The 115,343-nt window shown below is 45.0% G+C and carries 99 protein-coding genes, 1 pseudogene and 15 riboswitches (2 of these 115 cut by a window edge); of the genes and pseudogenes, 93 read left to right on the plus strand and 7 right to left on the minus strand.

Annotation, left to right across the window (positions count from 1 at the left end; translation table 11 throughout):
- Positions 1-714, minus strand: partial view of an FAD-dependent oxidoreductase gene (locus SALPA_RS25420; protein ID WP_145100648.1) — the 5' portion only. The gene continues 666 nt to the left of window position 1, outside the view; 714 of the gene's 1,380 nt are visible here — the first part of the coding sequence; it begins with the start codon at positions 712-714; its stop codon lies beyond the left edge, outside the window.
- A gap of 150 nt (positions 715-864) precedes the next feature.
- Positions 865-1,001: riboswitch (cyclic di-AMP (ydaO/yuaA leader) on the plus strand.
- A 4-nt stretch (positions 1,002-1,005) separates the two neighbouring features.
- On the opposite strand from SALPA_RS25420, the gene SALPA_RS32460 reads away from it, so the two are divergent.
- Entirely contained in the window at positions 1,006-1,644 is a 639-nt protein-coding gene (locus tag SALPA_RS32460; protein ID WP_145100651.1) for a peptidoglycan-binding protein, read from the plus strand.
- 154 nt (positions 1,645-1,798) lie between these two features.
- Complete coding sequence (guaB, locus tag SALPA_RS25430) at positions 1,799-3,253, plus strand: IMP dehydrogenase (protein WP_145100654.1); 1,455 nt, start codon at positions 1,799-1,801, stop codon at positions 3,251-3,253.
- Positions 3,254-3,313: 60 nt separating this feature from the next.
- Here the strand turns inward: guaB and SALPA_RS25435 are convergent, their stop codons facing one another.
- Positions 3,314-4,276: a polysaccharide deacetylase family protein gene (locus SALPA_RS25435; RefSeq protein WP_255451355.1), complete on the minus strand. Its 963-nt coding sequence runs from the start codon at positions 4,274-4,276 to the stop codon at positions 3,314-3,316.
- A 129-nt stretch (positions 4,277-4,405) separates the two neighbouring features.
- Here SALPA_RS25435 and SALPA_RS25440 point away from each other — a divergent pair, with 129 nt between their 5' ends.
- The 24 genes from SALPA_RS25440 (at position 4,406) to SALPA_RS25555 (ending at position 27,249) form a co-directional block, all read left to right on the plus strand.
- Entirely contained in the window at positions 4,406-6,394 is a 1,989-nt protein-coding gene (locus tag SALPA_RS25440; RefSeq protein ID WP_145100657.1) for a transglycosylase domain-containing protein, read from the plus strand.
- A 106-nt stretch (positions 6,395-6,500) separates the two neighbouring features.
- Positions 6,501-7,181 carry a WecB/TagA/CpsF family glycosyltransferase gene (locus SALPA_RS25445; protein WP_370516744.1) on the plus strand — a complete coding sequence of 227 codons (681 nt, stop codon included), beginning with the start codon at positions 6,501-6,503 and terminating at the stop codon, positions 7,179-7,181.
- A gap of 90 nt (positions 7,182-7,271) precedes the next feature.
- Positions 7,272-7,913, plus strand: coding sequence for a phosphatidylserine decarboxylase family protein (locus SALPA_RS25450; RefSeq protein ID WP_021170515.1), 642 nt, complete (start codon positions 7,272-7,274; stop codon positions 7,911-7,913).
- Positions 7,910-8,587, plus strand: a complete 678-nt coding sequence (pssA, locus tag SALPA_RS25455) for a CDP-diacylglycerol--serine O-phosphatidyltransferase (RefSeq protein WP_145100660.1) — start codon at positions 7,910-7,912, stop codon at positions 8,585-8,587. The genes SALPA_RS25450 and pssA overlap by 4 nt, the downstream gene beginning before the upstream one ends.
- 154 nt (positions 8,588-8,741) lie before the next feature.
- A complete protein-coding gene (locus SALPA_RS25460) occupies positions 8,742-10,025 on the plus strand; it encodes a glycosyltransferase family 2 protein (protein ID WP_145100663.1) in 1,284 nt (427 codons plus the stop codon).
- A gap of 111 nt (positions 10,026-10,136) precedes the next feature.
- Entirely contained in the window at positions 10,137-10,514 is a 378-nt protein-coding gene (gene queD, locus SALPA_RS25465) for a 6-carboxytetrahydropterin synthase QueD (protein ID WP_145100666.1), read from the plus strand.
- Between the two features lie 35 nt (positions 10,515-10,549).
- Entirely contained in the window at positions 10,550-11,308 is a 759-nt protein-coding gene (gene surE / locus SALPA_RS25470) for a 5'/3'-nucleotidase SurE (protein WP_145100668.1), read from the plus strand.
- Positions 11,309-11,383: 75 nt separating this feature from the next.
- Positions 11,384-11,800 carry a TIGR04086 family membrane protein gene (locus SALPA_RS25475; protein WP_145100673.1) on the plus strand — a complete coding sequence of 139 codons (417 nt, stop codon included), beginning with the start codon at positions 11,384-11,386 and terminating at the stop codon, positions 11,798-11,800.
- A 314-nt stretch (positions 11,801-12,114) separates the two neighbouring features.
- The gene (gene ppaX / locus SALPA_RS25480; protein WP_145100676.1) at positions 12,115-12,762 is read left to right on the plus strand and encodes a pyrophosphatase PpaX; all 648 of its coding nucleotides are present in this window, start codon (positions 12,115-12,117) and stop codon (positions 12,760-12,762) included.
- Positions 12,763-12,777: 15 nt separating this feature from the next.
- Positions 12,778-13,569, plus strand: coding sequence for an S-methyl-5'-thioadenosine phosphorylase (mtnP, locus tag SALPA_RS25485; RefSeq protein WP_145100679.1), 792 nt, complete (start codon positions 12,778-12,780; stop codon positions 13,567-13,569).
- A gap of 15 nt (positions 13,570-13,584) precedes the next feature.
- On the plus strand, positions 13,585-14,628 hold the full coding sequence (gene mtnA, locus SALPA_RS25490; protein ID WP_145100683.1) for an S-methyl-5-thioribose-1-phosphate isomerase: 1,044 nt from the start codon (positions 13,585-13,587) through the stop codon (positions 14,626-14,628).
- Between the two features lie 17 nt (positions 14,629-14,645).
- Complete coding sequence (locus SALPA_RS25495) at positions 14,646-15,887, plus strand: adenosylhomocysteinase (RefSeq protein ID WP_145100686.1); 1,242 nt, start codon at positions 14,646-14,648, stop codon at positions 15,885-15,887.
- A gap of 26 nt (positions 15,888-15,913) precedes the next feature.
- Positions 15,914-17,203 (plus strand): amidohydrolase, encoded by a 1,290-nt coding sequence (locus SALPA_RS25500; protein ID WP_145100689.1) that lies wholly within the window; start codon positions 15,914-15,916, stop codon positions 17,201-17,203.
- A gap of 112 nt (positions 17,204-17,315) precedes the next feature.
- Entirely contained in the window at positions 17,316-18,485 is a 1,170-nt protein-coding gene (locus tag SALPA_RS25505) for an aminotransferase class I/II-fold pyridoxal phosphate-dependent enzyme (RefSeq protein WP_145100692.1), read from the plus strand.
- Between the two features lie 12 nt (positions 18,486-18,497).
- A complete protein-coding gene (locus SALPA_RS25510; RefSeq protein ID WP_145100695.1) occupies positions 18,498-18,845 on the plus strand; it encodes an ASCH domain-containing protein in 348 nt (115 codons plus the stop codon).
- Positions 18,846-18,884: 39 nt separating this feature from the next.
- Complete coding sequence (gene pduL / locus SALPA_RS25515) at positions 18,885-19,457, plus strand: phosphate propanoyltransferase (RefSeq protein WP_145100698.1); 573 nt, start codon at positions 18,885-18,887, stop codon at positions 19,455-19,457.
- A 233-nt stretch (positions 19,458-19,690) separates the two neighbouring features.
- A complete protein-coding gene (locus SALPA_RS25520) occupies positions 19,691-20,407 on the plus strand; it encodes a cyclopropane-fatty-acyl-phospholipid synthase family protein (protein WP_145100701.1) in 717 nt (238 codons plus the stop codon).
- 110 nt (positions 20,408-20,517) lie between these two features.
- Complete coding sequence (locus SALPA_RS25525) at positions 20,518-21,435, plus strand: patatin-like phospholipase family protein (RefSeq protein ID WP_145102289.1); 918 nt, start codon at positions 20,518-20,520, stop codon at positions 21,433-21,435.
- A gap of 40 nt (positions 21,436-21,475) precedes the next feature.
- Positions 21,476-22,489 (plus strand): hypothetical protein, encoded by a 1,014-nt coding sequence (locus SALPA_RS25530; RefSeq protein WP_145100703.1) that lies wholly within the window; start codon positions 21,476-21,478, stop codon positions 22,487-22,489.
- A gap of 80 nt (positions 22,490-22,569) precedes the next feature.
- A complete protein-coding gene (locus tag SALPA_RS25535) occupies positions 22,570-23,181 on the plus strand; it encodes a viroplasmin family protein (protein WP_145100706.1) in 612 nt (203 codons plus the stop codon).
- A gap of 6 nt (positions 23,182-23,187) precedes the next feature.
- Positions 23,188-23,691, plus strand: a complete 504-nt coding sequence (locus SALPA_RS25540; RefSeq protein WP_145100709.1) for a GNAT family N-acetyltransferase — start codon at positions 23,188-23,190, stop codon at positions 23,689-23,691.
- Positions 23,692-23,734: 43 nt separating this feature from the next.
- Complete coding sequence (locus SALPA_RS25545) at positions 23,735-24,481, plus strand: Fic family protein (RefSeq protein ID WP_145100711.1); 747 nt, start codon at positions 23,735-23,737, stop codon at positions 24,479-24,481.
- 213 nt (positions 24,482-24,694) lie between these two features.
- Positions 24,695-25,660, plus strand: coding sequence for a glycosyltransferase family 2 protein (locus tag SALPA_RS25550; protein ID WP_145100714.1), 966 nt, complete (start codon positions 24,695-24,697; stop codon positions 25,658-25,660).
- Positions 25,657-27,249: a glycosyltransferase family 39 protein gene (locus SALPA_RS25555; protein WP_255451356.1), complete on the plus strand. Its 1,593-nt coding sequence runs from the start codon at positions 25,657-25,659 to the stop codon at positions 27,247-27,249. The genes SALPA_RS25550 and SALPA_RS25555 overlap by 4 nt, the downstream gene beginning before the upstream one ends.
- 91 nt (positions 27,250-27,340) lie before the next feature.
- Here SALPA_RS25555 and SALPA_RS25560 read toward each other — a convergent pair whose 3' ends face one another.
- Both SALPA_RS25560 and SALPA_RS25565 read right to left on the minus strand, forming a co-directional pair.
- Positions 27,341-28,072, minus strand: a complete 732-nt coding sequence (locus tag SALPA_RS25560; RefSeq protein WP_145100717.1) for a polysaccharide deacetylase family protein — start codon at positions 28,070-28,072, stop codon at positions 27,341-27,343.
- A gap of 78 nt (positions 28,073-28,150) precedes the next feature.
- Positions 28,151-28,828, minus strand: coding sequence for an N-acetylmuramoyl-L-alanine amidase (locus SALPA_RS25565; protein ID WP_145100720.1), 678 nt, complete (start codon positions 28,826-28,828; stop codon positions 28,151-28,153).
- A 176-nt stretch (positions 28,829-29,004) separates the two neighbouring features.
- On the opposite strand from SALPA_RS25565, the gene SALPA_RS25570 reads away from it, so the two are divergent.
- The 37 genes from SALPA_RS25570 to SALPA_RS25745 all read left to right on the plus strand — a co-directional run bounded on the left by SALPA_RS25570 (position 29,005) and on the right by SALPA_RS25745 (position 79,409).
- Positions 29,005-30,426, plus strand: a complete 1,422-nt coding sequence (locus tag SALPA_RS25570; protein WP_222428117.1) for a PIG-L deacetylase family protein — start codon at positions 29,005-29,007, stop codon at positions 30,424-30,426.
- A gap of 58 nt (positions 30,427-30,484) precedes the next feature.
- Positions 30,485-30,666: riboswitch (cobalamin riboswitch) on the plus strand.
- A 464-nt stretch (positions 30,667-31,130) separates the two neighbouring features.
- Entirely contained in the window at positions 31,131-32,081 is a 951-nt protein-coding gene (locus SALPA_RS25575; RefSeq protein ID WP_255451357.1) for a sirohydrochlorin cobaltochelatase, read from the plus strand.
- Positions 32,082-32,105: 24 nt separating this feature from the next.
- Positions 32,106-32,287, plus strand: a riboswitch (cobalamin riboswitch).
- Positions 32,288-32,605: 318 nt separating this feature from the next.
- Positions 32,606-34,249 (plus strand): hypothetical protein, encoded by a 1,644-nt coding sequence (locus SALPA_RS25580; RefSeq protein WP_145100725.1) that lies wholly within the window; start codon positions 32,606-32,608, stop codon positions 34,247-34,249.
- 4 nt (positions 34,250-34,253) lie between these two features.
- Positions 34,254-35,978, plus strand: a complete 1,725-nt coding sequence (locus SALPA_RS25585; RefSeq protein WP_145100728.1) for an ABC transporter ATP-binding protein — start codon at positions 34,254-34,256, stop codon at positions 35,976-35,978.
- Positions 35,926-36,813, plus strand: coding sequence for an energy-coupling factor transporter transmembrane protein EcfT (locus SALPA_RS25590; RefSeq protein ID WP_145100731.1), 888 nt, complete (start codon positions 35,926-35,928; stop codon positions 36,811-36,813). Before SALPA_RS25585 ends, SALPA_RS25590 begins: the two co-directional genes overlap by 53 nt.
- A gap of 4 nt (positions 36,814-36,817) precedes the next feature.
- Positions 36,818-38,242 (plus strand): PQQ-binding-like beta-propeller repeat protein, encoded by a 1,425-nt coding sequence (locus SALPA_RS25595; RefSeq protein WP_145100735.1) that lies wholly within the window; start codon positions 36,818-36,820, stop codon positions 38,240-38,242.
- 104 nt (positions 38,243-38,346) lie between these two features.
- Positions 38,347-38,547, plus strand: a complete 201-nt coding sequence (locus SALPA_RS25600) for a hypothetical protein (protein WP_145100738.1) — start codon at positions 38,347-38,349, stop codon at positions 38,545-38,547.
- A 79-nt stretch (positions 38,548-38,626) separates the two neighbouring features.
- Positions 38,627-39,625 carry a sugar phosphate isomerase/epimerase gene (locus tag SALPA_RS25605; RefSeq protein WP_145100741.1) on the plus strand — a complete coding sequence of 333 codons (999 nt, stop codon included), beginning with the start codon at positions 38,627-38,629 and terminating at the stop codon, positions 39,623-39,625.
- A 118-nt stretch (positions 39,626-39,743) separates the two neighbouring features.
- Positions 39,744-43,460, plus strand: coding sequence for a cobaltochelatase subunit CobN (gene cobN, locus SALPA_RS25610; RefSeq protein WP_145100745.1), 3,717 nt, complete (start codon positions 39,744-39,746; stop codon positions 43,458-43,460).
- 14 nt (positions 43,461-43,474) lie between these two features.
- Positions 43,475-44,545, plus strand: a complete 1,071-nt coding sequence (locus SALPA_RS25615; RefSeq protein WP_222428118.1) for a radical SAM/SPASM domain-containing protein — start codon at positions 43,475-43,477, stop codon at positions 44,543-44,545.
- Entirely contained in the window at positions 44,514-45,287 is a 774-nt protein-coding gene (locus SALPA_RS25620; protein ID WP_145100751.1) for a carbon-nitrogen hydrolase family protein, read from the plus strand. The genes SALPA_RS25615 and SALPA_RS25620 overlap by 32 nt, the downstream gene beginning before the upstream one ends.
- 47 nt (positions 45,288-45,334) lie before the next feature.
- On the plus strand, positions 45,335-46,435 hold the full coding sequence (locus SALPA_RS25625) for an adenosylcobinamide amidohydrolase (protein WP_145100754.1): 1,101 nt from the start codon (positions 45,335-45,337) through the stop codon (positions 46,433-46,435).
- Positions 46,436-46,540: 105 nt separating this feature from the next.
- Positions 46,541-47,353 carry a hypothetical protein gene (locus SALPA_RS25630; protein WP_145100757.1) on the plus strand — a complete coding sequence of 271 codons (813 nt, stop codon included), beginning with the start codon at positions 46,541-46,543 and terminating at the stop codon, positions 47,351-47,353.
- A 114-nt stretch (positions 47,354-47,467) separates the two neighbouring features.
- Positions 47,468-47,650: riboswitch (cobalamin riboswitch) on the plus strand.
- Positions 47,651-47,770: 120 nt separating this feature from the next.
- Complete coding sequence (locus tag SALPA_RS25635) at positions 47,771-48,292, plus strand: hypothetical protein (protein WP_145100760.1); 522 nt, start codon at positions 47,771-47,773, stop codon at positions 48,290-48,292.
- Positions 48,293-48,477: 185 nt separating this feature from the next.
- Positions 48,478-49,176, plus strand: a complete 699-nt coding sequence (locus SALPA_RS25640) for a hypothetical protein (RefSeq protein ID WP_145100761.1) — start codon at positions 48,478-48,480, stop codon at positions 49,174-49,176.
- A 158-nt stretch (positions 49,177-49,334) separates the two neighbouring features.
- A riboswitch (cobalamin riboswitch) is annotated at positions 49,335-49,516 on the plus strand.
- 135 nt (positions 49,517-49,651) lie between these two features.
- Positions 49,652-49,834, plus strand: a riboswitch (cobalamin riboswitch).
- 166 nt (positions 49,835-50,000) lie between these two features.
- On the plus strand, positions 50,001-52,868 hold the full coding sequence (locus SALPA_RS25645) for a TonB-dependent receptor (RefSeq protein ID WP_255451358.1): 2,868 nt from the start codon (positions 50,001-50,003) through the stop codon (positions 52,866-52,868).
- Positions 52,869-52,981: 113 nt separating this feature from the next.
- Positions 52,982-54,232: a hypothetical protein gene (locus SALPA_RS25650; protein ID WP_145100764.1), complete on the plus strand. Its 1,251-nt coding sequence runs from the start codon at positions 52,982-52,984 to the stop codon at positions 54,230-54,232.
- 207 nt (positions 54,233-54,439) lie between these two features.
- Positions 54,440-54,514, plus strand: coding sequence for a putative holin-like toxin (locus tag SALPA_RS33350; protein WP_222428203.1), 75 nt, complete (start codon positions 54,440-54,442; stop codon positions 54,512-54,514).
- Between the two features lie 200 nt (positions 54,515-54,714).
- Positions 54,715-55,611 (plus strand): C1 family peptidase, encoded by an 897-nt coding sequence (locus SALPA_RS25655; protein WP_145100767.1) that lies wholly within the window; start codon positions 54,715-54,717, stop codon positions 55,609-55,611.
- 27 nt (positions 55,612-55,638) lie between these two features.
- A complete protein-coding gene (locus SALPA_RS25660) occupies positions 55,639-56,760 on the plus strand; it encodes a hypothetical protein (RefSeq protein ID WP_145100769.1) in 1,122 nt (373 codons plus the stop codon).
- A 99-nt stretch (positions 56,761-56,859) separates the two neighbouring features.
- Positions 56,860-57,396, plus strand: coding sequence for an N-acetylmuramoyl-L-alanine amidase (locus SALPA_RS25665; RefSeq protein WP_145100772.1), 537 nt, complete (start codon positions 56,860-56,862; stop codon positions 57,394-57,396).
- An 83-nt stretch (positions 57,397-57,479) separates the two neighbouring features.
- Positions 57,480-57,662: riboswitch (cobalamin riboswitch) on the plus strand.
- Positions 57,663-57,845: 183 nt separating this feature from the next.
- Complete coding sequence (locus tag SALPA_RS25670) at positions 57,846-58,805, plus strand: hypothetical protein (RefSeq protein WP_145100775.1); 960 nt, start codon at positions 57,846-57,848, stop codon at positions 58,803-58,805.
- An 87-nt stretch (positions 58,806-58,892) separates the two neighbouring features.
- Positions 58,893-59,075, plus strand: a riboswitch (cobalamin riboswitch).
- A gap of 286 nt (positions 59,076-59,361) precedes the next feature.
- Positions 59,362-60,681: a putative porin gene (locus tag SALPA_RS25675; protein WP_145100779.1), complete on the plus strand. Its 1,320-nt coding sequence runs from the start codon at positions 59,362-59,364 to the stop codon at positions 60,679-60,681.
- A gap of 107 nt (positions 60,682-60,788) precedes the next feature.
- The gene (gene nikB / locus SALPA_RS25680) at positions 60,789-61,730 is read left to right on the plus strand and encodes a nickel ABC transporter permease (RefSeq protein WP_145100782.1); all 942 of its coding nucleotides are present in this window, start codon (positions 60,789-60,791) and stop codon (positions 61,728-61,730) included.
- Positions 61,731-62,552 carry a nickel transporter permease gene (gene nikC / locus SALPA_RS25685; RefSeq protein ID WP_370516723.1) on the plus strand — a complete coding sequence of 274 codons (822 nt, stop codon included), beginning with the start codon at positions 61,731-61,733 and terminating at the stop codon, positions 62,550-62,552.
- Between the two features lie 70 nt (positions 62,553-62,622).
- Entirely contained in the window at positions 62,623-64,149 is a 1,527-nt protein-coding gene (locus SALPA_RS25690; RefSeq protein WP_255451359.1) for an ABC transporter substrate-binding protein, read from the plus strand.
- 22 nt (positions 64,150-64,171) lie between these two features.
- On the plus strand, positions 64,172-64,960 hold the full coding sequence (locus tag SALPA_RS25695; protein WP_145100788.1) for an ABC transporter ATP-binding protein: 789 nt from the start codon (positions 64,172-64,174) through the stop codon (positions 64,958-64,960).
- Entirely contained in the window at positions 64,950-65,909 is a 960-nt protein-coding gene (locus tag SALPA_RS25700) for an ABC transporter ATP-binding protein (protein WP_145100791.1), read from the plus strand. Before SALPA_RS25695 ends, SALPA_RS25700 begins: the two co-directional genes overlap by 11 nt.
- Before the next feature lie 352 nt (positions 65,910-66,261).
- A complete protein-coding gene (locus SALPA_RS25705) occupies positions 66,262-67,095 on the plus strand; it encodes a class I SAM-dependent methyltransferase (protein WP_145100794.1) in 834 nt (277 codons plus the stop codon).
- A gap of 198 nt (positions 67,096-67,293) precedes the next feature.
- Positions 67,294-67,476: riboswitch (cobalamin riboswitch) on the plus strand.
- 172 nt (positions 67,477-67,648) lie between these two features.
- Positions 67,649-67,833: riboswitch (cobalamin riboswitch) on the plus strand.
- A 151-nt stretch (positions 67,834-67,984) separates the two neighbouring features.
- Positions 67,985-69,013, plus strand: a complete 1,029-nt coding sequence (locus SALPA_RS25710) for an ATP-binding protein (protein WP_145100796.1) — start codon at positions 67,985-67,987, stop codon at positions 69,011-69,013.
- A 21-nt stretch (positions 69,014-69,034) separates the two neighbouring features.
- Positions 69,035-70,942 (plus strand): VWA domain-containing protein, encoded by a 1,908-nt coding sequence (locus SALPA_RS25715; protein WP_255451360.1) that lies wholly within the window; start codon positions 69,035-69,037, stop codon positions 70,940-70,942.
- A complete protein-coding gene (locus tag SALPA_RS25720; protein ID WP_145100802.1) occupies positions 70,942-71,730 on the plus strand; it encodes an energy transducer TonB in 789 nt (262 codons plus the stop codon). The genes SALPA_RS25715 and SALPA_RS25720 overlap by 1 nt, the downstream gene beginning before the upstream one ends.
- Positions 71,731-71,842: 112 nt before the next feature.
- Positions 71,843-73,798 carry a TonB-dependent siderophore receptor gene (locus SALPA_RS25725; RefSeq protein WP_145100804.1) on the plus strand — a complete coding sequence of 652 codons (1,956 nt, stop codon included), beginning with the start codon at positions 71,843-71,845 and terminating at the stop codon, positions 73,796-73,798.
- A gap of 102 nt (positions 73,799-73,900) precedes the next feature.
- Positions 73,901-74,740 carry an ABC transporter ATP-binding protein gene (locus tag SALPA_RS25730; protein WP_145100807.1) on the plus strand — a complete coding sequence of 280 codons (840 nt, stop codon included), beginning with the start codon at positions 73,901-73,903 and terminating at the stop codon, positions 74,738-74,740.
- Positions 74,740-75,480, plus strand: a complete 741-nt coding sequence (locus SALPA_RS25735) for an ABC transporter permease (RefSeq protein WP_145100810.1) — start codon at positions 74,740-74,742, stop codon at positions 75,478-75,480. The genes SALPA_RS25730 and SALPA_RS25735 overlap by 1 nt, the downstream gene beginning before the upstream one ends.
- Before the next feature lie 74 nt (positions 75,481-75,554).
- Entirely contained in the window at positions 75,555-77,567 is a 2,013-nt protein-coding gene (locus SALPA_RS25740; protein ID WP_186451230.1) for a TonB-dependent siderophore receptor, read from the plus strand.
- A gap of 540 nt (positions 77,568-78,107) precedes the next feature.
- A complete protein-coding gene (locus SALPA_RS25745) occupies positions 78,108-79,409 on the plus strand; it encodes an MATE family efflux transporter (RefSeq protein ID WP_255451457.1) in 1,302 nt (433 codons plus the stop codon).
- A gap of 86 nt (positions 79,410-79,495) precedes the next feature.
- Here the strand turns inward: SALPA_RS25745 and SALPA_RS25750 are convergent, their stop codons facing one another.
- Positions 79,496-80,875 carry a VWA domain-containing protein gene (locus tag SALPA_RS25750; RefSeq protein WP_145100819.1) on the minus strand — a complete coding sequence of 460 codons (1,380 nt, stop codon included), beginning with the start codon at positions 80,873-80,875 and terminating at the stop codon, positions 79,496-79,498.
- Positions 80,856-81,752: a MoxR family ATPase gene (locus tag SALPA_RS25755; RefSeq protein WP_222428120.1), complete on the minus strand. Its 897-nt coding sequence runs from the start codon at positions 81,750-81,752 to the stop codon at positions 80,856-80,858. The genes SALPA_RS25750 and SALPA_RS25755 overlap by 20 nt, the downstream gene beginning before the upstream one ends.
- Before the next feature lie 346 nt (positions 81,753-82,098).
- On the opposite strand from SALPA_RS25755, the gene SALPA_RS25760 reads away from it, so the two are divergent.
- From SALPA_RS25760 to SALPA_RS25820, 14 genes and pseudogenes are all read left to right on the plus strand, one after another.
- Positions 82,099-82,566, plus strand: coding sequence for an efflux RND transporter permease subunit (locus SALPA_RS25760; RefSeq protein WP_145100821.1), 468 nt, complete (start codon positions 82,099-82,101; stop codon positions 82,564-82,566).
- A gap of 435 nt (positions 82,567-83,001) precedes the next feature.
- The gene (locus SALPA_RS30615) at positions 83,002-83,157 is read left to right on the plus strand and encodes a hypothetical protein (RefSeq protein WP_222428121.1); all 156 of its coding nucleotides are present in this window, start codon (positions 83,002-83,004) and stop codon (positions 83,155-83,157) included.
- The gene (locus SALPA_RS25770) at positions 83,132-83,332 is read left to right on the plus strand and encodes a MotA/TolQ/ExbB proton channel family protein (RefSeq protein WP_145100824.1); all 201 of its coding nucleotides are present in this window, start codon (positions 83,132-83,134) and stop codon (positions 83,330-83,332) included. Before SALPA_RS30615 ends, SALPA_RS25770 begins: the two co-directional genes overlap by 26 nt.
- Positions 83,319-83,730: pseudogene (locus SALPA_RS25775) on the plus strand (ExbD/TolR family protein). Before SALPA_RS25770 ends, SALPA_RS25775 begins: the two are co-directional and overlap by 14 nt.
- 5 nt (positions 83,731-83,735) lie before the next feature.
- Complete coding sequence (locus SALPA_RS25780; protein ID WP_145100827.1) at positions 83,736-84,419, plus strand: energy transducer TonB; 684 nt, start codon at positions 83,736-83,738, stop codon at positions 84,417-84,419.
- A 65-nt stretch (positions 84,420-84,484) separates the two neighbouring features.
- A complete protein-coding gene (locus SALPA_RS25785; RefSeq protein ID WP_255451361.1) occupies positions 84,485-85,471 on the plus strand; it encodes a helix-turn-helix transcriptional regulator in 987 nt (328 codons plus the stop codon).
- Between the two features lie 314 nt (positions 85,472-85,785).
- A complete protein-coding gene (locus SALPA_RS25790) occupies positions 85,786-86,517 on the plus strand; it encodes an energy-coupling factor transporter transmembrane component T (RefSeq protein ID WP_145100833.1) in 732 nt (243 codons plus the stop codon).
- Between the two features lie 28 nt (positions 86,518-86,545).
- The gene (locus SALPA_RS25795) at positions 86,546-87,973 is read left to right on the plus strand and encodes an ABC transporter ATP-binding protein (RefSeq protein ID WP_255451362.1); all 1,428 of its coding nucleotides are present in this window, start codon (positions 86,546-86,548) and stop codon (positions 87,971-87,973) included.
- 48 nt (positions 87,974-88,021) lie between these two features.
- A complete protein-coding gene (locus SALPA_RS25800; RefSeq protein WP_255451363.1) occupies positions 88,022-88,597 on the plus strand; it encodes an MptD family putative ECF transporter S component in 576 nt (191 codons plus the stop codon).
- 63 nt (positions 88,598-88,660) lie between these two features.
- Positions 88,661-90,637 (plus strand): TonB-dependent siderophore receptor, encoded by a 1,977-nt coding sequence (locus SALPA_RS25805; protein ID WP_145100842.1) that lies wholly within the window; start codon positions 88,661-88,663, stop codon positions 90,635-90,637.
- A 111-nt stretch (positions 90,638-90,748) separates the two neighbouring features.
- Complete coding sequence (locus tag SALPA_RS25810) at positions 90,749-92,536, plus strand: ABC transporter ATP-binding protein (RefSeq protein WP_145100845.1); 1,788 nt, start codon at positions 90,749-90,751, stop codon at positions 92,534-92,536.
- Position 92,537: 1 nt separating this feature from the next.
- Positions 92,538-94,283, plus strand: coding sequence for an ABC transporter ATP-binding protein (locus SALPA_RS25815; protein ID WP_145100848.1), 1,746 nt, complete (start codon positions 92,538-92,540; stop codon positions 94,281-94,283).
- 281 nt (positions 94,284-94,564) lie between these two features.
- Complete coding sequence (locus SALPA_RS29310; RefSeq protein WP_222428122.1) at positions 94,565-94,738, plus strand: hypothetical protein; 174 nt, start codon at positions 94,565-94,567, stop codon at positions 94,736-94,738.
- 100 nt (positions 94,739-94,838) lie between these two features.
- Entirely contained in the window at positions 94,839-95,255 is a 417-nt protein-coding gene (locus SALPA_RS25820; RefSeq protein WP_255451364.1) for an energy transducer TonB, read from the plus strand.
- Between the two features lie 368 nt (positions 95,256-95,623).
- Here SALPA_RS25820 and SALPA_RS30620 read toward each other — a convergent pair whose 3' ends face one another.
- Positions 95,624-95,791: a hypothetical protein gene (locus tag SALPA_RS30620; protein WP_222428123.1), complete on the minus strand. Its 168-nt coding sequence runs from the start codon at positions 95,789-95,791 to the stop codon at positions 95,624-95,626.
- A 128-nt stretch (positions 95,792-95,919) separates the two neighbouring features.
- A riboswitch (cobalamin riboswitch) is annotated at positions 95,920-96,068 on the plus strand.
- 69 nt (positions 96,069-96,137) lie between these two features.
- Here SALPA_RS30620 and SALPA_RS25825 point away from each other — a divergent pair.
- From SALPA_RS25825 to SALPA_RS25895, 16 genes are all read left to right on the plus strand, one after another.
- Positions 96,138-96,359, plus strand: a complete 222-nt coding sequence (locus tag SALPA_RS25825) for a hypothetical protein (RefSeq protein WP_145100855.1) — start codon at positions 96,138-96,140, stop codon at positions 96,357-96,359.
- 298 nt (positions 96,360-96,657) lie between these two features.
- A riboswitch (cobalamin riboswitch) is annotated at positions 96,658-96,841 on the plus strand.
- Positions 96,842-97,096: 255 nt separating this feature from the next.
- On the plus strand, positions 97,097-99,067 hold the full coding sequence (locus tag SALPA_RS25830) for an ASKHA domain-containing protein (protein ID WP_145100858.1): 1,971 nt from the start codon (positions 97,097-97,099) through the stop codon (positions 99,065-99,067).
- A 113-nt stretch (positions 99,068-99,180) separates the two neighbouring features.
- Positions 99,181-99,576: a sirohydrochlorin cobaltochelatase gene (locus SALPA_RS25835; protein ID WP_145100861.1), complete on the plus strand. Its 396-nt coding sequence runs from the start codon at positions 99,181-99,183 to the stop codon at positions 99,574-99,576.
- A 60-nt stretch (positions 99,577-99,636) separates the two neighbouring features.
- Complete coding sequence (locus SALPA_RS25840) at positions 99,637-100,623, plus strand: hypothetical protein (RefSeq protein ID WP_222428124.1); 987 nt, start codon at positions 99,637-99,639, stop codon at positions 100,621-100,623.
- A 76-nt stretch (positions 100,624-100,699) separates the two neighbouring features.
- Positions 100,700-100,883: riboswitch (cobalamin riboswitch) on the plus strand.
- 378 nt (positions 100,884-101,261) lie between these two features.
- A complete protein-coding gene (locus SALPA_RS25845; RefSeq protein WP_222428125.1) occupies positions 101,262-102,134 on the plus strand; it encodes a hypothetical protein in 873 nt (290 codons plus the stop codon).
- Between the two features lie 32 nt (positions 102,135-102,166).
- The gene (locus SALPA_RS25850) at positions 102,167-103,078 is read left to right on the plus strand and encodes a 4Fe-4S binding protein (protein WP_222428126.1); all 912 of its coding nucleotides are present in this window, start codon (positions 102,167-102,169) and stop codon (positions 103,076-103,078) included.
- Positions 103,071-104,312: a 2-hydroxyacyl-CoA dehydratase subunit D gene (locus tag SALPA_RS25855; protein ID WP_186451232.1), complete on the plus strand. Its 1,242-nt coding sequence runs from the start codon at positions 103,071-103,073 to the stop codon at positions 104,310-104,312. Before SALPA_RS25850 ends, SALPA_RS25855 begins: the two co-directional genes overlap by 8 nt.
- Positions 104,313-104,327: 15 nt before the next feature.
- Entirely contained in the window at positions 104,328-105,095 is a 768-nt protein-coding gene (locus tag SALPA_RS25860) for an acyl-CoA dehydratase activase (RefSeq protein WP_145100877.1), read from the plus strand.
- Positions 105,096-105,269: 174 nt separating this feature from the next.
- Positions 105,270-105,452, plus strand: a riboswitch (cobalamin riboswitch).
- A gap of 292 nt (positions 105,453-105,744) precedes the next feature.
- Entirely contained in the window at positions 105,745-107,634 is a 1,890-nt protein-coding gene (locus SALPA_RS25870; protein WP_145100880.1) for a TonB-dependent siderophore receptor, read from the plus strand.
- A gap of 120 nt (positions 107,635-107,754) precedes the next feature.
- A complete protein-coding gene (locus SALPA_RS25875) occupies positions 107,755-109,008 on the plus strand; it encodes an efflux RND transporter periplasmic adaptor subunit (RefSeq protein ID WP_145100883.1) in 1,254 nt (417 codons plus the stop codon).
- Positions 109,005-110,948, plus strand: a complete 1,944-nt coding sequence (locus SALPA_RS31705) for an efflux RND transporter permease subunit (protein WP_255451365.1) — start codon at positions 109,005-109,007, stop codon at positions 110,946-110,948. The genes SALPA_RS25875 and SALPA_RS31705 overlap by 4 nt, the downstream gene beginning before the upstream one ends.
- Positions 110,905-112,119: an efflux RND transporter permease subunit gene (locus SALPA_RS31710; protein WP_255451366.1), complete on the plus strand. Its 1,215-nt coding sequence runs from the start codon at positions 110,905-110,907 to the stop codon at positions 112,117-112,119. The genes SALPA_RS31705 and SALPA_RS31710 overlap by 44 nt, the downstream gene beginning before the upstream one ends.
- 155 nt (positions 112,120-112,274) lie before the next feature.
- Positions 112,275-112,458: riboswitch (cobalamin riboswitch) on the plus strand.
- A gap of 372 nt (positions 112,459-112,830) precedes the next feature.
- A complete protein-coding gene (locus SALPA_RS30630) occupies positions 112,831-113,013 on the plus strand; it encodes a hypothetical protein (RefSeq protein ID WP_222428127.1) in 183 nt (60 codons plus the stop codon).
- A gap of 76 nt (positions 113,014-113,089) precedes the next feature.
- Positions 113,090-113,623, plus strand: a complete 534-nt coding sequence (gene cobO / locus SALPA_RS25885) for a cob(I)yrinic acid a,c-diamide adenosyltransferase (RefSeq protein ID WP_145100886.1) — start codon at positions 113,090-113,092, stop codon at positions 113,621-113,623.
- A gap of 479 nt (positions 113,624-114,102) precedes the next feature.
- The gene (locus SALPA_RS25890; protein ID WP_222428128.1) at positions 114,103-114,519 is read left to right on the plus strand and encodes a MarR family winged helix-turn-helix transcriptional regulator; all 417 of its coding nucleotides are present in this window, start codon (positions 114,103-114,105) and stop codon (positions 114,517-114,519) included.
- 305 nt (positions 114,520-114,824) lie between these two features.
- On the plus strand, positions 114,825-115,343 hold the 5' end (the start) of the coding sequence (locus SALPA_RS25895) for a (Fe-S)-binding protein (RefSeq protein ID WP_145100891.1). Its footprint extends 1,539 nt past the window's final position; only the first 519 of its 2,058 coding nucleotides appear in the window; the start codon lies at positions 114,825-114,827; its stop codon lies off the right edge, out of view.

A 115,343-nucleotide genomic window follows, 5' to 3' on the forward strand; every position in this document is an offset into this window, starting at 1 on the left:
GCCTTGACCTGGCAGCAAATTAAATCTTTCTTCAATCAGACTTGAAGGCAGGGCAATAGTCTCTTTTACATATAGAGACATGTTTTCCGGTGTTACCCGGGGCACCAGTCCTGAACGTTCCGCCAACAAAGAATTAGCGCCATCTGCCAGAATGATGATATCGGCCAAATACTTACCATCATTTTGCGTTAGTACACCTCCAGCCAGACCATTCTCGTTAAATACGGCTTGCTTTACCGTATGGTTGAAAAGTATTTGCGCGCCAGCTTCCGTTGCTTTGCCAGCCAGCCACTTATAGAGGTTAACACGCTTAACAGAAAATTTGTTGTAAGGTGCGGCGGCAAGCCGGTCGCTCTGAAACCTTGAAGAAAGAACAGAATCCTCAGTCATCAACCAATAGGCTTGATCAGTGATAATTCGTTCACAATGACACTCTTCCCAAAAGTTAGGGAAAAGTTTATGGGTAGGCTCAGCCATAATACTGGCGCCGCCGCAATTTTTGGCCCCGGCATAAGGGCCGCGTTCCAGGACAAGCACGTTAAGACCGTCACGAGCCAGAAAATAAGCCGCTGTTAATCCGGCTGGACCGGCCCCGGCTACAATAACGTCATATTTTTTTTCAGCGATGGCAGTATCCTGATTTTCTGTTTGTAAGCTGCTGATTTTATCTGGTATTTTGTGTGGTCTTTTAGCCTCATACCAATGCTTTAACATATACTCACCCAGCTTTAGTTTACGCTTAATGAGGAATATATATTTAGGGGCGCGCATACCAACGCATTATAAAGAAAATAGCTGTTAATAATCAATATTCTCAGATAATTTGTTAAAACAAGAATTGCATCCTCCCAAACTATCCTGTATCATAACAGCATGCCGAATTTCCTAATGAAATAGGAAAATGGGGGAACCATTTATGGGGTGAATCCGCGATTGCGGTAGGGATTTCCCTTTGTCCCGAACCCGTCAGCTAACCTCGTAGGCATTTAGAAAGGGGTGTTTTATATGAAAAACATCAAAAAAATCATTACAAGTACCATTGTAATGGCAGTTTTAGCAGCTGCCATCTGGACACCGCTGGCTTTTGCTGCGCTTGGCGACCAGACACTTAGCATAGGTATGACAGGACCAGATGTAATTGAACTGCAAACTAAGCTTAGTGATTTGGGGTATAGCAATCTTACCGTTGACGGTGTTTTTGGTGAAGCTACCGAACAGGCGGTAATTAGCTTTCAACAGGCGAAAAACCTTACTGCCGATGGTGTTGTCGGTCAAGATACCTTACAAAGCCTATATGGTGGTCGTATGCCGGAAACATCGCGCGGCACTGCACCAGGACGTTATAAGACCGTGCTGGACATAAAAGCTACCGCCTACGCTGCCGGTCCGCATGATAATGAACAATGGGGCAGTTTAACCTATATGGGAACCCAAGTGCGTCCAGGCGTAATTGCTGTCGATCCCAATGTTATTCCGCTTGGTTCAAGAGTATATATTGAATTTGCCGATGGCAATAGTATGTATGGTGTTGCTGAAGATACAGGCGGCGCAATTAAAGGAAACCGTATCGACATTGCGATGCATTCTGTCGACAAAGCCTATGACTTTGGTGTCCAAAATGTAAAAGTTTATGTCCTTAACTAGCAACACTGCCTGACGGTTTCGTCAGGCAGTGTATTATTTTTTTATTATTTTTTTTGTATCTACATAAAAAGTGGTAGATTTGGCAAGTTTATTTATGTTATTATATTGGGAAATACCTTTTATGATCATGTTGTGTACGAAAGGAGTTCTGTTAATGTTTGACAACAAATTTGGCCCAGAAGGCTTAACATTTGATGATGTATTACTTGTACCTGCCAAATCAGACGTTTTGCCCAGAGAAGTTGAAGTATCTACCTTTTTAACCAAAAACATTAAGCTTAACATTCCTATCATTAGCTCGGGAATGGACACTGTTACCGAGGCTCGAATGGCAATTGCCATGGCACGTGAGGGCGGGGTAGGAGTAATCCATAAAAATATGCCTATTGCTGCTCAGGCCAACGAGATTGACAAGGTCAAACGTTCTGAGCATGGTATCATTGTTGATCCCATTTTTTTATCACCTAATAACTTACTGCAAGATGCCCATGACCTTATGGAAAAATACCATATATCTGGTGTGCCGGTAACTGATAAGGGTAAATTAGTAGGTATCTTAACCAATCGTGACCTTCGTTTTGAAACTGATTTAAGCCGTAAGATTGGTGACTGTATGACGAGAGAGCACCTCATTACTGCACCTGTTGGCACATCACTAACGCAGGCCAAAGAAATTTTGCGTGAACACCGGATTGAGAAATTGCCATTACTTGATACTGACGGTAACTTAAAAGGACTTATTACCATCAAAGATATCGAAAAAGCCCAGAAATATCCTAATTCCGCCAAAGATCCCAAAGGACGTTTGCTAGTAGCTGCCGCCATCGGAGTAGGTTCTGATATGATGGAGCGTGTTGAGGCCGTTGTCGGCGCTAAGGTTGACGTCATTGTTGTTGATACCGCGCATGGTCATTCAACAGGAGTGCTTGAGTGTGTACGGAAAATCAAAAATGCTTTTCCGCATGTGGATCTTATTGCAGGCAATGTTGCCACTGCAGAAGCCACTCGTGCCTTAATCGAAGCAGGTGCAGATGCTGTTAAAGTTGGCATTGGACCAGGTTCTATTTGTACGACCCGGGTAATTGCCGGTATTGGTGTACCTCAGATTACGGCAATTTATAATTGTGCTAAGGCTGCACAGGAGTACAATGTACCGATTATAGCCGATGGTGGTATTAAATACTCAGGTGATGTAGCTAAGGCTATTGCCGCTGGTGCTCAGATTGTAATGGTCGGCAACTTACTTGCCGGTACAGAGGAAAGCCCGGGAGAAACCATTATTTATCAAGGGCGCAGCTATAAAGTATATCGGGGTATGGGCTCACTGGGAGCTATGGCCGAAGGTAGCAAGGATCGTTACTTCCAGGAAAATATGGACAAGCTGGTTCCTGAGGGAATTGAAGGCAGAGTACCTTATAAGGGTTCAGTAGCCGATACGGTATTCCAGCTAATTGGCGGTCTTCGCGCCGGTATGGGGTATTGTGGTGTGCGTAATATCCAGGAACTTATTACTAACACCCAATTTATCCGGATCACCGGTGCTGGTCTGAGAGAAAGCCATCCGCATGATATCAGCATTACAAAAGAAGCACCAAACTATAGTGGCTGATAAGTAAGAACAACAAAAATGCTTTGGACATTTAATTTGTCCAAAGCATTTTTATTTTTCTTACCACGGTGACGGTGTTTCAAAATTAACTACCCGAAACTCAAATTGGCGGTCTTTATAAAATTTAATAATAGCTGGCAGCGCTTTTACCGTTTCAGCATGGCCACGGCCGTCATGCATCAGCAAAATCGCATGGCTCCATAAATTTTTGTTGTCCATTTGGGCAGCGATATTATTTACCAGTTGGCCGGCCTTTGCACTGGAGGCATCGCCTGAACTAATATTCCAGCCAACCTCCGTATAGCCAAGATTTTTTAGGGTTGCCCAGTATTCTTTGGTAAAACTCCCGGCTGACCCGCCAGGTGCCCGGGAAATGCGGGGGCGTACGCCAATACTATTTTTAATAATTTCATCAGTATGACGAAGTTGGGAAAAATAATTGTTAGTTGATTGATACAGTTCACGATAGACATGATTGTAAGAATGATTACCAATAGCATGGCCGTCCTGATAAATTTGGCGTAAAATCGCTGGATATTTTTCAATCTGATTACCTACAACAAAGAAGGTCGCCTTTATGCCCTGGCTTTTCAAAATAGCAAGGACAGCAGGCGTATTTTCCGGCTCAGGTCCATCGTCGAAAGTAAGATATACTACTTTTTGTCCATAGTACGGACTTACCTTAGGAACTTCCAAGACCAATCCCCGTGCTTGTCGCTCTTCCACAGTAAACACATCATAAACCGGTTTTGACGGAATGGCGGGATTATCCGGATTTTCATTCATATAGTAGGCATCTATTGCGTTGTTAGGTATGGTATACTTATTTTCAGGTACAGGTACAAGTTCAGGGTCCGGATCCGGATCTTCCGGACCTTCCGGATCGTTAGGTGGACCGGAAACAGGTATAGGCGAGGCAGAATCAGAGAAAGCAAGTAAAGCTAACGGTGACGATACTAATAGTGTGAGGCAGATGACACTTAACGCACACACTGTCTGAAAGAATTTCGATGTATGTTGCATATAGCGCGCTCCTGATTAAATATTTTTAATAATTATGTCTAATTTTCGTATATTCTCTATAAGACAGGCTATTCCTGCATGTAAAGTAAGAAAGCTTGGGGATACTATTTCTAAGAGGAGTGTATACCTATGAAAAAAAACAGCATTAGAGTTACTATCCTGGCTCTCCTATTTGCAATGTCGGTTAATACGTGTTTTGCTTTTCTAGGATTGCCGGGAACTGACAGTTTAAACGATTTAAATCTAGTAGCTGCTACGCAAGTATTTGATATAAATGGGCAGTTGATTTCTAAACTGTTTGAGGAAAACCGGATAGTAGTAACTATTAATAACATGTCACCTTATATTCAGCAAGCCATTATAGCTAATGAAGATACTCGCTTCTATAATCATTTTGGCATAGATCCGATTGGTATTATTCGTGCTGTCGTGGTCAATATCCGTCAGGGCTCTCTGGTGGAAGGCGGTAGTACTATAACCCAGCAATTGGCAAAAAACAAGTTTCTTACACAGGAACGAACATTTATTCGCAAAGTAAAAGAGGCGGTACTAGCATTAGTTATTGATTATAAATTTTCGAAGCAAGAGATCTTGCAAGCATACTTAAATCAGGTATATTTTGGCGAAGGGGCTTATGGTGTGGAGGCTGCCGCTCAAATGTACTTTGGCAAACATGCTAACGAGTTGACTTTATCTGAAAGTGCTGTGCTGGCAGGACTACCACGCGGACCGAATATCTATTCGCCTTATGTTGATATGAAGGCAGCTATGGAACGCCGGGCAGTAGTGCTGGACAGTATGGTTAAAGAGGGCTATATCACGCAGCAAGAAGCAGCACGCGCCAAAGTTGAGCCGATTACGCTTGCTGGTAAAAAAAAGCGGATAGTCCAGGCTTCTTACTTTCTTGACTATGTAGCTAAGGAATTAGTTGATCGCTATGGTGCAGACCGGGTATATAAAGGTGGGCTCAAGGTGTATACAACGCTTGACATTAGTCAGCAACAAGCAGCCGAGGCTGTGTTAGGGCAAATGCAGGGAGCAGTATTGGCACTTGACTCCAAAACAGGATATATTAAAGCTATGGTTGGTGGGCGTAATTATGAGGAAAGTCAGATCAATAGGGTACTTACTGAAGTTCGCCAACCGGGATCGGCTTTTAAACCATTTTTATATGCAACTGCGATTAATCAGGGACTCACTGCTAACGCTATTATCATTGATGAACCTATTAATATCAATGGCTATTCGCCACTTAACTATGATAAAAAATACCGTGGACCAATAACTATGAAAAAAGCGCTGCGCTGGTCAGTCAATATAGCTGCCGTCAAACTAGGGCAGCAGATCGGCATTGACCAAGTTCTAAACCTTGCGAAAACTATGGGCATCACCACTTTAACACCCGAAGATGATAATCTGGCCTCGGCATTAGGCGGCTTAACTCAGGGGGTCAATTTATGGGGGTTAACGACAGCTTATACAGCCTTTGCCAATAACGGCGTATTATCTAAACCTATGGCAATCGTAAAGGTACTTGATGAAAATGGTCAGGTGCTTGAGGAAGGAAGAATAGAGCAACAGTCGGTGCTTAAACCCGAAACAGCCTACATTTTAACAGATATGCTCAGAGGTGTGCTGCAGGATGGTACTGCCACACCGGCTAATCTTGGCCGTCCCGCTGCCGGCAAAACAGGTACTACAGATAACTATGAGACGGCCTGGTTTATCGGTTATACGCCAGATATTGTAGTAGGCATTTATGTCGGAAATGACAACCGCAAGCCTGTTAGCATTTCTGGTACTGAAGTATCAGCATTATGGGGAAAAATGCTTTCTAAAATAGTAGCCAGTACACCGCCTGCTGATTTTCCCATCCCGCCTAATGTAGTTGTTGGTATTCCTGTTTGTACAAGCACAGGCAAGCTGGCTGGAAGTGGCTGCAAGGAAACGGAGTACAGCGCCTTTATCAAAGGTACTGAGCCAACAGCTCCGCGTGTGAACAACCGTATTAAACAATGGTTGACTCCTGATGAAACTCAGCCGCAACCGCCTGAACAACAGGAACAAAAAAAGCAGCCTTTCTGGAAATGGCCCTGGTCGAGATTGCCGTCATTTTAAACTTGTGGTACAATGTGCTAAGGAATGTAAAACAATTGTAAGGAGTAAATAGTTGTCAGTGGGTATAAAAATAGCCGTCTTAGACGTTTCGATTGATACTGTAACCATGTCTGAAGCAGTAGTTAAACTTGAGCAGTTTATTGCAGAAAAAACGCCGCATTTAGTGGCCACAGCCAATGCCGAAATGGTGATGCTGGCACAAGAAGACAACGAATTGGCTGCTATCCTTGCCAATTCTCATTTAGTAGTTCCAGATGGCGCTGGTGTAGTATGGGCGGTAAGACGTCAAGGAAATACTATTGTAGAGCGGGTAGCTGGCTATGATTTGGCCCAAAACCTGTTATTAGAAGCTTCACAAAAAGGATATCGTGTATTTCTGTTCGGCAGCCGGCCTGACATTGTTGCTAAAGCCAAAACTGTGGCGCTGGCGCGTTACCCCGGATTATGCATAGTCGGGACAAGACATGGATTTTTTACGCCAGAAGATGAACCTGCTATTGTTCAAACCATTACAGCTGCCAAACCGGATATTTTATTGGCAGCTTTAGGGGTTCCCAGACAGGAAAAGTGGCTGGCTAAGAACTTGGAAAAACTGGGCGTCCCTGTATGCATGGGAGTGGGTGGAACCTTTGATGTAATGGCTGGTGCTGTTAAGCGTGCGCCGCTATGGATGCAGCGTACTAGTTTGGAGTGGCTGTTCCGTTTACTTTGTCAGCCTCAGCGCGCTATCAGAATGCTGGCTTTGCCAAAGTTTGCTCTTAAAGTCATGTTAGGGAAAAAAGATTAGACAAAGTAAACTAAGTATATTATACTGATATACTGAACTTGCTTTTTGGTTTGAATACTATGAGGAGGTTTTTGGCAGGGAGGTGGATAGATGGTAAGAAATCCTATAGTAAAGGAAGGATACACATACATCGCAATACTTGGACTGGTTACAATTATTACTGCCTTAAACCTGGGTGCCCCCTGGGCTATTATTCCCGGGATATTGACAGCTTTTGTTACCTTCTTTTTCCGTAATCCCAAACGCAATTTTCCTGATGATGATAATTTAATCTTATCGCCTGCAGATGGTAAAGTAATGGGTATTGCGGAAGTTTACGATGACCAGTTTTTAAATGATAAAGGGTTAAAGGTTACTATTTTTTTGTCAGTATTTGACGTTCATGTTAATCGCAGCCCTGTCAGAGGGGAAATTAAATTTCAACAATATACTTGTGGTAGATTTAAACCGGCTTATAAAGAATCCGCAGCCTGTGAAAACGAACGTCATGCTATCGGCTTAGAAAATGAGAAAATGCGTGTACTAGTCACACAAATTGCCGGAATTTTAGCCCGGAGGATAGTTTCTTGGGTTACATTAGGTACTGTCCTTAAACAGGGCGAACGCTACGGACTTATTAAATTTGGTTCTTGTACTGAACTTATTGTACCACCAACAGTAGAAATTTTAGTAAAAAAGGGGGATAGAGTAATCGGAGGAAAAACAGTAATAGGGAGGGTAATGGAAGAGTGAAAAACGCTATTCCTAATATAGTAACTGCACTCAATCTTGTTTTAGGTGTGTTTGCGATTATATTTACGTTTCAAGGTGAGCTTACCTATGCAGCGTTGTTTGTTGTGTCTGCTATGGTGGCAGATGGTCTGGACGGGCGGGTAGCCCGGTATTTTGGCGTAAGCAGCGATTTTGGTAAAGAACTTGATTCCTTATGTGACTTAGTATCGTTTGGCGTAGCTCCAGCCGTTATGGCCTATGCATATATGCTTAAAGACTTTTCCGGCGGAGCTTTCATAGCCGCTGCGTTTGCGACCTGCGGCGCTTTGCGGTTGGCGAGATTTAATGTTAATACGAGTACAGTAAAAGGATACTTTATGGGCTTGCCAATACCTGCCGGCGGCTGTGTAATTGCGACTTTTGTCATGCTTGATATGAAACCTTCAGGCTGGCTCTTTCCGCTTATGGTAGCTGTTTTTGCCTACTTAATGGTCAGCACTATTCGTTATCCTGATTTTAAAGGTAAAGATGGCGAGCCCATTCGCACAATTCCAGCAATTATCACTGTAGCTATCGGTGTATACATATTATTTCTGACATTCAAGTCTGTTTTATTTGTGCCGTTTTTTGTTTATGCGCTGTTTGGTATCTTAAATACAATTTTTGGCTTATTTGACCACCGTCAGGCCGTGTAAGACGATCCTGTCAGATTTCGCCAGACAGCAAAAAATAAATCATGTACCTCAAAAATCAGCATATGATTTATTATGAAAAGTTTCAGGAAAACCGTGTATAAATCCTGTAAATCATGGTACTCATTAACACAGGATTTTGTAAGGAGAATAATCCATGAATTATATTTTTGATTACATAATGATTCCCATGCAACTCATTATTGTTTTTTTTACTCTGTACTACTTTTTCCTTGCATTTTTTGGGATTTTTAAAAGACATGAAGATAAAATTACTACTCCCAAAAATACCTTTGCCGTTATCGTGGCTGCCCATAATGAAGAACAGGTCATTGGTCAATTAGTAGAAAATTTACATATACTTAATTATCCCAGTGAACTGTACGATATTTACGTCATCGCGGATAACTGCAAAGATAAAACAGCCCAGATTGCAAAAAATGCTGGTGCAATTGTGCACGAACGGTTTAGTCTTGACCAGAAGGGCAAAGGCTATGCTATGGAATGGATGTTTGAAAAACTGTTTACACAGAAAAAGCAGTATGATGCGGTAGTTGTATTTGATGCCGATAATTTAGTGGATACGAATTTCCTTCTGGAAATGAATAATCGCCTGTGCAAAGGAGAAAAGGTCATTCAAGGTTACCTTGACGCCAAAAATCCGAATGATACCTGGATTTCGGCTACCTTTGCCATTTCCTTCTGGGTGGTAAACCACATTTGGCATTTGGCTAAATATAACGTAGGTTTGTCAAGTGTCTTAGGCGGCACTGGTATGTGCATTTCAACAGATATCCTCAAAAAATTTGGTTGGGGTGCCACCTGTCTTACCGAAGATATGGAATTTACGATGAAAGTACTGCTGATTGGCATTCGTACCACCTGGGCGCATGACGCCATAGTTTATGATGAAAAACCACTCACCTTCAAACAATCATGGAAACAGCGTAAGCGCTGGGCCCAGGGCCACTTTGATGTTGCTGGCCGTTTCATTCCCAAACTACTCATAGAAGGAATAAAACGGCGCGATATTAGAATTTTGGATGGCATACTTCATTTGGTTCAACCGTATTTCTTACTATTATCAACATTGTTTGTGCTATTCAGTTATATTGGTTATATTACGCCATTTTATACCAATATTCTTTATATGGTTTTGCCTATTGAAGTGTGGACAATTATTGGCGTTGGTCAATATATTTTTCCAGCGATTATTTTGTTTAAAATTCGTGCTAACTGGAAAACCTGGATTTACTCCATTTTCTACCCGCTTTTTATATACAGTTGGATACCAATAACGTTCGTAGGTTATCTACACCGCCATGAACGCAACTGGAGTCACACTAAACATACCCGCAGCCTTAGTTATCAAGATGTACTTTTAAGTAATTCGACTGAGTTTTCCAAGGAAAACCTTGTAAGTAAGCAAGCTATCAAATAAAAGGTGAGTTAACACTCATCTTTTTTTATATACAATTGAATACTTTGACAGAGTGTTCCAAAGTATATCTATATCCCAATAATAAAATGTATTGTTCAAGGAGGCGTTATTATGTATGAGTTAACTATTCTTGCTGAATTTGAGGCTGCCCATCAATTGCCTGACTATCCGGGTAAGTGCAGTCGTCTGCACGGACATAACTGGAAAGTGGAAGTTACTGTTGCTGGTCATGAACTTAATCATTTAGGCATGGTTATGGATTTTAAAGACCTTAAGGCCGAGGTCGGCAAAGTAATTGACAAGCTTGATCATTATTATCTAAACGATTTGCCGGCATTTAAGGCAATGAATCCGACTGCAGAAAATATAGCAAAATATATCTATGATTCCTTAGCGAAGCAGTCTAGCTTTCAGCAAACAATTAAAATATGCTGTGTCCAGGTATGGGAATCTCCCCGGTCAGCTGTTAAATATTGTCCACAGGGGTAGAGTATGATGAATTACAATGTTGGGGGGGTTGTGCTTTGCATATACTATTGACAAATGACGATGGCATACTTGCACCAGGAATAAAAGCACTCTGGCAAGAATTGTCTCACTTTGCCAGAATTACGGTAGTAGCGCCAGATAGTGAAAAAAGCGCCTCAAGTCAGGCCATTACTGTACATCATCCCATTTGGGTAGATGAACATCCTTTAGATGCTGCCAATATTTGTGCTTGGCGGGTCGGCGGCACACCTACCGACTGTGTTAAAGTCGCTTTAGAATCTCTGTTGGCAGATGATCTACCTGATATTATTGTTTCTGGAATTAATCAGGGCTCAAATATGGGCACCGATGTTTTATATTCAGGTACTGTTAGTGCTGCTATTGAAGGGGCACTACATGGTTTGCCGGCAATCGCGATGTCATTAGACAGTTGGGAGACATTTGATTTCGAACCGGCCGCCAAGACGGCAAGAAAAGTGATTGAAACCATGATTAATCGAAGCTTGCCACCTAATACCCTGCTTAATGTCAATGTTCCGGCTTTACCAGAAAGCCAATTAAAGGGGATAGCTATTACCAAGCTGGGAGTTCGAAACTATGAAAATACGTTTGAACGCCGCCAAGATCCCCGTGGTCGCACCTATTACTGGATGAGTGGTCGTGTTTCAGATACTGAAAATGCTCCAGACAGCGACATAGTTGCTGTCCAAAACGGTAAGATTTCAGTTACACCGATTCACTTCGATTTAACCAACTATGGGATTATGAATGCATTAGGGACTTGGGGCTTATAAACTTATCAGAAGTCCGGTATATTTGGCCGTTATTTGCATAAATTTACAGTAAAAGATTTTGCAGGAGGGAGTATTATGGCCAAAGCTTCCAGACGGACAAAAAACTACCCCCAAGTTCCACGAAATATCAATAGTTCTATGGCTATTTTCAAAGGAGTAACTGTTAGTATTGTTATCTCACTCCTTTGTGCTGTAGGCCTGTCGATAATTAGTCTGATATCTGAAAATGGATTTATCGACAACTATCTTGAATACATAATGGTGGCAGTTACTATGATTAGCATTTTTGTTGGCAGTGTTTATGCAACAAAACAAACAGCTGCGAAGGGTTTACTTATAGGCTGTGCCGTTGGCATTGTATATGTACTATTCTCATTAGGTATCGGAATGGAACTAGGTCAGGAGCAAATATCCTGGCTTATGCTGGGCAATAAGATTGCTGCTGGTAGTTTAGCCGGGGCACTAGGCGGCTTTATTGGCGTAAATTTGTAATTTATGCCAACAGTGCAGGCAGGGATTTTTTTTTTAATCTTGAATAATTACTTACATAGTTTGACTGGAATAATGCAGCGGAGAAGTGGGCAATTTTATGTCCACTTTATAAATTGAAAAATAATATCACAATACTATATTATGCAGTAAAAATGTTTGCAGGCGCAGGTAGGTGATGCATTGACAACGCTTCACCACTAGCGTTTAACTTCCGCTTTTGCCAACACACCACCTACCTGCAAAAGTCTTTAGCACGTTGCATATATAGGGTGGACAAGCTGTTCTTTTTTAGCGGAATATCTAGGAGGATAACATTGAGATTTAAAGGCATTTTATTTGATCTGGACGGTACACTGATCGATACTTCAAATTTGATCATTCGTTCTTTTCAGCACACCTTTATGCAGCATTATGGGCGAGCACTTACTCCGCAGGAAGTATATGCTTTTTTTGGTAAACCCCTCAGAGATGCCATGGAGCATTACGGCCCGGATAAAGTTGATGAACTAATTACAACATATCGTCAGTTCAACCTTACCTACCATGATGAACTGACGACCGGCTTTGCCAGTGTGCCGGAAACTATGCAGAAACTCTATAACAATGGCCTACTTCTGGCGATAGTGACGTCAAAGTCCAAAAGTACTGCTATCCGCGGATTGAAGCTATTTGCTATGGATAAATACTTTTCTGTCGTTATTGGCCATGAAGAATGCCAAAAACATAAGCCACATCCTGAACCAGTGCTGCGGGCGCTGGAGCAAATCAAACTTGCGCCAGCTGAATGTTTGATGGTAGGCGACAGCCCCTTTGACCTGGCCAGTGCACGCGCAGCCGGAGTTAAAACTGCCGCTGTCCGTTGGACGCAAATTGATTGGCACCAGCTGCTTGCCGAGCAACCGGACTATGTGCTTACTACCATTGAAGATTTGCTAACTATCTGCAATATAGAAAACGAATAGGCAGGGTGATAAACTATGGAAATTGCCATCATTGGTGGAACTGGTGTATATGATCCCAAAATCTTAAATAATATTCAGGAACAATGGATTCCTACTCCTTACGGTATTGTACATTGTAAAAGCGGTGAATATGCTGGTAAAGAGGTTGCATTCATCCCGCGCCATGGCAGTAATCATTCGATTCCGCCACACTTAATTAACTACCGGGCCAATATCTGGGCCATAAAAAAACTAGGTGTACAAAATATCATTGCGACAACAGCTGTAGGTTCACTCAATCTGGACATGAAACCAGGCGATTTTGTAGTTATTGACCAATTTCTTGATTTTGTAAAAAACCGGACAACAACCTTTTATGAAGGTGGGGAACGGGGTGTTGTTCATGTTGATGTAACAACACCCTATTGCCCGTCAATCCGTAATGTAATGTTTGAAGCTGCCAAAAAGCTTTCCATTCCCTTTCATCAGCAGGGGACATACGTCTGTACTGACGGCCCTCGTTTTGAGACACCGGCTGAAATTAAGATGTTTGCTAAATTTGGCGGTGATGTTGTTGGCATGACCAATGTACCGGAAGTAGTTTTAGCCAGAGAGGCTGAAATGTGTTATGCCACCGTTTCGATGGTTACCAACTTTGCTGCCGGTATTTCACCGCAGCCGTTAACCCATCATGAAGTCCTGGAAACTATGCAGGCTAATACCGAAAATATTAAACGGCTGATTCTCGCTACTATAGAACGGCTGGCCCCGGAAACTGATTGTACCTGTAAGCATGCTTTAGCCGAATATGGCGGATTTAAACTGTAAGGGAGATACTTACCCATGCGTTCTATTGTTTGGTCAAATAACTGTCTTACCCTATTAAATCAGACCTTGTTGCCGAATAGGCTTGAATATATTGAGTGTCATGACTGGCAGCGGGTAGCAGAAGCCATAAGACGGCTGGAAGTGCGCGGCGCCCCGGCGATTGGAGCGGCAGCAGCTTTCGCTTTGGTGCTGGGTGCCGGCGAGCTTACTGAACTTGCTATGCCTGAGTTTAAGGAAAAAGTAACACAAATTGCCAGTGTACTCCGCCAAACCAGACCAACAGCAGTAAACTTGTTTTGGGCGATTGACCGCATGCTGACTGTTCTTGACCAAATGGCCGAAAATGCCGATAGTAACGCAGCTGTTACTGCGTTAGAACAAGCAGCTATTGCAATTGCTGAAAAAGACAAAACGGTAAATGAGAAAATGGCAGTTCACGGCGCAAGCCTGTTTACTAAGCCCACCGCTGTGCTAACCCATTGCAATGCCGGAGCTCTGGCTACAGTAGCCGTCGGCACCGCCCTGGGGGTCGTCTGTAAAGCATGGGAACAGGGCAATATTACCCAGGTCTTTGCCGATGAAACCCGGCCACTATTACAGGGGGCCAGGCTCACCGCCTGGGAACTAATGCAAGCTGGCATTCCAGTAACTTTAATTACCGACAATATGGCTGGCTGGGTCATGAAAAATAATATGGTTCAGGCTGTTATCGTCGGGGCTGACCGTATTGCGTTAAATGGTGATGTTGCCAATAAGATTGGCACCTACAGTGTAGCCGTACTGGCTAAAGAGCACGGTATTCCATTTTATGTCGCTGCACCGTCATCTACGTTTGACTTCACTATCCATTCTGGCGCTGATATTCCCATAGAAGAGCGGTGTGCAACTGAGGTTACTTCTTTAGGTGGCAATTGTGTAGCACCTAAAGAAGTAAACGTATTTAATCCAGCCTTTGATGTAACCCCCAATAACCTGGTAGCGGCCATTATTACTGAATATGGTATACTACGTACGCCCTATAGCCAGGCCATCAGCCAATTAGTCCAAAAATGCAAGTAACGAAAGGAGATTTCATTATGGAATCAATGATTCGCGATAGTAGCTTAGCGCCGCAAGGCATGGATAGAATTAACTGGGTTAAGGAATTTATGCCTGTTCTTAATACCTTAAATGCAGAATTATCTCAGACAAAGCCACTAGCTGGCAAAAATCTGGTAATTACCATGCACCTGGAGGCTAAAACAGCCTATTTGGCACTAGTACTTAAAAATGCGGGGGCTAATGTGACCGTAACGGGCAGTAACCCTCTTTCTACACAAGATGATGTAGCGGCTGCCCTGGCATCGCAAGGTGTCAAGGTTTTTGCATGGTACAATACTACCGCCGAAGAATACGAAAAGTTTTTACATAAGGCCCTTGATACCAAACCTGATATCATTGTTGACGATGGCGGCGATTTGGTGTCATTACTCCATGGTGACCGCAGTGATATGCTGAAAAATATTCTCGGAGGTTCTGAGGAAACAACAACTGGTGTCCTGCGATTGCGGGCACTAGCTGAAGCCGGCCGTCTGAAATTCCCGATGATTGCGGTAAACGACGCCTATTGCAAGTACTTATTTGACAATCGCTATGGTACCGGTCAGTCTACCTGGGATGGTATTATGCGGACAACAAACCTTACAGTAACTGGCAAGACAGTGGTTGTCGCCGGCTATGGCTGGTGTGGTAAAGGCGTGGCTATGCGCGCTAAGGGTCTGGGAGCCAATGTTATTATTACCGAAATTAATCCTATCAAAGCGATTGAGGCTGTATTTGACGGTTTTAGAGTGCTGCCTATGCAGGAAGCAGCCTCACAGGGCGATATTTTCGTTACCCTGACAGGCTGCAAGGATGTTATCCGCCGTGAACATATGGAAGTCATGAAAGCAGGCGCGATCATGGCAAACGCTGGTCATTTTGATGTTGAAATTAACAAAGAACACTTAACTGCTTTAGCTCAGACCCGGAAAACAGTACGTAAAAATATTGAAGAATTTGCTATGCCTGACGGTCGTAAACTATATCTGCTGGCTGAGGGTCGCCTGGTTAATCTGGCTGCCGGCGATGGCCATCCAACAGAAATCATGGATTTGTCCTTTGCTATGCAAACACTGGCTGTTCTCCATATTGCCGAAAATCACGCAAAATTGGATAATAAGGTATACACGGTGACAACAGAAATGGATAATCGCGTTGCTGCACTAAAATTGAAAGCTATGGGCTTTAGCATTGACAGCCTTAGCTCTGAACAGGAAGACTATCTGCAGAAAGCCTAGTTTTGAAATGTGAAGGGGGCATACAAATGATAACTATGCTGCTTAAAGGCGGCGACGTCCTTTGCCCTGACGGGCAAGTACGCCAATTGGATATTGCCATCAACGGCTCGCTTATTACGCAAGTTGGAACTGTCACAGAGCAAGCTGACAGGATAATCAATTGCCAAAATAAATTAATCGTTCCTGGTTTTGTTAATACCCATACTCATGCAGCTATGACACTCTTTCGAAGCTATGCTGACGATATGATGCTTATGGATTGGCTGCAAACAAAGATTTGGCCGGCTGAAGAGAACCTAACAGCAGACGATGTCTATTGGGGAACGCAGTTAGCCATTGCTGAAATGATTAAATCTGGTACTACTTGCTTTGCGGATATGTACTTTTTTATGCCTGACACCGCCAGGGCAGTAGCCGAAAGCGGTATTCGTGCAGTATTAGCAAGAGGAATGGCTGGCGTAGCCCCAACAGCCAATCAAGCGTTGGCTGAAAGTGAAAACTTCTATAAAGAATGGCATCATGGAGCTGACGGTCGAATCACCGTTATGCTGGGGCCACATGCACCATACACCTGTCCGCCGGAGTATCTAAAAAAAGTAACAGCATTGGCTGCCAAAATGGGAGCGCAAATCCATATCCATTTATCAGAAACGGCCAGTGAAGTGGCTGATTGTCAAAAGCAATACGGTAAATCGCCGATTGCATTAATGCAGGAGTTAGGTGTTTTTGATTACGGTGTATTAGCTGCCCACTGTGTGCATGTATCGAAGGAAGATATTTCTATCATGAAGGATAAGAAGGTAAGAGTGGCCCATAACCCAGGCAGTAATATGAAGTTAGCCAGTGGGGTAGCACCGGTTCCGGATATGCTCCAAGCAGGAATTTGTGTTGGCTTGGGGACTGATGGCGCAGCCAGCAATAATAATCTCGATATGCTGGAAGAATTGCGCTTAGCAGCAATGCTCCATAAAGTTCACCGGTTAGACCCATTGGCGATTCCCGCTCAAACAGCCGTAGACATGGCAACCAGCCAGGGGGCTGAGGCACTGGGATTGGGCAATATAACCGGCAAAATCCAAAGTGCTTACAAAGCAGATATCACTATCTTTGCTATGCAGGAACCGCATTGGTATCCGCGTCATGACCGGTTATCGCTTTTGACGTATGCCGCTAGTGCCCGCGATGTTCATACAGTAATTGTTGATGGTAAGATCCTAATGGATAATCATCAGCTTACCACTATCGACCAAGAACGTTTGCTATCCGAGGTTAGCCGCCGTGGTATGAGCTTAATCAGCAAACCACAAACTAAGTGAAATTATAAACTTTTTTTGGCTACTCAACAGGATTTGTCCTGCTAATATTGAATTAATAACTATTGGAATCATAGTAACTAAGCCTATTATCTGAGGCTAAATGGAGGCAACCATGTTTGAGCAAGCTAAACGTATGCAAGCACTAACTTCTGCTGTTTTTACGCAAGTGGATGATTTGCGCAAAGCCGAAGTTGCTGCCGGCAAAGATGTTATTACTTTAAGTATCGGTAGTCCTGATATGGCACCTGCGCCGCATATTGTGGAAGCATTAAAAAATTCTATCGATTGCTGTTTTAATTATGGCTACACCTTATCAAAAGGAGTTCCCGAGCTGTTAGACGCTATCGCTAAGTGGTATCGTAAATTTGGCGTTGAACTAGATCCGGAAACCGAAATTCATTCGCTTATTGGCTCGCAGGAGGGCTTAGCACATATCGCCCTGTGTCTTGTTAATCCTGGTGATATCGTGCTTGTACCTGATCCCGGCTATCCTATATTCAGCGCTGGTCCACTTGTTGCTGGTGCTGAAATCTACCGTATGCCGCTTACTGCCGCCAATAACTATCTGCCTGATTTGACGGCGATAGAAGAGGATGTACTAAAACGAGCAAAAATTATGATTTTGAATTATCCCAATAATCCGTTGGCTGCTACAGCACCGCGTAGCTTTTTGGAAGAAGTTGTTGCTTTTGCCAAGCGTCATAACATTTTAGTTTGCTACGATTTCGCTTATAGTGACTTGGTATTTGACGGCTATCAACCGGATAGTTTCTTAGCTGTTCCTGGTGCTAAGGATATAGGTATAGAGTTTAATTCGCTGTCAAAAACCTATAATATGGCAGGCTGCCGGATCGGTTATGTTGTAGGTAATGCAAACGTAATTTCAATCTTAGGTCGTCTGAAATCTAATTTTGACTACGGGATTTTCTATCCAATCCAGCAGGCCGCCATAGCAGCGCTTACTGGTCCCCAGGATTGCGTTAGTGAAACAGCGGCTAGCTATCAAAAACGCCGCGATATTATTGTTGATGGCTTCAATGAACTTGGCTGGAAGGTAGACCGTCCCAAAGCATCAATGTATGTTTGGGCTCCAGTACCTACTAAACAATCATCCTTTGATTTTACCGTCTCACTGTTACAACATACCGGAGTTGCTGTTATCCCAGGCAGTGCTTTTGGTAATTACGGTGAAGGTTATGTACGTATAGCACTGGTGCAGTCTGAGAGTCGACTAACAGAAGCCGTATCGCGAATAAAAAACTGGCTAAGTTATAGTGAATAGGAGGATTTTGGGATGAAAGCATTGAATTTTTATTCATCTAACTATCACAGTCAATTAGTCTGCCGCCGTAAAATTTGCACTATACGGCTTGGTGACAAAACTAATAAATACACAGAAGGCGATATTGTATGGGTAACTGTTGGCAAACGCTTTTCCCAAAAGAAAAGAATATTTACCGCGGCTATTGACCGTGTTTTAGTTAAGCCGATAGCCCAATTAACCATAGATGATTTACAAGGTGAAAATCCGGATCTTACCAGCATCGATGATTTAATGGTCTTTTTGCAATCTATTTATGACAAGACCTTAACCTGCAGTGATCTTGTTACTGTAGTGTATTTCTCTGAAGTCATCGAATAGCAGGAAGAATATATATTAATAAAAGGAGTGCATTTTTCTATGTCTAAAGCAATTCCCGTAGGTGTTTCAGCTCGCCATGTACATGTAACCCGTGAACATCTCGCTATCCTATTCGGTGAGGGATATCAGCTCACTGTAAAAAAACCTCTGTCACAGCCTGGTCAATTTGCTTCTGAAGAACAGGTCGATTTGATTACCGAAAAGGGTTCGTTCAAAAAAGTTCGTATTCTTGGACCTGAGCGCCCACAAACGCAAGTCGAGATTTCCCTTACTGATGCTTTAAAACTCGGCATCAAGCCTCCTGTTCGTGATTCTGGCAACTTAAAAGGTTCACCAGGACTTACTATCGTTGGTCCTAAAGGTCAGGTAACAATAGAAGAAGGTGTTATTGCCGCCTGTCGCCATATTCATATGACCAAAGCTGATGCTGCTGAATTAGGCTTAAAAGATAAAGATATTGTAAAAATTGCCTTTGGCGGCGAACGGAGTCTCATATTTGACCAGGTTCTAATCAGAGTGAGCGATAATTATAAACTTGATTGCCACCTTGACACTGATGAAGCTAATGCTGCTAAGATTGGTAATAGTGATACCGTAGAACTTCTAAAATAGAGAAAATTGGAATCACCCCCCATGTCGTGTTTGTTGATACGATATGGGGGGTGATTTTTATTTAATCAATATGGTGGGAAGGATTTTTACTACAAATAGCGAATTTTTACTAATAACAGTCATCGTAGGCGCACATAATTGCAGAACAAATAAGGAAGGCTACAGCTGAATCCATTTCAAAATGCCCATACTCAACCCGCACAAATGAAAAGTATGTATTGGTGGTGTCAAACGTGAGTCATGAAACAATAGGTGATTACAAAACGTACTCCTTGGCTGGTACAGATCAGGAGGTCCAATTTATTACCCAGGTTCTAAAACTCAAACCCGGCGAATCTATTTTGGATTTATATTGTGGTTATGGTCGACATGCGATAGAACTTGCTAAGCAGGGATTTAATATAACAGGCATAGATGGGACCCAAGATTTTTTAGATATTGCTATTCAAAAATCTCAGGAGGCAAATGTCAGTATAACATTTATAAAAAAAGATATGCGGGAACTTGACTATAGTGAAAAATTTGCTGCAGTGATTAATATGTTTGCTGCATTTGGTTATTTTACTGATGAGGAAAACGCTGCGGTAATAAAACTGGTTGCCAAAGCCTTACAGCCAAATGGTTTATTTCTCATTGATTTATTAAATCGAGATTGGATGGTTCGCAACAACTTAAATCGTTACTGGCGGCATCCTAGCGGCGAATGCGTACTTTCCTATAAAGTGGAGCTCGAAAACGGTATTGCTACTATGAAACGGCAGTTAATTAATCAGGTGACAGGCATTAAAACACAGTATGAATTTGTTTTAAGAGCCTATTCACTCCCCGAAATGGCTAATATATTTAGTAACAGCGGTCTTTCTATTCTAGCAACTTATGGTGGCTTTGACGGACGGTTATATAGCTCCGAAACTCCTCGCATGATCATTCTTGCAAAAAAAAATAGCTAGTCTAAACAGAGATCTTCATAAAGTCTCTGTTTTTTTTTTGCACTAATTTATATCATAGTTCGTTGTTCTTTCATAACATAATACGAAGAGGGAATAGCGAGGTGAATGACATGATTGTTACCATTAATAATCATTCGCGTGGCTCTCACCCCAAACTAGGAGTTGCCTTAAGCGGTGGCGGACTGAAAGGAACATCACATATTGGAGTGCTTAAAGCCTTCGCTGATTATAACATACCAATTGACTATATCTCAGGAACCAGTGCCGGAGCAATAGTAGCAACCATGTATGCTTGCGGTTACTCACCACAGCAAATGCAGTCGATCATTCAAAGTATCCATATTCCGGATTTAATCGACTTAAAAGTAACTACTTCAGATCTATTTAAACATGGATTTAAATGGATGCTAAGCGGCAGGTTCCGTTTCTGGTCTGTACTGCCTACAGGACTGCTTAAAGGGGAAAAAATTGAAGCCATTCTGAAAAAATTATGGCAGCAAAGGACTGTTCGCGATACAAAAATACCAGTAGCGATAACTGCTGTTGACTTGAATTCGGCAGATACCGTGTTTTTCACATCTCCGCTATCTCACATGCGAAGTATTCTTAATGCACGATATTATCATAATGCGCTACTTTATGAGGCTGTTAGAGCCAGCATCTCTATACCTGGAGTATTTTTCCCCAAAAAGTATCGGGGGATGACATTGGTAGATGGTGCAGTTAAAAATAATTTGCCTACAGATATATTAAACCATATGGGTGCTGAAAAAATTATTGCTGTTGATTTAGGCTATACTGGTCAGCCAAACTATGAAATCGATTCTGTTGGTGAAATACTGATGCAATGTATTGAGATTATGGGCAGAGAAGTCACTTTAATGAAATCTGAGCAGTTTGCAGATATAATTATTAGACCACAAGTCGCTGATTTAAATCATAAAGATTTTAAACAGACTAATGAGTTTGTAAAACGCGGTTATCAGGCAGCATTTGAAAAAATTAATGAAATTAAGCAATTACTATAATCTGCTCTTACTGTAGGGAAGCACCGAAGGGGGAGAAGATATGAACATAGTGGATATACCTGGAATCTTTTATGAACTAGTAAAAAAGGATAACCTTGCCAATAATATAGTTGGGGTTGGGCAAGGTCATAAATATGTTCGCGGTGAAAATACGAAAAAAGAAACGTTAACAATACTTGTCAAAAAAAAGTATCGTATATCAGAGTTACAGCGTAGCGAGGTAATACCAAAAACAATAGCTAACATAGCAACAGACATAATCGAAGTTGGAGATATTAGACTGCTAAAAGAAAGATTAGATTTTAATCGCCCAGCTCAGCCGGGAATGAGTCTTGGGCATTATAAGATTTCAGCTGGAACGTTCGGGGCAGTTGTTAAAGATAAAAATACCGGCGAACTCCTACTATTATCTAACAATCATGTATTAGCAAATATAACCAACGGCAGCGATGCACGTGCTAGTATTGGCGATCCTATTATTCAACCCGGGATATATGATGGGGGTAACTTAGAGACCAGCACGATTGCACATCTGGCGAAATTTGTGCCACTATATAATGAAATTGCTTTTCCACGCTGTAAAATTGCTCAAACCTTTGAAATGGTGCTTAATAAATGCATTCATCTTTTTCAGCCCAAATATCAAGTTCGGGTATTGCGGGAAAGCGAAAAACTTAATTTTGTAGACTGTGCCGTCGCAGCGCCAATAAATCCAACAGATATTAGTGCAGAGATATTAGAAATTGGTTTGGTAGCTGGCGTAAAAGAAGCAACCTTAGGCATGCCCATAAAAAAAAGCGGCCGGACAACCGGGGTAACTTCCGGCCTGGTAGTGGCAACAAATTTAACTGTAAAAGTCAGTATGAGTAATCAAAAATATGGCATATTTACTGACCAGATATTAGCCGGTCCCATGAGTATGCCTGGTGATAGCGGCTCGTTGGTGCTAACAAATGATAATTATGCCATCGGGCTATTATTTGCCGGCTCAGAACGAGCTACAATGTTCAATAAAATTCAACATGTGCTTGATAAACTTGATATTTGCTTTTAGAATTCAAAATTCATAGTGAATTTACTGATATAACATGATAACATAGCATTAGGTTATATGGTTAAAAACAAGGAGGAACTATGGCACCAAAGAAATTTTATGCGGTAAAAGTGGGCAAACAACCTGGCATATATAAAACATGGGCAGAGTGCCAAAAACAAGTGACCGGATACTCTGGAGCATTGTTTAAGAGCTTCCCTACTGAAGCGGAAGCTAAAGACTATGTAAGCGGCAATGCTCCAGGCACACCGCTAGTAAGTAATCAAGATGAAAGACCGGCAGGTGAGTACTATGATATATATGTTGATGGCAGCTATCACAACAAGCGCTATAGTTGGGGGTTTGCTGTGTTCAATGGCTCGCAGGTAATCCATACAGCCAGTGGCGTAGGTCAGAACGCAGAAGCAGTTGCTATCCACAATATTGCCGGCGAGCTGGAAGCTACTATTGAAGCAATAAAATGGGCTGAAACACAGGATATTGGCTCAATCACAATTCACCATGATTACATAGGTATATCTGAATGGGCTACAGGTAAATGGAAAACCAATAATAAGATTACAGCCGCATATTCTGCCTTTATTCGCCCTTATCTAAGCTGGGTTAGGTTTAATAAGGTCGCCGGACATTCTGGTATTGCTGGTAATGAATTAGCAGACAAGCTTGCGGGAGAGGCATTAAGAAAGCAGTGATTAAGGTTGAAAATAGTTGAGACAGAAAGATTGTATCTGAGGGAACTGCTAATTGATGATAAAAAAGAATTAATGAAAGTCCTTTCTAATCCTGAATCAATGGAATTCTATCCCAATCCGTTTAGTGAAGAAAAGGTAGAAAAGTGGATTCAATGGAATATTGAAAATTATAAAAATTATAACCACGGATTATGGGCTGTAATTTTAAAAGAAGGCGAGGTATTTATTGGAGATTGTGGCATAACAATGCAAAACATTGGCGATGAGACTGTACCAGAGATTGGTTTTCATATTATTAAGGAATATTGTAATCGGGGATTTGCAACAGAAGCTGCTCTTGCCTGTAAGGAATATGCATTTAGAGTTTTACATTATCCGGAAATATTTTCATATACCACAACACGGAATATTCCATCACAAAAAGTTGCTGAGAAGATTGGTATGCAGTTTTATAAATATTTTGAGAAGAACGGTGAAAAACAAATTGTTCAAAGTGCAAGTAAGGATTAGTTCTCACCGAAGAAACGTATATTGGGAACTGGGGGGATTGTAGTTGCTAGAACAAACTTTAAAACAGATAAACCAGAATCAAGAACGTATCAATCAGGCCCGGCCTTTAGACCAAACACGAGTAAAAAATTTAAAAGAGTACTTCAAAATTGGCCTTACATACTCATCAAATGCAATTGAGGGAAATACGCTTACAGAAGCAGAGACTAAAGTAGTTATTGAAGATGGAATAACGATTGGCGGTAAACCGCTTAAAGATCACCTCGAAGCAATTGGCCATGCTAGGGCCTTCGACTATATTTGGTGGTTAGCCCAAAAAATAGATATTACAGAAGCGGATATAAAAGAACTGCACCAAATATGTTTCCAGCCCAAAGATGGTGCCGCTGCTGGTCAATACCGCCAGATAGAGGTAGTAATTACAGGATCACAACATAATGATAAACTGCCCCGTTATCAGGAAGTACCGTCATGTATGCAAGAATTTGTAAAGGCATTGCCAGAAAAAAGAGAAAAGCTGCACCCGGTTGAATATGCCGCTACTATTCATAAGGATTTTATATTCATTCACCCCTTTGAGGATGGAAATGGCCGTACTGCACGTTTGATTATGAATCATGCTCTTCTTTCCAGAGGATATCCACCTGTGATAATTCCAGTTGCATTTAAGCATGAATACAATCAAGCGTTAGAAAATAGTCGAACAAATTACAAAGCTTTTAGTAAATATATTGCAGAACAGGTTCTACAAGCTCAACATGATTACATTCGACTATTACATTTACCATAAATTACTAGATGATATGCTCCCCCTAAAGGTAGACAGGTTAAATTATAAATACCTACTACCGTAAAGGGGAGCATTTTTATGTCAAAAATTAAACTAATACAGCGTCTCAAAACATTTGCGCAGCTTTTCATTTTGTTTTCAGAATCAATTGCTATAATTACTAAGAAATAAGCAGTATTATTATTCGCATATACGATTGTGAGGGAAAATACGATGAAATATATTTCAATTGTTGTGCCTGTATATAATGAGCAGGAAAATGTGTCAGTATTTTATCAAGAAGTTTGTAAGCATATGGAGGCTACCGGTTATCCATTTGAGTTGATTTTTGTTGATGACGGTTCGAGTGATGAAACTACTCTTATTTTAAAGAAACTAACCCAACAAGATACCCGGGTCTGTGCGATTATTTTGGCTCGCAATTTTGGCCATCAAGTAGCATTGACTTGCGGTCTTGATCATGCGCGCGGTGACGCTGTTATTACTATGGATGGCGATATGCAACATCCGCCGGCAATGCTGCCACTTTTAATTAAAAAATGGGAAAATGGTTTTGAGGTTGTTCAGACGATTCGTAAGGATACGCAAGGTGTTTCCTGGTTTAAAGGGTTTACCTCCAGAATGTTTTATCGAACCATTAATGCCATGTCAAATATTGATATGGCTGAAGGTGGATCAGACTTCAGGCTGCTTGATCGAAAAGTAGTAGATACTTTTAAAAATTTTAAAGAAAAGGCAAGGTTTATTAGAGGCATTATTGGTGCCATGGGCTATCGACGGATACAGATCGAATTTGTAGCTCCCCAGCGTTTTGCCGGCAAATCTAAGTTTTCTTTAAAGAAAATGCTGAATTTCGCGCTTGATGGTATTACTGCTTATTCAAAATTACCATTGCGTTTGGCATTTTATATGGGCTTACTATCTGGCCTATTGAGCTTATTTTTAACAGTTGACGTAGTCTATACTAAATTGTTTACTACAGAGGCGGTTCCCGGCTGGGCTACGATTGCGGCCAGTGTGCTGCTGCTAGGCGGACTTCAGCTTGTAGGGCTGGGTATCATCGGTGAATATATTGGCCGGATTTTCGAGGAAGTAAAAGAGCGTCCCTTATATTGGATAAGCGATGAACTAAAAAGCAGTGTAGAAGTAAGAACTAAAAAACAGGAAACGGTAGCATGAGTTACGCTGAGAAAGTGAAGGCTACTAGTTATATGACTAAAAGAAGAGTGTGGCTCAATATAGTATTACTTTTATGTGTTGCCGGCGTCATTACATTCGCTTATTTGGGTAGCTTACCGCTGCTAGACCCTGATGAACCGGTATACGCGGAAACCGCCCGTGAAATGCTGCAATTTCATGATTTTATTTCCCCACGGATATATGGGGAGTTTTGGTATGATAAGCCGCCGATGTACTATTGGCTGGTTGCTGGTGCGTTTGAAATTTTTGGCAAAGGGGAATTTGCAGCCAGATTTCCATCCGCTTTGTTGGCAACAGCGGGAGCTGTATTGGTCTATTTGTCAGGGCGTAAGCTGTTTGGTGAACGTGCGGGCCTATTAGCCGGATTAATATTGGCAACAAGCCTGGAATACTTCTATTTAAGCAAGGCCGCTGTTACCGATGTTACGTTGACTTTTTTTCTGACAGCAGCGTTGCTTGCTTTTTTGCATGGTAAGTATTATCTTTTTTATGGTTGCGCCGCTTTCGCTGTTGTCACCAAGGGACCAATTGGAATCATCTTTTGTGGCGCAATACCAGGATTGTATTTACTAGCTGTTGGGAAATGGCCATTAATTAAACGCATGAAATTGCTGAGTGGAACAATGTTATTTCTTGTTATTGCGTTACCTTGGTATCTATTAATGTACCATTACCATGGAATGGCCTTTATTGAAACATTCCTGGGTTTTCACAACATAACGCGTTTTTTACAACCGGAGCATCCAGCCGGGAGTCTCTGGTATTACTATATTCCTGTTATATTAGTTGGCTTTTTTCCTTGGATAGCATTTATGGTGCAAGCTGTCTATGCTGCACTGAAGGATAAGGGAGCTAATCAGCACCAGCTTGTATTTCTAGTTATCTGGGCGGCAACTGTGTTTGGCTTTTTTACCTTGTCGCAAACAAAATTGGTTTCTTATATTTTACCGATGTATCCGCCGCTGGCGCTGGTGGTGGGGTGGTATTTTGACAAAGCATGGTCTGAAAAGCGATTTTCTGTATTAAAATCGTCAGCCACAATACTAACGGTTGTCGCCCTTATACTCGAAGCCGGACTACTTTATGCAGGTAAAGCGGTAATGTCTGGTTTATATTTTCCGGGTATGGTAACAGCGGTAGTGTTTGCCGTAGCAAATATTTTGGTGTGGTGGTTAAGTGTTCGACAGGATTTCCGTTCGGTATTTGCTGTCAATGTTGTTGCTATGTTGTTTTTTTCGACATATTTGGTGACTCAGTTACTGCCTGTTATAACGCCTGTATTTTCCATGAAGCCCTTTATTGAGGATTTCAATCAGTACTATGACGGGCAAAGTCAAGTATATGTAAAAAAAAGTTTCCGGCCTGGGTTCATGTTTTATAGCGGTATTCCAGGCAAAGAGATAAGCGGAGATGAGGCGCTTACCACATTGCTGGGTGAAAACACAGCTGCTTTCTTTATTGTCAAAGATACAGAGTATCGACAACTACCAGCCGCTTTACAAGATAAAGTCATAGTTCTGGCTACTAATAACGATAAAATCTTATTAGCCCATAAGGGTAACAATTAACTATGTGAAATTGCATGAACTCGTTTAAGCAAAGCAGAAACATCGGGGGTTCAAGTGGAGTTTACTCCACCTGAACCCCCGATGTTTAGCTTTACTGAACGAGTTCACGTTTGTTAAACAAATTTAGAGAAGAACGCGTTTCATTGTATTGCAGCAACTCACTTACAGTCACAAATTCGAACCCACGTTCACGAAGACGATCAATTATAGTACCCAGTGCTTTGGGTGTAGGTATTGGGTACTGCCCATCATGAAGTAGGATAATGCTGCCGGGCTGGACCGCATTCAATACTCTATCAACGACTTTTTCTGCAGGTGGACAACTCCAATCTTTAGGATCAACTGACCAAAGGATCACGGTATAGCCTTTTTGGCGTGCAGCCTCAATTATTTGTTGGTTATATGCTCCCCCAGGGGGTCTAAATAAGTTCGGTTTAGGAGCTATTGATTGAATTACTTCCTCTGCCTTATTGAATTCCTCATCAACCTTTTGCCGGCTTAAGTTAGGTAATGAGGCATGGCTATATGTGTGCACACCTATCTCATGATTGTCAGCTACTTCTTGAGCTACAATACCAGGAAAATCTTTGGCGTTGGTTCCGAGTACAAAAAAAGTAACTTTGACATTTTTTTCTCGAAGAATGGTTAAAATATCTGGTGTTACTTTATTATGAGGCCCATCATCTATTGTAAGGGCTACCACCTTCTGATTAGTGTGGACTCTGGAAATTACCTGGGTGTCATCCGACGTATATTGTTGTGTTAAACCAGCTATAGCTAACGAGAAAGCTAAAAAGTATAAACAAAAATGATGTCTTCTCATTGAATAGTCACCCTTTCTGTTTTTATCTTTTGCGGCGAGTTAAGGCTCCCGCCGATATTTCAGCTATGCTGAATAAGTTCACTGACAATAATTGTAAATCCCTTTAGCGATTGCCTCAGCAAGCTTAAGCTGATATTCCGGGGTCTGCAATAACTCACGTTCGTGCATATTTGTAATAAAGCCTACTTCAATGAGGGCTGCCGGGATTTTGTTACGACGCAACACAAAGTAATCAGCAGTTTTAACAGTATGTTTTGCTTGGGTAACGATACAGAGTTCACTTTGTATCGCTTCAGCCAATGTTTTGCTACTTTCAGATTTCTTATAGTAAAAAACTTCAGCGCCATGCTGTTTAGCATTAGGGACGGCATTGGCATGAATGCTAATAAACAAGTCTGCATCTGATTCTTCAACCATTTCCACTCGCGCTGCTAAATCGCGATGGTAGCGCCCACGAACTTTTTCATTATCGCATTCGGTACTCAATTCAACGTCTGTCTGACGAGACAATACAACTTTGGCACCATACTTGTTTAACATCTCCTTAAGCTGTAGTGCTACAGCCAAATTAATGTCTTTTTCAAGTACGTTTGGTCGATTTGCACCAGGGTCAATTCCGCCGTGACCTGCATCAACAACAATAACTTTGCCTGTTAAAGTATGGGTAGAATTATAGGCATAGATACTGCTTAATAAAAAAATAATAGGTAGTAAAAGTACAATACAATAACGTTTATTAAGACATAAAATCCACATGAAACCACCCCCTATAGGTCAACTATTTTATAGAGTAGCAAATAATATACGTTGCAAATTAAGGTGCCGCATAACATCCTTAGGTATTTAATTTGATGCTAACTATATGCAAGACGAAATGAAAATAGTAACTATTGTTCGAAAGGATTGCTATAATTTTGCGATACATATATTGGTTGAGTGGGATTGTTGCATGCATTGGGCTTTTGTTTTTCGGTATCTATCAAATTTATTTTTACTACCAGGAGAAACCTGAAGTAAGCGTAGCTCTGCCCTCGATTTCACTCATCCCGGATCAGACTAGAATGCTTGTTATAGCGCCTCACTGCGATGATGAAGTTTTAGGTTGTGCGGGGACTATCCAGGAAGTAATAAGAGCGGGCGGACAAGTCATGGTCGTTACAATGACCAATGGCGACGGCTTTACGTTTGCGGTTGAGGAGCAAATTCATCAGATTTTCCTTACCCGGGATGACTACATTCAATCTGGATACGTCCGTCAGAATGAGTTGCTACGAGCCTTACACCGGTTGGGGGTGGATGAAAACCAAATTGCTTTTCTCGGCTACCCTGACAGAGGTCTTCGGGCTCTTTGGACAGAATATTGGGATAAAAACCAGCCTTATAAATCCCGGTATACTGGTAAAGATCACTCCCCGTACAGCAACAGCTATCGGCCTAATACTCCTTATGCCGGAGAAGCCGTAATGGATGACCTGGAAACAATTCTACGTGAGTTTAAGCCTAACGTAATTTTTTTGCCACACCCAGCCGACGAACATCCTGATCATGCAGCGACTTGGAGTTTCATCTCTGCTGTTGTTACCAAAGTCGTCAATAATGGCATATTGTCAAAGCCAAAGTTATATGCATATCTCGTTCATCGTGGCGACTTTCCAATTCCTCATGGGTATAGTCCGGACGCAGCGCTACTGCCGCCAAAGCCGCTTTATAGTTACAGTCGGCAATGGCAGGTTTATGCATTAACTTCAGAACAGGAGTCAATCAAAGAAACTGCGCTTAATGAATATGTGAGCCAATTACGCGTTCCAATTATGTCTAGCCTGCTGCGTAGTTTTATCCGGAGAAATGAATTGTTTGAAGAAGTTGATATTCCTGTTGTTGTATCTCAGACTTCCCATTTAGAACTAGCAGAGATTACTAACTGGGTGAACCAACAACCGCTGCTAGTGTATCCGAAAAGTGTAAGTGCCCTAGGCGCTTTAGCACGTAAAGCAAGGGTAGAAGCACTTGCCTGCGTGGTTCAGGATACATCTTTATGGTTTCGATTTTACATACCGGGTTTCTCAGAGCATCATAAGCAATATCAAGTGCTTATTGTCAGTTTTCAGTTAAATAACGGTACGCTTACTCGTGCTAAAAGAACCTTTTCTTTTAGCACGAATAGTACTGATCAAGAAAATATAAAGCGGTTAAACGACGATGTGATTATTAAAGTTCCATTTGCTGATCAGGAGCTGCCAGATTACTTTCTTATTCAAATATTGACAAAGGACCGCTTTGGGGTAACTATTGATCATACGGCTTGGCAACAGATTCAGATAAAATATGCGGCAAATGCACCAAGCTCACTATAAACTAATTAAGGCTTGACAACGGTTTCCAGGAATGATATCCTATTCACATAGTAAAAAACTAAATATGCACGAGATAGGTGCCTTAAGGGCTTAATAGGGAAGTCCGGTTAAATGCCGGCGCGGTCCCGCCACTGTAACGGGGAGCAAGCTTAAGATATGCCACTGGGATAATAGTCTTGGGAAGGTTTAAGCAAGTAACGATCCGAAGTCAGGAGAACTGCCTATCTGACAATCACCGTTTGTTACCCACGAGGTATGGGGAGGAGATTACAGTAGGCGCTTTTGGCGTTCTGAGTTAATTTACTCCTGGTTTTATACGCCAGGAGTTTTGTATGTACTCTACTGTTTATTACTCTCAACTTTTAGCGGTTGAGAGTTTTAATATTTAATGCCATTTTTCTTTTCTACACTCCTTTTGAACATTGCGCTTTTTTGCGCGGGTCATTTTGACCCTTACTTTTTACAATTCTGCCATGATATAAATAAAACCAAATAACGCAAGCGGTAAGTTTATCTTGGGTACAAGTCAAGACTCCCGCCTCTATAGGCGGCGTTAATTCAGGTGGAGTAGACTCTCCAGCTGAATCCCCAATGTTTCAGCTATGCTGAAACGAGTTCACTTATTATTCACGAAAATATGGAGGTGAATTGAGTTCTCTGTAAATTTCCATTAAATATTTGTACTAAATAAGGAGTGAAGAATTTTGAAAAAAAGCATTTGGATTATGATGACCTTATTTTTGATGACAGTATGTTTTGGGGTCCTTACTATTGGACAAAAAACCTATGCTGCCGAAGCAACAGCAGGGAAAAAAGCAATTTTGGTTGTAAGTTTTGGCACTACTTTTGCTGATACGCGTAAAATTACAACAGAAGCGGTTGAAGACAAAATTAAAGCTGCTTTCCCCGATTATGAAGTTCGCCATGCATTTACCTCTCGTATTATTATTAAACGATTAGCTGATCGTGATGGATTGCACTTTGATACAGAAAAACAGGCACTTGATAAATTGAAAGCCGATGGTTATAAAGAAATTATTATTCAGCCGCTGCATATGGAAGCTGGTGATGAATATGCAAAACTTATGCATGTAGTTGACAATTATAAGAAATCCTTTGATAAAATTTCCGTTGGTCGCCCGCTCCTGTACTACACAGGACAAGAGGGGGAAAAACCGGATGATTATTTGATGGCCATTAAAGCAATGCAAACTCAATTTCCTAAATTAGGAAGAGGTGAAGCAATTGCCCTAATGGGTCATGGCGGCGTAAATCCTTCTAACGCAGCCTATGCAGCCCTTCAAATGAAAATTCAGGATGCGGGTTTAAAAAATGTTTTTGTATTTACAGTAGAGGGTTATCCTACCATTGAAAATGTGATTAAGGAATTAAAAGACAATAAAATTAAAAAAGTTACTTTAATGCCAATTATGTTGGTTGCCGGTGATCATGCAAATAACGATATGGCTGGTGACGATAAAGAATCCTTTAAATCGCAGTTGATCGCCGCTGGATTCAAGGTAGAAACCTATATTCATGGACTCGGTGAAAATGTTGGCATTCAGAATATCTATGTACAGCATGTAAAAGATGCTATTACAGGAGCTTATATCGAAAGAAGCAAAGATCGTCCGGCCATTCCGGTTATTAATTAGACACAACTTTTTTATAAAAGAAAATTAAATATATTTGAGATAGGTGCCTTAAGGGCTTAATAGGGAAGACCGGTTTAATGCCGGCACGGTCCCGCCACTGTAACGGGGAGCAAGCTTAAGATATGCCACTGGGATGTATTTCCTGGGAAGGTTTAAGCAAGCCAAGATCCGAAGTCAGGAGAACTGCCTATCTGACAATCACCGTGTTACCCACGAGGTATGGGGAGGGGATTCAGTAGGCACTTTCAAAGTGTACCTAGCTTAACTCGCTTACTGGTTATTACTCCTGACTTTTCACGGTCAGGAGTTTTAATATTTTAGGCCATTTTTCTTTACGCTCCTTAAGAACTTTGCGCCGTTGGCGCGGGTCATCAATATTGACCCTTTCTTTTTTCAATTCTGCTATGACATAAATAATAGATTTTATACAAGGAGGCTGCTTATACGACGATAAAATAAAAAAATGCATCCCTTAGAAAATACAGGGGCTGCATTTTTTTATCGCTAAAAAAGGGGGAAAGCATTTGCCCAGCAAAAAAACACTGACCGTTTTAGTGACAGTGCTGTTAGTATTGCTGACAATTACTGGTCAGGCCCAGGATGACCTGTCTTTTTCCTGCCAAATTCCCTATTATCTCGGAAAAGTCAGAGATTCTGTGACATCTGGTGCGCAAACAGCAGCGCTGTTTAGTATTGAAAACCGTGATTCAACCGCTAAAACGATAGTCGTGACAATCACCCTGCCAACAGGTTTTAAGCCTGCTGCTTCTCAGGAGAATTGGGAGATAAAAGAGCAAACAGACCATTATGTTCTAACAAGACAGCAACTGCTGGCAGGCGGTTACAGCCAGTGGTATGACCTGCTGTCCTTTCAAGTGGCATCAGAGCTGCCGCCTGGTAAGTATACAGCTGCTGTTACAGCCGGAGAAATTACGCAGCAGGTGCCAATTAACGTAGGTGCGGGAACTGGTGATGCTGCCACGCCTGTGACCATAGCAGGTATTGTTTTACCTTTGGATAAAGACGGCAAAACAGATGACCGTATGGGCCGCAGCGTCTTAGTGCTGCGAGACCGGCAATGGGACTATTACAAAAATGTGTTGTCCGACAAAGGCGCCTCTAATCAGGAAATTGAAGCCATTCATCCGGTAACGCATTTGGGAGTGGATATTGTAAATCCATCCGGAATACAGAAGCTGGCTGTTGTTACCGTTCGTCTGTTGGATGCAGCCAGTCATCAGCCGGTGAACGGCTTGTTTACTCCTGGCGCGACCAGTGAAGATGTAAATGGTGGCGCGCTGGATAGTCAAAAGAATTATTTAGAAGCCTTTACGGCCTTAAATGGTGACTCCTGGCAACGTCTGCAGATACCGGTGTATGCAGATGAGCGTGATTTGACTGGTGGCACTTACATTCTCCAGGCAGAGCTACAAGACGGAATAAAGCCGCCGTTGGTATGTGAAATGCCGTTTACTGTTATAAAAAAAGACAGCAAGGCGCTGGTAGTGGTCAGTATAGCAACGCTTATGGTACTGGCAGGTCTGTTTGTGGTACTTAGTCGTTTGCGGCAAGTGCTGACGGTGTTGAAAACACGCTGGCTGGTAACTATCGCCTTGTTTGGTGCGGCTGCGTTTGCGGTAGTCAATGTACCATCTACCTTGCTAAATGATTTTTTCCACATTCTGTTGGGGCCGTTCGGCTTTTTGCTTACTGGCCTGTTTAGTGGTGTATTTCTCTATATGCTGGTGGTGGCACTGGTTATCTTAATTCCCCGGCCAGGTGTAGTGGCACTTATGACTCTTGTGCGTATGCTCTTAGGCATGCTGGCTTTTGGGCAAATTTCACCCATTAGTTTACTGACCTATGGTATGCATGCGCTATTGCTGGAGCTCTTGATTTACAGCAGCGGGATGTATGATTGGTTGCAAAAACAGGAAGATGAAAGCATACCCTGGGGCAAAATCGTGCTTTTGGCTATTAGCTGCGGCGTGGCTGATACTATTTCTACATATGTAGGGTTGCAGGCGATGGCGTTTTTGTATCGCATGTATTATGCTGCTTGGTATATTGCTTTGGTTTTGCTTGTTAACGGATTTATCTATACAGTTATCGGAGCGGCCTGTGGCACAGCCTTAGGCAAACGATTAGCCAGAGTGGGAGGGGATTGACAGGATGGACAGTATGGTACAGTTTTGTAATGTTTCATTTACCTACAAGCATCGCAGTACTCCCAGTGTAAACAATGTCAGTCTTCAGGTTTTGCCCGGAGACTTCTTGCTGCTGACCGGAGCAACAGGTTGTGGTAAAAGTACGTTGCTAAAGATGATCAATGGCTTGATTCCTCATGAAAGCGGCGGCAAACTGGCAGGAGAAATCTTTGTCGCTGGCCGGTCTACGCGTGATTTTGCTGTGGCTGAGATGAGCCGTACGGTGGGTATGGTATTTCAAAACCCGGATGATCAGATTTTTTCAACTACAGTGTTTGATGAAGCAGCCTTTGTACTGGAAAATATGGGAATGCCATTGGCCAAAATTGAGCCACAGGTCAAGGAAGCGCTGCAACTGGTAGGGCTTTTAGATAAGGCTGAAGCCAGTGTACATGCTTTGTCAGGCGGACAAAAGCAGCGATTAGCAGTGGCGGCTGTACTGGCAGCTGAACCACTGGTATTGGCCCTGGATGAACCCATTAGCCAGCTTGACCCGCAGGGAGCGGTGGAGTTATTGTCGGTCTTAAAACAGCTGAATGCTAATCTGGGAATTACCATTATCATTGTTGAGCACCGGTTGCATGAGGTATTGCCCTTATGTCACAAGGTTGCCATTATGGATGCCGGCAAGCTCATTTGGCAGGGAAAATGTGAGGCGGCCTATGGCCGCCAGGAACTGTTCGCAGCCTATGGCCTCCGGTTGCCGCAACCTGTTACCATCTGTCACCAATTAGGAGTTGCGGTGAGTTCGGCCAAGGTCAGCGAGGCTGTGGCAGCCATTCGGCAATGCTATACTGTTCCTCACTATGAGGTGATAGCGGCTGCGACAGCACCGGGCAGACTGGAGGAGTTGCGGTCAAAGCTACCAGCTGCTACAGTCCGGAGGCTATCTTTTTACTATGATAAGCCGATGAATTTGGTACTCAAAGAGGTTGACCTAACACTTTTTCCTGGGCAATTTGTTGCTCTTATGGGGAGTAATGGGGCGGGTAAGTCCACTTTGCTGCACTTGATTGGCGGTTTATTCAGACCAACAGCAGGATCAATAACGGTATTGGGGCAAGAGCTTACAGCGGTGTCGCCGGCAGTTGGCATGGTTTTACAAAACCCGGATTTCATGCTATTTAATAGCACCGTACGGGAGGAAATTGGTTTTAGCTTACAGCAGCAGCATAAAGGAGATGCTTATGGTTGGACAGGGTATTGCCAGCTGCTGGTAGATAAGCTGGGATTAAGCGGCTTGGAAGAAGATTTTCCGTTAGCATTAAGCCGGGGGCAGCGGCTCAGGGTGGCCATTGCCGCCGTACTGTCCAGCAGGCCGCCTGTCCTGCTCTTGGATGAGCCGACAACAGGCCAGGATATTGGACATATTGAAGATATTGCGTTGCTGCTCAAGGAATATACCAGCCAAGGTGGCAGTATTGTTTTTTGTACCCATGATACGGAAGTGGCAGCACGGTTTGCAGATCGCATTGTCGTTATGCACCAGGGAAAAATTGTGGCTGATGATGCGCCCATTGCCATTTTTCAGCAGCAGGCGATACTGAAGGCCAGCGGACTTAAACCGCCTGCAGTCCTGCTTACCGCCCAGGCTTTGTACAGTGGTACAGCACTTACCGTAGAGGAGGTGGTAGGGTATGTACGACAGACATGTATGGGAAGCTACACCGGGGAAAACCCTGCTTCATAAGATTGATGTCCGTACTAAAATGGTGTTATTACTCCTGCTGGCAGTTGTGGTGCTGATTGTAGACAGCCCGCGTTCGCTATTTCTGCTATTTGGTCTGGCTCTTAGCCTGCATGTTATTGCCCGGTCATCCCCTGGCCGATGGCGCATACTTATGGTCTTTATCCTGCTTGGCATCTGGGGATCAATGACAAGCCAGGCCCTATTTTACAGCAGAGAACCGCGAACCATTATTGCTTGCCTGCTGGCGCCGGCTACACCGGGTATTGGCGCATTGACCGGCGGAGTATATATCTACCGGGAGGGTCTGGAATACGGTGCTGTGCAAGCGCTGCGTTCAGGCACGATGCTAACCCTGGGTTTATTAATTAACTGGACTTCTGACCCGCGGCAACTGCTGCGCAGTTTGTTGTCCTGGAAGCTGCCTTATGAATTAGGTTTTATGGTGCTAACTGGCCTCAGGTTTTTGCCTGTCATCTTTCAAGAGACTGGTATTGTACTGACAGCGCAGCGCCTTAGAGGATTTAACCCCTTTAGAGCACTATCACCCCAGCGCCTGATTCAAACGGCTTTTCAAACATTGTTTCCTATTTTAGCACGGACGCTGCGCCGGGCGGCGACGTTGGCTTCTTCTGTCGAAAGTCGCGGTTTTGGCCGGGAAACACCGCAGGCAGCATTACCAGTATGGTCACACCAGGAACGTTTTTTTTGTCATACCATGCTACTGACTGTGTGTGGTCTAATACTCTTAAAAATCATGGATGCACTGCAATTTAACGGACTTTACTATGTGTCCTCCTGGCGGGGGGTATATGATTTGATGAAAGTGTGGCTGTAAGGTGATGCAAAAGTTTATCACGACAGGGATTACCCTCTTATTTATTGGTACGCTGGGATTACTAGCTGCACATATTTTTGGCATGAACAGCCATATGAGCTTTTCAAGCAAACAAAGTGGTACACAGACCGGCGCTTATGGCAAAGTAATGGAAACTGTCTTAGGACAAATTGAGGTATATAACTACCAGCGAATGGGCTTTAATAAAGGGTTTATCCGCTTTTCCCCTGACAGCAAATTTCTGGCAGTTGGATCGGAAACAGGGGAAGTGTTGCTCTATACTACCAAAGGAAGCCTTGTCTGGCGTAAAAATATGGGCTTAGGAAAGCTGGCGGCGCTGGAGTTTTCGTCAGATGGGCAGTCGGTGCTTGTTGGCGAAACCAGCCAGCAGGGCTGGATATTTAGTTTAAGTGTTAAGGACGGTAGTGAGTTATGGCGCCAATCCAGTGTAAATGAACTGGGTGTCAATATTAAGGAAAAAACCTATCCCGGCATAGTGGCCATCCGGACAGATGCAGCAGGTATGATTTACGCTGTTGCCCAGCGGTATATCAAGCATGCTGATGGGCACAACGAGTATGCTGGCCGTATTTATAAATTTACGCCTGCCGGAGAACAGGTGGGAACTTTCCCTGGCAATCACAATCTGGACTCTTGGGTAAGCTGGATAAGTGTAGCTGCAGCAGGTGATAAGGCTGCCTTTGCTACGGCTAATTTTGATGTGGCGAAATACAAGTATGATCAGAATATCTATTGTCTGGACGGCCAGCTGAAGACCGTGTTGTGGAGTAAGTATATTGACGTAGTATCACCCTATCAGAATGTTACCATGCGCACAAGTACTGATATTACCCCCGATGGGCGGTATATCACCGGTATTGCCAGCGACGGTCGGTGCTTTTTATTTGACAGTGAGCAGGGGCAGGAAGTGTGGCGGCGCAGTATCAGCCAACCGCAAAAAATCGGCGGCGTATATATCAACGCCACCGGTAACTACAGTCAATTGTTGGGTGAATATGCTGTATTTACAACCGGTAATACCTACAACCGCGCCAATTGGCAACTGCCAACCCCGGTAGAACATCCTAATTCCAACAGCTTGTTTGTGTTTGATTTACAAGGCAAGCTAATGAATAACTATAAATTTGGCGGCATGATTGAGGAAATTGCAGCAGGCAATACGTTAGCAGCCTTAGCAATCGGCAGGAATGTACGTTCCAAAGATCCGTCAGTGCATGGTTTGTATATTGTTACAATACCGGAAACCCACCTGGTTGATTACGCAGCGACCAGCGGCGGCCCGTGTGTTGCTGCCGCTATCAGCGCGGATGGACAGTATGCAGCTGGAATAGAAGCGCCCCTGCAATTAGATGATGGCCAGGTTATCGGGGAGTATAAGCTAACCTTGTTGACCCAAAAAAAACTGTGAAATCACATAAGAAACCTGCTTGCAAAAATGGGAATAAGTTCCCGGGCAGAACTGACTAGTAAATAGTGTCACTTTGGACAGAGCAGTTTAGGGGGTGGATTTTTTTGAAACACCAAAAAATTGAACAGCTAACTCAAAAGCTTTTGGATTGCGGCTATTATCCTTATCAGATTAAGCAGATCATCAGCGATGCCATGGAGAGTGATACACCAACTGACACTGGCATTTCGAAAGAACAATTGGTTATTGATGTCCTTGAAAGTTATGTGGAATTTGGAGCCAAGTGCAAAAGGGAAAAAATTTAACTGACAAACTATAACAAACGTATTTTATTCTAAAGAAAATTAGTTACGGCAAAAACTTTTTCGAAAGGAGAAAAAAACTATGCGGCAGTTAATTAGCCTGTCGAACTGGGGCAGCAACCAGGAGTTCAGCTATGCTCAGTTGGACTGGCTGGAACCCTTGCTAATGCGTCGTCAGCTCGCCGGCATCGAAATATACCTTGACAGTTGCGGGAACCCTAAGTTGTTGCCCTCACAATGGATTCAGGGAGCTCACTTCTCAATGGGTGATTCCTGGCTGGCTTTCTGGCGGCAGGACCTGCAGATACTGCTGGCTCAATTCGGCAGCAAAGCGGGAATTAAAACCTACTATGGTGGCTTGACCCGGGACGAATGGCTGGAAGGCTGCCGGCAGCAGATTACCACCGCCCGGGCAGCAGGAGCCAGGTATCTCGTCTTTCCGATCAGCGAGGTTAAGCCCTGGGAAATCTATACGTGGCAGTTTGGCGCCACCGACGACGAAGTTGTTACTGCCGCTATTGAGATCATTAATGAACTGGCACCCCATATCCCGGACAATATGGCGCTCTTGTTTGTAAACCAGTGGTGGCCGGGCCTGAGACTGCTGGATAAGAAAATAGCGGCCAAACTAATTCGCGGGGTAAAACATCCCAATGTTGGTTTCATGCTGGACACGGGACACCTGATGAATACCAACCAAAATCTAAAGACTGAGGTTGAGGGTGTGGATTATATTCTGGCAGTACTGAACAAACTGGGGTCGTATCGGCGGTATATCCGGGGCTTGCACTTAAGTTGCTCGTTATCAGGAGAATATGTACAGCGCCAGCAACAGCAAGGAGACGGGTACAGTCATGGAACACTGGAACGCTTGGCACATCGGCTGCGTATCGACGAACAGCGGTCCTTTCGGGTGCCGGCTGTCAAGCGCATTATCTACGCTGTGAAACCAGAGGTGTTGGTGCATCATTTCCGAATGGAATCAGTAAGTGACTGGGAGCGGAAAATCCGGCGCCAGCAGGAGGCATTGCTCAGTCCGGCCGACCGGCGGCGACAAGGAGTCAGTATCAAAAATAAATAATAAATCTGACTGTTAGCGCGGGCAGGTTCATTATGCAGGATGCGGATAAATTGGCAAAGACTGTGACTGCGATATGAAGAGAGATTAGATGGTGAAAAAAGTGGGGGGAGTGGCAAGCATGGGCCGCATATTGTTTATGTCCAATATTGACCGGCAAATTGTCATGCTCGAAAAAGCCAGACAGCAAGTAATAGCAGAGAAGAATCTTCCTGAGGAAGGCAGTGTCCTTTTTCTGAATGACAGCCTGGTATGGGGAACAGAATGGAAAAAAAGGTTTGCTGCTAGTGATCTTGTGCTCTTTTCCTGGATGGGAATGGGAAGGGATACGCATTTTCTTAAAAAAGCCGTTGCTTTTTTAAGAAAAAATAAAATCACGCACACTATGCTGGCGACCGAAATGCAGCCAGAGGATGCGCTTAGCGGGGTAACGCCGGAGGAACGAAGTATTATCCGCAGCTATTTATCCTATAGCGGGCTGGACAACTACCGCAACCTTTGGTTATGGCTTGCTAACCGCTATTGTCAGCACGCTTGTGCATACCAACCGCCGCGTAAACTAGCGTGGAATGGTATTTTCCATCCGCGGTCTGACAAATTTTTTACAGATGCTAAAGTATACCGGCAGCTATTTTGTAAACCGGAACAGGCTACTATTGGCATCCTTTTTCCCCGGGATGAATGGGTATGGTCAGATTTGACCTACCAGAGCGAGCTTATTATGGCCATCGAAGCCCAAGGGCTTAACGTCATTGCTGTCTTTAGTCATTGGGCGCGTAATACTGAGCTTAATGCGCCAGGGGTTGATGTTGCTGTAACCAACTTTTTTTATAACCAGGGTGTGCCAGCTATTGATGTGTTGATTAATACCTTCAAGTTTTCCCTTACAGTGGGCAGGCCTGTTGATCCCCAATTTCTGCATAAGCTGGGTGTGCCGGTATTGCAGGCGTATGTACTGCTCCGGTCGCGGGAAATGTGGCAGAAGAGCATCGAAGGACTAACGCCGGTAGAAATTTCCTGCAGTGTTGCCATGCCTGAATTTGACGGGACTATTCACGCTGTACCCATAGCCGGGAAAGAGCCAATGCCTGATGGCACAACAAAATATCAGACAATACCGGAGCGAATCAACCGCGTGGCCGCTAAAGCTGCCAAATGGGCCAACCTGCGGCGTAAAGCCAATAGCGAAAAGAAAATTGCTATTATTTTTCATAATTATCCGGCTGCTAACTCGCACATTGGCAGTGCTCAGGGCCTGGACTCACCAGCCAGCATCAGGCTGCTCTTAGAATGCATGGCTGAGCGGGGCTATCAAGTGGATAGCATTCCTCCGGATAGCCGGGCGCTTATGGATAGTTTGCTGTACGCTGCCACCAACGACCGCCGTTTTTTGTCGGAGGCGATGGTGGAACAAGCATCTGGTAAGGTGACAAGTGAGCAGTATCGCCAGTGGTTCGACTTACTTGAACCAGGGACGCAAGCACAGCTCAGTAAGGACTGGGGTGAACCGCCTGGTGCTGTATTTAACTATGCGGGAAAATTAGTAGTACCCGGTATGCTAAACGGCAATATTTTCATTACTGTACAGCCGCCACGCGGCTTTGGTGAAGACCCTGGCAAGCTGTATCATTCACCGGACTGTGCCCCCACCCATCATTATCTGGCGTATTATCACTGGATTCGCGATATCTGGCAGGCTGACGCTGTTGTGCATGTTGGTACCCATGGCACGCTGGAGTGGCTGCCTGGCAAAGGGGCAGGGTTATCGAACACCTGCTATCCGGATTTGGCTATTGGTGATTTACCTAATGTATATCCGTATCTTATTACCATTGTTGGTGAAGGCATACAGGCCAAACGGCGCGGTGCAGCCTGTATGATTGGGCATTTGCCGTCGCCTGTGAGTCAGTCCGGAACTTATGATCAATTGGCAGAGCTGGAAAAGCTGCTGGATGAATACTGTCATTTTGCCCAGAATCAGCCGGAAAATACCGAAGTAGTTGCTAAGCTGATTAAAAAAAAGGTTGTGGAAGCCAATCTGCAGGATGATATGGGCCAGGCAGTGAACGAAGTCTTTGCCGATTATATTCAGCGGCTGCACGGCTATATTACCGATATAAAAAATATGCAAATCCGGGTAGGATTGCATGTTCTTGGCTGTCCGCCCGCAGGCGATACGCTGCTAGAATACTTGTTGGCCTTAACCCGACTGGCTAATGGAGAAACGCCGTCTCTCACGGAAACAATAGCTGCCATCCATGGCTGCGATTACCATGAACTGTTGGCTCAGAGCGGTAAGCTCTTGCCCGACGGCAGCAAAACCTGTGGCGTATTGATTGACGAAATTGGCCAGCAGTGCCGGGACGTCGTTGTCTGGCTGTATGACCATGACTTTGCGCTGGCCGGGGCCGAGTTGGTGGCCGGGTTGCCCTGGGCGGTCGGAACCAGTTCTGAGCTTAAAGAGCAGCTGCGGCAAACGGCACGGTATATTTGCCAGACACTTATTCCTAATTTAAGTAAGACCGAGCAGGAAATCACTAATTTGCTGGCCGCCTTAGAAGACCGGTTTGTTGAACCCGGTCCGGCAGGTGCACCTACCAGCGGCATGGCCGATATTTTGCCGACAGGCCGTAATTTCTATGGAGTTGATCCCCGTATCCTGCCAACTCCGGCTGCCTGGGAGCTGGGTCAGACCTTGGGGGATAGTGTGATTGAGCGCTATATTGCCGACGAAGGCCATTACCCGGAAAACATTGGCATGATTTTCTGGAGCGGCTCCAACATGCGCAGCCATGGGCAGTGTATTGCTGAATTTCTGTATTTCTTAGGTGTGCGTCCAGTATGGCAGCGGGGTAGTCAGCGGGTGGTTGATTTAGCGGTTATTCCACTGGCAGAACTCAAACGGCCACGGATTGACGTGACCGCCCGTATTGGCGGCTTGTTCCGCGACACCATGCCTATGCCGGTAAAATGGTTGGATAAGGCCGTCAGTCTTGTGACTAATCTGGAAGAAAGCAGTGAAGTTAACTATATTCGCAAGCATGTGCTGGCAGATTCAGAGCGGCTAACAGAGCAAGGCATAGCGACGCCTGCTGCCTGGGAACAGGCCTGCTACCGGGTATTTGGCTGCCCGCCAGGCAGCTATGGCGCCGGTGTCAGCCATCTGCTGGAGGAAAAGAATTGGGAGACAATCGACGACCTGGCTAAGGTATATATACGCTGGGGCGCCCATGCTTATGGTGCTAAGAGCAGCGGCGCCTTTGTGCCTGAGTTGTTTAGCCATCGCCTGGCCAGCCTGGATGTTACTGTAAAAAATGAAGATAACCGGGAAGTACATATGCTCAATTCAGATGATTTCAACTCCTACCATGGCGGCATGATTGCTGCTGTCCGCAGCCTAAAAGGCGCGGCGCCGCGCTCGTACTGTGGCGACAGCTCCAACCGCCAGCAAGTCAGGCTGCGGAGTTTGGATGAAGAGTTTAAACGGCTGTTTCGTGGGGAGACGATGAATCCCAAGTATATTGAAGGTATGAAGCAGCACGGTTACAAAGGCGCGTCCGACTTGGCGGCGGTGGTGGCTCATTGCTATGAATGGGATGCCACCAGTGCTGTAATGAAAAACTGGATGTACCAGTGCCTGGCAGAAAAATATGCTATCGACCAGGACATGCGGGAGTGGATGCAGGCTGTCAATCCCTGGGCGCTGCAGCGGATTGCCGAAAAACTCTTAGAGGCCGAGCAGCGCGGCTTGTGGCAGGCCGACGTGAGGACCAAACAAGAATTACAGCAAATCTATCTGGATATTGACGGTGAACTGGAAGAACGGAGTGACAGGTAAGCGTTATGGTAAAAATGTTGATATTGAGTTTGACCGGACAATGCAATTTTGCCTGCAAGTATTGTTATGCTCATGAACATCCGGCAGAAAGCATGAACGCTGCTACTGCCATTGCTGCCGTAGAACTGGCAGCGGCAGCTGGGCAGGCCTTTGTAGTGCAGTTTAGTGGTGGCGAACCGTTACTAAACTTTCCTGTAATGCAGGAGGTTATCCGCTATGTAAGAGAGAACGGTCTGCCTGCCATTATACAGCTGCAGACCAACGCCTCACTCATGACTAAGGAAAGAGCGGCTGCCCTGAAAGCTGGTCAGGTGGGTATTGGGATCAGCCTGGACGGGCGGCCGGATAGTAATGACAGGCAGCGCTGTCTGCCTGATGGCAAGGGAACCTGTTGGCAGATTCTGAATGGCGCAGGTCAATTGGCAGCACAGGGCATTGCTGCAGGGATAACCGCTGTTGTAACCAATGAAAATGCAGCTAAGCTGAGCGGCATTGTGGAAATGGCCTATTACTTGGGTAATATCCGGCGGATTGGGTTTGACCTGTTACGCGCCCAAGGGCGGGGCGGCGAGATGGCGGCGCCTTCATCTGAAGCCGTGTGGCAGGGCGTAAAGGAAGCGCTTCAGACAGCTGAACGCTTGGCTAGACAGACAGGGAAATCTATGCTATTTTCCCAGGTCGAGCGAGTAGCTGCACTGGCTAACAGCCAAATGCAGGGCTTTGCTCACTGCCATGCCATGAACGGCGAAGCTGCCTTTGTTGATGCCCAAGGCAGCTTGTATGCCTGCGCTTCGCTGGCAGGCAATCCGGATTTCTCTTTAGGGCATGTGACAACAGGATTGGATACAGTCAAACAGCGCAAAGTGGCAGCTTTGATTCAAGACGGAATGAGCTTTTGCATGAAATGCCCCTCGTTTTCTTTGTGCGGCGGCGCATGCTTTGCCCGTTGGTATGGAGCCAATTGCGGCAAGCAGGGGTATGCCGCTGAATGTGCGTTAAAACAGGTAGCGATAGAATGGTACTTAGAACATCAGGGACAGGGGAGAATAGGGTATGAAAGTTGCGTTACTGCATGTAGATGTTAGCGGCGGACCAGAGAGCCGCAACCTGGAAATTCTAAGCCAGGGCATCCGGTTAGCGGCGGAAGTGGGCGCCAGCTGGATTGTTACGCCAGAGACAGCGGTGCAAGGATATTTCTTTGCTTGTGAACGAGAGACCACACCTATTGAGGTACCTATTCAGCCATCAATAGCGGTGGAACCGATTCAAAAGCTGGCCGCCGAGAAGCAGGTAACTGTATTTCTCTGCTGTGCCGAGCAGGATGAGGAAAGCAGCAAGCATTATAATAGTTGTCTGGTTATCGGTCCTGATGGCAGCATACTGGGCCGTCACCGGAAAAAACAGGCTCATGGCGGTGTGTCAGAAGGCTGGGCAGATAAAGGCGAACAGCTGGAACCAATTATATGCGGTGACAGGAAGGCAGGCATCTTAATCTGTGCCGATTCCTGGTATGAAGAGAATGCCGTTGCGCTGGCTGACAAAGGTGCCGACATCATTGTCGTGCCTGCTGCCTGGCCGCCCAATGGCTGCGGCGGTCCGCCGGAAAACGCCTGGAAAAAGGCTTCGGCTGTCAGCAAACGGGCACTGTGGGTGTGCAATCAGACAGGCAAGCAGGAACGGCTGGACTTTACTCACGCCCAGAGCGCTGTCGTCGTCGACGGCGAAATGCAACTGGAATATAGTGGTGAGCCTGCCGTACTCTTATTTGAATGGGATTTTAAAAAGCAATGCGCCTGGGTAAATGAATTTGCTGTCTTAACACTGTAAAGAGGGTGGAAATATTGAGCTTTTGGATACATGGGAGGGAACAGGCTTTGAAACTTTGCGTTTTAGCTACCGGTGATTCTGTCTATAGGTATTATAAAAGTATTGTCATTCCGTTTGAGCAACCGCGCAAAGTGAGTAGCACCGCGATTGTCAATGGCGGCTATCGGGAAGATCTGACAGCCGTGTTCAATAATGACTGTAACCCCGGGACGGGGATGGCCTGCACTATGCGGGCGCCCACCTATCAGGAACACATGCGGATCATTACCGAAGAAATCGGCCTTGACCCGGCGACAACCGCCGGAATGGGGACGGCGGCCTCAATGGAAAATGTGGCAATACATACGGAGTGCTATGAAAATTTGACAGTAACCGCTATTGTCACCGGCGGGGTTGAGGTTAATGGCGGTCGTGTTGGCGATCCGGCAGATTATTTTAAACCGATTGCTAAAAGTACACTGGAAAAACCTGGCACCATCAATATTATTCTGGTCATTGACGCTGATTTGCCGCCAGGTATCCTGAACCGGGTGCTGGTTACTTGTACTGAGGCTAAAACGGCTGCTTTGCAGGAGCTTATGGCAGGCAGTAATTATTCGACAGGTCTGGCTACCGGTTCAGGCACCGATCAGACCATTGTCATTGCCAATCCCGCCTCGCCGCTATACTTGGAAAGTGCTGGCAAGCATTCTAAGCTGGGGGAACTGATTGGCAAGGCAGTACTGCCGGCGGTCAAAGAGGCTTTAGGCAAGCAGACCGGTTTGTCGCCACGCCAACAGCACAGTATGTTACGTAGATTCAAACGGTATGGAATATTGGAAGAAAATCTTTGGCAGGCTTATGTCGGCAATACCGGCAAGGTGGTGATTAAACCCAAGTTTCTCGATGTACTGCATCAAATCGACAGCGACAACTACTTAGTGACATATGCCGCTTTATATGTACACCTTTTGGATGAACTCCAGTGGGAACTATTGTCAGGCATCGAAGTGCGGCAGGCTGCTAATGAACTGCTTACGGCAGCCGCCACCAAATACGGTGTGGAAGCGCCGGTGATTATTGGCACTTGTATTGATTCTTGCTTAAAAGCCTGGCAGTCTGTGCTGCTGGCAATTATTAAGAAAAAGTGCAGGGAATTAATAGGATGATTTCTAAGCTTTGTATATATTATTGTTTTTAATTCGTTTAAAAGCATTCATTTAGCTAACAATTTGCTATAATAAAGGAAAAGATTACAAGGGGGATGATGAGCTATGATTGTTCACTTTGTTGCTCGTTTATTAGTATGCATAATTGTGTGTGGGGTATCGCTTACTGTGACAATGCCTGATGTTTGTGCTGAAACCAGAATTTTATCGAAAGATACTAAACTTCATCCGCAGGGATGGGGTGTCGGTGATTCTATTCAATTCAAAAAAAATACTAGCATCAGTTTGAATGAACAAGAGGAAGTTGTTTCTGGGACAATTGACAAGGACACTTTGCTGGCGCCGCGTGGCTGGAATCGGGTGATTAATGACTATTACTATACAACTGTCCATACCGATTTTGGACCTTATTACCACCATTTTTATTACCATCCGTTTTTCAACAACGATTATGCTGTGAGCATTCCGGGTTACGGACACTTGCTTTATAAAGGTGGAACAGAGGTGATTTTTAGTGAACAGGGAGATGTTATTTCTGGGACAATAGCGAATAAGGCTACGGTTCGTTTGGTAGACGAAAAATATGGTTTTGTGACTTTCAAGAGTGATACCATTTTGATGTTTTTCAACTCAGGTGCGGTTTTATCCGGTACTTTGGATGAGGATACATATTTGCGCCCGGTTGGCTGGCAAAAGCTTCTCAAAGGAGATAATTCTGCAGGATTTATTAAATTTAGTAAGGGAAAAACCGTTACGTTCAATGAAAAAGGAGAACTGACTTCCGGAACAGTAAAAGAAGATGTAGTGCTGTTAGCTGAAGATGGAACACACAAAGGTTTTTCTGCAGGCTCAGCTGTTGAGTTTAATGAAATAGGGGCAGCGAAGATAAAGGTTAAATTTGAACAGGGTATGCCTTAATAACTGAGAAGAATAGCTAAATAAAAAAAATGTCGAAATAAGCAGAATGAATTTTCATGACAAGTATAACCATTAGTGCTAGAATTAGATAAAAGAAGGAAATATAAGACAAATATATAGCGTAAAGGTACAGGTGCCCGCAAGGGCTTCATAGAAAAGCCGGTGAAAGACCGGCGCGGTCCCGCCACTGTAATGGGGAGCAATGCCAAGAGATGCCACTGGGATATATAGTCCTGGGAAGGTTTGGCTGCGCAACGATCCAGAGCCAGGAGAACTGCCTGTACAACAATCACCGTAGACCTGCGAGCGATGGGGAGGGGATTTTGATGAACAAGCAGCCTCCTTCGGTCGTCACAGGGGGATGCTTTTATTTTATAAATTAATTCAGCAGGGAGAGGGCTTAAAGGAGCATTTACAATGAAGAATTCAGTACTATTATTACTTTTAGGTTGTTTCTTACTTCCCGGTATTTCTGTACAGGCCGCAGAACCGGCAGATACTTCGCCGTTGGCTTGGGAGCTTAGCGTTTTGCAAAAACCAACCGCAGAAGAAATCGAGCGGCAACGCTGGTCTGGTGTATTTGCCAATGACATTGGTAGTTATTTGTTTGACAATAAATCACTGCACATTGATGAAACAGATAAAAATTTGGTACATGTTCTGGTTAGAACCATTTTTGCCGATTCGAAGATTATCGGCAATTTGAACGAAAAGTATCAGGGAAAACTGAGCGCAGGTGACAAAGTCACCCTCAGCGAAATGCAGATGGTCTTTCAGCTAAAGGGAAAAATGTATGCAGTAACAGAGACCAGGATAGTTAGCGAACAAGGAATTGTAGTGGAAGATACCAAGAAAACTGCCAAATTTGTTGCTGTTACGCCAAATACCTTTGCTGAGTCCATGTACTATATTGTTAAAAGCTATGACCGAAACAAGTGAACTCATTTCAACAAGGCTGAAACATCGGGAATTCAGGTGGAGAGGCTACTCCACCTGAATCGACGCCGCCTGGAACGGAATACGGGGACAGGTGCGCTGTCCCTAAATCCAAACGATGCATATAATCAGATATGCATCGTTTGGTCATTTCATTAAGCTCTTGTGCAAGGTGTAGGGAGGTAGGTATGCCTATGATTAAAGTGCCAAATATTGATTTCGTTCACCTGGATACGGCGACCCCCAGTGAGCGGCAAGCGGCCGATCAAGAAATCGTACAATGGGCCGCAGAGGTGTTAGCGGAAGTGGTAAAAAAACCGAATGGGCTTAGCGAAAAAAAATTAAATCGATATTTGTATGTGATAACAAAATTCAGTCTGTTTTTGCCCAGTGCAGCCAATTCCCTTGATTTTAATCAATATTTTCTTTTTATTTTTTGCTATTCGTTATTTAATGCCATATATGTTGACAGACAACAAGGGCAGGTCATAAAATTTAGCACCGAAGATGTGAATGCCGTATTGATATTGATCTTCAAAAAATATTTTACTAACAATCACAAGCGGGTGCCGAATTATTTTAAGTTAATTCGAAATCTGAATGATACCAAAGCGTTTACCGAACAATTTAGGGAGCAATGCCAGGAAGAACACAAAAAACTGGATTATTATGCGGTAATAGAGTACCTGAACGAGAAAAAACTGGTAGAATTGGTTCCTCCGATACCGTCAATCAAAGTACATCCTAAGATCGTAACAACCATCTTATATGAATTTTGTCATTTAATCCGGCAAAGCAGTCAAAAGGCAGAAATGGAAAAGGAAGTGGCCGCCGGTGAGTGTAGTCTACAGGGAAAGTGCTTTGAACCTGCTGTCAGGCGGCTATAACCTAAGTGAAAGAAACGGCAAAACCCGGCAAGTGATGCCTGTACTATATACGTGTTGGAGAAAAGCAGAAAAAATGTCGAAATAAGCAGAATAAATTTTCGTGACAATCATAGCCATTAGTGCTAAAATTATACAAAAGAAGGAAATATAAGACAAATACATAACCTAAAGGTACAGGTGCCCGTAAGGGCTTCATAGAGAAGCCGGTTAAATACCGGCGCGGTCCCGCCACTGTAATGGGGAGCAAAGCCAAGAAATGCCACTGGGATACAAATCCTGGGAAGGTTTGGCAGCGTAATGATCCAGAGCCAGGAGAACTGCCTGTACAACAATCACCGTTGACCTGCGAAGATGGGGAGGGGATTTAATGAACAAACAGCAGTGACCCCCCTATGACATACCGGGGGGTTATTTTATTTACCGCTTGTCACCAGGTGGGACAAGCAATGACTTACCAACAACAGCATAGCAGATATCACAGGATATCGGAATAGGTGCCCTTCGGGGCTTAATAGGGAAGCCGGTTAAAGGCCGGCACGGTCACGCCACTGTAACGGGGAGCAATCTCGCATAGTTGCCACTGGAGCAATCGCTTTGGGAAGGCGCGGGAAAGCCATGAACCGGAGTCAGGAGAACTGCCTATTTGACAATCACCATTTTACCTGCGAGTGACAGGGAGGGGATTACGTAAGGTTACCGGATAATAATGATCTGGCAGCTTGGCGTAAGCACTCCCAATATGGGAGTTTTTTTATTTGCTATTGCCAGCTTATTATTTTTATCAAGGTGGGCTTCCATATGGTTGAAAGAGGAGAGGTTTTACAGTGAAGCAACGCAAGTTAACGAAAAAAGTCTTGGCAATGAGTATCGCCTGTGCGCTGACGCTCAGCACTGCGCCCCAGCTCCATGGCTTGGTGTATGCGGCAAATGACGAGCAGCCGCAAACGACAAGTGAACCTGTACCGGCAACAGGCAGTGAGCAATTGCAGGAAACAAAGGAAACTGCAACTGCGGCTGACAGTGAACCGGGGCAGGCGTCAAATGAGACTACAAAAACAACTGACAGTGAACAAGTGCAGGCAGCAAGCGGTGTGGTAAGCAGCGACAAGGCAGGGGCTGAGGCCTATGACCTGCCGGCGGTGACGGTAGAAGCGCCGCGGCCGGACTGGGAAAGTAAGCTCTCGCCGGGGACGGTGACCATCATCCGGCCGTCTGATTACCGCGGCGAACAAAAATCCCTGGCCGATCTCTTAAAAACCGTACCGGGCGTCCATGTCCGGGACGTTAACGGCAAAGGCCAATATACCACCGTCAGCGTCCGCGGCTCAACGGCTGCCCAGGTGGGGGTGTTTGTTGACGGGGTGCTGTTTACGCTGGGCGGCGATGCGGCTGCCGACATATCCACCATTCCGGTGAAAAACGTGGAACGTATTGAAGTGTACCGCGGCTATATTCCGGCACGGTTCGGCGGCACCTTCATGGGCGGCGTCATCAACATTGTGACCAAAAGACCGACCAAAGAAGATATCAGTGCCTCCATCGGCAAAAGCTCCTACGGCGGCTACAAGGGCAGCCTGGAAGTCGACGCCCCGCTGGGCAAGGGCAGCCTGATGGTGGGCGTCAACCGGGAGCAGAGCAAAGGCGATTTCCGCTACAAGAACTACGCCAGTTCGTCGGTGGTGGCTGACCTGGATACAGATATGGCGCTGATGGATTCCTCTATGGCAAGCTGGCAGTATTATAAGATAGTTAGTCTGGGGTCCAGCTGGACAGACCTTACTACTGGTTCTACATACTCGGGTTCAGGTGTTCTGACCAATGACCAAGCGGCTTCTTATGCGGCAGATCTTGCCGCCTGGCAGACATGGGCTTATGGGGATGACAACGGGGACGGATTGACCAATCTTTATGAGACGGTCTACAGTAAGTATTACTCAGATTCGTCTTCGGTCAGCGTGACTAAACTGCGCAGTGCCGCCGCCTACTATGGCGTAACCGTTACCAATGAGGAAATCAAAGCCGCGATAGCCGCCGGCGATACCACCTATTACAAGTACTATGCGATGAAAAATGCGACAACAGTAGTTGACTCGGTGGATCCTGCTACGAGTTCAGACTATCAATCCTTTCAAACGCAAAAGGACGCCGATCAGGCCAAAAAGGACCAGCTGGGCGACGGGACGCGCCATCGCAAGTACAACGACTATAAGAACACCGACGCCATCATCAAGTGGCAGGACGACCACTGGACGGCCAAGGCCACCTGGAAAGAGATCGACCGTCATCTGCCCAATTCGCTGTTGTCAGCGGGCGGGGACATAGGTGCATACGTTGATACCGATAATGCCAATATCTTTAACTGCGAGCGGAAACAAAAAATCGTCACCAAGGAAATGCAGGTCGGGCGCCGGGACACGGCCGGCAAGCTGGAATGGGGCTGGTCGGTCAACTACCTGGACTCCCAGAAGAGTTACCGCAACTTAAGCGCCGGCCTGTATGAGAATGATAACTCGGCTTACTGGAATACGCCGTTTCGCAAATGGAGCGAGTATACCTCCCAGCGGTGGGGCGGCAGCATCGACGGGACGTACAAGGCCGGTGAGCGCCATCTGCTGGAGTTCTTGGCCGGTTATTCCAAGGAGAGCATGCATGTGCGCGGCTCGAAGGTAACCGACGGCACCAATCCCGACCCGGTCCGCTACCGTACCTACTATACGCAGGCGCTTCTCAACCTGCAGCTCCAGGACACCATTACCTTAAACGACGCCGGCGATCTGTGGCTGACCCCAAGCATCCGCTACAACTCCAGCACCACCTACGGCTCCAACCCGCTGGACTATGACGCGCAGCACCAGTGGAACAAGTCGATCGAGCAAACTTCGGACAAGACGACCTGGCAGCTGGCCCTGAAGAAGAAGGTCAACGACCACCTGACCCTGCGGGCCACCGGCGGCAGCTACTACCGCCTGCTCAACCTCTACGAAATCGCCGGCGACGGCGCCGGCATCCTGCCGGCGCCGGCCATGTACAAGAACGGCAGCCTGGTATCGTCCTTTCCGCTGCCGGAGGAAGGCAAGCAGTGGGACGTGACCGCTATCTGGAATAACCGGCTGCTGGGGGCGGACAGCAATATTCAACTGACCTATTTCGGCCGCAATGCCAAGAATCTGCTGCAGCTCTGGCGCTACGGCTATGATTACTGGTGCTACAGCAACAGTGCCGAGGGCCGGGTCCGCGGCCTGGAATTGCAGACCAACCTCAGTTGGGCAAAGTGGGATCTGAACTTGGCGGCCACCTATATGGACACCACAGCCAAACGCCGCGACACGTCCGCCACCGGCGACAATACCTACTATGACATCAACACCAGCTATACGCCGAAATGGGAAGGTTCGGCGCGGGTCACCTACCGGCCGGACAACCGGAATTCCATCTTCGGCGAAGTCAAATATGTCGGGAAAATGTATACCTCCTACAGTACCTACGAGAATCAGGCCATAGAGGCGCTGACGACGGTCGGCCTGGGGGTAAAGCATAAATTCCGCAAAGATGTGGAACTGGTCGTGGGCGTCGACGACCTCTGCAACGCCGGCCCGAAAGTCAAAGGGGGCTGGAATGGGAATTACATTTATAACATCGAGTATCCTTATCAAGGGCGCACCTATTACACGACGCTGCAATATAATTTTTGAGCGGGGACAGCCTGCAAAGGGGGTGAGGCCAATGGGCTAGGCTGCGGTGCAAGGGAAGACCCCCGTAAGGGGATAGCCGGAACAAAAAATAAAAAACAGGGAGTGGAAAAATTATGAGTGAAAATTTATTCGCGTATACCATTACTAATTACAGCGCCAGCGCGGCTGGCGCCATTGTGGGCGACAGAAGCAGCGCCAGCGTGGATACGACGGCTGTTATAAAAATCTTTGACGCTGAGACCGCATTGTTAAACGGCGACGCCGCCTTCTTCAATTTCTTCCAGGGCCTGAACAGCCGGCTGGTGCTGCGGCAGTATAATTATAGTACAACTTCTTTAATTGCCAATCAGATCATCGCCCCGCAGGGGACCTGGACCAGCCCGCTGGCCAGCCAGACCTGGTCGGCCGTGGCCAATCTGCACGCAGTGGCAACCTCCGGCAGCTATCTTTATGCTACCGGCTATGATCTGGCCAAAATTGCGCGTGTTCTTATGACTAGCGATACATACAGCCAGCAATCCAGCTATGATTTTCCTTCCGAACTGGCGGTGACGGGGACATCCTATCACGGCGAAGGACTGGCGGTTTATAACGGGTTTCTCTACGCGCTGTTCACCTGCAATCCCGGCGGCGGCTATTCCACCTATGACGACAGCTATGTGGTGCAATACGAAATAAAGAGTGATGGGACCCTAGAGTACATCGATTATATCCGCGTCGGCAAAAATGCCTTCACCCTGGAGCTGTACGGCAACAAGCTGTACATTTGCGCGCTGGGCGGCATGCAGAACGCCGGCAGCTACAACACCGCTACCTGCCTGAGCATTGTTACTATCGACGACGATGACGCCATGTCGGTTGCCAACGTGTCGCTGGCGTCCGGGATGAGCGGCGATTTCCGCGATATTACGATCGCCAACAGCAGCAACGCCTATATCCTGCTGGGGTATTACGACAGCAGCTATGCCAATCTGGTGGGTAAAATTTACCACAGCACAGTGGCCAACCTGTCGTCGCCGGCCAACTGGACAGAAGTGGTGAGCATCAATAACGCAGGCTACTTATGGGGGATTCAGGCCGAAGCGTCGCCAACGCGGCTCTGGTATATCAAAGGCAATCTTATTGATGTCTATGGTTCGCTGCCGACGACCACCGGCTCGACGCCGACCAGCTTCAGCACCAGCAATCTGGCGGGCAGCACCGGTTATACCGCGCTCAATTCGGCTTGCTTCATCGCACCCGACACCTCGTTGACCGCTGCCAGCGCAGCGCGGCCGGCGCATGTGGCCAAATCCTTCGCCTCCCATATCCGTCTGGCCCGCGAAGCCCGCGAACTGGCGGAAAAGCTCGCGGTGAAAAAATAGCGTTGCCTAGTCATTGGGATTTGGGTTAGCGCTATGCCCAGCCAAGAACAAAGCAAAAAAGCCGCCCTCATCCTGTAAGGGCGGTCTGCTCCGGCGGGCAAGCCGGAAAAGGAACAATTTCCTTTAATTGGAAAATGTGATATAATAGTGATACAGGCTGAGCTGCGACGGTTAGCTCCTTCCTTTTTTGGGAAGGAGGTGGTAGGGATGTCAATCTTTGAGGCAATGTATCTCATGATTGCATTTGCGTCACTGATTGTGCTCATTATAAACCGGAAATAACTGCCCCGGCCAAGGATGCGGTTATTTCTCGATACCGTTTTAGCTGGGCTAACCGTTACCGGTTAGGCAGCCTGGCAGGCTGGCGTGTGTCGAACACGTCAGCCTTTTTATATTATACATTTACACCGCCAAATATGCAACGCCTGGAAAAACGGAAAGGGAAAAATTCTGATAAAATGTGGTGATAAGGAGGAAATCCCATGAATTTGCAGGTAATATTGCCTGACAACAGGCGGCTGGGCACCGGCTGGCGGCCGCCGCTGCCTGATCTGCGCGACTATGACGAGTCTCACCCGAAACTGGCGGCCGCGCTGGCAAAGCTGGGGATCGACGATACGGTCCCGCTGCCGCAGCAAGTGGATCTAAGGCAGTGGTGCTCCCCGGTGCAGGAGCAGGGGGAACTGGGTTCCTGCACCGCCCATGCGGCGGCAGGCATTATCGAGTATTTTGAAAACCGTTCTTATTCCCGGAGCATTACCGCCTCCCGGCTGTTTATCTACAAAAATGCCCGCAATCTCCAGGGCGTGACCGGCGACCAGGGAACCTATATCCGGGATACGATGGGCGCGCTGGCTTTGTGCGGCGTGCCGCCGGAAAAATACTGGCCCTATACCGACAAAGCGCCGGATTTTGACAAGGAGCCGACCTCTTTCGTCTACGCCGTGGCCGACAATTATGAGGCTTTGCAGTATTTTTGCCACGACGCGGCCGGCGGCGGCAAAGCCTCGGCTGAAGTACTGGCAAGCGTGAAAAAATATCTGGCTGCCGGTATTCCGGCGATGTTCGGCTTTTATGGCTTTCCTTCGTTTGCCGAGTCGGACGTGGCCGGCGGCATTCCCTACCCCGGCGCGGCCGAACAGGCGGAGTGGGGGCACGCGGTGGCTGCCGTGGGCTATGATGATGCTGTCGTCATCAAAAATACTAAGTACAACCAGGAAACTAGCGGCGCTCTCTTGATCCGCAATTCCTGGGGCAGTGCCTGGGGTGAGGCGGGCTATGGCTGGCTGCCTTATGCGTATGTCCTGAATAAGCTGGCGAGTGATTTCTGGTCGCTGCTCAATATGGAATGGCTGGAAGCCGATCAGTTTGGAATTTAATACCGGAAAGGAAGGGAAGGTATAACCATGAGCATCATCGACTGGTTTAAAAACCTAATAAAAAGAGAGGCCAAGCACTATGTGTTTACTCCCATCGCAGCTGATATTGAGCCGATTGCGTTTAAGGAGGGACAGCACTATTTCCGCCTGCGGCTGGCGGAAATGTTCTTAAAGGATGACCGTAAATTATTCCGCAACTATGTCCCGGTGGTTTCTTCCAGCGTGCAGCTGCAGTTTGGTTCCAATGCAGCGCAGGAATTACCCTATATTGCCGGGCCGCTTACGCTTGATCTTGACCAAGCTTCCCTGGGAAAAGGGGTACAGCTCAATTATTCCTTAACAAACCTGGTGCCGTATCACGGCGGCAACGTAGCCATTAGTGCCGCGTTACTGGCCTATGTTGCCAAAGACTACTTTCAGGAATTTCTCAACATAAGTAACAGTATTGCCACTTTATTGACTACCGGCCAGCTGTCGACAACTCTCAAGGTCGTTGCCAGTGCTGTTAGCGGGATGCAAGATTTATTCGATGCCGGGGATAAAGAGATTCATCTGGTGTTTCACAACGAATATTCAGGTACTGACAGCCTTGGCGGGGTATCCTTGCAAAACGGCTATTTCGCGGTCATTGCCGCCGATGCGGCCAAGTTTGAAACAGAAAAATTATTTGTGAAGGATTCACAACTGCAGTTCGGCGATGATTCGCAATCGGCCAAACCACTCACTGGTTACGACTATATGTTGTTCCTGATTGAAGCGGCCTTGTATCGGGATGATTTCCGGTATTTCGACGATTATAGCAGTCTCATGGATACGGCGATTGAAAAAGGCATGACTAACAAAACAGACGGCGATACGATCCTCAAAACCGTCATGCTGGCGGTCTTCAAATCCGATGATTTGACTTACGTCGATAAAACGCGCGTTGCGACCGCGTTAAAAAAGGAGTATGAAGAGCGGATATCCTTCCAAAGCAAACCAGGCAGCAAAACAGGCAAAAATACGCAATGGCTGAATGACAGGGCGTTGGCACTTGATCCGGAAATGGTATCGCGGCAAATTTCGCCGGTTTTGGCCGATGAGAATTTGAATGATGCGGCCATTGCTGATAAGATTCTTGCGCTGGTTATAAATGCAGAAATAGAATAGAAAATGCCGCCTTCACTAGTAAGGCGGCACTATGTCGAGGCAAGACAACCAACGTGAAAAAAATTTGCGTTGAATAAAAAAGCAAATGGGGGAATTTTTATGAAAATTGTGATTGATCCTGGCCATTCCGGGCCGGTGGAGCCGGGAGCGTGCGCCGAAGGCGTGCAGGAGTGCGATGTGGTGCTGGCAATTGCCAAGCTGCTGCCAGAGCAGTGCTGTGAACAGGGTTATGAGTTTTTACTTACCCGCAGTGGCGACATTATGACCGATGATTTGTCTTTCCGGGCGGAATTTGCCAATACAAACAGGGCCGATGTGTTTATCAGCATTCACACTAACAGTGCAGAAAGTCCGGTTGCCCATGGTACGGAGGTTTATCATTATCCGGACAGTGTAAACGGCGAGCAGCTGGCGGCCTGCCTGCAGGCCCGGCTGGTAGAGAAACTGGGAACAGCCAATCGTGGCGTAAAAGAAGCTAATTTCCAGGTGCTTAGGGAAACGGACTGTCCGGCGGTGCTGGTGGAAGTGGCCTTTATTTCTAATGAGAGCGACCGGCAATTGCTGACAAGTAATGCGGGACAGTTGGCAGCGGCGGCAGCTATAGCCAGTGGGCTGGCGGATTATTTTTCTAAATGAATGATTAATGTCCTGGATTCTATTTAGAAAGTATTGACAAAATAGTAGCTTCTCTGTAGTATTACTACTATAAGTAGTAGTAATTTTATAGTATTGAGTTAGGTGCCCTAAGGGGCTTAATAGGGAAGACCGGTTAAACGCCGGCGCGGTCCCGCCACTGTAACGGGGAGCAAGCTTAAGATATGCCACTGGGACGATAGTCTTGGGAAGGTTTAAGCACGCAATGATCCGAAGTCAGGAGAACTGCCTATCTGACAATCACCGTTTGTTACCCACGAGGTATGGGGAGGGGATTACAGTAGGCACTTTTAAGTGTACCTAGTTTAATTCGCTCCTGGCTAACCGCCAGGAGTTTTATATTAGCTTACTGGTTATCACCACTCCTGATTATAAACGGTCAAGAGTTTTAATTTTTACAACAATTATAGTAACACGACAGGAATAATACTATGGATATATCATTAGCCTTATCAGATGTTTTAATAATGTGGAAAACAGCATTGCCGGCCATGTTTTTAGGCTGTTATTGTGGTGTTGTACTTAAGAGCGGACGTTTTTTTTCTTGGTTCAGCAAAGTGTTGCGGCCAATGACAGCATTGGGCAAATTGCCGGAAGCTTTAGGTCCGTTCTTTATTTTATGTTTACTGAACAGGTATGCGGCTAATGCTATGCTGGCGGAAATCGGCCGTAACGCTATTGTAAATAGAAGTGGCATCATTGCTGTTTATCTGATGGGTTCTCTGCCTACCGGGATCTATTTCACTATCTTTTATTTCAGTCCAGCTTTGATCGCCGGTTTGGGCTGGAAGCTGGGCATGGCGTTTATCGCGATAAACATTGGCATGAGTGCACTTGTAACAGTAATTGGCATCTTATGGAATCGCATTAACTTCCGGCAAGATGACGGCAGCAAGCCGGATCACCGGCAGGCATTTTCCGGTACGACAGCCGACAAGACCGATCTGGTAGTTGCGGCCAAGACAGCCTTTTGGCAGTTTTGGGATATAGTCGTAGTCTTTATGCCTGTTACGTTTGCCTTTGCGCTGTTTATGCATACAGATATCATTAATGAGATTCTGGCAGGTGTTGCTCCTGGTTTACACGGGGTTCACCTGACCGCAGCCGGAGCTTTAGTCATTTTGGCCGGTATACCTACGCTGATAGCGGCTATAGGTGTTGCCGGAACGCTGCTGCAAAGCGGCGCACTGGTGGCGGAGGAGATAATTTTTACGCTTTTGGTGGCGTCCTTTTTTCATAATGTATATGATGCTGTATCCCGTGTATTACCGACAAATGTTTCGATATTTGGCGTCAAGCTGGGTGTTATTCTTACTCTTGCAGGTACCGCTATTTATCTTGCGATGGTGGTGATAACTGCCGGTATTGCCTTGTGTGCAAGAGCTGTCTGATGGTGAATTTTGTAAAAAATGATTGACAACCTTGTCAATCATTGATATCATTAATTAAAATTTAGAATATTATGGTTTCAACAGTCAACTGAATATATTGAGATAGGTGCCCATTAGGGCTTAATAGGGAAGACCGGTTAAAAGCCGGCGCGGTCCCGCCACTGTAACGGGGAGTAAGCTTAAGATATACCACTGGGACAATAGTCTTGGGAAGGTTTAAGCAAACTATGATCCGGAGCCAGGAGAACTGCCTGTCTGACAATCACCGTTTTTCACCCACGCGGTATGGGGAGGGGATTACAGTTAAGTGCTATTACGTATTTGCTGAATTCACTCCTGGCTTTAAACCAGGAGTTTTTTATTTTACTTTACTGTTCCATTCCCGGCTTTTTTACTGCCGGGAATTTGTTTTTGCCGCTCCCTTTGACCACAATTGTTTAAGTATGTCTTATTTGGTGTGGGTTATAAAACCTGGAGGATGATAATGAAGCATTAGAAACTAAATTAATTTTTGTTCTTACTGTAAAAAGGCAAATACAAGAATAGGGGAAAATTGATGAAAAAGAAAACGATTATTGCTTTGTGTGCCATATTCAGTGTAAGTATGGCCGGGACTTCACTTGCCGTCCCGGCAAATCTTTTTGCTGTAGTTCCGGAAAAACACTGGACCTATAGTGCTATCAGCCAATTGGCGGAAGCGGGTCTTGTCGAAGCCTTTGGCGGTGGCGCTTATAAAGAAAATATTATCTTAACACGCTGCGAAATGGCAGCTATTGTAGCAAAAGCCATGGCAAAATCAGCTCAGGCTGATGCGGCGTCCCAAGCCACAATTGAAAAACTTAAAGCTGAATTTGCGCCTGAATTTAACCTAAGTGAAACAAGTAATGTTGCCAGCCGGTTAGATAAAGTAGAGAAAAATGCATCGCCGATAAATATCACCAATGGTGATGTCCGGATTCGTTACCAAAGTAACTGGGATCAAAAAGCTAAAAGTACTGATAAAGACGCAGACACACGCATCCAGGAGCGAGTGAGACTAAATATTGCGGCAGATATAACCGATAATCTAAAATTCAATAGCCGTCTTTTGGCAACACATACCAGTAATAAGCGCGCTGCCAATGGTTCAAGTAAAAGTTCAACTTATGCCAATCCTGCCTTTGACCGGGCTGAACTGCAATGGAAGAATAAGCAGATTACCGTTGCTCTTGGTCGCATAGTGCCATCTTTGGGCCAGGGAATTATCTGGGATGGCAACTCAATTGACGGAGCCTACGCCACCTATGATTTTGGCAGGGCCCAACTAGCAGCCGGCTATGGTGATTTAGCCGCCTATACAGGCAGTGGGGCCGCGACAAACGCAGCCTTAGCTAATCTGGATGTAAAAATTGGCCAGAATACTAACCTGACTGTCGCTCATCTGGATACCATGACTAATTCTGTCGGGTACAATTTTAACCAAACAGCCTATGGTTTTACAACAAAAACCGGTGACGTTACTGTTAGCGGCGAATATGTAGAAAACAATCATGACAAATTGCCGTCAGATGCTCAAAAGCATGGCTACTGGGGCAGGGTACAATGGAAAGGCATCGACAACAGCAAGCCTGGTTCCTATGGCATCAATTTTGATTATCTAAGTCTGGGAAATTATGCGGTTGATTCAACTAACAACCCAGGCACTTTGGTAGTAAACGGCGGTAATGGTATTGGTGGTGCAGGAGCCAAGGGCTTTGGCCTTGGCGTGCAATATGTATTTGTCAAAAACGCCAATGTTGAAGCCAGATATTATAATCTAAAACCATATGATGAAAACAAAGCCGGCTTTAGTGAGTATAAACCTTCGTATCACTTGATTACCAACTTTAAATTCTAAAAGAATAACGCTGGTTCTTTCTGCTTTTATGCTAAAACGTGCCACGGATTAAGGTTTTAGTTTATGAAAACGATTTTATACGGATTTTTATCAGAGGAGATGGTGTTTTGAATCGAAAAGAGATTGTACATCGCTTGGTACAGATGCTGCTTGCTCTTGTCGGTGTGAGCTTTCTAACATTTTGCCTGATGTATCTGTCGCCGGGAGATCCGGTAGAGATGCTGCTGGAGGTAGGCGATACCATTGTTTCAGAGGAAACGATTGCGGAGACGCGGGCGCAGCTGGGCTTGGACCAGCCTTTTCATATACAGTATATCCGTTGGTTTACCGGTGTCTTGCAAGGGGATATGGGCATGTCGTACTCGGCGAAGATACCGGTAGCCGAGCGCCTTTGGCAGTGCCTGCCGGGAACGTTGGTGCTGGCAGGCTCGGCTTTGGTGATGATGCTCCTGATTTCAGTACCTTGCGGGATTCTTTCCGCCGTGTATAGAAACCGCATGGTTGATTATCTGATCCGTGGAATTTCGTTTTTAGGCGTATCCATGCCAAGCTTTTGGGTGGGACTCATCCTCTTGTATGTTTTGGGGCTGAAGCTGAGGCTTTTTCCGGTCGCAGGCGGTGTAGTGTCGCTGGACAGGATGGTGCTCCCCGCCCTTACGCTGGCCATTGCGATGTCGGCTAAGTACACGCGGCAGGTACGTACGGCCGTTTTGGAGGAACTGGGACAGGATTATATTATTGGTGCAAGGACACGGGGCTTTCCCATGCGGAAGATTCTCTGGCGGCATGTGCTGCCCAATGCCTGTCTGCCGCTCGTTACGCTGCTGGGACTGTCGATTGGCTGGCTACTAGGCGGTGTGGCTGTTATTGAGATGGTTTTTTCCTGGCCCGGACTTGGCAAGATGGCTGTACATGCCATAGAGATGCGTGATTATCCTCTGGTACAGGGCTTTGTTCTCTGGATTGCCATCTTGTATACAGGGATTAATTTATTGGTTGATATTTCCTATACCTATCTTGATCCGCGGCTGAAGAAAGGAGCATGCTGAGTGTTATTGGGGACACAGGATAAGTTTTTATTTGGCTTGTATACGTTTTTTGTTCTTTTGATTGCAGGTCTTGCGCTATTTGCACCATGGCTGGCACCCTATGATCCTTATGAGGCGACAATGCGGCATTCGCTGATGGCGCCGTCGGCGGAACATTTATTCGGCACGGACAAGCTTGGACGCGACTGCCTGACGCGTATTCTTTACGGGACGCGGACCTCACTGATGATGACCGTGTCGCTGGTTGTCATTATTTCGGGGCTAGGAACGTTTATCGGTGTAATTTCCGGCTATTGCGGCGGCAAGGTGGATATTGTGCTCATGCGAATTGTGGATATGATGCTGGCCTTCCCGGGGATTGTGCTGGCTATTGCAATCGCCGGTATAATGGGCGGGACTATACTGAATACGATTTTAGCACTGGCTGCAGTGAGTTGGACTAAATATGCGCGGTTGGGACGCAGCCTTACGCTGAAATTGCGCGAACGTGATTTTATCGCGGCAGCTGTAACCAACGGGACAAGGCCGCTGCAGATTCTGCGGCGTCATATTTTGCCGAATATCCTGTCTACGATTGTCGTAACAGCTGCTATGGACATCGGAACGATGATTATGGAACTTGCCGGGCTATCTTTTTTAGGCTTTGGAGCTCAGCCGCCGACACCGGAATGGGGCCTAATGCTCAATGAGGGAAGGCAGCATATCCAGACAGCTCCCTGGCTGATGCTTTATCCGGGGGCGGCAATCTTGATCGTTGTGGCGATATTCAATCTTTGGGGAGACAGCCTGCGCGATATCATGGACCCGCAGCGGGCAAACTGAGTAAACATAGAGAGGGATGAAGTTTGTGAAAAATTGGGGGAAATTTATTTGCGTTTGTCTGTTATTTTGTATGGCGGCAGTCTTTATGGCAGGTTGCGGAGGCAGCAGCAAAAAGGAAGCCGACAAGAAGATGCTGAAAATTGGTGTGACAAATTTTGCGGATTCGCTCGAACCGACAGAAAATTATTTTGGCTGGGTCGTCATGCGCTATGGCATGGGGGAAAGCCTTACAAAATTTGACGAGAAAATGAATGTAAAATCCTGGCTGGCTGAAAGCTGGCAGATTAGCGGGGACCATATGACCTGGACCTTCAAAATCAGGGATGGGGTGAAGTTTTCGAACGGCAAGCCGCTGGATGCAGCCGCTGTCAAGGCTGCTTTGGAAAGATCCTTTGATAAAAATAAACGTGCGGCGACATTCTTTAAGTATAAGGAAATGCTTGCTGATGGTCAGAATCTTACGATTCGCACAGAAAAACCGGAGCCGAATATGCCGGGGTTTTTAGCTGATCCGCTCTTTTTGATTGTAGATGTAGCATCTGAATCCGGACGTAATTTTGCAAAAGAAGGTCCGATTTGCACAGGCCCCTATATGTGCGAATCTTTCGTCAAGGATAAAGCGGTTATGGTAAAGAATCCCTACTACTGGGACGGTGAAGTACCGTATGAAACCGTCGAAATCCTGTCTATTGATGATCCCAATACACGTGCAATGGCGTTGCAGTCCGGTGAGGTGGACATGGCAGTCAACATTGCGGCAGGCGACATTAGCCTCTTTAATGATAGTGCAAAGTTCCATATTGACAGAATTTCTTCTTTGCGCACAGTGCTTGCGCGGATCAATCAAAAGGGCGTCCTTGGCGATCCGAAGGTCCGTGCGGCGTTCATCAGCGCCTGCGATCGCAAGGCATACAATGAGGTTATTTTGAAAGGCACCTTTATCGAAGGGAAAGCTCCGGTTCCACCTTCAATGGATTATGGTTTCGACCAGCTTAAAGACCCGAACAGCTACAATGTCGAACGCGCAAAACAGCTTTTGGCAGAAGCAGGCTGGAAGGATACGGACAGTGACGGCATACTGGAGAAGGCGGGTAAAAAGCTGACCGTAGATTTTGTTGTGTATAACAGCCGCGCGGAGTTGCCGATTTATGCAGAGGCCGTGCAAGCAGATGCGAAAAAAATCGGTTTTGATGTAAAAATCAAGACGGTAGACTATAATTTGATTGACAAGCTGGGAATTAGCGGCGAGTATGGCCTGCTGATTTCCAATATTACAACGGCAAATACCGGAGATCCCGAGATTTTTTTGAACTGGTATTGGAGAACAAATAGTAACGGCGATAATCCGCAGAACGGTTCCGGCTACAGCAATCCCAAACTGGATGCGAAGTTTGCAGAACTCTCTACCGAATTTGATCATCAAAAGCGCCGCCAGCTCATTATTGATATTCAACAGATCATTATGAACGACGGTGCAGCCCTTTTCTTTGGGTATCCAGAAACCAACATCATCAGCTCGACCTCGCTTGAAGGCGCAAAAATGTATCCGTCTGATTATTACTGGCTGACGAACAAGATTAGACCAGCAAAAAAATAAGATTGAATGAAGGAGAAGCGGGATGTTGCTAGAGGTATCAGAGCTTTTTGTATCCTATGCGGAGCATGAAATTGTCCGGAATGTGAATTTGTCACTTGATGAAGGAGAAGTCTTGGCGATTGTGGGAGAAAGCGGCAGCGGCAAGACAACCGTTGTCCGCGCAATCCTTGGCTGCCTGCCACATGAGGGCCGTGTGAACGGCGGAAGGATTCTTTTTGAAGGTAAGAATTTATTGGAAAATACACCTGAAGAATGGTGCCGTCTCTGTGGAACAAAAGTTGCCATGGTTTTTCAGGAGAGTGGCAGTATGCTGGACCCGATTCAGTGCATCGGTCAGCAATTCGTTGAGTATATCTGTGAGCATTCGCCGATGACGAAAAGGGAGGCAGCAGAGGCGGCAAAGGGTATGCTCAGAAAGATGCATCTGCCCAATCCAGAAAATATCATGAAAAGTTATCCGTTTGAACTAAGCGGCGGTATGCGCCAGCGTGTCGGTGTGGCCCTGGCAATGTTTTTTAGGCCGCGCCTGCTGCTGGCAGATGAGCCGACCTCGGCCCTGGATGTTACGACACAGGCACAAGTGGTGAAGGAAATGATGGAGATCTGCCGCCAGGATAAAACGGCTATTATCCTTGTTACACATAATATCGGTGTGGCAGCCTATATGTCGGATATGCTGCTGGTCATGCGCGAAGGACAAATTGTAGAGGCCGGCAGAACGGATGATGTCATCGCACAGGCGAAGTCGGCATATACAAAAGAGCTTTTAGATGCTGTACCACAGGTTGGAGGGAAAAGATATGTCGGCTGAAAGGGAAAAAGTCCTGGAAATCAAACATGTCGTAAAGCGTTTCCCGGTGTCTGACGGACGTATGCTGACAGCCTGCAATGATGTATCGCTGTTGCTTTATCAGGGAGAAACACTGGGTGTTGTCGGAGAAAGCGGCTGCGGCAAGAGTACACTTGTAAAACTGATTATGCAGTTGTATGCGCCAACGAGTGGGGCGATCTGTTATCGTGGCAAAGACCTTACGCAGCTTAATGGAGAGGCTATGCGGCAGAGTCGGAAGCATATCCAGATGGTATTTCAGGATCCTGCGCAAGCTTTCAATCCGAAGATGAAGATAAAAGATATCCTCTGCGAGCCGCTGCGCAATTTCAATTTGATAAAAGAAAACGAAACAGGAAAAAAGGCCGGAGAGCTTTTAAAATTAGTGGAATTGCCGGAGGATTTTGCAGAACGCTATCCAGGAAATATGAGCGGCGGACAGCGTCAGCGCATCGGAATTGCCCGTGCGCTGGCACTGGCGCCGGAAATCCTCGTTTGCGATGAGGCAACAAGCGCGCTGGATGTATCTGTTCAGAAAAAAATCGTGGAACTTTTGGTCAGAATACAAAATGAAAAGAACCTATCCATGATTTTTATCTGCCATGATTTGGCGCTGGTATCACAGATAAGTCATCGTATCGCTGTCATGTATCTCGGCAATATCGTCGAGGTACTTGAGGGCGGCGCACTGAAAGCGGCAAAACATCCTTATGCGAAGGCGCTTCTGCAGGCGGTTTTTCCGGTGACGAAAAAAGGGGCTGCAGAGATTCGATTGCTTAAAGGAGAGATCCCAAGTCCACTGGCTTTGCCGAGCGGGTGCCCGTTTCAGACCAGGTGCCCGGAACGCAGGGAGATTTGCAGGCAAGAAAAACCGGTGCTTAAGGAGATTTCTAAAAGACACAGTGCTGCCTGTCATTTCATTTTGAATTGAAGACCGGTGTAACACCGGCGCGGTCCCGCCACGCTATTAAGGGAAAAAATCACACAATATACATTTACAAAATACCCTGAAAATGCTAAGATTTGACGTAGAAAAGCGAATTTTGAAAATTCGCAGATATGACCGATGTCATATTAGCGTTTTAAACGACAAGCATAACAGCATAGATGATAAAAATATGGTATGAAGCCATTGGGAGCAAAAGACTGCGCCCTCTGTTTTCATACTTATTTTGTTGTCCAATAGGCTGTTGACAGACTATTTGGGGGAGGGTACTATGGATAAGGACGGAAAAAGAGTTTGTCTGGATTGTTTCGAAGAATATAGCCGGGGCTGGTGAACGATGAATATTGATTATTTTACGGAAGCCTGGAAAAAAGATCTGTCCGAATTAGAGGATACACAAGCATTCTGGAATATGCGGGCCGATGATTTTAATAAGCAGCATGGTAATCAAAAACAGGGTGAAAACCGGCGGGAGCAGGTGATTGAGTTCTTAGCAAGCCGGAATATGCTGCCTGCCGATGCGAAAATTCTTGACATTGGCTGTGGTCCGGGCAAGTATTCTATTGCCTTTGCCCAGAGAGCCAAACAGGTAACAGGGATTGATATTTCGCCTAAAATGCTTGAATATGCCAGCGAGAATGCCAAGCAGCATAAGCTGGATAATGTACTTTTTGAACTGTCACCATGGGAAACCCTCAAGCTGGAGGAGTGCGGCTGGCAGAAAAAATACGACCTGGTGTTTGCTTCTATGTGTCCTGGCATCAGCAGTGCCGACAGCCTGCTGAAAATGTGCCAGGCCAGCAAGGGCGCTTGTTTTCTCAGCAGCTTTGTCGAGCGGAAGGATGACCTGCGGGATAAGCTGCATCAAGAGGTGTATGGCTGCGACCCTGATCACCGCTGGGGAAAAAATATCTACTATGCCATTAATGTACTGTGGCTGTCAGGCTACTATCCGGAAATCACCTATTATGATAATGAGTTTGACCATGTTTGGCCGCTGGACAAAGCCATTGAATTGTACAGCCACCAATTAAAGCGCATGACAAAATCAGGACAGAACCCCGGGGACATTGAAGAAAAAATTTCCCGGTATCTTGTCAGCATAGCGGTTGACGGGTTTGTATCTGAAAAAGTGCAGTCCAAGGTTGCCTGGCTATGCTGGAAAGTATAAGTCCGGCAAAAATGGAGATGCAGCTGTAAACACTACCAGTCTGAGTTCTTTGGAAGCGGAAATGAACGGATATTTTGTTCAGGACAACTGGCAGCCTTTTTATTTATTAGATTTCATGAACAAGCCCTGGGATTCTATTTAGAAAGTATTGACAAAATAGTAGCTTCTCTGTAGTATGAATACTATAAGTATTAGTAATTTTATAGTATTGAGTTAGGTGCCCTAAGGGGCTTAATAGGGAAGACCGGTGAAACACCGGCACGGTCCCGCCACTGTAACGGGGAGCAAGCTTAAGATATACCACTGAAACAACCGTTTTGGGAAGGTTTAAGCAAGCCATGATCCGAAGTCAGGAGAACTGCCTAACTGACAATCACCGTTTTTCACCCACGCGGTATGGGGAGGGGATTACAGTTAAGCAGTTCTTCTGGGATATTCTCAAGAAGTTTGCGATTTAGCTGAATTCACTCCTGGTATAAAAACCAGGAGTTTTTTATTAGCTACTGTAGGAAACTCCCGGCTGCTTGGGTAGCCGGGAGTTTCCTATCTTAACAGAATATTGACAGAGTCAGGTGCCCGTAAGGACTTAATAGGGAAGACCGGTGAAACACCGGCGCGGTCCCGCCACTGTAATGGGGAGCAAGCTTAAGATATGCCACTGGGATGAAACCGTCTTGGGAAGGTTTAAGCAAGCCATGATCCAGAGCCAGGAGAACTGCCTGATTAACAGTCACCGATTTACCCACGAGGTATGGGAAGGGGATTATAGGTATGTAACAAGTTTTCGCGGGACCTTCCTTACTTATATAAGGGAGGTCTCTTTTTATTATGCAGACCAAAACAATAGTAAGAGCTAAATGGATGAAACTAACAAGGAGATGAATTGACGTTGCAACATACTGCTGTATATCCGTTTACTGCCATTGTTGGACAAGAGGACATGAAACTGGCGCTCATATTAAATGTAATTAACCCCCTGCTGGGCGGGGTACTAATCAAAGGGGAAAAAGGCACAGCCAAATCAACAGCCGTCAGAGCGCTGGCCGATCTATTGCCTGCCATGGAGGTTAGCAAAAGCTGTCCTTTCCATTGTGATCCGACAGATAGCAGCCATTGGTGTGATGTCTGCCGGGAAAAAGCGGGACAGGATCATGGTCTGCCTGTTCAGTCTGTCAAGATGCGGGTGGTAGAGCTGCCTGTTAGTGCAACTGAGGACCGGGTTGTTGGCACGCTGGACATTGAACATGCCATCAAGCAGGGGGAAAAGAAATTTGACCCCGGCCTGTTAGCTCAGGCTAATCGCAATATTTTGTATGTGGATGAAATTAATCTTTTAGATGACCATGTTGTTGATGTGTTGTTGGATGCCGCCGCCATGGGAGTCAATACTGTGGAACGCGAGGGTGTATCTTATTCCCACCCGGCCCGGTTTGTGCTGGTAGGCACAATGAACCCGGAAGAAGGCGATATCCGGCCACAGTTGCTGGACCGCTTCGGGTTGTCGGTAGCTGTGGCCGGAGAAAACCAGCCCGAGTGGCGGGTGGAGGTTATTAAACGGCGTTTGGCCTATGAACAGGATACCGACAGCTTTGCCCAGCAATACCAGGTGGAACAGGAAACCCTGGCAAAAAGCATTATACAGGCCCACCGCCTGCTGCCCCAGGTAACCATTAAGGATGAGTTGCTCATGCTTGCCGCCAGACTGGCCATTGCGCTTGATGTTGATGGCCACCGGGCCGATATTACCGTTATTAAGACTGCCATGACGCTGACTGCCTTTGCCGGACGAACGGAAGTAGAGACAGGGGACGTAAACAAAGCCGCCCGTTTGGCGCTGCCGCACCGGATGCGGCGGCGCCCCTTTGAGGATGGCACATTGGACTGGGATAAAGTAGAAGCTGTGTTTGCGCAGCAATAGCCAAGCGGGAGGAATGCTATAATGCAGCGTATGATATTTCCGTTGGCGGCCATTGTCGGACAGGAAGCTGTCAAGCGAGCGCTTTTGCTTGCCGTCATCAACCCCAAGGCTGGCGGTGTTTTGGTGGCAGGGGAAAAGGGTACAGCCAAATCGACACTGGTGCGTTCTTTGGCCGAAGTTATTGGTGAAACCAAGCTGATTGAACTGCCGCTTAATGCCACTGAAGATATGGTATTTGGCGGCCTGGATATACAGCAGGCTGTAGAACACGGTGAGCGCCGCTTTTTGCCTGGCATACTTGCCAGAGCCCATAACCAGATTCTTTATATTGATGAAGTTAATTTGCTGCGCCATGACTTTTTGGGCAGTCTTTTAGATGCAGCTACGACCGGTATGCACCAAGTGGAACGCGAGGGGATTTCCTGCTTACATGAAGCAGCTTGTACTCTTATCGGTACTATGAATCCGGAGGAGGGAACTTTATCCCCCCAGATTCTTGACAGGTTTGGGTTATATGTTGCTGTCAGCCGGGAACAAAATGAAGTTGAGCGGGCTGAAATCGTACGGCGGATTCTGGATTGCGAAGCCCAACCGGTAAAATTTTGTCAGCGTTATGCTGCTGACACGGAAGAAATCAAACAGCAGGTGGCTGCTGCTAAAAGCCTGCTCCCTGATATTACTATAGCTGAACCTATGATGCTGCTTGCCGCACAGTTGTGTGCTAAGGCACATTCGGCAGGTCACCGGGCTGAACTGTTCTTATTAGAAGCCGCCCGGGCGATTGCAGCACTTGCCGGGCGCACCTATTTATTGCCTGGTGATCTGGACGAAGCTGCCTGTTATGTACTGCCGCAGCGCATGCGCCAGGAAGAAGAGCCGCTGCCACCTGAACCGCCGGAGCAAAACCAAGACCAAGATCAGGACAAGGATCAGGGAAACCAGCCCCCACCGCCGCCATCTGATTCGCCTGCAGAACAGCAGGAGGAATCGGCAGAACAGCCTGATCTGCCTGCTGAGCAGCCGGAAAGCGAGGGCAGCGACCAGGAGAAAGTGGCAGAGATTGCTACAAATTTTCCTTTTATCCGGATGGATTTAGCACTGCCCCAGGATCGACAGGAACGCCGGGGCAGCGGCAAACGCAGTTTGACACGCACCGATACCAGGCAGGGACGTTATGTCCGTTCAGGTATCCCGAACGGGCCAGTGACTGATTTGGCCTTTGATGCTACTTTGCGGGCGGCTGCGCCTTATCAGAAGTTCCGTGCCAAAAACAAATGCGCCATTGCCATTGAGAGTGAAGATTTACGGCAAAAAATTCGCGAAAAGCGCATTGGCAGCACCTTCTTATTTGTCGTGGATGCCAGTGGTTCTATGGGAGCGCGTGAGCGGATGCGGGCCGTTAAAGGCGCCGTGTGCGCCATGCTGCAGGACGTGTATCAAAAGCGGGATCAAGTTGGTTTGATTGCCTTTAGGCGGCAGACGGCCGAGGTGCTGTTGCCCATTACCCGCAGCGTAGATTTGGCACAAAAATGTTTGCGCCATCTGCCGACAGGCGGTAAAACGCCACTGGCAGAAGGTCTGAGAGCAGCCTTGACCGTGCTGGCTTCCCGCCAGCAAAAAGAACAGGAAATGAAGTCGGTGCTGGTACTTGTTACCGATGGGCGGGCCAATACCGCCGCCGGCGGCGGTGATGGTATGGCTGATGCCTTAAAAATAGCCGGCAAGATAAATATGGCAGGCATACATAGTGTGGTTATTGATACCGAGAATGATTTTGTTAAGCTGGGGCTGGCCCGGGCGGTAGCCAGGGAAATGGGATCTACCTATTACAGCCTGCGGGAATTGTCAGAGCAAAATATTATGCACATTGTTAAAAATTTGTCGGAAGCCCACAGAGTGGCTATCGCTACTGAAAGGAAGGATAAGTAATGGAATTGGCGGCAGGTTTACGTTGGCGAAAAGCTATGGTTATTTCCCTGCTTGTACACAGTATTGTGTTAACCGGTGCCGGCTGGCTGGTTAATAAGGCTTTGCTGCCTATTGAGATGCCGCCGGAGACATTGATTGAGCTGGAGTTAGCCAGCGGACCGGAAGGACCGGAAGGACCGGAAGGCCCATCCTTGACGGCTGCTGCATCAGCGGCCGCCCCAGCCACTCCAGCTGCGGCCAGTCCGGCGCTTGTGCCTAATCTGCCGCAGCCCACACCGGTTCAGCCAGCACCTGCAGTTGAGTCGGTAATGCCAGAGCCGGTGGTAGCGGTTAGCGCTATGGCGTTGGTAGCCGTTGATAGTGGTGCTATTGCGGCTGCCAGTGAATCGGCTGGTGGTGATGGCGGTGGAACTTCGGCCGGCAGCGGCGGCAGTGACGGTATTTCTCAAGGAGGCCAGGGTTCCGGCGGCAATGGTATGTCCGGGGGAGGTTCTGGCAGTGCCGGGGGAGTCATTCCACCCGGAATATTGTCACGCCGGGAACCCAATTATCCAGAGCAAGCACGCCAGGCAGGTGTTGAGGGTACAGTAGTGCTCAGAATTGAAATTTTGGAGAATGGACATGCCGGTGAGGTGAGTATTGCTGAATCCAGCGGCTCAGATCTTTTAGATGCTGCTGCTGTAGCCGCCGTTCAGCGCTGGCGTTTTGTTCCAGCCAAGATGAGAGGGACAGGGCAAAGGATTGCCTGTCAAACTACCATGCCGGTAGTGTTTAAACTACGAGCGTGAACTTATGAGCAGGAACTGCGCGAACTTTAGCTCTCGATTAAAGGAGAGTAGGAAGAACGTGGTGATGGGTAGCGAGTGTATATAAATGGGTTACATATGAGGAGGAGAAAGGTTGAAAAAAAGCAGGAAAAGAAATTGGCAGAAAAAATTAGCAGTACCTGTAGCCTTATGTTGTTTGGCGTGGCCGTTACAAGCAGGGGCCGAAGAAGCTAATCCGGAGTATTCGTTTGACGAAGTAACTGTCACTGCCATGCGCTATGCAGCGAAAGATTTGGATACGCCGGCAGATGTCGCTGTATACACCAATGAGCAACTGAAAGCTACCGGAGCTACTAATATAGTTGAAGCCTTAAAATATAAGGAAGGCATTATCTATCACTCTATGGGATCACAAGGGCAGTCCTGGGGTAATATGACCAGCCAGATCATCATTCGCGGCGTAGACAACGGTACATTGGTAATGATCAATGGCGTTCCTGCCAATTTGAATGGCAAATATAATTTAGAGCAGATTCCCGTAGACTCAGTGGAACGGGTGGAGATTGTTAAAGGCGGCGGCTCGGTGCTATATGGCAGTGAGGCCTTTGGCGGAGTGATCAATATTATTACCAAAACAAAAGTAGACAACACGGTGACTGTATCAGGTGGCACCAACCAACAGAATCATGCATTATCCTTTCAGGCGGGAAAGGCAAGTTTTAACTATAATTATGGCAAGACAACAGAAGGCGGTACGGTGACTGCCACCAAATCCAGCACAACACTGGGGACAACAAAAACTCCCGTATACTATAAAATTGCTTTTGGTGACAGTAACCGGAATAGCCTTATTTGGAATTATAAGTTTAATGATAATTTAAATTTTAGTTATATGTATGGAGCTGATGATTACCATATCCTGTACCGGCAAACTAGTACCAATAGCATCCTACAGGATTCGCATTATGAAAATGACAAGCATATGGCACAATTGGAATACAAAAAAGATGATTTGACCAGCAAACTATATTTCAATAAGCAGAAGTTGGACTATACTACGTTGGAAACCGCTCGTCCGTCTATTCTGGCCTGGACAAAAGCAGAAAATACAGTGTTGGGTTTGGATACACAAAAAGCCTGGGAAGTAGGTAAAGGAAAATTATTAGCCGGATTTACTTATCAGGATGAGGGTTTTGAGCAAACCCAGCAGGCCTTTACCGGTTCCGCATCAAGCCGGAAACTGGCGGCAGTTAGAGCAACCGGATCAATTAACCGGGATCATTATGCCGTGTATAGTCAATGGGACACGCCGCTGAGCGATAAAACCCGGATGATCCTTAGTGCCCGTGAAGATGTCGTAGATACTGATGATGAGCGATTTACCGCCTTTTGTCCCCAGTTTCAGACAATAACAAAGATTGACGAGCATAGTTCCTGGTATACCAATATTGGCAAATCGTTTAATATGCCGAACTTTACATCACTGTACTACACTTCGGGGTTATTTGTCGGCAATCCGGATTTGAAGCCGGAAAAAGGCATGAACTACGAAATCGGCTATAAAGCGGAACAGGGAAGCAGTAGTTGGAAGCTTGCCTTATTCAAATTGGATATTGATGACAAGATTGAATGGAAAACTTTGTCTGACGGTGTTACCAGACAAGCCCAAAACCTATCCGGGTTTCGTAATTCAGGTATAGAAGTCAGTTACAACAATAAACTTAGTGACAAATTTTCCTATACTGTTGGCGGCAGCTACGGCAATCCTGAGTCCCAAAGCAGCGGCAGCGATACCTGGGAAAAAACATTAGGGCGCATACAACTGTCCGGAGCTTTAAATTATAAATGCGGTCCGACAGCTGCTGCTTTAAGTGCTACCTATTTTGCTGATCGCAGTGATGAAGGTGAGGATATCTCTCCATTTTTCCCAGTGGCATTACATGTCACGCACGATTTGAGCAAAATGTACACACTGACATTTGACGTTGAAAATCTACTGGATCGCAAAGATGTCAGCAATAACAGTTCAACCTCGGCTTACTATACATTGCCGCGTTCATATAAACTGGGAGTCACTGCCCGTTTCTAACAAAATTCCCGCAGGATTGAATTCTCTCTGCTGCTGATGTGCCGGGATATTCATCTGGGCCAAAACCAGAGCGCATATTATTGGGTAAAGAGGTTTACAAACATGATTCAGATGGCAAATTTGGTCAAAAAATTTGGTGAGCGTATTGCGGTTGACGGAATCTCGCTTACTATCGAGCAAGGAGCGATCTTTGGCCTGTTGGGGCCGAATGGGGCAGGTAAAACGACCATGATTCGAATGCTGACAATGCTGACCCGGCCTACAGCCGGAATGCTAAGCATAAATGGTTGGCAGCTGCCGCAGGATGAGCAAAAAATCAAGCAAATACTTGGCATTGTACCCCAGCATTTTAATCTTGACGCAGATTTGACAGCCCAGGAAAACCTGGAGTTGCACGGCAGGCTGCAGCATATTCCCCGTGTAAAGCGCAGGCAACGTATTCTTGAACTCCTGGAATATGTAGAACTTGCCGAACGCGCCGATGATAAGGTACAGAACCTTTCCGGCGGCATGAAACGGCGGCTGATGATTGCCAGGGCGCTCTTGCATGAGCCACAGGTCTTATTTCTTGATGAACCGACAGTCGGCCTTGATCCCCAAGTCCGACGGCGGCTATGGGATTTGATCAGACGTATGGCTGCTGACAAGCTCACAGTTATGCTGACAACTCATTACATTGAAGAAGCCGAGTTTTTGTGCGGGCGGGTGGCCATTTTGGAAAAGGGCAGACTGATTGCCTTACACAGTCCGGCAGAATTGTGTCAGCGTCTAGGTGTGTATGTTGTGGAGTGGAATGTTGATGAAGGCCGTCAGACTAAGTTCTTTCACAGCCGGGGAGAAGCGGCCTCATTTGCCGGTACGCTGACAATGACAACTACCATTCGGCGTACCAATCTGGAAGATGTTTTTGTAGAATTAACAGGCAGAAAGGTGGTGGACTAATGTTACAGGATATTGCAACTGTATTTTGGCGGGATTGGGTTGTTTTGCACCGACGGCTGGGAACTTTTATTCTTTCGCGCATGATCACGCCAATTTTGTACTTGGTGGCATTTGGCTGGGGAGTGGGTCGGAGTGTACAGGTTAGCCAAGGCAATTACCTGGATTATATTGTGCCAGGCATTCTTGCTCTTAATTCTATGAATATTAGCTTTAACTCAGTAGCCTCGCCGCTCAATATGAGCCGGTTATACCATAAAACACTGGAAGAATATTTGGTTGCCCCGATTAGTTCGCTATCATTTATTATTGGCAAGGTATTGGCAGGAACCTTACGCGGTATGATTTCATCAGTGATTATTATTCTCTTGGCCTATGTATTTGGCGCTAAATTTCAGCTGACCATGCTATTTTGGCTTGTTATCATCTTAAATTGTCTCGTCTTTTCGAGTTTAGGCTTTGTGGCGGCGATGCTTATTAATTCCCATGAAGATATGGGGAACTTTAGTACCTATGTGCTGCTGCCAATGTCATTTTTATGTGCAACCTTTTTCAGTATCGACAAATTGCCGGCTATTGTCCGGTGGGTGCTTGAGCTTTTGCCGCTGACACATGCCAGCCATGCCCTTAGGGCTATCGGCAGCGGCGGCGAGCCGGCAGGTCTGTCTTGGCTTGTTATGCTGGGGTATATCGTAGTGTTGTTAGCCACTAGTATTTGGACCATGGAAAAGGTACGCAAGTAAGAGATAGTAACGAAGGAAAAATGTCTATAAAGCGACTAATGAACAAGGACATTTGGATACAAGGAGTGTACTTCATGAAAAAATTGGTAACCAAAAAAGAGTTAGCACGAAAAATCGCAATTGGAATGTTAGCGCCGACTACCGTTATGTTATTGGCAGGTACGGTAAGCGCGGCAGAAGAAGATGCCTTTAACTTAGATCCAATTGTAGTAACTGCCCAGCGGTATGCCACCAAGGATTTAGATACGCCAGCGGCAATCAGTGTGTATACTCAGGAAGAATTAAAGGCAACCGGAGCAACCAGTGTGATTGAGGCGCTAAAGTATAGTGAAGGCATTATTTATCATGCCCAGGGGCCGATGGGGAATGCCCAGGGCACAATGACCAGTAAAATTATTATCCGCGGCGTAGAAAAAGGAACATTAGTGTTAATGGATGGCGTACCACTAAATCTGCATGGACGTTATAATTTAGAAGACATCCCGTTGGATGATGTTGAAAAAATTGAAGTGATTCGCGGCGGGGGTTCAGTATTGTATGGTAGTGAAGCAACTGGTGGGGTTATCAATATTATTTCCAAGAGTAAAAAAAGCAATAGTATATCCGCCTCTGTCGGCAATAATGGGACGCAAAATCATAATATAAGCTTCCAGGCGGGTAAATTTGGCATGAATTACTCTATTAATAAAACAGATGAAATTGACCATATATCTGGTGGTTATACCAGAAGCACATCGGCGTCTACAAGTGCTAGCTATGTTCCCAAACGATATTATGATTTCTCCGGTAATGACCGGGAAGCCTTGTCTTGGCGCTATACATTTGATGACAATTGGGATTTCAGTCATTCGTATGGTACGAGTGATTCGACCTATTTCTATCGTCATGCCGAAGCGGCAAATAAAGCGACGGTTGGCAGCCTGAGTTCAGCCAGTAATTTTGATACAACCTATAATCGTATGCAATTAAACTATAAAAAAGATAATGTAAAAGGTACTTTATATTTCAATCAAAAGGAAATGGATAACAATAAAACCGAGTATTGGGCTACTGTAAGTAAAAAATATCAACAACTGACTACACCGAGTATAACCAATGGTACTGACAAAGACCGAACAATTGGCTTAGATGTGCAAAACAGCTGGAAGTTAAAAGCTGATACCTTACTTATCGGTATTAATGCCCAAAGAGAAAGCTATGATGCTAAAGAAAAAGTAGATAGCGGCGACTGGGATACTCGCGCCTTTGACCGTAACGTATATTCTGTTTACGGGCAATATGATCATAAGCTAAATTCTTCGTCAAATATCATCCTGAGTGCCCGCGAAACTTGGACAGGCGGTGCTGTCGATGATAAGGATTATAGTAAATTTACACCACAACTACAATACTTGAAAAAGCTAGGAAATAATACCAGCTTTTATGCTAATGCCGGGATGTCTTTCATGATGCCTACCTTTACTCAGATATACGGTTCAGCTGGCAGGGTAAAAGGCAATCCCAGTGTTAAACCACAGGAAGGGAAACATTATGAAATAGGATTAAAACGGAACACTGCTACTCATGCCTGGCGGTTAGCTGTGTTTAACTATACGATAGATGATAGTATTTCAACGACTTATGTCGAAAGTACAGATACCTTTAACACGACCAATGAAGACATTAAAAATACCGGAATTGAATTATCCTGCAATATTAATAATGGCGGTGGCTGGCATACCAACTGGGGAATTTCCTATAGTAATCCGCAAAAATATGAAACAGATAAAAATGGGGACAGCGAAGGCTGGCATCGCTACTATGGTAAGCTGCAGCTAAACGGGGGAATAAACTATACCAATGAAAAATGGAAGGCGGCACTTACAGCTACCTATTTAGCTTCCCGTGAACGGGATACCGATACTGGCGGCAGCATTAAGCCAATGTTATTAACAGGTGCTAATGTCAGCTATAAATTGGCGGCTGATAGAGAGATCTTTTTAACAGTAGACAATCTATTTGACCGTAAGGATATTACTTCTCATTCCACGTCTGAATACTATACCTTAGGAAGAACCTTCCAGTTAGGTTATAAAATGAGTTTATAGGTTACACGATTATAAACAAGATCTATACTGATGGAGGTTAAGTCATGACCACCACTTCCTTCAAGTGGTGGTTTGTAATTAGCCCTGTAAGGGCTGATTACTTGCTACGCCTAAAAGGCGGGAGGTATCGCAAGCACTGTTACCATCGGCCACTAAAAGAGGCTCTTTAGTTCATTTCTTCTTTCTTAGCTTCTTCCTGTTGTTCTTGTATATATCTCCTTAATTACGCAGGAAACGCTGTATCAGGAATATTTGCAGAATTACGGGATGATGGGCAAGCAGCAGTTTTTAACGTCCCAGCAGCAACTGGACAAGGAGCCGGCACTGATCTGCTCTTGTTGACTGCGGGGAAATATCACATTTCACCTTCTGCAATGACCACCGCCGATCAGGCAACTAGTATTCAAGCCTGGTCCACCCTAGTCGTGAAGATTTTAGCGGACGGAAATGGCTAATAGGTATGAAGGTGGAAAGTGATTATTAAAGTGGGTGAAACATGTGGTTACATATAGGCATATTGTTAAAATTTCATATCCGGTAGTGCTTTCTATGTTATCAATGAACATAATGGTATTTGTTGATAGAACATTTGTGGCGCAATATAATCTTACTCAATTCGCCGCCATGATGCCGGCTGGTTTTTTCGCCATTGCAGTCGCCAATATTTTTACAGGAATTATAGGTTATGTCTCAGTACTTGTTGCACAATACTATGGCGCTGGTAGATATCAGGACTGTGCAGCGTCCATGTGGCAAGGCATATATTTGAGCCTGGTTTTTGTTTTGGCGTTATTTATGCTTTCGCCGTTTTTAGCCAATACATTTCAAATTATGGGCCATACCGGAGATATCTTAAAATACGAAAGGGAATATTTTCGCCTTATTATATTAGCCGAGTGCGTTCAACTTTTTTCTATCGCTTTTTTTGCCTTTTATCGCGGTATTGGCGATACTAGAATCACAATGTATGTTGGTATTGTCACAAATATTGTAAATATAGTGTTGGACTGGCTTTTAGTATTCGGGAAGTATGGTTTACCTGAAATGGGAATGCATGGGTCAGGCATAGCGACAATTATAAGCTGTACGATTGGTCTTATCCTATATGTTTTTCTTTTAACCAAGGAAAAATTTGAGTATCAGTATAATATTTTAAGAATCTACAATATTAATAGATCTTTACTTAATAAATTGTTAAAATTCGGTTTGTTTGCTGGCATACAGTCATTTGTCAATACAGGATATTTCAGCATTCTTCTTCTTATTATAGGCACAACCGGTGAATTTAATTTGACTTGCGCCAATATCTCTTTTGCAGTTGAAGCAATATTTATATTGCCTGTGATTGGCATTACAACCGCAGTGGGTATTATCGTCGGCCAGGAGAGGGGAGCCAACAGGCTGGAGAATATTGCAATAGTCACAAAAAAGGGGATAATGGTTGGACTTTGTTTTATTTTGGTCCTGATTACTTTGTGCTATTTTTTCCCTGGTTTTTTGATTTCATTCTTTAACAGCGAACAAAAACAAGAAAACGTTCTGCTTATAAATAATGCCACCATCCTGCTGGTGAGACTTACATCACTTTGGCTTATATTTGATACGATTCATTTAACTATTGGCAGTGTATTGCAATCATTAGGTGATACCAAGTTTATGATGGTAATCTATGCAATTGTACCGTTTTTGTTTTATGTAATTCTGCCATATGTATTTTGTGTAGTGGCCCAGTTCCCCCTGGTCTGGCTATGGATTACACTGTTAGGATACAGCGTAATTATGACGATATTAGTAACTAATAGATTTCTTAATGGTAAGTGGAAAAGCATTAACGTGATTTAATATTTTGAGGATAAGTCAGGTAGGTTGTATATCTGGCGAAAACCTTACTATTGTAATTTACAAGGGCCAAAAGAAGTCAATGATAATCAAAAAACAGCGGTAACGAAGCGCTCTAATTGTTCGATGGTGGCACAGGGATAGACACCGTTACAGCTTGGCCGGTATTTTTCTATAATACAATCGCTTTGCTGCCATAACTCCTGCTTTACGGGATTGAGCCAATACAAGGCCTTTGCCTGTTCCCGAATTTTATACAAAACTTCACTGCCATCCACCGTATTCCAGTTGTTTTTGGCATCTCCCAAAATCAGGACCGTTGTATTTTTATGTAATACGCCAAGGTGGTGGGTGGTAAACTGATGGATTACATTGCCGTAATGGGAGAAACCGGATAGATTAAACCCCTTTAAACTGCTTATTTTTCTAAAAACACTGTCTATATCCTGGTCTCTGAAATAATCGGTAACCTCCAGCAATTGATCAACAAACAAAAATGAGCGAATCGTTGAATATTGTTTTTGCAAGGCATATACAAACAACAGCATGAAGTAACTAAATTTCCTGACTGAGTTAGACATGTCACATAACAGGCAAATATCAGGTTTTGCTGGTTTTCTCACCAATTTTATCAGTTTCAATGGTATACCACCAGTTTGCATGGCATGTCCTATGCTCTTACTTAGATTAATTTTGCCGTGCTGCGCCGCCTTGCTCCGACGGCCTTTTTTTACGGCCAGTCTCCTTGCCAGCTTGTGCAGTTCACGGGACATGAGAGCAAGATCTGCATCAGCCACGTCCAGGAAATTGAGACACTTTGGGTTGTGCTGTTGCAGCAACCGGCTCAAATAATCCCGGCTCATGATTGTTGCCTGCTGACGCTCAAATTCTTCGACAAGAAAGTTCTCCCATTGATTCAAGCTTTCCTGCGCATTTTGGTAAGCTGCCGGGGTAAGCTTTCCTTGTTTAAGGTACTCTTCAATGGTGTCGGATACTTGAAACCAGCCGCTTTGCAGCTTAAAGCCGGTAACAGCCTCTGATTGATTCTCACAGTACAGATCCAGACTTAATTTATGCCGTTTAACAATGGCATAAATTAAGTCAATATCTTTTTTTAGTACCGTCTCTGTTAATAACGCTATGGAGGCTCCGCTTTGTGTTTGGCCAGAACCTGTTTCGCCGTAGCCTGCTTCCCAGGATGAAAAATTTTGCGGTGATAGTACGCCGGTATGGTCGGTCGCAATCTCGGGGTCCGGCTCCAGAAAAAGTTCAACAAGCTGTTGAATATATCTGGCGCCCCACTCGGTTTTAACTATTGTTGCATTCAGTAGATTATAAACAGCATACTTATTCAGTTTATTTGTTTTTAGCAGGTTCAGAACCTGGATGCTGTCGGCGATTTCACAGGTGCTGACACAAATGCCTGACTTCCTGAGAATCCTGGCCAGATCAAAGATTAGGTAGTCCACGCAACCAGTCCTTTTGATTCATTTTTTCGATAATGTTCAGGCAATCTTCCCGGTACTTCAAAAGGATATTTACAGTGCTGATCACTGTCCCGGCAGAAAGCTCCTGTACACCCAGATGACTTAGTACGGTTACCCAGTCAATGACCTCACTAATGCTTGGATGTTTTTTGCATTTTTCCAGTCTTACCCTCCGGACAAAAGCCACGGCTTGCTTTCCCAGAACATCATTAAGTGTCGGAAAATACAGCTTTAGTATTTCGAGTTCTCTTTGTTCGCTGGGATAATCCAGGTATAGATATAAGCATCTCCGGCGCAAGGCATGACTTAGATTACGGGAATTATTGCTGGTCAGGATGACTGATGGGATACTGGCGGCTGTTACCGTTCCAGTCTCAGGAATAGATATTTGCCAGTCAGAAAGTATTTCCAGCAAGAAGCTTTCGAATTCTTCATCACTTTTATCAATTTCATCAATAAGCAGAACCGAGGGCAGTTTACTGCTGATGGCTTCCAGTAAGGGTCTTGTCAGCAGAAATTCTTTAGCATAGATACTCTGAGTCGTAGCAGACCAATTCGTTGGAGCTGCCCCCTGTGCCTGGATGTATAGCAACTGTTTCTGATAATTCCAGTCATACAAAGCTTTGGCTTCGTCAATTCCCTCATAGCACTGCAGCCGGATCAGTTTTCGGTGCAGATAGTGGCTCCAAGCTTTTGCCAATTCCGTTTTTCCGGCACCTGCCGGTCCCTCTATCAATATTGGTTTGTTTAACAATACCGATATTGATAGAAGCATTGCCGTACTGTCATCGGCAATGTAGCCTTGCTGCTGCAAGCCTTGTTTTAATTCTTCCCAGTCGTTTACGGTCATTTGTTCCATAGTTACCTCTACTCTGTACGCTCTTATGCATGAGATAGCACTATTGTATATTGTGCTCAAATCATGATTCGCTTTTTTACTAGTATAGCAAATTAAATGCCGCTTGACGATTAGAATTGAAAAGTGATTAAAAGCTATACGTTCCGGGGTTTTAGCTAGAATCCCCTAATTTGCGCAAATAAATATATATATCGAATGAGTAATGTCCATCTGCACTTACTAAATATTAAAAAACATTTAGACAATTATACCGATGGCAGTGGTAAGACGATTATACAGGTGTTGATCAAAATGCGTATACCCTGAGGCTGGATAACAAGGTAGGCAATGGTGATTTAATCTGGAGATGACAGATGCGGTAGTGGCTGAGTTAGAGCAGTATGTACTGTCAATCCCGGAAGTGACTTATTGTTTAAGTGATGTAGGGTTGATCAGCAGTAATAAAGCCAAGCTGACCGTGCAGCTTGTTGGTAAAAGAGAACGTAGTCGCAGTGTTTGGCAAATTACTGATGCTACCAGAAGCTTTGCTAAAAATAATCTTTCACAAGCAGCGGTACGAATTTCTGAATCAAAGTCATCAGTAGCCGGTATTTCAACAGGTGGTGGAGAAGAGCACTCCTCACTGCTGATTTATTTGTTGGGATCAGATATGGATAGCTTGATTAAAGCTTCCTATCAAATGCAAAAAAACCTGACCAAGGTTACAGGCATCAAAGATATTCGGAGTAATTACCGGGTAGGGGTTCCTGAATTCAAACTAACAGTGGACCGGGACAGAATGAAATTTTTCAATACCTCGGTGCAGGATGTGTAATTATCCGTTCTATAGAGTAGTCTTTTTTCACCCTGCGAATGATAGGAATGAGAGAGGTTTTTTCACTTTCACCGCCGGAAATAATATTAAAAGCCATGGGAATACCATTTGAGTCCATCAGAAGCCCCATCTGTACAATTGGATCAGGACGGTGTTCTTTGGAAGGACCTTTCTTTCGATGCGCTTAGTAATGGCATATCCGAGATTTTTTCTGGTAGAGGTACTATTTTCAAGGCGGTGCGTTGTATCTAAAGGAGTAAAAATTTTTTAATTAAATATCAGGAATATATTTGAAATTTTTAGTGTCATAGGTTATAATTTATAGCGATAATGATAATCATTATCGCTATAAACAGCTCTGAAATTTACTGCTTATAACCTATTATTTAAATAATATTTTGCGAACAAATGCCGGCGGCAATATCCCAGATAACTTTGCAGGGACTACAGGCTTATCAGCAGGGAGATGATGTGCATGGAGTATTGGAGAATGCTGCTGTGATTACGGCAGCACGGCTCAGAGCCTATCTTAATTATTTGAGTAGTTATCCAGTCCGGACAGCCGATGGCCATTACCGGTGGTGTCGGTGAGGCGTTGGTGGCGACTGCTACCGGCCTAAGTGTTGCCGTACTGGCGTTTGTCGCCAATATTATCTTTACTCAGCGTCTGGATCGCCTGGTTACCGATATGGAACAAACCTGTGCTGTTGTTATCGCTTCTCTGCGAAATTGGCCGGTGCGGAGGCAAAATCATGAGATTGCGTAGCTTGCGGGTGGAAGAGCAGCCACAACTGATGGTTATTCCGATGATTGATATTATACTTTTTTTTGCTGGTTTTTTTCATGATGAGTACATTATACATGGTGGAGCAGCATACTATGCCGGTCAGCCTGCCGCAGGCGACTGCCGTACAGCAGGATACACAGCGCAATATTAATGTTACTGTCACGCAGGATGGGTGGATACTGTTTGAACAGGAAGAACTTCCGCTGGCGCTGATAAAAAAGAGGGTAGGAATGGAAGTCGCCGGTCAGCCTGACAAAGTATTTGTCCTCCAGGCTGATAAACAAGTGGAATATGGTCAGGTTATCAACGTTTTAGATGTACTGAAACTGGCCGGCGCCCGCAAGGTAGCGGTGGCAGCCGAAGTGAAAGCGAGGTAATTGGTATGGTAGTCGGCATGAGTTGGCGGCGGGCAACAGCGATATCTGTTTTTGTTCATTTTTTATTGCTGGCAGGTTCCGGGCATTTGTTCGCCGGCTTATTTCCTGAGACAGTAATCAACGAACAATATATCGAACTGGATTTCCAAAACGAACCGCAGGTGGCGGCCACGGTCGCAAAAAATATACCGGCGCCTGAGGTGCAGCAAACTAATACTCAGCCGGCACTTACCGCCCCAGCAGCGGCACACCAACCCCGGATCACTCCACAGCCGGTTGCTGTCAATCAAGTGTCGGCGGCTTCGGCTCCTGCGCCAACTGAACCTGTTGTTGGCACAGGAGAGGCAGAAGCGGTAACGGCGGCTGCGGACGTCGGGAGCAGCGTACCAAGCGGCAGTCAAAGCGGCGGGATAGCTCCACCCGGTGTACTGAGCAGGGTAGAACCTGTTTATCCGCACGCGGCCCGGCAAGCTGGAATAAATGGAACTGTGGTAGTGAAAGTTCAGGTTTTGGAGAACGGGAATCCAGGGAACATAGTGCTGCTGCGGACATCTGGCAATGATTCTTTGGATGAAGCGGCAATAGATGCCGTACAGCAATGGCGGTTTGTACCGGCTCGCAACCGGGATACCGGGCGGACAGTCGCATGCGTCACCACAATTCCCGTATCTTTTCGTTTAAACGGTTAATCCGGCTAGGTAATCCTTAGCAAAGGAGGTGGGAAATGCACTTTTACCCAAAAGGAGAAACTGCTGTGAATGGATTGCAAACGGAAAGGCAAACAGATAATAAACCGGAAGAGCATTGGTTGTTTTATAACAACAGGAGACATTTGATGTACTCTGCCCAGGACAGTATGAATTCTCTCTCATTTACCCACGACTTTGGCAGTGGGAAAGTAAAGCAATTGTTAACCTGTCCTTGTGCCCGAATCAGAGAGACTGAATTTACATTTCGTGATACCATGTGCGGCGGCATGAATTTTGGCATGCCGCGCAGGGTGCTTTATATTTGTCTGGCAGGGGAATTTGTGCTGGAGGATAAAAACCTGATTGTAAATCCCGCTCAATTTCTTGCCTTTAGTGCAACCGATCTGAAGCGTGTTATATTTCCCCCCAATGTGCGGCAATGGATTGTCACGGTGGAAATCTATCCAGATAAACTCAAGGCTTGTGACGACGATGGTTTATCAACCGCGATGCGGCGTTTGTTAGCCCTCAATACAACTTTTTCCACGCATAAACTGTCACTGGCGATGAAAACAGTACTGCATCAATTGCTCAATTGTCCTTATAATGATTTGGTAAGGACGATCTATATGGAAGGAAAGCTGCTTGAATTTATGGCAGTTTATCTGAATGAGATCATCTGTCAGCAGGAAACGATGCCCGGAGGTTACCCGCACCTCTCCCGGCAGGATGTAAAATGTATTTATCAGGCAAAGCAAATTTTGGATCAAAGCTTTGTTTCGCCGCCAACTCTTGCCGGGTTGGCAAAACTGATTTGCCTGAATGAATTCAAGTTGAAAAATGGATTTAAACAATTGTTTAGTCAAACCGTGCATGCTTATGTTGTAACTAAAAGACTGGAACTGGCAAAACAACTGTTTGAGGAAAAGCAATTCAATGTGAGTGAAACGGCATCTCATATCGGTTATGCTAATGCCAGTTATTTCGCACTGGCATTTCGCAAAAAATTTGGTATAACCCCGAGTGAATATCTTCTATCGCAAAGGGGATAGGCAAGTTGCTCGTTTATAAGATAGAGTCTGCTTAAAAAACAAGTGATATGGACTGTTCCAGTCCATATCACTTGTTTTTTAAGCAGACTCGCTGATAGAAAGTATAACTTTCCCCGGGTAAAGGCAACGTAGGCTGTCATCTTAGCCCAAGGCGGCGCAAGCCGTGTTTTCTTTAGTGGGTAAAAAATCCGTTTAGTGTTCATCAAATCCTTTTACAGGTAGAGATGAACTGCCGTTTTTTAGTATGCTTTACAGGTGATATTGATAATAATTATCAATATCACCTGTAAAGCAATGAATGGGGAGGTGAAAGCGTGAATGATGTAATTGTATTTAAAGCTTCTAAGCCTGATCCCCGGGTCTGGTTGTTTCTGGTTATGATCGTATCCTTATTGACTTTTCTCTGCGGGAGTCGCAGTGAGCTTTTCAGTTTGTTTGCCATTCTTGCTGCGGTCATGGTTTGGCAGAAAATGATATCTGTCGCTGGTTATTTTGTGGCATTCTATGCGGTCTTATTGGTACTCAATGCATGTCTTGGGCTGATATCAATACCACTGATCAGTATGGTTGTTGCCATGGTTATCTTGCTTTTGTTCAGGCTTATTCCGCTGTATATGGCCTACAGCATTCTGGTGGAAAAAACGGCCATGAATGAATTAATTGCAGCATTGGAACAGCTGCGAGTTCCCAAAATGTTGATTATTCCCTTAACGGTAGTCTACCGTTATATCCCCACAGTGAGGTACGAAATCGCACATATCAATGATAGTTTAAAAATGAGAGGGCTGGAACCATCAGTTATGGGGCTGCTGTTACACCCGGTAATGACAATAGAAAAGTTCATGATTCCGTTGCTTGTACGCAGCAGTAAACTGGCAGATGAATTATCGGCGGCAGCGTTGTGCAAAGGGCTTGATGCCAGGCATCCAAGAACGTCCTGCACCAGAGTATGCTTTGACAAACAGGATGCCATTTGCTGCGTTATCTTTGCCGTGGTCGCAGTGACATTTATTGTTATGCATAAGCAGCTGTTTATGTCCGGTTAATTAGGTAGAAGGGAGAATTTTAAAAACGGTGATTCAATTCCGGGATGTGCATGTGACTTACCGCAATCGTGATCAGGAAAGCCTTGCGGGTTTCAGTCTGGATGTAAAGCAAGGCGAATTTGTAGTCTTAACCGGCAAAAGCGGCTGTGGGAAAACAACGGTAACTCGCTGTGTCAACAGTTTAATACCGAATTTCTTTGACGCTGAGCTAACGGGGAAAGTTTCTGTTGGTGGATTGGATATCAGTACGGCATCCATTCGCGAAATATCACGCAAGGTAGGCTCGGTTTTTCAGGACCCGCGCTCCCAGTTTTTCACCTTGCATGTTAGCAGCGAACTGGCCTTTCCCAGTGAAAATTATGGGGTTGGAAGAGGTGCGATGCAGGCTCAAATAACGAAGAGCGTGCAGGATTTAAACCTGAAAGAGCTGCTGCCGCGGCCGATTTTGGCGCTTTCCAGCGGTGAAAAGCAAAAAGTAGCCGTGGCAGCTGTGTATACCTTGGACCCGGAGGTTTATGTGCTTGATGAACCATCCGCTAATTTAGACGCAGCAGCGACCGGGCAGCTGCTCGCTATACTGCAGACGCTCAAAACCCAAGGCCATACCATTATTATTGCTGAACACAAACTGTCCTATTTAAAAGCTGTGGTTGACCGTGTGATTTTGCTGGAAGACGGGAAGCTGAAGGAGGAATTAAGCGGCAGGGATTTTTTTGCAAAGCCGAATCAGTGGTTCCGGGATAGAGGCTTGCGTTGCTTGGTGCAGACGATCCGGCAGCTGGGAGTCCCTGTGCTGCGCCAGCGGGCAGACGGCGAATCTCCTTTGCTGCAGGCCCTGGATCTATCTTTTGGCTATATGAGAGGGAAACCGATTTTGGATAACATCTCCTTATGCGCTTATCGCGGTGAAGTTGTCGGTATCATGGGCAAAAATGGCGTTGGCAAGAGCACCCTGCTGCGTGTGCTGATGGGACTGGAAAAACAAAGCAGGGGAGAAATCCGGATTGAGGGAAAACCGGCCGGCGCCAAAGCGCGAATTGCAAGTTCCTTTTATGTAATGCAGGATGTCGATTACCAGCTTTTTTCCCCCAGTGTATGGGATGAGCTGCTGCTGGGATGTAAAGAACCACAAAGTATGGAGGAGAAAGCAACGCAGTATCTCCGTTTTTTTCAGCTGGGAAACGTTACAGAGATTCATCCTGCTGCTCTGTCCGGCGGCCAAAAGCAGCGGTTGGCGATTGCGCTGGCGTGCATGCGCAATGCCCAATTTGTATACATGGATGAGCCTACCAGCGGCTTGGATGGGGAAAACATGGCAAAGGTTAGTCAGGCCATAAGAACAATGGCGCACGCGGGGCGATGCATTTTTGTAGTTTCGCATGATGACGAATTTGCGGAAAACACCTTTGATAAAATATTGTATTTGACGGCAGACGGCAGTCTTAGTATGCAATGAAAAAAAGGGGGAATTACCATAACTGCAAAAACAACCAACAGTCAGACGGTGCGCTATTTGATTACTATTGGTATTTTCAATGCATTAATCATCGGAATTTTTATGCTGCTGGGGTTTACCATTGGCCTCATTCCTGTGATTCTTATCTTCATGCCGGTCATTTTAGCGATACCGGGAGGAATAATCTTTATGCTAATGCTGACCAAAGCGCCGCTGCGCGGAGTATTCGTCATCAGTGGCGCTTTGCTGGGGTTGGTTATGATTAACATGGCACCGGCCGGTATGTTTGGACTGAGCATTTTTCTGGGAGGTGTTTTGGGAGAGCTGGTCTTTGAACTGCTGGGAAGAGAAAAGTTTGCTGCGGCGGCAACTGGCTTTGCTTGTTACATGCTGGGATTTGCCGTGGGGGAAAGCTTTCCGCTTACCTTTATGAAGGAAGCCTACCTGGCGCAGCAGGCGGCAAATGGAGCAGAGCAATTGTCTATCCTTCAACAATGCCTGGATTATATGAATCCGACCCTGCTGGTTATTATTTGTCTGCTTACCGTGATTGCCGCTTATGTGGGCAGCTTATGGGGCCGGCGGTTGCTGCGCACACATTTTAAAAAAGCAGGTATTGCATAACCGGAGAAAGCGGTGTGTGTTCGTTTACTGATTCGCTTTTGATTATAATGATGAGGTGATGTTATGAAGAAAAAGCAGCAACAGCGTTTACTCAGCGTTCTGGTGAGCGGGGCTGTATTATTATCCGGATCGGCGGCGTTTGCTGAAGAACAGGAATTCAATCTGGACGAGTATGTGGTTACGGCCAGCCGGATGCCGGTAAAAAAGACGGAAACGGCAGCCAGTGTGACCGTTGTTACCCGTGAAGAAATTGAAAAAAGCGGGGCAGTCAGTGTACCGGATATCTTGAAAAAGACTACCGTGACAATGCAGAATGACCGTACCGCCAGTGTTCCTACCATTAATGGCGACGTACGCGTGCTGGTTTTGGTCGATGGCCGCGAAGTCAACTGGAAAGGCGGGGGAATGCACATGGGGCAGTCCGGCGCAAATCTTGACTATTTACCCAGCGTGGACAGCATTGAAAGGGTCGAGATCGTCAGAGGGCCTGCTTCCGCCCTGTATGGCAGCGACGCGGTAGGCGGAGTCATCAATATCATCACCCGTAAAAGCTCCGAACCGGTCACCCGTTATTCGGCGGAAGGCGGCAGTTGGGGTTTGCGCCGGTATAAACTGACTACCGAGAATAAGGTCGGTGATTTCAGCTACCGCATCAATTTTGAACGGGAACGCCAGGATGACTATCACTATAAAAGGTCTGACGGTCAGGACGCCAGAGCCTTAAATACTGCCCTGGATCAGGATAAACTGGGAATACGGCTGGATAAAGAATTCGGCAATGACCGTTCACTTACTCTGACCATTGATCATACCGACGGCCGGAAAGGCTTTAATGTCATGCCAGATGCCATTCTCTTCGCCAAATCTGGTGGAAGTACCAACTATTTTGCCAATATAGTGCAACCCTATGTCGAGAATAATGTTGCTTTAACCTATCGCTGGAATCAGGGAGAAAAAAACAATAATTTTATTCGAGTGTACCGCAACTATCTTACATATAATTACGATCGGCATATGGACTATACGTATCCCGATTATTATTTTAACGGGCTGTCATATACGAATCAGGCTGACGGCGCGGAATGGCAGCAAACCTGGCAGCTCAGTGATACCTATACACTGCTGGGCGGCGCGTCCTGGCGTGAGGTCACGGCCGATTCCGTGGAGTATCCGATTTCGTTTATGGGGGTTCAGGGATACAATTACAGCGACAAAAAAATATCCAATAGGGCCTTCTTTTTAGAAAATAACTGGCGGCTGCCGAAAAACTGGTCGGTGACAGCCGGGGTGCGCTATGATGATTACACCTTGTTCGGCGATAAAACCACGGCCCGTATTACAGCAAATCGTGAACTCAATCAGAACACCAATGTTTTTGCCTCTTGGGGACAGATATTCAAAACGCCGTTCATTGCAGATGTCTATGGGGGCGGTTTCATGGTGCCCAATCTGAACCTCAAGCCGGAAACCGGCGATGTGATCACACTGGGGATGAACACCCGCCTGGCCGCGGGAACCGAGCTCCAGGCCAGCGTGTTTAGCAGTCGTCTTAACGATGCACTTGATTATATTATGGTTGGGACAAATAAGTATCAGTGGCAAAATATAGCTGAATTGAAAAGACGAGGGCTGGATATTAGTCTGAAACGCCGGTTATCGCCGCAATGGCAGGTAACGGCAGGGTATTCTTATGTAAAAGTGGAGGAGCAGGGGGCTACTGAGCGAGAAGAGTTTAACAACAATGAGCCGCATGGTTACCGGCTGGGCCTACAGTACGGACAGGACAAATGGGATGCCGACTTTGCTCTCCGGGGCGCAACCGGACGCGATTTACGGGCGTTTACATCATCAGACTACTGGGTGGTCGATTTGGGAGTAAAGTATCAGATAAACCCGGCTACCCGCCTTTATCTGAAAGTATACAACCTGACAGACGAAGCTTATGAACTGCATGGCTCCTACGGAGATGCCAGCGGGTTTACAGGACTCTATCCAATGGCGGGAAGACAGATTGTTATTGGTATTGATCAGCGGATATAGAACACAAGTGCAGGGCCGGAAACAAGAAACCGCTATTTGCCTGCAGATGGCAAATAGCGATTCTTGTTGAAAGCGCAGCTACCGCAAAATCTCGGAGAGGAAAAAATACAGATGAAAGAAACCAATTGGCTGCGAATAGTGTTGTCCTTTGCCACAGAGTGTAAACTGAAGATGATTTTTTCGGTACTATGCGCCATTGTCAGTGTCACGGGCGGAATTGTGCCCTATGTTGGTGTATATCAAATCATCATCTTATTTCTTGATGGAAAGCAGACGGTAACCAGCATCTTATTCTGGGCGGCAATAGGTCTTGCCGGGCATATCGTAAGGCTCGTTTTTTATGCCATATCTACTATGTTCGCGCATTTTTCCGCATATAGTATATTAGAGAATATGCGGCTCAGGATTGCTGACCGATTAATGAAAGCGCCGCTGGGCACTGTGCTCAATCAAACAGTAGGAAAGCTGAAAAATGTGATTATAGACCGGGTGGAAACCATTGAGATTCCGCTGGCCCATCTGATTCCGGAAGGTATTTCCAACCTGCTTTTGCCCCTAGGCGTAGTTGCTTATCTTATGATGATCGATTGGCGCATGGCACTTGCAGCAATAGTTACGGTGCCGGTCGCCGCCGGTGCATATGCAATTATGATGAAAACATTTAATAAACAGTATGCTGATTATATGGAGTCCAACAGCTATGTAAACAGCGTAATTGTAGAATATGTAGAAGGCATTGAAGTCATCAAGGCATTTAACCAGTCCACCTCGTCTTATGAAAAGTTTGAAAAAGCAGTAGAGTCTTTTAAAGCGTATACATTCAATTGGTTTAGAAGTACCTGGAAACTTATGAACTTTGGTGGAGCGGTTTTGCCGTCAACCTTGCTTGGTACGATGCCATTCGGCATGTATCTGTATCTGAATGGCTCCTTAAGTCCGGCAGAGCTTACGATGTGTTTGATATTGTCTTTGGGAATAGTAGCACCGTTAGCCAGCTTCACGGTATTTGTGAATGATGCAAAGGCCATAGAATATGCTGTGAAGGATGCAGCTGAATTTTTAAACCTAAAGGAACTTGACAATGCGAATGAACCAGCAAAGCTTAAGCAGTATGATATTGAGCTTCATAATGTATCCTTTTCTTATGATGCAGATAAAAATTCCCCTACGTGTATGGAAAACAACGTACTCCAGACCGTTAATCTAAAGCTCGCACAAGGGACCTTTACAGCGTTGGTTGGTCCTTCCGGCGGGGGAAAATCAACAGTTGCGAGGCTGATTGCGCGTTTTTGGGATGTCGGGAGCGGCGAAATCAAAATAGGCGGTGTTAATATAAAAAAACTGCCACTGACACAACTTGCCGATACGGTAAGTTTCGTAACTCAGGACAATTTCCTGTTTAACTGCTCGCTTAGGGAAAATATCCGCCTTGGCAATCCCCAGGCTTCTGATGAAGCAGTAATAGCAGCAGCAAGAGCAGCTTGTTGTGATGAATTTATCCGCAATTTAACTAACGGGTATGATACCAATGCCGGAGAGGCAGGAGGGAAGTTATCAGGTGGAGAAAAGCAGCGAATTGCCATCGCCAGAGCCATCTTAAAAAATGCGCCAATTGTTATCCTGGATGAAGCAACCGCTTTTACCGACCCGGAAAATGAAGATAAACTACAAAAATCTATTGCCGCCCTTACTAAAGATAAAACCTTATTGGTTATTGCGCACCGGCTGTCAACGATTAGCAATGCAGATCAAATTGTCGTTATGGAAAAAGGGCATATTGCCAAGACCGGTACACATGAAAAGCTGCTTAAGGGCTGCGAACTATATCGGGACATGTGGGAAGCTCATATCGGTGCAAAGAACTGGGCAGCTAACAATGAGAAAGGAGCTGTAAAGTGATATGTTCAGATCAATACAACGAATTATTGAGTGGTCCGGGCAGCGGAAAAAGCGCTTGTACAGCGGCTTTGTATATTCCTTCTTTCATAGCATGTTTGCAGCGATGCCGATTATGGGAGCTGCATATGGACTGAATCTCATCATAGCCGACATGAATGGCAGCAGCACGCTGACAATAGACTGGGTATTCTATATGTTAGGGTTTATGATCTTTACTGTAGCAGGCAGGTTTCTGTTTGCTTATCTGCGCGCTGCCTCGCAGGAAAGTATTGGTTATGAAGTGGCGGCAGAACAAAGAATTGCAATTGGCGCCAGCTTAAAACGGGTTTCTTTAGGCTTCTTTAGTAAGCAGAATGCCGGAGAAATTGCCGCGGCTGTAACAACAGATTTATCATATATTGAGATGTTCGGGATGAAAATGATCGATGTTGTTGTAAATGGATATATTAGCGCAGTGACAATGGTGTTTTGTCTGGCTTTTTATAATATCTGGGTTGCTTTGATTGCGCTAACAGGGATACTGCTGTCTGCCTTGTTCTTAGCATTGTTGGGAAATAAGAGCAAAGAAAATGCACCGGTGCATCAAAAGGCACAGGATAGCATGATTGCAGCTACAATTGAGTATATCAGAGGAATGCCTGTAGTTAAGGCGTTTAAGCAGGCTGGAGTTTCCCAGGAGGGAATTCGCAAGGCTTATCAGATAAGTAGGAGCATTAGTATAAAAATTGAAAAGAATTATGTTCCTTATAATTGCCTCCATTTGTTGTCGCTTAAGGCGGCATCGATAGGAATTGTTCTTGCCTCGGCACTATTGGCTGTAAATGGAGCGATGGATATCCCGACCATGCTCATGATGGTAATATTCTCTTTTGTCATCTTTGGTCAGATTGAAACAATAAATAACGCCGCCCATGTATTGGAAATGATTGATGCCACCCTGGATAAATTAGCTGGCATCGAACAGGCTAAATTTATTGATCAATACAGCAAAGAGATAAAGTTATCTACCTATGATATTCAGTTTCAGGATGTCACTTTCGCCTATGAACAGCGGGCTGTGTTAAAGAATGTATCGTTCAGCATCCCGGAGAATATGACTACAGCAATCATTGGCCCCTCAGGAAGCGGCAAATCGACAATATGCAGTTTGCTTGCCAGATTCTATGATGTTGATCAAGGCAGTATCTCTGTAGGCGGCGTCGATGTAAAAGCTATGACTTGTGACAGCCTTCTTAAAAATATCAGCATGGTATTTCAAAAGGTGTATTTGTTCCATGATACAGTACTGAATAATATTCGGTTTGGAAAACCGGAGGCCACCTTTGAAGAAATTGTGGAAACAGCAAAAAAAGCCTGCTGTCACGACTTTATTATCAATCTGCCTGACGGATATCAAACAGTAATTGGCGACGGTGGTTCTACTCTTTCCGGCGGTGAAAAACAGCGCATCTCAATCGCAAGGGCAATGCTGAAGAATGCGCCGATTGTTATTCTGGATGAGGCAACCGCCAGCGTGGACCCGGAAAACGAGCATACAATTCAAACAGCGATCAGTGCTTTGGTACATGGTAAAACGATGATCATCATTGCCCACCGTTTAGCCACCATCCGGAATGCAGATCAGATCCTTGTGGTCGATGATGGCCGCATTGCGCAGCGAGGAACTCATGAGGAGCTCATGAAACAGGAAGGCGTTTATAAGCGGTTCATAGCAATACGAAAAACAGCGGAAGGCTGGAGCATATAAAATAAGTAAGCAAAACAGATTCACAAACAAAAAAACTGCTATTTGTATGCAACTGACAAATAGCAGCTTTAGTTGCTTTGGGGAATTTGTTGCCAAATCGGTAACCAATTTGCCGGGATATTAAAGACTTTTTTCCATTGCTTGAGGCTTTGCCGGCAAAACGCCACTCTGACGGTACTGTTTAGGGGTAATGTCAAAATACTCTTTGAAAGAATGGAAAACCGGTAAGGTCGTGACCATGCCCAATAGCGATTTTAACACTGATCCGCCCACTGCAAGAAATGGGTGTTACACAGGTGAAGGAAATCCTTGATACTTCAATTTATGAAGGACTTTTCGCTGCCACTGTATTAACACTGTTGGTGTTGCCGGTGATGTACGCCGTCTTGTATAAAGCGGCACCAGGCCTGAACCGGCTGAGGCTGGGAAAGAACATAAATAGTGACCTATTTTAGCTATGTGGGACAGAAGTGAGCAGGAGTTTTATTCCTGATACCGAAGATATCAAAAAAAGAAAGAAAAGAGAGGGTGTTTTGCATGAGGTATTTCTCTAAAATGCGATTAATCATTGCAACCATTTTATTACTAGTTATTGGGATAGCAGTTCCGGCTATGGCGAGTACCAATTCTACGATGACTCCTCCTAAAATTATTACTTTAGCGCCGATTTCTCTTTCACCGGAAATGAGGGAAAAATACTCGGAACAAACAATATTGGTCAAAGTAAAGGCGACAATAGCTGAAGCCGGAACAATAGCTAGCGATATAAAAATAATTACAGGTTCTGGTGATGAGGCTTTTGATCAGGCCGTAATAGAATCAGTAAAACAATCGGTATTTAGTCCGGCTTATACTAGTGATCATCAGGCGGTAGCCAGTTCATTCATTTTGCCTTTACAGGTTAAAGTAGAAAAATATCTGCCAGAGGAACCGATAACCAATGAAAATGTGCAGGCTACGGAGCAAAAATAAGGTATAGTTGAGGTTAATCAGTATAAAAGACATCAATTTTCATACCAGCCAGGACGGAAATTTGTAATTAATGGAGGTAGACAGTGAACTCGTTTCAGCTATGCTGAAACGAGTTCACTATTGCTTTAAATATAAAGGTTATAGTATCATTTCAACCAAAACTGTCAGTATCCTTCCCGTATTTTAAGTTTATAAGCCGGGATAGGGACCTGCACCGCGTTCTCTTTAACCATTGTAAGACTAGGTTTTGATTGACTTAATTCGTTCAGCCTATCAGAGATATCCTGATTCGCAACGCGCTGTCATGGAGAAGGCGGTCTGCCGGACCGGGCGGCCCGCCCGGAATCCGCCCATACGAGAAAAAGTGGTTAGAACACAAACTCCGGCGGCCGGCAGCAGAGAATTAGTTTAATCATGATTTGACTTTCACCCGAAAACGCCTTGTCGATTTCTCCCATGGCCGGAGCCACTGCCGCTCCGGCTATGATAGTGAGAACAAGCCGTATGTCAAAAAAGCAAGAATAAACAAAAAACACAACAAAATAGGGCGAAACCGCTCGACAGCAGGCGGTATATGTGGTAAAATTTGGACAGCAAAGAAAATAAAGAAAAACTAATTAATAAACTAAATTTTGGTACAGGTGTCCGTAAGGGCCTAACAGAAAAGCCGGTTGAAAGCCGGCGCGGTCCCGCCACTGTAATGGGGAGCAAAGCCAGGATATGCCACTGAGACATACGCGTCTTGGGAAGGTTGGCAGCAGGGTGGCTTCTTTTTTATTTTGTGGCGACTGTCTGAAACCATCAGTGAGGAGGGAAAGACAATGAAAAAAAGAATCTATGCCGTGTTGATTTTCTTTGCAATGAGTGTGGCCGGCCTGGCCGTTGCCGCAGCTGCCGACCCCGCCGGCCTCGATAGAGGACGCCAAGGCTACCGCCGCTTACATTGCCGCAGTGGATGCCTATCTAAAAGCGTCCCAGATCTACATTGACGCCGCGACCAACGACGCCAATCTGGTCATCAAGGAACGAAACGCCGCCATCGAAAGCGCCAACAAGGCTGTCGCTGATTATAATGCCTTTTTCAAAATCGACACGAAAAAATAACCGGCTGTGAGCCGGTGCGGATGCAGCGTAAGGAAAAAGAAACGCTATGCTTGGCCTTTACCGCCCTCATAAAAAAGGCGACATGGTATCGTAACAGAGTCAACAGTGAAAATTTCCATTTTACTACGAATCAAAAGATCGCAGGTTCGAATCCTAGCGGAGTCGCCATAGGGTTCGCTTGATAATTATAAGATATATTTAGTCAGACTGAATAATTCAGCAAAGAAGTAATTGACAATTCATGGCAAAAGATGATATTATTAGTATTAAATGTAGAATAGTGTGTTTTGACTGACAATTGAATAGTATTGAGGTAGGTGCCCCTAAGGGGCTTAATAGGGAAGTCCGGTTTATGCCGGCGCGGTCCCGCCACTGTAATAGGGAGCGAATCCAAGGAATGCCACTGGGACGAGAAGTCTTGGGAAGGTTTGGAGGAGCAATGATCTAGAGCCAGGAGAACTGCCTATCTTTTAATCACCGTTTTTCACCCACGAGCGATGGGGAGGGGATTACAGTTGTTCATCTGCTTACTTAGAACTGTTCTAAGTAAGTTGTGTGGTATTGCTGAATTCACTCCTGGTTATTATTAATCAGGAGTTTCTATTTAGTTTGCTGTAGAATATCTCCCGGTTGCCATGGCAGCCGGGAGTTTTCTAATATGTCCTTCTTCTTACTACTCCTTATGTTTTTTATTGCTATTTTTTCTTGGTCATATTGTGCAAAGGGGGTTAAACATAATGGATACACATTCCGTAACATTTCTCCCCATAGGAGTTACAGTATCAGTTGAGCGAGGTACCGATCTGTTGACTGCCGCGGGCAAGGTAAATCTAGAAATCAAAGCACCTTGCGGCGGTGACGGCACTTGCGGCAAATGTGCCATTATCGTAAAAAGCGGTAAGGCGAAAGCGCGACGCGATAGCCATTTAGAGGTGCGCATGGCGGCAAAAGGGTTGAATTTGGCTTGCCAAACCCTGATTGAGGATGATGATTTGGTTGTTGAAATTCCCAAGACATCATCCATGAGCAAACACCAGGTACTGGTTGAGAATGTTGCATCAGGGGATGGCGCTTCAGATGTTTTACGGGAGTATCTGCTCAGTGTTTGGCAACTAAAAGATCTCTTTCAGGAAAAGCGGGAAAACCCTTTACACGGGTATCCGCTTAACCCGTTATGCCGTTGGGTGCAGTTAACTATGCCTGCTGCTAATTTCCAAGACAACCGGGATGACCTGAGTCGGTTTGTGTTAACCTTGCGGAAAGAAACCAAGTGTACGGATATTAATGTATCTCTTTCTCTCCTTCACAATCTGAGTGATACTATAAGGATAGAAAATTTTAAAATATCTGTACTGTTATCTGAAGTTAGTGGTAAGGCCGAAGTCCTGGCTATTGAGCCTGGTCATTGCCATCAGCCTCTGTATGGTATCGCAGTCGATATTGGAACTACCACTGTAGTTGCGTATCTATTGGATCTCTATAAAGGTACTGTTGTTGATACTGCAGGTACTCACAATTGTCAGGCACGCTTTGGTGATGATGTGATCAGCCGTATTGTCTATGCTGTGGATGAACCCGATGGTATGAAAAATGTTCACCAAAGCATTATTGACACCATTAACACGTTAATTCAGGATTTATTGGTTAAGCAGCGCAAAATAAAAGAAACCGACATCCGCGTGATAATGACTGCCGGCAACACGACCATGGCGCACCTGTTTTTAGGAATAAACCCCAAACACATCCGCTTGGAACCTTACATTCCAACCGCAAATTTTTTTCCGGTAGTTAAGGCTCAGGAACTGGGAATTAGGGTTCATCCTAATGCACCAGTATTTTGTTACCCGGCAGTGGCCAGCTACGTGGGCGGCGATATTGTCTCAGGCGCTCTCTTCACCAGTATGGGCAAGGCTGATGCGCCGGTAGCTTTGCTGATTGATATCGGTACAAACGGTGAGATGGTACTGGGGGCTGGTGATTGGCTGGTGACCTGTTCTTGTTCAGCCGGTCCGGCGTTTGAGGGTTCGGGGATTACATTTGGTATGAGGGCTATGCACGGCGCCATTGAGCATCTCATGATTGACCCGGAAACATACGAAGTATCCTACATGACGATCAATAACGGGAAACCGCTGGGCATATGCGGCTCAGGCTTAATTGACGGTTTAGCCAAGCTGCGCCGAACCGGAATTATTGACCGGGCCGGAAAATTTCAGACAAACCTGCCTACTGAACGTATGCGGTTTGGTGAAACTGGGCCCGAGTTCGTGCTGGTTTGGGCCGCTGATACTGAGATAGACCGGGATATTGTGATCAGTGAGGCTGATGTCAAGAATTTGCTTAGAGCCAAGGGCGCGGTGTTTGCCGGAATCCAGACCTTGCTTAACATAGTCGGTTTCGAACTTGATGGTATTGAAATTATCTATGTGGCCGGTGGCTTTGGCAACTACCTGAATATACCCGACGCCATTGCCATCGGATTATTGCCTGATTTGCCTATAGAAAAATATAAGTTTATCGGTAACAGCTCAGCAAAAGGAGCTTGTATGGCACTTCTGTCGGCCGAGGCTTGGGCTGAGGCCCAGGATGTGGCTGGTAAGATGACCTATATTGAATTGTCAGTAGGCAATCTGTTTATGGACGAATTTGTCTCATCGCTGTTTATTCCGCATACTGATTTGTCTTTATTCCCTAATGTGGATATCTAAAGGATTGAGATCGTAGATTTAAAATAATAAAGCAAAAATGTAGTTCATTCCCGGAGAAACGGGAACTTACAACGGCCAGAGAGTTGACATTGGTTGATAGGAGTGGAATAACTTTGAGGAAAATAGAGAAAAAAGCCTTTTTAATGGTGGGTTTAGGCACCGCCTACCCAGAGGCCCGTCAATTGGCCAGTAAAAATATTGATATCAAACATTGGGCAGATTTCCCACACTATGAAGTGCGCCGGGCCTTTGCTTCCCATACCCTGATAGAAGAACTGGCGAAACGAGACGGTATCCAGGCCGATGACGAGAGACAGGCATTAGAGCGCCTACAAGAAGAAGGGTTTACCGAGATTATCGTGCAGCCCTTTCAGATCGCTGCAGGGAAAGAGTACGAAAAAGTCAGAGATGTTGTTCAGGACTATGCCGAGCGGAACGAGTTTGACAAGATTGTAACCCTTCCGTGTGTGACCGTCTGGGCCAAACCGATAAGATTTGCTATTCACTGATCATCAGCAAATTATATACGGCTAATCAGCTAGTTTCCGGATATATCTCCTAGAGCCGAGGTGCTTAAAGTGATAACGAAGTCGATGAATTTGTGTGAACTACCATACCATATTATTCAAGCTGATCTGAATTTAAGTCAATTCACCTTGGTTGGTATTGTCAATGGTATTTCAAAAAAGGTGTACTTAGTGACCGATGGCAATAATCACAAAACCATCCTTTATATCTGGCAAAAACCTTTTCTAGGACTAACAGAAGCGCATACTGACGGTTTACATTATTTGTATGCAGAAGGATTTGAATATTTTTACCATAACACCAGGTTGTTGACTGATCTGGGCATCAGAGTTCCCCGGATAATAAAAACAGGGCATTTTTTCGCAGAAGAGGCCTTTGATTATGCCTACGCGGAGTGCTTTGACGGGGTTAGTTTACAGGAGTATCTGCAACACGGCAATATTGCGGAAATTGAATTTACTGATACGTTGAATGCAGAACTTAATAAATTCTATACCTGCAGCCGGGATTACTACGGTTCTCCTTTACTCACCAACAGATATGCTAAATCTTGTCAGCGTTTATGTTATGAACATGCTGTTGAGGAACTGGAAATAGCGTGTAGTTTAGACAGCACTGTAAAAGGAATGAAGCATTCGGTTTTGCAACAGTTGGACGACTACATAACTATCTTTGCCTGTCAATTAAAGCCGGTCAGCTATGCACTTATACATGGAGAACCAACACCGCCGCATGTCTGGTTATTGACTGACGGCACAATTGGGTTTATCGACATCGAAGGCATCAAATTTTTCGACATTGAATTTGAATATGCTCTCCTGGATATGTTGTATACCTTTTTATCCACCAGTAAGCCTAAAAGATATGACCGAAATAAGCTGTTATTTTATAAGCTGTATCACCAGATATGCTGGTTATCGGTTTCTGTAGATTATTTGCGGAATATTGATGCAAGCAATAAATTTTTCACAAAGCTGAGGCGTACAGTGATTCGTGAGCTATATGAAGGTGGCAGGGGGTGTAATTGACGATCCATAGCAGTAAAGCCTGCTGTGCGTAAGCTGCTATGTTACGGTTTCCGGATTGTGGATGGAAGAATTACAATTGCATAGTATTGAGATAGGTGCCCGAAAGGGCTTAATAGGGAAGTCCGGTGTAATGCCGGCGCGGTCCCGCCACTGTAGTAGGGAACGAATCCGAAATATGTCACTGAGACAAGATGTCTTGGGAAGGCTTGGAAAAGCAATGATCTAGAGCCAGGAGAACTGCCTATCTAACAATCACCGTTTGACCCGCGAGCGATGGGGAGGGGATTTCGTACAATAGACAGATGTTGTATATAAGCATTTGAATATTTTCATCTCCTGAACATGGTTCAGGAGATGAAAATATTTTAATAGCTGTTTAAGGTATTTAGCGGCGGTATTGGTTATCCGGTAAGGGGGAGAAGTATGAAAAAAATACTTTTAGGAGCTGGTGCTGCAATATGGTGTTAAATACGCGGCATATGAATACTATTGTACACCGGCAAACTTTAATCTTACCTATGAAAGAAAATTTTAATTTAAAAAAGCAGCTACCAAATGGATGAAACTCACTTCCAATATCTGTGTACTGATACTTTTAAACTGAGTCAAAGCAGGTGTGTTTTACCTTGATTGATAAAATGAATTTTCAGCCAATTTTTATACTTGCAGGCATTATCCTATTAGTCAGTATTTGTTTACATGGTTACGCAAAAAGCAGCAACTTGGAAAGTGCAGCATTTCTTTGGCTTGAATATGGCAAGAAGATCAATGAACCGAACGGATCGGTAACGCAAACAGTGTATATAAAAAGCAGTAATGATTCACTGGATATTGCCGACATTAAAGATCTAACAGCCTTTTATTGTGACGGGCGTGAGAAAGGTGAAAAACAATATTATGAAATCCCGGTAGAAGAAAAAAATGGTCTCTATGTTCTAAGAGTCAATACCGCCTCTCCGTTTCGCTATTATATATATGTTACAGGAACTTGCAGTGGAGAACATTTTACAGCGCAGATATCTTTTCTCCTTTATGCAAATGGATTTGCTGATAACAGAGAAAAGAAACCGGCTTTGCTGGAGAAGCCAAGACCATTTCCTTTCATTGACCTGCGATCCGGGGAGGGTTACTGGCCTCAGACGGGGCAAACATTCCAGTTCATATATACGCCAATCAATCAGTCCGGTGATCCTGTCAAAGAAATGAAAATTATTGACTTAACTAATAAGTGCTCTGAAAAACTGACACTGGATGCTGGTGGGATGTTTTCCTTTACCCCGTCTCATGATAAACGATTAGACGAGAGCGGATATTCTGAATACAAAGAAATACTTGTCTATACAGAAGAGCTCGCGGGAAACGAGGTGTATAAAACCTCCATGAATCTTCTCCTGCACCGGTCGCTTACTGCTCACCGCGACCTGAAGCCGGGAATCTTTCTCTTTTTCGCTACAATGGCAGCTAGTGTAGCTATTGTACTACTTCGAAGAAGGAGCTTTACGTTTAAATGATAGGTAACATACGTTTACTAATACAAAATTTTATGTTCGTTTTACTGACCTATGGCGGTCGAATTGGATTAAATTTTGGGTATTCTATCCCCTGTTTTTCCTGTCCTTATGTTCATGGCTGTGCTGGATACTGTTATCTCATGGCGCTGCAGGGACAATGGGGGGTTGGCTTCTACTTTCCCAAGCTGCTTTCCTACCAAGGGTTCAAGGTAATACTGTATTTTTTGGTCTTTGCTATTTTAACGATCGTATTGTCAAAAATATGGTGCGGCTGGATATGCCCATTCGGTACGTTGCAAGACTGGTTGTCCCAACTCAGAAAGAAACTGGGAATACGGGAAACAGAATTTTCCTGGAAAATCCGGGAGAGCCTAAAGCCGGTCAAATATGTATTACTGGCACTGCTTCTTAGTATCCCGCTGCTAATTACGTATGCGGGACTACATAGTGATTTTTACTTATTCTTCTGTCAGATTTGCCCGGCAAAACCGATTATGCCTCTATTTGTTGGGGATACGCGAAACTTCGCGCTGGACTTTACGAACATAATCACCTTGACCTTTTCCGCAATATCTGTAATGATTGCAGCTGGTACGCTGATAGGAAGTTTTTTCAAAGACCGATTTTTTTGCCTATTTTGCCCGATGCTTCCATTGATTCAAATGTTTAAAAAAATCAGTTTTATCCGGTTTGAAAAATCAGTGCATACCTGTTCGGGCTGTGGTAATTGCCAAAGAATGTGTCCTATGGATATTAGGGATGTTCATCTTGAAAAAACGAAAAAAAATGTAATGAGTGAAGACTGTATGCTGTGTATGAGATGTATTGAGGCTTGTCCTGAAGACAATACATTAACCGCAAAATTCCTTAATTACCGCCTGTTTTCTTCCTCAGGAAAGTATGTCGCAAAAAATTATCAACAGGAGAAAACATTACATGGATAAAAATGGACAAAAAGAGGAAGAACGCCGCATCAGACAGAGAACGAAAGCCTATGAAAAAACTTGTGAAGAATACGATCATGAAATTAAATTATTGCAAGCAAGAACTGACTATATCGCAGAATTTGACTATTTCCTGAGTTTATTAACAGTGCCTTTGCGGCCTTCTCAGCTAAGAGAAAATGTTGGCCGTCCGCTGATGGGGCTGTTTTGCATTCAAGCACCGGTTGAACTGTTTTATGCTTTGGGGATTCATCCGGTAAAACTGTGCAGTGGTTCTTATTCAGCGCAGCGGCTTTCCTCAGCTTCTCTCCCGGTGCTTATGTGTCCGATGCTCAAATCTTATATTGGCAGTATGAACTTTGAAGCCTCAGCCCCCTCCTGTTATGATGCCACGATTGTACCGACAACATGCGATTGGGTCGTAAAAATGCCTGAAATAGTAAAAGAAAAAATCGGACACTTACATTACCTCGAATTACCCCATATTAAACAGAACGAAAAGGGGCAGAAACGCTGGCTTGAAGAAATCTATGCATTAAAACTGTTTTTAGAGCAAAAAACGGGTACTAAATTGAAACGACAAAGCCTCATGCATTCTATGAATAAATTCATGAGTGTCTGGAAAACGTTTCACGAACTGATTGAATTAAAAAGAAAACAGATAATTTCCGGGATTTGGTTTGCTGCCATTGCCAATACGTTTATGCTTGATGATATTGATCAATGGGCAAAAAATTTGGAACTTGTAGTGAAAAGAATGCAACAGGAAAAACCGCAAACAAATCCGCATAAGATCTTTCTCGCCGGTTCGCCGATCATCTTTCCTAATCTTAAGCTGATACAGCTTATTGAACAAGCCGGTATGACAATTTGTGCCGATGACCTCTGCTCCTCTGAAAGAATATTTCCCGGAGCGACTGTTTATGACGACCCATCTGAACACGGTCTCTTAAAAGCGCTTTCTGAAAGATATCATAAAGCCTGCACCTGTCCGACCTTCGCCGATAATGACTGGCGCATCAATAATATTTTGAAGATAACAGAGAGCCACAATATAAAAGGAATTCTCTTTCATGTATTAAAAGGATGTCATCCTTATGATATTGAGAGTTTCACAATTGAAGATAAACTACGGGAAAGTGGGCGTAAGTTTCTCAAGATTGAAACTGATTACGTGAAAGAAGACAGCCAGAACATTCTGACCCGCCTTGAGGCTTTTAAACAAACTTTATAAGAAGGAGAGATTATTATGGGAGCTAAAATTGGCATTGATCTTGGCAGCACTGCCATAAAGATTGTAATTGTTAACAATACAGAGCTTATTTGGAAAAAAGCGGTGCCAACAGCACCGGGGCAGGAAGCGTTAGCACTAAAATTAATTGATGACGGACTGGCTGATCTTTCAATCAGAGAAAAGGATATTGAAGGCATTTCTGTCACCGGGTATGGCAAGAACCTGATACACAATGCACATACCGTCATTGATGAAGTTTCCGCCAATGCTTGGGGAGTGTACTTATTAAGTGATAAAAAAGCGCGTACAGTAATTAATATTGGCGGACAGGATATAAAAATTATCCGAATTTCTGAAACTGGAAAACTTAATGATTTTAAAATGAACGATAAATGTGCGGCTGGAACCGGGAGGTTTTTTGAAATGGCTGGGCGTATTTTGGACACACCCATCTATGATTTTGCGGCATTAGCTGACAATGCTGATGCTTCTGTCAACCTCAACAGTACGTGCGCGGTTTTCGCAGAAAGCGAGATCGTATCTCTTTTAGCCAAAGGGACAAAAAAGGAGAACATCATTAGGGGGTTGCATGAATCGATTGCCAGACGCATAGCTGGTATGCTGGGAAATCAAGAAATTGAGGACGATCTGTATCTTGATGGTGGCTCCGCAAATAATGGCGGACTTGCATCCGCAATTGAAGATGAGATCTTTAGAGATGTTAATGTTCTTTCCTATCCCCAGTTCACAGTTGCCTATGGCGCGGCATGTTCTTTGATGTAAGGTTCATCTGCTTGTTACTAATTGTTATTGCCAATACCTGAATTTCAGAAAGGGGTATTGCCATTAATGACATGGCTGGTGATGAAGTGGATTCTGCTAAGTCGCAGTTAGCTGCAGCCAGTTTTCAAGTAGATGTCTATTTTCGTGGTTTAGGCGGAAATATTGAATAGAAAACTAAATACTGATGAGCCAGGTGCCTGAAAAGGCTTAATAGGGAAACCGGTGAAAAACCGGTGCGGTCCCGCCACTGTAATGGGGAGCAAACCTAATGTATGCCACTGAGACTATGAGTCTTGGGAAGGTTTAGGTAAGTGTTGATCCAGAGCCAGGAGAACTGCCTGTCTGACAATCACCGATTTAACCCGCGAGTGATGGGAAGGGGATTTTTAGCGATAGCTTGCTATTCTTTTAACAAGCTACCGAAAGTACCGCCGATACATTTCTGGGTCAGTCCTGGAAGTGTATTTTTTATGTTTGACAGCTATATATTCCGTAGTAAAGAAGTTTACAGGCATAGGCTGGCGGTGTATTGGCAACGCTCCACCGCTAGCGTTTGACTTCCGCTTTTGCCAACACACCACCAGCCTGCAAAAATCTTTAACGCGTTGTATATGTCTGTAGATAATCATGCAAAGGAGAAAAATAATTGATGAAAAAAATGAAAACGACTAAAAAAAGAAATGCTCTGCTGTATGCTATGGTGACAAGCGCGTTGTTATGCCATATTACAGGGGGTGCTCAGGCTGAGGAGCAAGACCAGTTTTCTTTTGATCAGGTCGTGATTACGGCTAATCGTGTGCCAACAAAAATATCGGAAACGGCAGCGAATGTGACGGTAATCACCAGTGAAGAGATTGAGAAAGGAAATTATCACAATTTAGGAGATATATTGAAACATACTCCCGGGGTGAATATCGGCTCATATGGTAGTCCGGGCAGTATTAGTGCTCCTTTTATCAATGGCAGTGAACAGGTCATTGTTATGATTGATGGCCGACGAATGAACATGCCAAATGGCATTGGCGGCTTTGGCTCGGCAACGACTAACTTGACAGGCCTTGTAGGTATAGAAAATATTGAACGTATTGAAATTGTAAAAGGTGGACGATCCGCCTTATATGGTGCGGATGCTGTTGGCGGCGTAATTAATATCATCACCAAAAAAGGTGAAAAAAACCAGACCACTGTCAAAGTTGCTGGTGGTAATTGGGATGGTCGCAATCTTTCAATGACAAATCAGGGAAAAGAGGGTGACTTTGGTTGGTATTTTAGTGCTGATAAAAAACATTTAGGCAATTATACCGATGGCAGTGGTAAGACTGTCGATTATACAGGTGTTGATCAAAATGCGTATACGCTGAGGCTGGATAACAAGGTGGGCAATGGTGATTTGACAGTATCCTATGAATATTTTAATGATGAAAATGAAAGTAAAGCTGCGGCTGAATATGACAAGATCAGGCAGCACAATTGGGATATTACTTACAAAGAAAGCACCTCAGCCACTACCGATTACCAAGTAAAGGTTTATCAGAATGCCTCCCATCGGTTCAGTGAAAGCTCTGACCATGATGTAAGAATTAAAGGATTCAATTATCAAATTAATTCAAAACTTGGTGATAAGCATATGTTGTCCTCAGGTATTGACTGGCGCAAGGATGAAATCCAAAGTTCATCTTATGGCAATAAAGATAATACAGTAAAGGGGCTTTACCTTCAGGATAGATGGGATATCGCTAAAAAATTTAGTTTAACTCCCGGCTTTCGTTACGATGATAATGGCGTATATGGCAAGAGTTCGACTCCACATGTTGCGGCAAATTATCAAGCCAGTGACAGAACTACTTATTATGCATCATGGGGAGAGGTATTTCACGCCCCGCGGTTTGACGATTTGTACTGGCCGCATCAGGTAAATACCTATGGTTCGAAGACCTATACATATGACGGCAATCCTGATTTAAAGCCGGAAACCGGCTGGAGTATGGAATTCGGCATAAACCATAAATTTGACGACACTACGGAAGGGAAGATAGCATATTTTAAACGTAAATTAACAGATGCCATTACTTGGAAGGATATTGGAAAAAATGTAAATAACCAACATTGGATACCGTCAAATGTCGATAAACAAAAAGCCGATGGTGTTGAACTTCAGGTAAGTAAGCAGTTGACTCCTGTACTAAAAGGATTTGTCGGATTTAATTATGTTGATGCCCAAAATAAAAGTGGCAGCGCGGACTATACACAAGACACCAATATTCCTAAAAAGACCTGGAATATTGGTGTATCCTACGCGGATGAAAAAGTAAGTGTTGATGTTAAAGGCACAGCGGCATTTGATCGAACAGACCCTAAATACTACAAGTATATCGAAAAAAGTTTTTGGGTATGGGATGCTGATGTCAATTGGAAATTAAGTAAGGAATATACGACCTTTCTCACTGTTAACAATATTTTTGATAAATACTATGACGGCTATGCCAGTTATCCGCGTGGTGGGCGTAACTATGTAATAGGGGTAAAAGCTGTGTTTTAATGGATAATTTTAGCAATAGCCGTCAAGCAGATTAGTTGGCGGTTATTGGTTTGTTACGATGGGCGGGATATATAGTGTCATAGCTGCCAGTTGGCAGGAATGGAGTGAGCAAATCTAAAAATGAAAAAAATTCTTAACAGCAGAAAGCGCTGGCTGATGTTCGGAGTTGTGGTGGGAGCTGTAGTTTTTCTCGGAGCAGTGGTGTTTTGGAAAACCCATAATACTAGTTCAGTAAATATGGCTAAGGTTAGTGCGCTGAAACCTTTGGTAGCAGTAGAGACTGTTCAGCGGCAGGATATGTTGTCAAGGATTGTATTAAGTGGTCAGACTGTGGCGGCAGCGCAAATCGATATTGCGCCCAAGTATAAGGGGTATGTTACACAGGTTGCCGTAGAATTGGGGCAGGCAGTAACGGCCGGGCAAGTGCTAGTTGTGCAGGATACTCTGGATATTGAGCTATCCATTGCACAGACAACAGCAGCTATCCAGCAGGCCAGTGCCGAAACTACCGAAACACAAGCCACGTATGCGGCAGACTATCAAAAAGCTGAGGCTAATTATGAACGGAATCTTGCTAATTATCATCGTTATCAATCTTTACATACTAGTGGTGCTATTTCCCGTGAGGCACTTGATACAGTAAGGCAGCAAATGATTAATGCCAAATCTGCTTTGGAGGCTTTGCAGAAACAGGCCATGGAAAGCGGCATTCCAGCAGTGTTGGCAATCAAACAGGCCGCATTATCTAAGGCTAGATACAATCTGGAAGCCTTAGAAAAACAGTATAAAGATCGGATATTGCGTGCACCACGGGACGGGATCATCAGTTATCGGCAGGTGGAAGATGGCGCCTTTGTCAAGGCAGGTCAAAAGCTGCTGACTGTTGTCGATAATAGCAGTAGCTACATTGAATGTCAGGTCTCTGAACAGAATGCTGCCCAAATCCGTACCGGCATGCAGGTGAAGATGACTATTGATTCGTTGGGACAGGAATATCCTGGCACGATTATTTATGTGAGTCCGGCAAGTGATGCCAAAGCCCAGGCCTTTACTGTTCGGCTGGCGCTTACACCAGGAGAACCTGCAATACGAAGCGGTATGTTTGCCCATGCCGATATTACAGGTCTGCTTAGACCGCAGACATTATTTGTTGCCAAAACGGCTGTCTTAGAAAAAAACGGCAAGAAATATGTATTTGTAATTAATGACGATAATCAAGCCAAACAACGGCTGGTGACAACTGGACAACGCAATGATGATTCTGTGGAGATACTTACAGGCATTAACGAAGGGGAGCGCGTGGCGGTCAGTAATATCGCCCGCCTAAAACAGGATACGGTAGTTGAAGTGGAAGGAAGAGGAACATCATTATGAACATTACCCGCTTTTCCATTCAGCGTCCTGTAGGCATAACAACGATTGTTATGCTATTTGTGGTGCTTGGTTTGTATAGCTTCTTTCACATCGGGATTGAGTTATTGCCGGCACTAAATAATCCCTATTTCTCTATATCTGTTGAATATTCCGGTGCCAGTGTGGAAGAAGTGGAAGAAAGTGTCATTAAACCTTTAGAGAAGGAACTGGCATCTTTATCCCATTTGCAAAAGATTCTCGCGATAGCCAAACCGGAAAAAGCTACGATAGTATTAGAGTTTGACTATACGGCTAATACCGATATCGCGTCCATTGATGCGTCTAAGGCGATTAACCGGGTGCGCAAAAATCTGCCAGATGAGGTCGATGAGCCTGCGATAATCAGGCGGGACGCCAACTCTGAACCGATTATGGAAATTGCGGTAAAAGCCAAGTATACATTGTCTGATATTTATGGCAAAACGGATCAGATTTTTAAAGAACGGCTACAGCGGGCTGATGGCGTTTCTGATGTTACGGTTGGCGGCGGTCGTGACCGGGAAGTGGCTATTTTGGTGGACCGCAATAAATTATCTTTGTACAATTTGTCGCTAGACCAGATTGCTAAGCGCATTGCCGAAGATAATCTGCTGCTGCCTGCCGGTTCGGTATATACGGATACGCAGGAAAGTGATGTACGCTTGGCAGCCTGTTATAATTCACCAGATGAAATTAAACGGTTATATCTTCCCAATGCCAATGGTGCCGCTATTCCTTTAACTGAGATTGCAGAAGTAACTGAGCAAGACAGCCGTGTAAGCCGCTATGCCAGGATAAACGGAGACGATACGGTTTCGTTAAAAGTGTATAAAAACAGTGATGCCAATATTGTTAATACTGTTAAGGCTATACAGGCGCAACTGGCAGCGCTGCAAAGCGAATATCCGGACTATCAGTTTATTGTGGTGGCTAATGATGCCAATTATATTGATAAATCATTGAATAACACACTGACTGCGCTGGTCGAGGGCATACTTACCACTGGCTTAGTGCTGTTTTTGTTCCTGCGCGGGTGGCGGTCAACAGTTGCCGTCATGATTGCCATACCTACCTCATTAATCTCTACTTTTTTGGTTATGTATGCGGTAGGCTTTACCTTTAATATGATGTCTTTGATGGGTATGGCTTTGTGCATTGGGATATTGGTTGATGATGCGATTGTTGTTCTAGAAAATATTCACCGGCATCGGCAAATGGGAAAGACACCCGCAGTAGCTGCAGAAGAAGGCCGCAATGAAATTGGTATGGCCGCGATTGCGATGACCTTGTGCGATGTAGTCGTGTTTTTGCCGATTGCCTTTATGACTGATATGACTGGTCAGTACTTTCGCCAATTTGGCTTAACGATTGTATTTGCCACGTTGTTTTCGTTGTTCATATCATTTACGCTGACGCCTATGCTGGCCTCACGTTTGTTTACAACCAGGGCATCGCAGGAAGCTTCGGGGAAAATATGGGTGTTTGTAGACAAGTTAGAAGCAGCCGCAGTTAAGAGATACGAGCAGCTATTATGCTGGAGTTTGGCAAATGGCAAACGGGTTGTCGGTACTGTTCTTATTTTGTTTATTGCCACTATTTTGTTGTTGCCAACCGGGATTATTGGCGCCGAGTATATGCCACTGACAGATGAAAGCAGCTTCCAGATTTCTGTTGAATTACCGGTAGGTCAAAATCTGGAGATGACAGATGCGGTAGTGGCTGAGTTAGAGCAGTATGTACTGTCAATCCCCGAAGTAACGTATTGTTTAAGTGATGTAGGGTTGATCAGCAGTAACAAAGCCAAGCTGACCGTGCAGCTTGTTGGTAAAAGAGAACGTAGTCGCAGTGTTTGGCAAATTACTGATGCTACCAGAAGCTTTGCTAAAAATAATCTTTCACAAGCAGCGGTACGAATTTTCTGAATCAAAGTCATCAGTAGCCGGTATTTCAACAGGTGGTGGAGAAGAGCACTCCTCACTGCTGATTTATTTGTTGGGATCAGATATGGATAGCTTGATTAAAGCTTCCTATCAAATGCAAAAAAAACTGACCAAGGTTACAGGCACCAAAGATATTCGGAGTAATTACCGGGTAGGGGTTCCTGAATTCAAACTAACAGTGGACCGGGACAGAATGAAATTTTTCAATACCTCGGTGCAGGATATTAAGGAAGCATTTGCTGGTGCTATTAGTGGCAAAAAGGCTGGTGTACTACCAAATGACAGTCAAAATAACGGGCGGGATACAGATATTGTTGTCCGGCTCAAGGGCAGTGATAGTTTTAAACCCTCTGACCTGACAAGTATTCCGGTTAAGGCTGATAATAAAACAGTGTTTCTTGGTGATGTGGCCCATATTGAAGAAACGGTTGGGCCTACTGGCATTACCAGGGTTAATAAGCAGCGATCTGTCATTGTACAAGCCAATGTAACCGACCGACCGTTAAACGAAGTGGTGCAAGAACTGGAAAGCTTAATTAAACAAGAAGGGTTGTCTGAGGGAGTGACCTACCGTTTGGGCGGTCAGGCGGCTAATATGGGCAGCAGCTATGGCGAAATTATCCAGGCGTTACTCTTATCTCTCTTATTGGTGTATATGCTGCTTGCCGTATTATATGAATCGGCCTTCACGCCCATGATCCGGATGCTATCCTTGCCGCTAGGCTTAATCGGGAGTTTGCTGTTGCTCCTATTTACCAATAATACCATCAATATCTACTCGCTTATCGGCTTTTTAGTCATGGATGGGCTGGTAGCCAAAAATGGCACTTTGCTGCTTGATTATACGCTGACGCTAATGGGACGGGGAATGAGCGCCTATGAGGCGTTGGTGGAAGCAGGCAAGACCCGCCTGAAGCCCATCTTTATGACCACCCTTACCATGGTTGTGGGGATGCTGCCAACTGCTTTGTCTTTAAATGAAGGAGAAGAGACGAGGGTTAGTATGGCCTGGGTAATCATTGGCGGGTTGGTATCATCTACGGTATTTACTTTGCTTGTTATTCCGATTGTTTTCTTGTTTTTTGAACACTATCCTGTACGGAGCTGGTTTACAGGTGCGCTCGGCTATGTAAAAAGATGGACAGGTTATTAGATTACTGCCGGTGATGAGGCCGGGGAAAAGGCACTTTTATTGATTATTGAGAGAGGTTTTTCCATTGAAAAAAAATGTCTTGCCAAGCCAATTAAATAAGTCCTATAAGAATGTATTTGACAATACCTACCAAAGAGTGATAAAATTAATAATAAATGAATATAGTTGAGTCAGGTGCCCTTAGGGGCTTAATAGGGAAGATCGGTGTAACACCGGCGCGGTCCCGCCACTGTAATGGGGAGTGAATCCAAGAATATGCCACTGGGACGAGAGTCTTGGGAAGGTTTGGACAAGCTATGATCCAGAGCCAGGAGAACTGCCTGTCTAAAGATCGCCGTTTTACCCACGAGTGATGGGGAGGAGATTACAGTTGCATCTGCTTATTTTGGAGTCATTCCAAGTAAGCTATGTTGTTTTGCTGAATTTACTCCTGGTCGTAGACCAGGAGTTTCTATTTGGTTTTATGCTGTAGAATCCTCCTGGCTGCCCATGGTAGCCGGGAGTTTCTTATTAGTGTCATTCTTCTATACTCCTTCATGTTTGCGGGCCTACTGTGGCCCGCGCTTTTTTTACTTCGCGGGTCAAATAGCTTATATAGGTTAATGGCAGCGATATGCGACGCTGCTTATTGTCAGCAGCGAAGGTGAAATAGATGGGTATAACTTATTGCTGCAGATGTGTAAACAATAACAAGCAGGAGGAGAAAACAATATGTGTAAATATGTTCCAAAAAATTGGCCGGTAGATACCGCTGATCAGTCAAAACAAGTAAGTAAATCTGCGAAGAGCGTTTATTTGAATAATAATACCTTGCAGGTAACTGCTTCACAGGATCAGGAGGGGTGTTTTAAGGCAAGGCAGATGGCTTATCTCAGGAAAAAATGTTGGATATGAATTCAGATCTTGCACATTCTGTACAGTATTTTACCAAGGATACCAACAAATTTGCAGTAAAGAGGGGTCTACTATTATGTCAGAAACCAAAGGCATGATTATTGTAAACACGGGAACCGGCAAGGGAAAAACGACTGCTGCCTTGGGGGTGGGGATGCGGGCATGGGGCCAGGGACTTAAGGTGTTGGTTTTACAATTCATTAAGGGCGGCTGGAAATCTGGTGAATTGCAGGCTGCCGAGAGAATGGGAGATAATTTTGTCATCCGTCAATTGGGCGAAGGTTTTGTGACAAATACAACAGGGGATGGCAAAACTGATCACCAAGAGGCTGCCAAACAAGCGCTCCATGACGCGAGAACGGAAATCATGTCCGGTAAATGGGACATGATTATCCTTGATGAAATCAATTATGCAATTATGTTCGGACTGGTTCCTGTGAACGAAGTAATTCAGTTGCTGAAAACTAAGCCACAGTCCTTGCACTTGGTGCTTACCGGACGTGAAGCGCGGCAGGAAATCATGGACAAGGCAGATTTGGTAACTGTAATGAAAGAGATTAAACATCCCTATAAAACGGGAGTGATGGCGCAAAAGGGTATCGAATTCTAAATGAAACCGTGATAAGATAGTTCCGGGGAATTATCATATATCTCGACGTTCCTACCTAACCTATTTATTAAACATGGCAGGAATTTCATATTCTATGTAGAAAAATATAAAAGCTAATACTATCCAGCATAAATAAATATAACAATACTAAATGACAGATACGAATATGAGTTAATGCTGAATATGTTCAATATAATGCGTAAATTTACTTTAATGACAGATTTATCTTTTGCGGCGAGTTAAGACTCCCGCCTCTGCAAGCGGCGTTTGTTCAAGTGGGGTAGACTCCCCACCTGAACCCGCCGATGTTTCAGCTATGCTGAAACAAGTTCATTTGACGCATGGTTGTAATATCTAATATATAAATAGTCTGTAAAAAATTAATGGAAAAGACTAGTTGCACAGTTTTATTAGTTTAACTAACTATTTTTCGAGGTGATTCCTTGTCCCAATATGACAAAACAGAGCAGCTGTATACCTTGATTCATAAGATTAACCGCAAACTGAGACACCCGAAGTTCAACTCGACAGACCAGAATGTAGTACCATCTATTACAAAAGTTCAGTGGTGGATATTAAAGACTGTGTGGGAGCAGAAGCAATGTACTGCCGGATATCTTGCGAAAATGATAGGTGTTCGCCCCAGTACCATGTCGCAAATGCTCGATCGCTTGGAAAAGGCCGGTTTCGTTTCCCGCTTTACAGATCCTGCCGATGCCAGAGTGCGGATAATCCGCTTAACCGATAGAGGGCAAAACATGTTTCACAACTCTGAATCCAAGTTTGTCGAAAAATTAGCCGGTCCCCTCGGGTACTTGACCCCGGAAGAACAGCAATTCTTAATAGTATTACTGGAAAAATTGGCTGAGCACTTTCCACAGCCAAAAAATAACTGACGACTCCCCAAGCGAGAAACTGCAAATTAATAAGCTAATAACCGGGATGGATCGTAACACTATTTATTTAGTTTAACCAACTATTTTTAGGTTTTGATATGCAGAGTGTAATGACCTTTGATAGGACAAAACCTATTTCATCACGCAGAAACCAAGTTTGTCGAAGAATTGGCTAAGCACTTTCCGCCGCAAAAAATAACTGAACTACACTCCAAGCGAGAAACCGCAGATTAATAAGTTAATAACCGGGATAGATCGTAACACTGTTTATTTAGTTTAACTAACTATTGAGGAGATGACAGATCGTGTTAATAAATGAAACTGGTGCCAGGGAACTTAACGTATTTATCTTTGCTCTAATGGCATTAACCTCGGTGGGCTATTTTATCTGCGGGGTTTTTCGCCGTTATCGTTTTACGCAATTAGGCCGAAGAGAAAACCGTCACAGTCATCCTGTTGAACGGTGGAAATATTTTTTTACTAATGTAGTTGCACAAAGGAAGGTCCGGGAATACCCCGTGTTTGGTTTGTTTCACCTGTTCATAGTGTTCGGCTTTCTGATTTTATTGGTTGGTATGCCGAATATGGCCACAGAAGGACTGTTTAATACCAATATTCACTATATAGGGGATAATTATTATTTTTTGTTTATAAAAGATATCTGTAATGCTTTGATCATAGTTGGCGTAGTAGGGGCTGCAACCCGTAGAACGGTCAGGAAGCCGGAATGGCTGAAGAACGGTGTCGCCGACTTTGTTAAACTTGGCTTGATTTTAACCATTGTATTGACTGAGGTTGGTTTTCACGCTGTCCGGTTTGCCTTA

The sequence above is a fragment of the Sporomusa sp. KB1 genome (genome assembly GCF_007830295.1).
Lineage (GTDB): Bacteria > Bacillota > Negativicutes > Sporomusales > Sporomusaceae > Sporomusa.

What these genes read in the sequence shown, in the direction of transcription:
- SALPA_RS32460 (WP_145100651.1), top strand. Translation starts at nt 1,006, where the DNA reads ATGAAAAACATCAAAAAAATCATTACAAGTACCATTGTAATGGCAGTT.
- guaB (WP_145100654.1), top strand. Translation starts at nt 1,799, where the DNA reads ATGTTTGACAACAAATTTGGCCCAGAAGGCTTAACATTTGATGATGTA.
- SALPA_RS25435 (WP_255451355.1), bottom strand. Translation starts at nt 4,276, where the DNA reads ATGCAACATACATCGAAATTCTTTCAGACAGTGTGTGCGTTAAGTGTC.
- SALPA_RS25440 (WP_145100657.1), top strand. Translation starts at nt 4,406, where the DNA reads ATGAAAAAAAACAGCATTAGAGTTACTATCCTGGCTCTCCTATTTGCA.
- SALPA_RS25445 (WP_370516744.1), top strand. Translation starts at nt 6,501, where the DNA reads ATGTCTGAAGCAGTAGTTAAACTTGAGCAGTTTATTGCAGAAAAAACG.
- SALPA_RS25450 (WP_021170515.1), top strand. Translation starts at nt 7,272, where the DNA reads ATGGTAAGAAATCCTATAGTAAAGGAAGGATACACATACATCGCAATA.
- SALPA_RS25460 (WP_145100663.1), top strand. Translation starts at nt 8,742, where the DNA reads ATGAATTATATTTTTGATTACATAATGATTCCCATGCAACTCATTATT.
- queD (WP_145100666.1), top strand. Translation starts at nt 10,137, where the DNA reads ATGTATGAGTTAACTATTCTTGCTGAATTTGAGGCTGCCCATCAATTG.
- SALPA_RS25475 (WP_145100673.1), top strand. Translation starts at nt 11,384, where the DNA reads ATGGCCAAAGCTTCCAGACGGACAAAAAACTACCCCCAAGTTCCACGA.
- mtnP (WP_145100679.1), top strand. Translation starts at nt 12,778, where the DNA reads ATGGAAATTGCCATCATTGGTGGAACTGGTGTATATGATCCCAAAATC.
- mtnA (WP_145100683.1), top strand. Translation starts at nt 13,585, where the DNA reads ATGCGTTCTATTGTTTGGTCAAATAACTGTCTTACCCTATTAAATCAG.
- SALPA_RS25495 (WP_145100686.1), top strand. Translation starts at nt 14,646, where the DNA reads ATGGAATCAATGATTCGCGATAGTAGCTTAGCGCCGCAAGGCATGGAT.
- SALPA_RS25500 (WP_145100689.1), top strand. Translation starts at nt 15,914, where the DNA reads ATGATAACTATGCTGCTTAAAGGCGGCGACGTCCTTTGCCCTGACGGG.
- SALPA_RS25505 (WP_145100692.1), top strand. Translation starts at nt 17,316, where the DNA reads ATGTTTGAGCAAGCTAAACGTATGCAAGCACTAACTTCTGCTGTTTTT.
- SALPA_RS25510 (WP_145100695.1), top strand. Translation starts at nt 18,498, where the DNA reads ATGAAAGCATTGAATTTTTATTCATCTAACTATCACAGTCAATTAGTC.
- pduL (WP_145100698.1), top strand. Translation starts at nt 18,885, where the DNA reads ATGTCTAAAGCAATTCCCGTAGGTGTTTCAGCTCGCCATGTACATGTA.
- SALPA_RS25525 (WP_145102289.1), top strand. Translation starts at nt 20,518, where the DNA reads ATGATTGTTACCATTAATAATCATTCGCGTGGCTCTCACCCCAAACTA.
- SALPA_RS25530 (WP_145100703.1), top strand. Translation starts at nt 21,476, where the DNA reads ATGAACATAGTGGATATACCTGGAATCTTTTATGAACTAGTAAAAAAG.
- SALPA_RS25535 (WP_145100706.1), top strand. Translation starts at nt 22,570, where the DNA reads ATGGCACCAAAGAAATTTTATGCGGTAAAAGTGGGCAAACAACCTGGC.
- SALPA_RS25550 (WP_145100714.1), top strand. Translation starts at nt 24,695, where the DNA reads ATGAAATATATTTCAATTGTTGTGCCTGTATATAATGAGCAGGAAAAT.
- SALPA_RS25555 (WP_255451356.1), top strand. Translation starts at nt 25,657, where the DNA reads ATGAGTTACGCTGAGAAAGTGAAGGCTACTAGTTATATGACTAAAAGA.
- SALPA_RS25560 (WP_145100717.1), bottom strand. Translation starts at nt 28,072, where the DNA reads ATGAGAAGACATCATTTTTGTTTATACTTTTTAGCTTTCTCGTTAGCT.
- SALPA_RS25565 (WP_145100720.1), bottom strand. Translation starts at nt 28,828, where the DNA reads ATGTGGATTTTATGTCTTAATAAACGTTATTGTATTGTACTTTTACTA.
- SALPA_RS25585 (WP_145100728.1), top strand. Translation starts at nt 34,254, where the DNA reads ATGGACAGTATGGTACAGTTTTGTAATGTTTCATTTACCTACAAGCAT.
- SALPA_RS25590 (WP_145100731.1), top strand. Translation starts at nt 35,926, where the DNA reads ATGTACGACAGACATGTATGGGAAGCTACACCGGGGAAAACCCTGCTT.
- SALPA_RS25595 (WP_145100735.1), top strand. Translation starts at nt 36,818, where the DNA reads ATGCAAAAGTTTATCACGACAGGGATTACCCTCTTATTTATTGGTACG.
- SALPA_RS25605 (WP_145100741.1), top strand. Translation starts at nt 38,627, where the DNA reads ATGCGGCAGTTAATTAGCCTGTCGAACTGGGGCAGCAACCAGGAGTTC.
- cobN (WP_145100745.1), top strand. Translation starts at nt 39,744, where the DNA reads ATGGGCCGCATATTGTTTATGTCCAATATTGACCGGCAAATTGTCATG.
- SALPA_RS25615 (WP_222428118.1), top strand. Translation starts at nt 43,475, where the DNA reads ATGTTGATATTGAGTTTGACCGGACAATGCAATTTTGCCTGCAAGTAT.
- SALPA_RS25620 (WP_145100751.1), top strand. Translation starts at nt 44,514, where the DNA reads ATGAAAGTTGCGTTACTGCATGTAGATGTTAGCGGCGGACCAGAGAGC.
- SALPA_RS25630 (WP_145100757.1), top strand. Translation starts at nt 46,541, where the DNA reads ATGATTGTTCACTTTGTTGCTCGTTTATTAGTATGCATAATTGTGTGT.
- SALPA_RS25635 (WP_145100760.1), top strand. Translation starts at nt 47,771, where the DNA reads ATGAAGAATTCAGTACTATTATTACTTTTAGGTTGTTTCTTACTTCCC.
- SALPA_RS25640 (WP_145100761.1), top strand. Translation starts at nt 48,478, where the DNA reads ATGCCTATGATTAAAGTGCCAAATATTGATTTCGTTCACCTGGATACG.
- SALPA_RS25650 (WP_145100764.1), top strand. Translation starts at nt 52,982, where the DNA reads ATGAGTGAAAATTTATTCGCGTATACCATTACTAATTACAGCGCCAGC.
- SALPA_RS25655 (WP_145100767.1), top strand. Translation starts at nt 54,715, where the DNA reads ATGAATTTGCAGGTAATATTGCCTGACAACAGGCGGCTGGGCACCGGC.
- SALPA_RS25660 (WP_145100769.1), top strand. Translation starts at nt 55,639, where the DNA reads ATGAGCATCATCGACTGGTTTAAAAACCTAATAAAAAGAGAGGCCAAG.
- SALPA_RS25665 (WP_145100772.1), top strand. Translation starts at nt 56,860, where the DNA reads ATGAAAATTGTGATTGATCCTGGCCATTCCGGGCCGGTGGAGCCGGGA.
- SALPA_RS25670 (WP_145100775.1), top strand. Translation starts at nt 57,846, where the DNA reads ATGGATATATCATTAGCCTTATCAGATGTTTTAATAATGTGGAAAACA.
- SALPA_RS25675 (WP_145100779.1), top strand. Translation starts at nt 59,362, where the DNA reads ATGAAAAAGAAAACGATTATTGCTTTGTGTGCCATATTCAGTGTAAGT.
- SALPA_RS25690 (WP_255451359.1), top strand. Translation starts at nt 62,623, where the DNA reads ATGGCGGCAGTCTTTATGGCAGGTTGCGGAGGCAGCAGCAAAAAGGAA.
- SALPA_RS25695 (WP_145100788.1), top strand. Translation starts at nt 64,172, where the DNA reads ATGTTGCTAGAGGTATCAGAGCTTTTTGTATCCTATGCGGAGCATGAA.
- SALPA_RS25700 (WP_145100791.1), top strand. Translation starts at nt 64,950, where the DNA reads ATGTCGGCTGAAAGGGAAAAAGTCCTGGAAATCAAACATGTCGTAAAG.
- SALPA_RS25705 (WP_145100794.1), top strand. Translation starts at nt 66,262, where the DNA reads ATGAATATTGATTATTTTACGGAAGCCTGGAAAAAAGATCTGTCCGAA.
- SALPA_RS25715 (WP_255451360.1), top strand. Translation starts at nt 69,035, where the DNA reads ATGCAGCGTATGATATTTCCGTTGGCGGCCATTGTCGGACAGGAAGCT.
- SALPA_RS25720 (WP_145100802.1), top strand. Translation starts at nt 70,942, where the DNA reads ATGGAATTGGCGGCAGGTTTACGTTGGCGAAAAGCTATGGTTATTTCC.
- SALPA_RS25730 (WP_145100807.1), top strand. Translation starts at nt 73,901, where the DNA reads ATGATTCAGATGGCAAATTTGGTCAAAAAATTTGGTGAGCGTATTGCG.
- SALPA_RS25735 (WP_145100810.1), top strand. Translation starts at nt 74,740, where the DNA reads ATGTTACAGGATATTGCAACTGTATTTTGGCGGGATTGGGTTGTTTTG.
- SALPA_RS25740 (WP_186451230.1), top strand. Translation starts at nt 75,555, where the DNA reads ATGAAAAAATTGGTAACCAAAAAAGAGTTAGCACGAAAAATCGCAATT.
- SALPA_RS25755 (WP_222428120.1), bottom strand. Translation starts at nt 81,752, where the DNA reads ATGGAACAAATGACCGTAAACGACTGGGAAGAATTAAAACAAGGCTTG.
- SALPA_RS25760 (WP_145100821.1), top strand. Translation starts at nt 82,099, where the DNA reads ATGACAGATGCGGTAGTGGCTGAGTTAGAGCAGTATGTACTGTCAATC.
- SALPA_RS25770 (WP_145100824.1), top strand. Translation starts at nt 83,132, where the DNA reads ATGGCCATTACCGGTGGTGTCGGTGAGGCGTTGGTGGCGACTGCTACC.
- SALPA_RS25780 (WP_145100827.1), top strand. Translation starts at nt 83,736, where the DNA reads ATGGTAGTCGGCATGAGTTGGCGGCGGGCAACAGCGATATCTGTTTTT.
- SALPA_RS25805 (WP_145100842.1), top strand. Translation starts at nt 88,661, where the DNA reads ATGAAGAAAAAGCAGCAACAGCGTTTACTCAGCGTTCTGGTGAGCGGG.
- SALPA_RS25810 (WP_145100845.1), top strand. Translation starts at nt 90,749, where the DNA reads ATGAAAGAAACCAATTGGCTGCGAATAGTGTTGTCCTTTGCCACAGAG.
- SALPA_RS25815 (WP_145100848.1), top strand. Translation starts at nt 92,538, where the DNA reads ATGTTCAGATCAATACAACGAATTATTGAGTGGTCCGGGCAGCGGAAA.
- SALPA_RS29310 (WP_222428122.1), top strand. Translation starts at nt 94,565, where the DNA reads ATGGGTGTTACACAGGTGAAGGAAATCCTTGATACTTCAATTTATGAA.
- SALPA_RS25820 (WP_255451364.1), top strand. Translation starts at nt 94,839, where the DNA reads ATGCGATTAATCATTGCAACCATTTTATTACTAGTTATTGGGATAGCA.
- SALPA_RS25830 (WP_145100858.1), top strand. Translation starts at nt 97,097, where the DNA reads ATGGATACACATTCCGTAACATTTCTCCCCATAGGAGTTACAGTATCA.
- SALPA_RS25845 (WP_222428125.1), top strand. Translation starts at nt 101,262, where the DNA reads ATGAATTTTCAGCCAATTTTTATACTTGCAGGCATTATCCTATTAGTC.
- SALPA_RS25850 (WP_222428126.1), top strand. Translation starts at nt 102,167, where the DNA reads ATGTTCGTTTTACTGACCTATGGCGGTCGAATTGGATTAAATTTTGGG.
- SALPA_RS25855 (WP_186451232.1), top strand. Translation starts at nt 103,071, where the DNA reads ATGGATAAAAATGGACAAAAAGAGGAAGAACGCCGCATCAGACAGAGA.
- SALPA_RS25860 (WP_145100877.1), top strand. Translation starts at nt 104,328, where the DNA reads ATGGGAGCTAAAATTGGCATTGATCTTGGCAGCACTGCCATAAAGATT.
- SALPA_RS25870 (WP_145100880.1), top strand. Translation starts at nt 105,745, where the DNA reads ATGAAAAAAATGAAAACGACTAAAAAAAGAAATGCTCTGCTGTATGCT.
- SALPA_RS25875 (WP_145100883.1), top strand. Translation starts at nt 107,755, where the DNA reads ATGAAAAAAATTCTTAACAGCAGAAAGCGCTGGCTGATGTTCGGAGTT.
- SALPA_RS31705 (WP_255451365.1), top strand. Translation starts at nt 109,005, where the DNA reads ATGAACATTACCCGCTTTTCCATTCAGCGTCCTGTAGGCATAACAACG.
- SALPA_RS30630 (WP_222428127.1), top strand. Translation starts at nt 112,831, where the DNA reads ATGTGTAAATATGTTCCAAAAAATTGGCCGGTAGATACCGCTGATCAG.
- cobO (WP_145100886.1), top strand. Translation starts at nt 113,090, where the DNA reads ATGTCAGAAACCAAAGGCATGATTATTGTAAACACGGGAACCGGCAAG.